This is a genomic window from Shewanella sp. HL-SH4 (assembly GCF_051164845.1).
Classification (GTDB): domain Bacteria; phylum Pseudomonadota; class Gammaproteobacteria; order Enterobacterales; family Shewanellaceae; genus Shewanella; species Shewanella glacialimarina.
In genome coordinates this window covers 1-115,343 of sequence record NZ_CP195036.1, presented here as the reverse complement: position 1 = coordinate 115,343, position 115,343 = coordinate 1, and the positions used below count along the sequence as shown (strand labels likewise).

Here is a 115,343-nt window from a genome sequence, read left to right as displayed (position 1 = left end):
AACATCACTTGATTCAGTATTCTTACGATCAGTAAGTTCTGATGATAAAGATATTGCGAACAGTATTGTCGATAAGATATATGGTGATGATATTAATTTAACATTAGCAGAGATTTTATCAAAAAAGTCATAACGCCTTCAGCAACGATTGATTTAAGCATGATTCCGAAAGGGACCATGTTTGAAGCAATTACCAACAACGATTTGGAATGGGACAGTGGCCAGAAATGGTACGCACGCTCATTATGCAAAAAGTTTGTTGTTGAAGGTGTCGTTGATGGCGAGACTTTTACAGTCACGAAAATGTTAAACAGCAATGCTCAGGTCAACATGACTGGACATCGTTCATATGAACATTTAGCTGTTAATTTAGCTGGCAACAATACTGTATTTGAAAGTGCTCATTACCATTCAAATATGCCGATTAGCGATGTAGATGGAGACCAATCGTTTTTACTCTACTCAATAGAAAATCAAGACCGATACTGGGCTGTAATTGAGGAGCAAGTCAGTGATAACGATATGGTCGTTTTATTTAAAAACGCGCAAACCAATGGAAATTGGGTTGCATATCAATATCAAGACTGCGGGGTTTCAAGTCCACACGGAAAAGTAAAGCGCGGTAATCTGATCCATAGCAAAGTCAAAAAAGGCTATGCACCCATAGGATCAACATTACGTGGCGATCTAACAACTTTATATTAAACATTAATTAACCCATAAGGGCGTACAAACTTCCTTATGGGGGTAGTGCGCTCTTTTTTTTGTTCTTGGAGGACAAATTATGAACGCACTAACTAACTCAACAACTATCAATTCAGCCGATTTATGCTCACGCCTTGAACAACTTGAACAAGGTGTTTGTGTGGTAAATATCGTTTCTAGCGCCGCTTGCGGAGAGAAAAGTTTGCCAAAAGTCAAAGTTGAACTTGATGGTCAACTGCAAGATTCAGACTCAATTAAAGGTTCTAAAATTCGTTGGTTCCCTAAAGAGCCATTGAATTTTGTCAACAAGAGTAAGCAGCAAATTAGTAGAGTCCTGAATGCCTATGGCGTTCGTTGGGGTGATATGACCATTGTGCCATTGGCGCGATTGGATGAACTCCAAGCAGAGATCGAGGCTATTCAAATTGAATGGCAACGTGATTTAGACGACATGCTGTTTAACTATGACAACCTTATATTTGATTGGGTAATGAAAAACCAGGATGTGGCAGACATTATGCGCCGCTACACCATGGATAAAAATGAGTTTGGTGGCAGATTCAAACTGAAGATGTTACCACCGGTCGCTTTCAAACCATTGATTGATGAAGATGATGAAGAAGCGGCAGAAGAACTTGCTAATTCAATGCTTGATAACCTTTACGAAGAAGTAGCGAAAATGGCCGGAGATGTTTACGACCGTTCATTTTTCATCAAAGACGCTAATGGCCATAAATTTCCACGCACTAAAGCAAATAGACGTATCAAAGATGCGTTTAAGACCTTAATCGGGAAATTAAATGGTTTATCGTTTTTAGATAGCAATATCGAAAAAGTGATTGCAGAGACAAATCGTGTACTTGATTCCATGCCAAAAGAGGGATGGATCGAGAATAATGATTTAGCTGCATTAGCTCGTTGGACTTTAGTGTTATCGAACGTAGATAGCCTCAAAGCTCATGTTGACGACAATGTTGTTGAATATGAAGAAGAGGTAATTATTGATGACTTTGGTGTGTTGGGTGAGGAGATTAGCAATAATTTAGATGAAGATCTAAATCCTGACCAAACTAATCAAATTGCTGAATTATCCGACTCAATTTCAGATACAGGCTTTGACAATGACTTTGATGATGAACAACAGTCTGAAGATAATTCAGTTGTTGATGTTGTAGAAGATGTTGAAGAAGTAACTGTAGCAGAAGAAACCAGCTCAAACATGGCCTTAGATACAGGCTTTGACGATGACTCTGATAACGAACAACAATCTGAAGATAATTCAGTTGTTTTTGTTGTAGAAGATGTTGAAGAAGCAGCTGTAGTAGAAGAAACCAGCGTGAGCATGGTCTTGGATACGGACTTTATCGATTTCGACCAGACTGAAGAATATTCAGATGTTGAAGAAGATGTAGTCGAAGATGAAGAATTTGGCTTTGGATTCTAAACCCCATAGGGCGTACACACTCCCTATAGGGTTTGTGTGCGCCTTCAATAACGTCTTGGAGGACGCACATGGCTACACAACAACAATTAACCAGAAAGTTTAGAAATATATCGCGGGTATTAACTCGTTGTTCAAACATGAAAATCACTTTTAGTGGCAAAGGCGCATGGCACTCTGATGGCATTATTAATTTGCCTATCGGTGACTTTAGTAATGACGAATTTGTCACTATGAGTATAGGGTATTGTGACCATGAACTTGGTCATGAAAATTATACTAGCGGTGATTTTTACGAGCGAGCGTTTCATGAGTCTCCGTTTTTAAAAGGATTGCTCAACTCTTTAGATGACGCACATCAAGAAGCACGTTTGATAGCGGATTTTAAAGGATGTAAAACGTCACTACGTAAGTTAGTCGTTTTATGCAAAGAGAAAGGTATATTTATTAAACCCAGCTGCGAACACAATGAATCACTCATACTTAGAGCGTGGGTGTTATATGGTGCTCGCTCATTTAACGATCAACCGCTTGATGAGTATTACCGTTTTGCTGATGATTTATTGAAGCAAAAGTTCGGTGATGACTTTTATCGGGCAATTCACAAAATATTTAATTCATCTGTGATGCTAAAGCTCAATAGCACTGAAAAGTGTTATGACACAGCAAAGCAGATTTACGATTTATTTATGGCGTGGGTTGATGAACAAGAAAGCAATAACAATGACTCAGACGATGCCGACGGCTCAGACGATAGCGAAGATGATTTAAGTGACTCAGACGATGCCGATGGCACTGATGATAGCGAAGATGATTTAAGCGACTCAGACGATGCCGATGGCACTGATGATAGCGAAGATGATTTAAGTGACTCAGACGATGCCGATGGCACTGATGATAGCAAAGATGATTTAAGCGACTCAGATGATGCCGCTGGCTCAGACGATAGCGAAGATGATTTAAGCGACTCAGACGATGCCGATGGCTCAGACGATAGCGAAAATGATTTAAGCGACTCAGATGATGCCGATGGCACTGATGATAGCGAAGATGATTTAAGTGACTCAGACGATGCCGATGGCACTGATGATAGCAAAGATGATTTAAGCGACTCAGATGATGCCGCTGGCTCAGACGATGCCGATGGCTCAGACGATAGCGAAAATGATTTAAGCGACTCAGATGATGCCGATGGCACTGATGATAGCGAAGATGATTTAAGCGACTCAGACGATGCCGATGGCACTGATGATAGCGAAGATGATTTAAGTGACTCAGACGATGCCGATGGCTCAGACGATAGCGAAAATGATTTAAGCGACTCAGATGATGCCGACGGTTCAGACGATAGCGAAGAGCACTCAAAAGGAAGCGGTTCTAATACTCCTGCGAGAAGAAAAGCAGAAATCCTAGATTCACTTGATGATGATAGTTTCGATTTTCACGCTCAATTGCGCGAACAAATTGCTGATATGGCCAAAGACTTTGAAGGGTCTTTTATAAAGCCTATGAATGTAATACCTCAAAACCCAGTTTCTATCGATCAGGTCGGTGGATGCCATGTTGGTGAGACTCATAAATTAGTTTCAGGTTTAAAAAATCCGCTAAAGCGAATTTTTCATGATCAAAACTATTGTAAAAAGTCTCTCGACAAGAAAGGGGCAACGATTAGTTCGTCAAGAATATCGACTGTAGTAACAGGTAATAAACGCATTTTTGAAAGAGAGTCTATTCGTCGCTCGCCTAATGCTGTTATTAGTTTGTTAGTTGATAAATCAGGTTCAATGGGTGATGCAGATATGCGTATGGCTAACAGTGTTAGTTATGCCATGAGTGCAGCTCTTGACGGTATTAAAGGTGTCAAGAATATGGTTGGATATTATCCATCATATTTGTTGAATGACAGTGGTTATTACATTGATGAAGCACATTTAGAAATTGTTAAAACTTTCGACAAAAAGCCTAAAGCAAGTGATTTCAATATCACTGGTGCAGGCTCTACACCGACAGCACAAGCGGTAGTTTCTGCAATAGCTTATCTTGTTAATCGGGCAGAGCCGCGTAAATTACTTTTTGTAATTACGGATGGCGCTCCAGATAACATAGAAGAGCTAAAGCAATCGATAGCAGAAGCGAATGCGGTTGGTGTAAAAGTTTTTGGTATAGGGATTCGACGTGATGTTCAAGGTTTTGAAGATGCTGATTTTTCGGTAATTCAAAGTGAACAAGACCTCATTGTTGCTTTAACCAAAGGCTTAAGACACGCTTTTAAATAAGCAAAATTACATAACCCAAGGGGTGCATTACATCCCTTGGGGATTAGTGTGCTCCAAAATCGTCCTTGGAGGGCACACTATGAAAAATACAATCACAGAAATTAGAGCGAGTGGAATGATTGCTGTTTACGAAATTCGTAACGGTATCAAGGTACTTATTAGGGCTTCATGGAAATGGGGACCTCTTCTAACACGGTAAAAACAAATCAGGTGCTTCATTGAGGCACCTTTTACCCACGACTCGCGGAAACCACCAAAGTTTCTTTTAGCGAGGGGATTTTGGGGTTTTCGTGAGTTATTAGGAGAAAAAATTATGTATCAATCCACTCAATCTAAGATGAAAAAAGTAAAAACCTTGGTTAGTCAACGTGGCGGTTGGCGAAATGTTTTTGATCACTTCGGTGGTTTGAAACTCGCAATTGACCGTTACCCTGCACAAATCCCTTGTCCAAAATCAGGTCAAGGTAATACAGTTTTTCGTCTCGTCTCAGGATGGGAAGAAACAGGGCAGGCATTTCATAACCAGGAGGGTCGCTTAACAGACGGATTGAATGTCATAGCATTTTATTTGAATTGCTCTCTTAAAGAAGCAGCAGATGAAGTTTTACGCATCACTGGTGGAGACATCAGTACAATCAAGAAGCATGAAGTGGCCAAACAAATGAACCAAGAGAAAGTTTTATCATCAACATATTGTAGTAATGAAGAAAAGAACAAGCGATTAGCTGCATTGCAGAACGTATTTGCCGGTGCTATGCCAGCAGATCAATCACCAATCGCTATGAACTATTTACGCAGTCGAGGTTTAACTCTGACTGAAGCAGAAGTTCAGCGTTTTTCTGACACACTTGGGTTTCACCCTGGGTTAAGTTATTACTGCACTGATGATAAAAAATTCAAAGGTAAATATCCTGCACTACTTGGAATATTTAAAGATAAAGATGGCAACAACCTGACGATTCATCGCATCTACCTCAAGCCTGATGGCAGTGGTAAGGCAGAAGTGAGTAATCCTAAGAAAATGATGAGCCCTCCAGATTATATTGGTGGTGGCGCATTTCGATTAGGTGAACCGATTACTTTAGCTGGTGGCGGTAAATATTTAGGGGTAACAGAAGGCATTGAGACTGCGCTTGCGCTTTTTAATGCCAATCAGTTGCCTTGCTGGTCGTTGTACTCAGACACAGTATTAGCTTTGTTTGAACCAGACTCCGATATAACACACGTTGTTATTTGGGCTGACAAAGAACCTAGTGAAGCTGGTCTTAAATCTGCCAAAAAGTTGCAAGAAAAACTGAGAAATAAAGGTGTTACTTGCAAAATTGCATACCCTGACTTTCTCGACACAGCAAAAGAAGATTGGTTGGATGTATTTATAAATTGTCCAACTAACATTCGCGGCTATATTGCCCGGTGAATACTCCGTTACCGGCCCTTAATTGGGTCGGTAACTGGGTTGTTCATCTTTAAGCGCATCTATGTGTGTTTAGAGATGAGCAACCTTATTAACTTTTTAAATTAATGGAGATTCACTATGCATGTACAAGGTATTTATGATGTTAATTCACGCATTTTAACTGTTGGAATGGATAAGGCGTTTCGAGTCAGTGAGTCGATAGACTCGTTAGATCTGGAAGAGCGTTTAGAAAAACTAACGTTGTGGGCGCGTGATAATTCGTACATCGGAAAAAACAGTGTAATAGCTGAAATTTGACTGTGGATTGCAGGGGCGAGATTAGCCTCTGCAATAAACCTAAATCGATTCATTGAGTCGCTTTAGGTTTATTCAGTTCCACCAATCGTTTTTTTTATTCACTTGTTCTTTGTACCTTTTTTGGTACTCGTTCATTTGTTTAATAAAACGCATGTCAGCTAAACATGAGAAACATTAGCGGTTGCACTATTTACGAATATGCAATGACCGGTATAACGAATTTCAAAGCGAATGACGTTATATGAGAGCTATCTAGCTAACTTAACCTACCCACAGGGAGACAACTTTCCCTTTGGGATATTTGTCTTTCTACTACAAAAAGTCTGGAGGACATCTATGAATAAATTACACATCAATCAACACATTAAACTAAAAACGCTCACAAATCTGATTAAATTCGATTGTAAAAGCGGTTTTTGTGGTCAATGTAAATCAAAACTCATTAGCGGCAAGGTAAAACTCATTCAACAGCCAATAGCAATATTGGAACAGGATGAAATATTACCTTGTTGCTGTGTTTCGGTATCACCCATTGTCATACAGCAACTTTAGGAGTATCTCATGCAAAATATTGTTATAGATAATCTCATTGTTGTAGCCATGATAAAGGCAATTGGAAATATTCTCACAGCAGCTGTACCGTCGATTGTAACTTATTGGCTTGGTAAAAAGCTGTTGCGAGTTAGTAAACTACAGAAAAAGTTGAATACAGCTTTGAAAGATATTCAATTTTTACTGTTAGTTGAGGATCACCATTGCAAAGAGCATCTTGTTTTCCAGAAGAAGAGTAAAAAATTTACTATTAGAAATCAGGTTAAACAAGAGACAAATTTCGACTGGTCCGGTAAAAATACTTTATCAAGTATTGATAGAGCGATTGCATCTAATGATGACTTAAAACCAGTTATTAAAGATGTACCTATTCGACCAGCTAGATATTACTCAAAATATTAATTAAATAACCTACCCCATAAGGGCACTTAACCCTTGTGGTTTTTGTGTCCTTTAAATTTGGAGAGACACACTATGTTAAACGCTAAAGAAATCATCAATAAAATGAATGAACTATCAAATCAATTCGAGATGCCAAAAGCATATAAAGAAGATTTGAATATTGATTTTTCAATCATCAAGCAAGCTGAAACTCAATCCAACTCTACGGAATACATATGGATTTTACGACCAAATGGTACGTGTTTAATTCCACTTTATTGTGGTGCTAATCCGGTCCATGTATCCGCCTGGGAAAATAGTGATCATCGCTATTTTCATATAGCTGGTTCGAGTGTTAATCAAATCAACTATAAATTTGCACTGTCATTGGCAAACGAATATCCCTTCAATCCATCTAAAGTGACATCAATGTCGCAGTTGATGGATGATATGGATTTAATTTTGTCCGGTTCAATAGTGCAATCATCGGCATTTGACGTTGTACATTTAACCTCGTCTATTAGCTCATGGAGTCAATGGTATCGGTGGTTCGATTCAACAAAAAACACGATGATGGCTGATTTTATGACAAAGGCGATTAAGCAACACAAATTGCTGAATGATATTCGATTAGCTGCTTAATACCTGTTTGAATCACTAAGTAAATACAAAATGGAAAAACTAGCGACGGTTTAATCATAAACAAACGCTAAACCTATCCTGCCGGGATCACATACCCGCCAGGGAGGTTGTGATCCACAAATCTAGTTTAATTTTTTGGAGTAACAACTTATGGGCTTTTTCTCATTTAAAACTAGCGATACAAATGAATCGATTGCAATCATTCATACTCGACATCCTAATGCTGGGCGAACCGTCTATTTACTTCAACCTGACGGTGGACGACCAATTGCAGAGGCCGCTTACAATGGGTACGGCGATTTTGGTAATGTTGATGCTTATGCTTGGCTCGCTAAATTCAACTCACCTGATGTTGGCCATCTAGATTTGGTCGATGATGCAGAAATATTACGTCACATAGGAATTGAACTTTCGTTCGAAGCTCCAGATAAAATCAAATACCCGTTGAAATTCTCATTCAATGAGAAAGCGGTTTATGAATTATTACCTGCAGCTGAAGATTGCGAGTTTCAAGGTTTCTTATTCCCTGGAATAGCGATGTAATCAAAAATAATACTACCCTATGGGCATAATCACCCATAGGGATGATTGTGCCCTTTAAATCTTATTTGGAGAGACACAATGCAAGAGTTAACTAAATTAATCCCACTTCAACAAAAAAGTTTAGACGCCCAATTGCGGGCCTTTACTGGTGATGGTTTTGGCTATTCAAGCTTTCATAATGAAGGTGACAAATCCAAATTATCGCCTAGCGGCGTTTTAGTTCATATCCCTACCGGGAGGCGATTTGAAGTACCGTTGCCTGTTTTTACGCTAGCTGAGTTTGAAAAATGTCCTCATCATGACATTTGGAAGACAGAGCGTGATGACTGGGAGTGTTGGCCGGAAGTCAGACACAAATATATTGGAAAGCGTACTTTTTTATCTAATGTCAACGGTGCTACGGTTCTGATGATAGAAGGTATAGATTTCCTCATCCGATACTAAAACTACCCTATGGGCACAATATCCCATAGGGAATTGTGCCTTCAATGTCTTTGGAGGACGCAATATGTTAACTGCATACCAACAACACTTAGAAAATACCTATATTCAATTCAAACAAACATTACTGACTAAATCACTAATTGATTGTGATTTTAAAGTCGGGGATTTTGTTACGTTTACTAATGAAAATGGTGTTTTCTTTAGAGAGCCTAAGCGTGTGATTGGCTTTGATGATGGGACTACAATCAGTGGCGACCGATTTATTTATACCGAATCTGACGCTTACTGGTTTCCATCATTGCCTGCTCAATTAGACAAAGTTGAAAAAACTCAAACAGGCTGCTTGCTTGTACGAGAAGTAACACATTTACCATTGTATGAGTTTGAAAACGAAATCAGCTTCGATCCAAATTGGTCGCTGTTGATTAGTGAAGGCTCTTTGCATTGTGTTTGGTCCAATGATGCTCGTCGAGAGTTAGTGACGTATTGCGAAGGCGATATTATCTGGACGACAGCGTTAGATGAAACGCAGTATGGCTCCGAAATTAGACGCGTCATTGATTTTTTCAATGAGTGCTAGTGGAGGCGATACATGTTTACATCAAGCGTAGTCTCTTATCCAGAGCGCGGTAACTTTGGCAATTCTCAATACAGAGGCAACACAACGGGAAAAATCATCATTGATTTGATTGATAACTTTTTACCTGGAGATGGATTTTTTGTTGATCCAGCTGTAGGCGGGGGGACGACCATTGATGTTGTAAATCATTTAGGCATTGCAGATAGATTTGCGGGCTTTGATTTACACAGTGGTTTTAATCTTATTCGTGATGATTTAACCAGAGCTGTGGGGCAACATGCCGATCTTATCTTCTTTCATCCTCCTTATGGCGGCATGATCCAATATAGCGGCAATATGTGGGGCGAACCCCATAATGATGACCTCAGTCGCATGAGTGAATATGAGTTTGAGCAAGCTTTAAAACTTGCACTTATTAATATCTCTGATGCAACAAAAGCTGGTGGTCACTACGCTGTACTTATGGGTAATCAACGAAAGAATGGTAGCTACTATAATTGGTCTTCATTGACAGAAAAGTTAGCACCAGATCCGTTAGTTGATGAGGTCATAAAGTGCCAACACAATTGTGTTAGCGATACTCGTCAATATGCTAAACCGGTGATACGTATTCAACACGAAAAACTCTTAATTTTTAAGAAGTCGAGTATGGTTAATGCAGTGAGCAGTTTAGATTTAGCTTTAAAAGCTATTGATGCTAATTTGATGGCCGATTTATTGGTCACGTTAAAGCGAATGTTTCAGTGTTGCGATTGGTCTAAACAAGAGCTATTCGACACGTTAGAGCATTTGTCTAAAAGTAGCCACTTTGATTTGTTTGGTGCAATAGACTATTTATTAAATAGTCAGCACTTTTTAATCACTCAAAATGGCAAATACACCTTAGCTTAAATTCAAACTTGATAATCATTGTTGAATTAATTCAATGATATTTTCTACTACCCAATGGGAACATTTATCCCATTGGGGTAAGTGTTCCTAAATCGAGGACACACTTATGCAAACACCCCAAGAAACCCAAAATCCATATTTATTAATGGCAGGCATTGCTCGTGGTTCGTCAATTAGACGTATTCACACGCAATGGCGACCTGACAACTCAACAATAAATGTCGCCTCTTTTGGAATACCAGATAAAAACTGTGTTATTCACATAACGAGAAATGGACGCACTTGCTTGTCGATGGATATCAAGATTCTAGACAGGTATTCGATTGCATTAGCGATTGAACAAGCCAAAGACATTTTAGCTGAAATTTAAGACCTCAGCCCTTGAGACTCCATTTGTGGAGTTTCAAGGGCTTTTTCATGGGTGTCAATTGTTACATGTGAACTACTCGGCAACTAAAGTAAGCGAGATAGCATCGAACCTTTATTCAAAAAAACGCCATCTATTCATGGTTTAAAAAAGATAGGTTTACATATTGTAAACCTTAACTGCCGCTGGTATAGTTTACTAATAGTAAACGGGGTTCAAATGCACATAATATCAAGAAAGCCATTTGCCGACGCAATTAAGAAGCATCCAAATGATGCAGCGGCCATAGAAAACACTTATAACGTACTAAACCGAGGGGATTTTAAGAACCCACAGGAATTAAAGGCGGTGTTCGGTACCTTGGACAATTTTAAGTACAAGGATAAATGGTGGATTATCGACATTGGAGGCAACAATTTACGCATGCTGGCCTTTATCGAGTTTAGGCATAACAGAATTTATATAAAACATATTGTCACACACGCTGAATACGACGCTCTGTGTAAGAAGTACCGAAAATAGGAGGCGAAAATGTTATTTGTCGCAGATGTCACTAAAATGGCCGGGGTTATTACATCCCAACTCCCTATACTCAATGGCATTTCATCTGCTTCGGGGCATAGGCAGGCGCTGGCACTGATGGATGAGTTAATCGAACAGTACGATGATAACCTGATCATTATCGAGGCTCTGGGGAATGTCATTACTCGCTACGAAGATGAATCTGTAAGGTTTGAGGTATTCAACCACAGGCAGGGGGAGATTGACTCTGCTGTAGCCACGCTCAAGGTGTTGATGGATCAATATGGGTTGAACACGACTGACTTTGAGAACGAGATTGGTAAAAAAAGCATGGTTTCTCAGGTGTTGGCAGGGAAAAAGAACCTGACCCGAGAACATATTATGAACCTGGCACATCGTTTCGGCGTCAGTCCGGCGGTCTTCTTCTAACTGAAACAACATGAAGACTGAACTGTTAGACAAACTCCTTGCCGCTGGATTCTCTATGAGGATAAGGGACGACCGTTATTCTAAGGGCTTGTGGGTTTGCATCGCCCAGCACGGTCGAGATCTGGAAGATGTGGAGGATGCTTCTGATGCGGGTGATTTAGATATGATGCCAGCTACAGATTATCTGTTTTCTGCTGAATGGTTGCCGATTGTCTTGGGTAATAACTTGCTCGATGGCCTGTCAAAGTTGGAGCAAAGATTGGCGACCTTACCGTCCGAAGAGATGACTCTAGGTAGCACATGGTCAAATGCCGTCTGTGAAGCACTAGAACACCTGAGACAGATCTCTAATGCTTCGAAGGTGAACTACTTATATTTATTTCCCGAGTGGCCGTATCAGCACGAATGAATACTGCATACAACAGAACTTCGATTGATAATCCTGATACGCCGCTAGTGGCTATGTGGTTAATTGATATGCTGCACTATCCGATGATGAACTTTTATCACAACTTCTCCAACAGAGTAACTAGCAATGATTAATATACATACAAATTCGATTTATCTTAAGACACTTGTAGGTTTGGTAATTATCATAATTGGCATCCTGTTTTCTACGGCTGCGTTGTTCGCATTGGGTTTTATCACAAATTCACTGATCACTTATCTTGGGTTTGAATTAAAACAAATTAATACGAATGTATTTATGATCGGGGTTTTTACTTTGATGTTAGTAGCTTTGGCTACGAGTCTGATTTGCCTATTATATCAACTCGCAGAGAGCTTAGGTAAGATCGCTCTAAAACATTATGGCAAATCATTGAGGAAAGAATGATGTTAAGAAAACTGAACACTTTATATTTGATATTCATCCTTTTTCTTGGCTGCTTTTCAATTTATGAAAATATTGAATCGTTTTCCTGGGGCTCATTTATACTTGGGGTTTTATGTGGCCTACCCATTGCCACGTGTTGGCTAAAAAACAAATGGGTTGGTCCATTGCTGCTATCCTTCAGCATTGGAGGCTTCATCCTCAATGATATATACAACGTTTTCGACGTAGAGAGGCTTGTATTTTCAGGATTGATCTTCGGTACGCTAGTCGGCTTTGTACCAGGTTACCACCTTAATAAACCAGTAAGTATTTTATTGGCGCGCAATTGGTGCATAAATGATGGGTATATGAGTTTAGCCCATTATTTCGAGAGAAAATTAGAAAAATATAGGATACAACATGAACCATCGAAACATTAAACAGTCGCAGAGCGTAACTAATGATTATTGAAAAGGCAGTGTTTGGATCTCTTTTTTTTACTGTAATTGTGCAGGGGCTAAGACAATTATTACCAAATATTGTTGCTCTTCCAGTTAAGGTGCCATATGAAGGTCTTGAAAAGTTTAATCCTGATGTAGTCTTGAGGGTTACTTTCAGCTCTATATCTTTACTTTTGTCATTTCGATTGGTTCTATTTTTAGATTAATTACGTAGTAGGGTACAGCAGAGCATGTCCAAATTATTAACTGAGCTGATTGCCGCTTACACAAGTGATGTGCCTGATGCCGCTGAGACTGTTTTGAAAGGTCGTACACATTGCGAGTTGGTTAATTTGAGGTTTGTTTTCTGTATTCTTACCGAGCTGTCATTCTGGGGCTTTCTACATATTCGCTCTGGCTAATGGGATTCAAATTGGAATTGTAAAGAACGGCAAAATGGCTACATGTCGGTGGGCAATAATTATAAATAGTTGTTAATGCTTCACAATTTTCTGCGCCACAATAAGAAGCCCCAGGCTTATCGATGACAAACACATACATACGACTAGCAATGCTGACCATGCCATGCAAATCACAGTTAAGTACGAGTAGAACGCATCGTTCCTGATGAAAATGTCAGTCAACAACAATACAGCAACGATAAACACAAAGCCTTTCGCAGAACCGACCATATCTGCCCTTGAGGGTGTGAGGTAAAGCCCAATAGCGCTCACCAGTGTGGCCCACACAAGAAATTGAAAAGGCGCAACCGTAGATTGAAGTAATGAAGCGTAAGTGAACGTCAGTATATTCCAGTTAAGCTCAGCGTAAAAAGGAATGATATTCTCTGCTGGTGGCGCAATGCTGACAATAGACAGTAAGGCACTCACAAATTCTTGGCAGTTGGGTAACAGCATAACAGTGAGTAGGCCCGTCATGAGCACACCACCAAAAATTGGCGAGATACCGATAAAGAAACATCCTATGACATGGCGGGGATTGAGAGGGTTGTAAGAGTGTTCAACGAACCCCAGTGTTCCATTGGCCAGCGGGTTGTACCAGGACACTCTTAACACTTTGTGACCGAACAGCCTGCAGGCAAACCAGTGGGAAAACTCATGCACCGGCACAGCGATTATCCCTGTGATGCGGTTGAAGATATTGGGCTTGCGAATGGACAGCAAGATAAAGCACTTCTGCAGCAAGTGAAGCACTGACAAGGGAATAATGATACAGACAAAGCTTATCGCTAAGCTAACCAATGTATTGCCAAGAGACGACACAAGAACATCCAACATAGGGCCCCATTTGAACAAAATGTTAGATTTAGTGATAACACGCGGACTGATTGTACCTAGTCCGCCAATTGCCATCAATGCAACACAGAAATCTTTGGGTAAGGAAATTAGGCTTGCCTAAGCTCGAATGATAAAGCTTGCTACAAATTACCATTAAAAAATAAACAATGTGAGAGTCTCGAAAAGTGCCAACTGTAGCATTTTAGTTTTAAAACCGAATGGCTCATGCTAAAAAACACCATAGTTTGTCATCAATCCAAGTAAAAAAGCATGCTGTGCTTTGTTGCAAAGTGTTGGAGTTGTCCCGCTGATATTGAAAAAATCACCTTTACTATATAGAAATTTATTTAATGCCGGTTTTGTTTCACTATGTTTATCTTCTTCATTTAGACGGTTAGTGGAAATGAAAATGGTTTGAAAATCATCTGAATAAACGGGTTTAATTTGGTCTACTGCCAGGATGTTTAGGGTCATGTATAAATGCGCCATAAAAAATAACCAATAACGTGATATTAGTTAAAAATAACTTAGAAGTGTCAATTTAAGAAGTTCAATTTTTAAATGTTAATTTGGTGAAGCAACAACACTACCTCATACAGTCAATATTGTTAGTAATTGCTAGATACATAAAAATGGATTTATGAATAAAATAGATTAACGTTAATAGCAGATTGTTATAAGTTATTAAGTCACTTACATTAAATACAAAACCACAACACGACTAACTTGGGGTTCTGAAGTGAATGTGCTACAAAAGTAAGTTATTCAGATTGAATGGAAGTAACTAATTATGGCTAAAATACCAGTTGGATGTAGTCGCGACAATTTAAATTACTTACTTGATGTGATGGATGTTCCGAGTGGGAAAGCATGTAACTGCGTATGTCCATCATGCAGGGCTCCTTTAATTGCAAGGCACTGCAATGGTCATAGGGAAAGTCATTTTGCACACGATCCGGCTTATGAAAGTGAATACAACTATTCAGAATGTATACTGTCTTTTCATGTTGCCCTTAAATTAATGCTCAAACAGATTATGGCTACATCAACTGAAATTTTTCTACCTGAATATGAGGTAATAGAACCATACTCAGATGAAACAATTACGGTAACAAAAGAAAGGATGCTTAAGTTCGACTGTATTGGTATAGACATAAATGGTTTCGACGCAGTGATTCGCGTAAATAAATATCGATTGGCAATCATCATTACATACCCTGGCCGCCAAGTTACTCATAATACAAATTGTAGTGGAATTCATGGCATTCTAGAAATCGACCTAGATCTAATGCAAAGAAGCAGTCTAGCTCCTAAAGTTAGTTGGTCCGAAGCATTGTCAGGATCACTCATTCGCAAAACCCAAAGCAAACGATGGGTATGGCACGTTAATACTGATCCGCTACTAAAAGAAGCAAAAGAAAAATTTATGCAATTACAAGCAGACGAAAGAGGATTTATCAAAGAATCGATTTCAAGGCGTAGGGCTGAATACGCTGAAGTAAAAGCGAAACCACTAATGGTAAATGTTTATCGTTGCTACGAGTGCATTAAGGATTATTCTACACAAGATGCTATGGAACGGTGCCCCAAATGTAATACAAAATTACTTGTTACATCGATTGATCCTAAGTACTTTCAACGTTAATTAAACGCAATAGGATACACCATGACGATTTCATTCGAAGATTATGCAAAAAATTGATCTGCTTACTAACACTCTAGATACCGTCATCAACTTAGTAATTTGTTCTACAGCAATTATAATACCAGTATTATTGTTTAATTTATTACAGAGACTCTTCGTTAAGGGAGTTAAACACCGGCCCATAATTCTATTGCGGATGCTAGGGATGATTGCGGTACCGGTTCATGAGCTAAGTCACGCAGTCATGTGCATACTATTTAGACATAAAATAGATAAGGTTGTGTTGTTTGATATAAATCTTTCACATAAAGCACTTGGCTACGTTGAGCATAGCTATAATCCCGCATCACCTTTTCAAGTGATTGGATGCTTATTCATCGGGATTGCACCTATCTTTGGTGGGATTTTGGCTGTCTCACTATTAACAGTCGGGATGTTAGATAATGGCTATTCTTTTCTAATAGATCTGGCAAATGCAGGGTCTGCTTTACGGATAGAAACGCCTATTGATATGCTCTCCTTGTTTAGTACTAGCTTTGATATATGCTATTTACAGATAGGGATAGCTTTAAAAATTGATCCAGTAACAGCGGTAACTTGGATGTTTTTAGTCGGAACCATTGGCTTATATTTGTCACCGTCTTATGCCGATTTGAAGGGTAGCTTTAAAGGATTGTTGGTACTTATATTAGGAGTAATATTTACCCAGTGGTTTACAACGCAGCTTGATTTCACTTTCATTGAGAGCTTTCTAGTACCTCTTTCAACAATACTAATGATGACATTATTCCTATCGTTGGCCATATTTTTTATAGCCATCACAGTATCAACAATAGCTTATTGCGTAATTGATCGTTAAGGATAATATTTCTTGCGGTAAAACAAACATGATTATTAGCGTTGCAAAATAGATAACCCAAAATTAGCTCGTAGTCAAAATTTGCAGTTACTATACTCCCAGTGTTCGTTGTTGAGATGGCAAAATGAATGATAAATTGTTAGGGAAGCCTATTGGGGTAGCGAAGTACAATAATTTTTATAAACCTGAACAGGAAGCTGATGGAATAAATCCGTCAGCAACGACAGAGTTGAATGAACATGAGCCTATTCGCGTGGATACGGATATAGAACCTAGTTCTCATTCGGACAATAAAAATATAGAACTGATTTATAAAAGGCGTACAAAATTATTACTTGCTGTTTACCGAATAAATCGAAAAGGCGGTAGCCATCCTTATATTAGTCAATTGATTAAGGACTTCGGGGAGAAGGAAGGTTGTGAGGTCCAGGATATTCACAATGACCTAACACAATTAAGAGATCCTTCAATTTTCTTGTTTCACAAAACGACGCTTCAGCAGAGTTTGCAAAAGTTAAACGCTGAACTTGCAGCTGAAATATCTGATGCCATGCAGCAATCAGAGTCATTTACAGAGGACAGAATAGTTCACTTAGCGCTTAAATATAAAAGTACTCCTCGCAAAATAGCAAATGAAATCAAGAGGAACAAAACATTAAAAGCGAATTTTCAAAATTTAGAATCTGTAGATACTGTTGGGGCACTGAAAGCAATAAGGCGATATCTCTAATTAAAGATGCTGTATTAGTTTTTTATCAAAACTTGCTAAAAAATAATATACAAATGAGCAAATGAAATAATATAATGGAGTTTGATACATTGTTGATTGCGAAATCATAATGTGTCCTCCAAACTACGGGAGGGGTCCTGTAGGGAAAAAAACCAGTCTTTGACTGGTTTTTTTTCGCCCTAAACTCGCATTATATTTATTAATCTCTACCTCGGTGTTGTTTATTCCACGTTTAAAGAAATAGTCAAGACTCCATCCGTAAGATTCAGCCTTACACTTCTAAATTAATTCGCTTTTTTAACAAGCTTGAACCCAACGTATTTTTAGATGAAATACGCCTTACTATTCCATTGTATAAAGGCTAATTTGTAGCCTCTCCGTTTCCTACCAATAAGGCGCTAGCCCATAGTAATTAGGGCATGTAGCACTTCAGCTTGTCTTGTATTAATTAAACTGACACTATAAGCGCACCAGTCCTGTTTGCGGTGCGTTTACATTGAAAGGAAGACCGATAACTAATAGTGAACTTTGGGTTGATTTGATCGGTAAAAATTGTGGTCGAAAATCAGAGTTTAGAGAACGTAATAAGCTAGCGTTAGTTCTAATGAATTACTGCGGGATAAGACCTATTGAGTTATGCCTTATCACTAACCAACTACTGATATCTTCAACGGGTTTGCTTAATGAGCTATTCATAATGCCTGAGTCAATATCTTTTGACGGCAATGAACGACCTATACCTCTAAGCAATGAAGAGGTAAAAAATGCCATAGAGTGTTACCTAAAGTGGTTAATCGACAGAGGTGTTAATACTCACCCAAGTCAATCGTATCTTGGTTTGAATCCCAATTTGCCCTTGTTCGTGAACGATCTATATAGGGAATTTGGACTACAACATCGTGGTAAAAAAGTTGATGGAAGTAAAAAGCTGCTCCCTATTTCGATGAATAAATTAATCGACTCTCTTATCGTAAAAGCAGGGTTAAACGATTGCGGTGTCGATAGAAGCTCATTTATTAAGAGCTTTGTAATAGAAGGGTACAGATCTGGTTTATCTGTAAACGATTTAATCATCATTGGTGGTATGTCCGACACTACGGTTAAAACCTATTTAGCAGCAGATTTAGAGCAATATAGCCCGATAACAGAATGGTTTATTGAGCGCGGAATTAGGAAGCAACACAGGCTAGAGTCCTTAAGGAAAATGAGGCGGTTTAAAATATGAAAAAGTTCAAGTTTATTAATAAACAATCGCTTAAAGAGTTCAAAGCCTTACCTGATAAAGTTCAAAAGCGGTTTGGTAACGATTTGAACGCGATAGCCCAAAACAAAGTCCCATTCTCAAAATATAAGCACATACAAGACTCTGTAGGTATCGGGGCGGTTGAGCTGATCGAGAATGGCCGACCAGCATATCGGACTATCTACGTGGCTAAATTTGAAGGGGTCATATACATACTTCATTCATTTACTAAGACCACGAATGGGGTTGACCGTCAGGCTATGAAAACTGCCAAAGCGCGTTATAAGTTAATGATGGCAGAGATTGATAAATAATTTATATCAGTGCTTGTATGTATATCACTATTGATATATTGTGTTTATATGTTAAACAATTAGGTAAATGATTATGTCTCTGGAATTTGACAACATCTTTGAAGCCGTGGTTGAGGAAGGCTCAGAAGCCTCAGACCTACAAACACGTTCAGATTTAATGATTGTAGTGCGTGACATCATCAATGCAAAGAAATGGTCACAGACTGAAGCTGCGGAGCAAATGGGATTAACTCAACCGCGAGTTAGTGATCTGGTTAATGGTCGCATTGAAAAGTTTAGCATCGATAAGCTGATGAACTGCTTGTATCGCATCGGTTATCGATTTAAGCCGACATACAGTAATGGTCAGTTGTCGATGGACGTTCAAACCGTAAAAGCGGCATAAAGGAAATATTTGTCATGGCTGATGAAGCAAAAATCGTTATAAATAACCAAGTATTGACTGAGGCACAATCGGCAACTGTTCGTGTTGCTTTAGAGAGTTTTGCCCAAGAATTGCAAACCGATGGACTTGGAAGTGATGAGCATGGAAAGACCATGACTAAGCTCTACCTGGAACGTATTTCTGAAATACGCAAACCACTTTATCAAGAGTTATTTCATAGTAGGAAAAAAGCATGAATTACGCACAAGGTGAAGTCTCATTTGAGTTCAAAAACATTCTAAAAACTAAGCTAAAAAATGCGAGAACTGAGCAAGATTTAGATCAGGTGCTCAACGAAATTCACGATGCTGCATTGGAATGTAAAAATAATCCTGACGGCCTAAGAGCTGCTGTGAAATTATTAAAAAGCTGATATGGGATACAGAGAAGTATGAAAAAAGATCCACAAATCAAAACGGACAGATTGCTTCTAGCCTCTGTGCCTATCGGCGGGTTGATTATTTTTTTAATTTCTTACTTTTTACCGCAGTTGATAGATAAATTATCTTAATGGGAAACAGCATGGCTCTGGAAACGGTACAACGTAAATGTTGCAAGCAGTGTTTGTTCTCAAAAAACAAAATTGTTTCAGATTCACGTAAGGCCGAAATACTTGAAGATTGCGAGCAAAACAACAGTCACTTTCAGTGCCATAAAGCAACAATTAAAGGGGTGAAAGGTACATGTCGTGCCTTTTATGATAAATGCACAAATCCTGCTATATCGGCAATGCTAGAAAGCATCGGTGAAGTAGAATTTGTTGATATTGATTAGGTGGGAAACAGAATATGGCTCTATTAATGACTACTTCATTGCAAGGACTAATGACGTTAAGGTTGTATGTAATTTGTCACTTTCCGCTTGGATTGCTATTGATTTTTTTGGGCGATATATACACAAATTTAGTTAAAGATTATACACATGAGCCTGATATCACAAGTTTGGCTTATGAGTTTAATGATTTCCTGTTTCCGCATGGCTATATATCGTTTTTGCTAATTGCATTTCTGTTCACGTTATCCAGATTAATATTTGATGAAAAAGTTGAAAAGCATACTTTAGAGCGCATGAAGAATGGGAGCGCTGCGGATCAAGCTTTTTTACATGGCTTGTCCTTGATGTTTATAGGCGGCATCGTTTACTTAGCTTTTTATGTAATTGTGGATTCACCTGTTCGAATGATTTTTCTATGAATCATGACTGCTAGATTGAGATTAATGGCTGATTCAACAATTTTGATATGGGATACTGAAAATGAGTAAGACACAAGGTAATGTTATTAAGGTATTTGGTGAGTGGTTTGTTACGGATTGTGGGGTGGAATGTCCAAGTGCCGAATATGTGATTTCATTTAGTCGCTTGAATGAAAGAAATTGGATCGATCATGTGTCCAAAAAAACATGGGTGGATATGGATGATTTTGGTTCTGCTTTTGAGTTTGCTAAGTCTTATCAAGCGTAAAGCGAACACTTATTAATCGTTAATTAACGTAATAGGATACTTATGAATACCCAAGTGTTTTTCGCCAGGATAACTTATTCTCTGCCAGCTATTGCGATGTTTTTAATCGTTTCATCTGGACTCGATAACCTTTTGGGGGAGTTTATTTACAACATGTTATTTTGGAGTTCGTTAGGGATATCAACAGTGATTTTCATTTATGCATTATTTGGACTTGCAGAAAAAGAGGATCAAACTTCTGTACCAATTCCTGACAATGTTACTAATCTATACAATCACGAAGAGTCGTAATATTTTGATGGTGGGAAACAGCATGATGGATTTTGTACTGCCTATATTATGTATTGTGGTGCTTTCATACATTGTTAGAGCTATTGTTTCTCGTTCAAGTTATGCCGTGGATAAGTCCAGTAATGCATTGAAAAAGAAGTTTATCGTTATTAATGTTGTCACGTATCTCGCTATAGCTGGCTACGCAATTTTTTATAACTTTGGGTAGAAAACATACACATAATGCAAACTTTGAACTTAGCACTTTTATTAACCTTGTTAGATAAGGAAATAGCTTCAAAAGAGGCTGAGATTAATCACTCTATTTCGCAAGATTGGTTTGATAAGGCTGCAAAATTAAACAACGAAATATGCGGCTTAAATAGAGCTAGAATGATCGCGCAAAGTGGCGATTGCCACGTATAGGAGACAGCTAATGACTGTGCCTTTATGGGAAGTACAAAGAAAGCTACACGCAGAAGGTGAGCAAGCAATTAGGTTTTCCGTTCATAAGTTAAACCCGTATAACTGTGGCAAAGAAACTACGCTAGAGGAAGCTGTACGTTGCATGGCTTGTCAATCACGTTTTGCAGCTACCCACTCATTCGTTGAAAGTAAAACAAACGAGCCTTTAGATTTGCGAATTGAAATAGCTAATCAAACAACTGTACCAATGTTGGGTGAGTTTCTATCAGTCTACATATCAAACGGCAATGAGAGATATTTATCTCGGTAATCTCCCCATTTTTAACTGAGATCAAAAGTAGAGATTTAGGCCACTAGTGCCAGTTTTTGCTTTGGTGGGACACCACCAATTGCTGTATTGGGTCTTTCATTGTTATAAAACCATAGCCATTGTGTCGCATGTTCCTGTACCTCGGCAATACTATTCCAAAGATATTGGCTCAGCCATTCGTATCGCACAGTCCGATTATAGCGTTCTACATAAGCATTCTGCTGTGGATTGCCAGGCTGAATAAATTTCAGTTCTACATCGTGTTTTTCAGCCCATGCAGCCAGCACCGCACTGATGTACTCTGGACCGTTATCACTGCGTATTTGTTTCGGTTTTCCACGCCATTCGATGATTTGCTCCAAGGTTCTGACCACACGCTCTGCTGGTAAGGAGAAGTCGACCTCTATCGCCAAGCCTTCACGGTTGTAATCATCAATCACGTTCAATAACCTAATGCTGCGACCATCTTCAAGTTGGTCATGCATAAAGTCCATAGACCAACATTCATTGATTGCCTCAGGCACCGCCAATGCGTCCGGTTTATCACGCTTCAAGCGTTTCTTCGGCTTAATCCGTAGGTTTAGCTCCAATTCACGGTAAATTCTATACACTCGCTTATGGTTCCATCGGTAGCGTTTCACGTTACGTAAAAAGTAATAACACAGCCCAAATCCCCAACTTCTATGGGTCGATGTTAGTCGCTGTAACCAATCAGCAATCACAGCGTTTTCACCGCTGAGTTTTGCCTGATAGCGATAACAGCTCTCACTGAGTCCAAACAAGGCACAGGCAAATGCGATTGGAATGGCTTTATCATGCACCGCCTTTTGCGCCAGCTCCCGCCGCCGCGACGGCTTTACCACTTTTTTTCGATGGCCTCTTTGAGTATTTCGGCTTTTAGACGCTCTTCGGCATACATTTTTTTGAGTCGTGAATTTTCAGCCTCTAACTCTTTCAATCGCGCCATCATAGAGGCGTCCATGCCGCCAAATTTGGCCCGCCACTTGTAGAAGGTAGCCGAGCTCATGCCGTGCTCACGGCACAGCCCCGGAACTGGGGTGCCAGCTTCGGCTTGCTTGAGGATAGCCAAGATTTGGCTGTCGCTAAATTTTGATGTTTTCATGCAGAATCTCCCTGCGTATATAGTACGAGAAAATTCTACTTTTGAAATCAGCTTTTTTTAGGGGGATTACCTCTCAGTTTATTGTTACTGAAAGTAAGTCTCACTATTTCTTTTTAGACTTTAGCATGGCAGCGGCCAAGGCTAAATTGGTAGAAGCTTAGTAACTTAATCTGTTTATAGGAAACAAATAGCATGTATAAATTACAGATTAAAGACGGAATTTGGGTGTTTGGTACGGCTTTCATAATGGCGATATTGTATATCTTATTTGTAAGCCAGTTCAATTTTATCGATGTGATAGTACAGGCTGTATTTTCTACGGGCATGGCTTATTTACTTAACTTTTTAGCAGTAAAGTTATTTAATAAATGATAAGTCCAAATTCGGAGCATTAGCCGGATTGAAAAAAAATCTTTGATAGCGACTCTAAAGTTGGGATATGTATGTCAGAAATCGAATTGAGAATAAAATTAGCGACAAAGAAAGCCATTACTCATAGTGTTGTCTGTGAAAAGTTTATTATTGATGGAGATCTAAAAGGTGCTCTAGATTATTGTGTTAAACAAGGAATAGACGCCCCTCAGTGCTCACTGACCGCTAAATCTGACAATGCCGATAAAATGAGGTCTATAGCTGAAAAGATGCTATCTGAGTCAAAATGGTGGGCTCGAAGGCTAAAGAATCAGGCCATGATGCAATTTGAACACGAACAAATTGCTCAGGGACTTGTTACTAACTGCATATCTGAAGAATCTTTTAAGCATTATCAAGCTAACAAGCGTTAGGAATGAGTATGAAACTAGGACAACAATGTGCGTTTCTAATACCCATAGGTAACAATGAAGACAGATTTGGTACTGGCGTTATTCTTGAGCTTGGGCAAAAAATCAAGGTTCCCTCACTACAAACACAATCACGTGAAATTCATAAGCAGTTTTGCGTGATTATCAAAAATAGATTGTTCTGAAATAACAAATACATAATCACGATTAATTAAATCAATGGCTCTAGTTACCTCATCTGGAGTATCAAGGTAAATGTAAAGGCCAAGTGGCCCTGCTTTGCCAGTTCTTTGGATGTTATTAAACACCTCGTCTTTGATGACGTAAATAGTACCACTAATTGCGGGTTCGTCTTCAGAGGCTACTTTTAACGTAAAGCCATGTTCTTGTAGTCTGACCAAGAAATCAACCCAAACTGTGCGTTTATATTAAAGTTTGATAATTCTTAATAGTGTTTGATCATTTATAATATAGTTTGATATTTTTTGGCGATTTTGGTGAGGAAGCCGGTTAAGGACTAACACATTTCTGCCCCAAAACGTGTTAACGTAATTACTCTATAGGTCGGCTTTGAGCGAAAAGCAGCTATTCAGATCAGGCCGCTCGTGAAAAACGAATCTCTGCTTTGCCTTAATTACAGACGTTCGATTTAGCAGGAACCTAGAAATACAAAGATAAGAGGCGCTTCTTCGAAATCCATGTCTATGCTATTACTTTCTTAAATCCGGCGCACACTTTATAGCCGAAGCCTCTGTGACCATATTTTTGTCTTGGTGGGGTATCTTCACTTTTTAGTCCTCTCACTTTACCGAGCCATTCAGACCACATTAATGAATACGAGACGTATTGACTGAGATCAGTAAAAAAATGAACTAAAAAGTCTAGAATGCTAAACTTGTCAACTGAAAATGTTTTATCTGCTGATGGACTGCTTCTAAATGAAAGAGCGTATTATTGACGCTGCGATAAATCTGATTGAGACCGGAGACCCTTTGCATTTCTCGGTGGCTAAGGTCGCCAAAGCATTGGGGATATCACAGGGTAATGTCACTTATTACTATCCAAGACGTGAGGACTTGGTGGAGTCAGTCGTTGAACGACTGATCCTTAGATACACATCTACTTCAAACTTCGACTTTGAATCGGGAAAAAACAAAGGAGAGCTGATCTCGAAAAAATTCCTGAGATTTCTGCTAGAGGACGCTCGAAGCCCTAAACTCGTTAAAATCATGATTTTTATATGGAGCAATGCATTAGGAAACACGAATATAGCAATGCACCTCGCACATCTCTATAAAATGCCTGTAGAGGTGCATCTTCGGCTCTCAGGCAACGAAGGAACTGAAAAGCAATCTCAAACTATTTATGCCTTGTTGACGATCACGAGCATAATTAACGGCCTCGTTCCAATAATGGGCATCGCGAATTCGCCTTTTAATTACGAGGAATATTCAGTCTACTTAGAGTCACTCCTTAGTAAACTGCTTTTCTGACACACTGATTTCACTTTTAAAGTACATAAAAAACAACAAATTACCTCTACGTGAAACAGTTGCTTAATACCATGATGCCGATCGGTCAATACCATTCAAGCCGATCACTTTTTTGTTCGCCAGTAGACCTTCGTAAAATCTAGCTTGAGTGATCGGCTTCAGTCAAGGTATTTAGTTTTTTTCGCATCGATTCGCCTTTTAATTCCAACTTTATTGCCCCGTGAACAAGCCGATCTAAAATGGCATCTGCATGCGTCGATTCTCCGATCATTTCATACCAATTGGCTATCGGTAATTGACTCGCTATTAAGGTCGATTTTGTATCGTATCTTGCATCAATTAATTCCAGTAAATCGCTACGTTGCTGCGCCGTTAATGGCTCTAATCCCCAATCATCTAAGATCAGTAAACTGGCACTACTAAGCTTGTTGATCAGTTTGCGATAACTGCCATCGGCTTGTGCTAAGAACATCTTTTCTAATAGCTCTTTGAGCCTAAAATAATAAACGCTGTTCCCTTGTTGGCAGTGGTGTTGACCAAGCGCACAAGCTAAATACGTTTTACCGCAACCCGTTGCCCCGGTGATCAAGATATTTTGGTGAAGGCGAAGCCATTCACCTTGGGCTAATGAACGGATCTGAGTTTTATCGAGTTGTCGTGCTGCGCCATAGTTGAGTTGAGCAAGCGTGCCACCAACTCTGAACTTTGCTTGTCGCGTTAGGCGATCAATTTTACGCTGGTCACGCTGCGTTATTTCATACTCAAGCAATAAACTTAATCGCTCTTCGAAGCTTTGTTCAACGTATAGATTGGGTTGCTCAAATTGCTGTAATAGCGCATCACGGATACCGCTTAGCTTTAGGTTACTTAACTGGTTATTGACTTGTTGATTGATATTTTTCATAAGATTTCCTTTGATTTGTTCTTTTTTATTAATGGTAATAGTTATTGCCGCGGATATTTTTATGATCAATATCTTGTAGTAAATCACCCTGAGCTTGTGGCAAGGGTTGCTTATCCAAGCCTTTTTCTAAGATGGTTTTCACTTGTTTTACGCGAGTAACACCTGTGGCTAATGCGCGATGACAGGCGGCTTCAAGACGTTGGTCTGTAAACTTCTTGCCTAGGCTTAATAACCCCATACAAGCACGGTAGCTTTGCTCTGGATGCTTTTTAGCTTGCATGAGTTGCATAACAAACTGCTCAGTTGACGCGCCAAATTTACTCGCCCAACGTTCGAACCGCTGTGGTGTCCATTGTTGCTGCTTTTGATGAGCGATAGGCATATGCAGCTCAAGCGTGGTGTGCGCACCTTCTCGGTATGATCTGGGGTGAACAGCGACTCGTATACCTTGATGGTAGAGTGTCACCAATTTCCCTGAGGCATGTGCTTCAAGCTTTTGCTTGATCAAGGTATGTGGCACTGAGTAATAGTGTTTTTCAATTTCAATATGATAATCAATATGTACGCTCACTTGTTTTACTAAGGTGTAGCGGTAAGGCAGCGTGGGCAATGGTTTTAACGCTGGTTTATCAATGGCTTCAAATTGACTTAATCGTGAGCCAGGATGTTTTTTCATTTGTCGCTGATTTAAATCGATGAGTAATTCTTGAATCTTTAGATTTAATTGACGCAAGCTAAAGAAGGTTTCATTACGAAGACGTGCCATGATCCAACGTTCAACAATTTGTACACCCACTTCAGCCTTGGCTTTATCCTTTGGTTTATAGGGTCTTGCAGGCACAATGACGGTATCGTAATGCGTCGCGAGTTGTTGGTAGGTTGGGTTTAAGTCAGGCTCATATCGGCAGGGTTTGGTGACGGCACTTTTAAGGTTGTCAGGAATGATCAGCTCAGGAACACCACCAAGAAACTCAAAACAACGTGCGTGACTCATTACCCAATCTTCGAGTTTCTGGCTGTAAGTCGCTTCGGCATAGGTATAATTAGATGCACCCATGACCGCGACGAACACTTGTGCAGTACGGCATTCGCCTGTACTTCCATCAACAATACTCATGGTTGGGCCACAGTAATCCACAAACAGTTTTTCACCTGCTTTATGGTTTTGTCGCATCGAGGGTTTTTGGCATTTAAGCCATGCCTTGTACTGACGGCAGAAGTGAGTGTAACTGTAAAAACCTTCCGCGTGCCGCTCTTTGTATTCTTCCCAAAGCAGCAACAACGTCATGGTTTTAGGCCGAAGCTCTTGCTGAACTAACGACCAGTCAGGAATGGTAAAGCCTTTTAATCGAGGCTTTGTTTTGAAAAACGCTTGTTGCAGAGAGTGATCATCCCACTTCTCATCAAGCGGCCAGCAAGTAATATCTAGCTCTGCTGATTTACAGGCATATTTAGACACGATTGAGGGTGAAACAGATAAGCTTTTTGCTATCTGACGATGACTGAGTTTACAGCCGTATTTTAGTCTTAAAATTTCTTTAAGTTTACGCATTGAAATAGGTGCCGTTGGCATGGTCATTCTCATCATCAAAAATGAAAAGAATAACGGTTAAAAACACCTACTGGCTAGACAAAAAGTACAAAAATTGAACGATACTGTTCAAGCCGATCACTCAATACCATTTTGACCGAAAAGTGATCGGCATCAATGGTATTGAGTGATCGCGATGGAGAGTATTAGGTGATCGGCTTAGAGGGTATTAGGTGATCGCGATGCATGAGAATATGCAACAGTATTGGTAAATCTTCATTTTTGGCTTAAAAATACTCAAATTTAATTAGCAAAACCTACCTAATCAATATTAGACTATGGTTATTTAAAGCGGTGTTATACAAGAGTATCTATGCGAAATAACCAGCCAATCACTCGAAACGAAAGAACTTTTCCTGCTACAACCAAATTGATTGCAGTAACCGATACCAAAGGCACTATTATCGAATGCAACGATGACTTCGTTGAGGTGAGTGGTTATGAAAAAAATGAACTGATTGGTAAACCGCATAATATTGTGCGACATCCTGAAATGCCCGCTGAAGCTTTTGCTGTGATGTGGACTCACCTCAAAGCAGGAAAGCCATGGATGGGTTTGGTCAAAAATCGTTGTAAAAATGGCGATTATTATTGGGTAGATGCTTATGTGACACCTGTCACTGAAAAAGGCAGGGTTGTTGGTTATGAATCGGTACGCTCGTGCCCTAAACGGGAGGATGTTGCCAGAGCAGAAGCGCTCTACACCAAGATTAACGCTGGAAAACCATTGGCTAAAGCTCCCTTTATATCGAGAACAAACTGGATACTCATAGCCGCACTCTTGCTGTGTTTGACTCTATTTTTAGCGGGATTTCAAACTTTATCTGAACTGCTTCTTGTACCTTCGGTTTTCATTTATGCCGTGTTGGTTTCGCTCAAAAATCAACGCACGATCCAATCGCTGAATGACATGCTGGCAACTAGCTTTTCGCATGAACTGGCAGCACAAACCTATACAGACTCACATGGCGCTCTCGGTATGTTGAAAGTTGCCATGTTAAGCCAAGCAGCGCATCTAGGAACAATAATCACCCGTATCGAAAATGCGGCGCTTAATGTGGCAAAAGAATCAGAACAAGGCTATCAACTTACTCTGAAAACTTGCAGCGAGATAGAAAGGCAGCAGGCAGAAACGTTTCAGGTGGCTACTGCGATGAATGAAATGACAACGACCATAGCGGAGGTCTCGAAACATGTGACTGACACAGCAAGTCACGCAGATATTGCTAATGATTTAGCAGTCAAAGGCAATGAAGTTGCCGAAGTGACGCGCCAATCCATTCAAAAGCTCAGAGATACAGTGTCGGATATCAGTAAATCAGTGGCCGAGGTATCAGAGCAAACCAGCCTAATTGCACAAGCGGCTCAAATCATCGAACAAATTGCAGACCAAACCAACTTACTGGCGCTGAATGCAGCCATAGAGGCAGCAAGAGCTGGTGAGCAAGGCCGAGGTTTTGCGGTAGTCGCCGATGAGGTACGTAACTTGGCAAAACGTACGCAAGAGTCCACCCGCGAAATTTACTCGATTGTGCAGCAGCTAACGTCTAAGGCACAAAATGCAGTAGATACCGCAAACTTGGGTACGCAAGCCGCAGACGAAGGGCTGTTAAAGGTGTTAGAGAGTGGCAAGATGCTCAATGGTATCTCGGACGCAGTAGAACAAATAGCACACATGTCGACTCAAATGGCTGCAGCAGTAGAGGAGCAGGCTCACGTGGCTGATGATATTAACAGGCAAGTGGTCAATATCTCTGATTTAGCAGGGACTAGCTCAGACAGTGCCAATCATACTTCTGACTCCATTACTTTGCTAAAAACTACAGCGGATGAATTGCACGAACTGGTGGTGCGTTTCAAACGCTAGTCGCTTGGCTAAATTACAAAGTCATTTATTCGCAGTATTCGAGATAGAGGTTATTCGATGAGATTAGGGCTGCTCAGCAGTGTACCATTGCTACTATTTTTGTTAGTAACCTTAAGCCTTGCGCTTGTATCAGTCTCCGCTTGGCCCGACCATTTTGGCCGTTTAGATACTGATCATTTATGGCTGACTCATCTGACATTGGAGCTTGCCTCCATTTTTGTGTCGGTCTCAATTGTCGCCATCTTGTTTCAACGGGTGGACGAAACCAAAAGTCGCTTTACCAATACGATTATCTTTAGTTTCACAACGATTGCATTGCTTGATTACATCCATTCGCTGTCATACCAAGGTATGCCGGTATTCATAACAGAAAGCTCCACCGAAAAAGCGATTTTTTTCTGGCTGTCATCAAGGACACTAGAATTAATGGCCATGGTAGCCATCTCCTTTCACTTAAAGCTGCATGGTCATAAATTAATATGGCTATCGGCTGCAATGCTACTTGCCGCTGTTATGGGCTACGTAGGGCTTTATCACTTAGATAGTTTTCCAGCCACTTTTATACAAGGAACTGGAGTTACTCAGTTTAAGACAAACTTTGAATATGTCCTTTTTATTGGCAATTCAGTGTTGGCGTTAATTTTTCTCAAGCAATACAAGCATAGTTATCGTGGGCAGTATTTATATTTCGCTGGCTCATGTTACGCAATGGCGCTTTGTGCCTTAACACTCACTCACTATGCGAGCCCATCAGACTACAGCCTGCTTATTGGTCACTTATTTAAGATACTTTCAGCTGTATTTATTTACGTAGCAATTTATCGGACTGAGCTAAAACGTCCCTATCAGTTAGCAAGATTAGCTGAAGCGAAAGCCCACAAAAAAGATGTGGAACTAAACACTATTTTATCCAATATTCCTTTGGGTATTATGCGGTTTGATAGTTCGTTCAACTACCTGTATATCAACCCACATATGCAAAGGATGTCATCCATCTTTCATACCCCTCAAACAGGACGAAACATTCGGGATTCTTTCCCCAAAGAACTGTTAGAGCTGATGCTGACGCACCTTGAGCAAGCCTTATCAGGCCAAAAAGTTGAGTTTCATTACGAATATACTTATCCAAATGGCACTTTGGTCCACCGCCAAGTGATTATGGTGCCCGAAAAAAATACTGAAGATAAAATTGAAACCTTACTTTGCTTAGTTGTTGATACAACAGAAAAGGAAACCGCTGAACAGGTAAAAATGGCCGCATTGCAGGAAACTGAAAAACTCCGTAAGGCATTGGATGCACATGCCATAGTTGCTTTTACCGATGCTAAAGGCGTAATTACCTCAGTAAACAGTAAATTTTGTGAGATGTCTCAATACTCAAGAGATGAACTGATTGGTAATACGCATCAGTTAATTAACTCAAAAGTGCATACTCCAAGCTTTTTTAAGGAGATGTGGAAAACTATAGCCACAGGAAAAATATGGCATGGTGAAATATGCAATAAAGCAAAAGACGGCTCATTATATTGGGTAAATACGACCATAGTGCCGTATGTGGATAAAAACGGGAAGCCAACTCATTATATCGCGATTAGAGCTGATATCACGGAACGTAAATTTGCCGAGCAGGAAGCGCAACGACTGGCGTTTTACGACGAATTGACCTCTTTACCCAATAGGCGCTTATTAAAAGAAAAACTGGAAAAGATATTTAGTAATGCTAGCACTGCTACTCCAGCTATAAATGCATTATTGCTTATCGACCTTGATAACTTCAAAGATATAAATGATTCGTTAGGCCATACCGCTGGTGACGAGTTGTTAAAGCAGGTTGGTTCGCGACTGCAACAACAAACAGGATTAACTCAGACCGCAGCCAGGCTAGGTGGTGATGAATTTGTTCTTTTAATGACTGGTGTTGAACAGACTAAATCAAACGCATCAATCAAAGTGGCTGCACAAGCAGAACAAATTCGAGCGGTGTTATCTGAACCTTATCTTCTTGATGGTCAAAGCCTGAATATTACCCCAAGTATAGGTGTCGCATTATTCGATTGCTCCGAACATGACGCTTCTGAATTCTTAAAACAAGCAGATATTGCTATGTATCAGTCAAAAGCTCACGGCAAAAATCAGGTCAGTTTCTTCGACCCTGAATTACAAGCTGAACTAAACAAACGTAATGAAATGCTTCGTGAACTGAGCCTTGCAACTCACCAACACGAGTTTATGCTGTTCTATCAGCCTATTTATAACAAGAATAAAACCACTGTGGGTAGTGAGGCATTAATCCGCTGGAACAGTAAAACATTAGGTATGGTATCTCCAGCACAGTTTATACCTTTGGCTGAACAATCCAATCTCATTTTAGATATTGGAAATTGGGTATTGCACACTGCATGTAAGCAGCTTTTTAGGTGGTCGTTAGATGAATCCCGCTCAGCGTGGACTGTCGCAGTCAACGTAAGCGCAAGACAATTGCAACAGCCAAACTTCGTTGAAACAGTAAAAATGACGTTGAAAGAACATGGGGCTAATCCATACCGATTAAAGCTGGAAATAACGGAAAGTATGTTACAGGTGAATGTAGATGAAACCATTAAAGCCATGAAAGAACTGCGTACACTGGGGATCCGCTTCTCACTGGATGATTTTGGTACTGGTTATTCATCACTCAACTATCTGACTAAACTGCCTATAGATACGCTGAAAATTGACCGCTCATTTGTTGAGAATGTGATTAACTCTCAGGAAGATGCTGCGGTAGTCGCTACAATATTATCACTGGCTTCAACTTTGAAGTTAGAAGTCGTCGCTGAAGGTGTTGAAACTGAGGAACAACTGGAATTCTTAATTAACTCTGGTTGTCAGTCATTTCAGGGGTATTTACTTGGCAGACCGATGCCAGCAGACCAGTTGCGGAATGGATGCTAGTTAAAAAAGCAAGTTAACGCATAATTCTATAGAAACGCACCTTTTTAAGGACGGCACGTTAACATTGATTAACGTATATAATTAGATTCAGTCTAAAAACCGGTGATATCTTAAAAGGTACGATGAATAGTCCTCGCATTGTTAACTTTTATTGGTAATGCGCTGTTGCCTCTAAGTATTCGAGAGGTACATCTAATGTCCTGAAATCTCCGCTTTCAGTGAAAAGCGCCGATTTAATCGAATCTCAGTGAATTTCCGCTTTTGGCACAGAGCCGTCATTCGGCTCTGAAACGTTTTTGTCCAAAAGTGAGCTTGAAAATGATCAAACTTTATTATCAAGAAATGACATTCGTCCTCAGATAAATTATCAAACTATTGCGTTGTTACCGCTCATGACAACCTTAATTTTTTATCAAACTTTAATATGGTCATACACAAACTTCTTCAGCCTCAGCGAGTATATTGTTATTAGAAATAACCTCAGATAATTTAAGCAGTTGTTGTTCGATGTTAAGCGATTTAGCCTTAACTATCATCGTTTTAATTTCTTTTTTAATTGGCTTGTTTTCTGCCATTTTGCACTGGGCTTTTAACCTTTTTAACAGATAAGCATTACGCTGTTCCGTTGTTACAAAGCCAGGGCTTTCTGATACTAACATGTAGAGGCTAATCAGATTGTTGAAACAAAAATTAGTCACACTTTCCTTATACTTATCTTCCATGATCATCTATTCCATCTTGCCTTAGCCATTGCACTTTCTTTAGCCAAAATATTACGTCCGTATTGAAAAACCATTTGCCCTGATGACCACCGCCCAGCCTGTTGCACTTCTAATGTTGAGTAACCGGCACTAAGCAAATCTTGACAAGCCCCCACTCGAGCGCTGTGCCCTGACCATGATGAGATTCCACTCACTAATTCAGGTCGATTAACATATAAGTAATCATAAGCTTGCTTAAAAACCCGATCAATTGTGTAGCGAGAAATAGCACAACTTTGTGACGTAGGCTTACCATTTCGACGCATTTTCTTGAATAAATACACCGAATTATTAACCTCAAGCCTAAGATATTTAGTAATTATTTCAACACATTGCCGACTCAACATAACAACATCTGGCTCACCGGACTTACGTGATTTAGTAAATGGTACCAAGAGTGTCGCACGACCATCGGCATGGTAAGTAAGGTGGGATATTTCGATTCTTGCCAACTCACTTTCTCGCAACATGGTTTCATAAGCCACGACCAAAATTGCTAAATTACGACAAATAAGCGGGTTGTTTTCATGCTGCCATGCATCATAAATGGCATCGCAATGCACTTCTCTAAACGGCTGTGCCTGGGTAACAAGTTCACTGGATAGCGCCTTGTTGTTTCGAATTCCCGTTACCACATCAATGGCTTTTTGGGTGTGTGAAGGTGAGGGTAATCCTGCTGCTAAGTGAATTTTATTCACAGCCCATCGATATTGGCTGAGGGTATTCATTTTCACTTGCGACTTTTTATCGCTAACAAACTGGATGAAATGTTGCGAAGAGGCAGGCAAAGATATGAAGCCTCGCTCATAGCACCACTGCTCAAAAATAGCCCAATTAACGAACAATGCCTTTAGTGTGTTATCACTAAGTTGGCTGTCATTGTTAGCGAAATCAGCTAGCAGTGAGGCTATTAGCCGTCGTATTTCCTGATTATCAACTTCCTCAATGGGTTTTGATAGTTGTACTTTAAGGCGGTTTTCAAGACGCGATCTATCATCTAAAAGTGATTCCGCTATCGTCTTGGGCGCCAAATCAGCTGCTGAGGCCAAGCCCATATTACTGGGCAATGTCATCAAATTATTGATCATCTGTCACCTCAGAATTTTCACTGTGGTACTTGAAAAATGAAAGTAATTCATCAATAGACTCGTCATAGGTAGCCAACCCCTGTTGCTGTTTAAATTCATTAAGCGATGTAGCAATAGATGCCGATAAGTCAATCCGCACTTTGCGTAGTCGTTTATCTTGTTGACGAAATTTCTTCTTCATCTCACGCCAACCGGTATCACTGAAAATACGATTAATAGCGGTATTCAGCGCATCCATGTCATGCTCGGTAACGTCATCTGGATCGAGATTTTTTATGTTATCTATCAGTCTATTACAATATAACCATAACTTTTCATAATCTTTAGAATACACAAGTGGCTTATATGACATTTTATTATCTACTGCAGAGGATGGCTTAATCCATAGCTTAAGTAAGTCACCTGACAAAAACACTTCATCGATAGAAAGCAGTTTTAAATTGTAACCTTTACCGGTTTTACCCAGTTCGTAATGCCAGCGTGGGGGTTTATATTCAGACATTGCTAACCAACCTATTTAACGTTGTAGAAATACATTGAAATTCGATGTGTTAGAAGAACAATGAATAACGCACCTACTGAAATAATATTCACGGTCACAGAAATACACTGAATTTCAGACAAGCTCAATTTGTCAAAATAACCCACCGAGTTGCTATTTTATTCTTTTGTGGTGGCACCACTAAAGAAAAACAACTATAAACTTAATTTTAGTTTAATGCAACATAACTGTAATTATGTTGCATTAACAGTTTGGAGATAGCGATCATTTAAAGTGTGGCCACCACTTTTAAAATCTAGAGAAAGGCGAGGGTGAAGATGCAAAGAAATCGTGTAGAATAATAATTTTTTTGTGCAATATAGTTGTCGGTGAACAATAATTATAAATAGCTTGTTACATGTAACCATATCTAACTTTTTGTTTTATATGACTTTGTTTAAGGTTGCACTTTTGGATACTTTTAACCATCTCAGAAGTAACCTTGATTTGAAATTATTATCTTTAAATTCAGATGATTAGCTGTATATTAGTTGCGTTACATTGCTATTGTCCGCACGAGCATTACTCAGAGCCATGTTTTTTCGTATGAACGTAGCATTTTGTGATTGAACTTTAGCTAGCATAGCTTTTAATTCTGCCACCTCAGACCGCAGCTCTCGATTGCGGTCTTTGTATTCATTCAGTTCAGTTTGTTTAGCGTCACGCTGTTGTCGAATGCCTTTATTTACACCACCTTTAATGCGCTCTAATAGGTCTGGGCAATCACGATGAATCAACGCTCGGCTTACGCCTGCTTCTTCGGCAACGGAAGCGACACTCATTTTGCGTTTATCAGAGACAACTTTAGGACGACCCTTTTCGATACGAATAATGGCAAGTCGAACCATTTTATGTGTCGCCTTTTCTTTCTGGTTAGACACTTATCACCTCGATATGCTCTCTCTCATTAATTTCTTGCTTCATGGTTTCAACATCAATACCCAATGCCGCCAGAACCTTTTCACAGCGTTCCATGCCCTTTTTGACCGCCGCTCTACCAACTTCACCAATATCATCTAATTGCATCAGTTTCATTTGCTGCACTAACATTCCCTCCCAATAAGGCAGGTGTCGCTTATCTACAATGCCACTTTCACAGCTATCAGGCTTACCACACTTACACTCATCATCATTGGTACACCACCCAATACCTGTTGAACGAATTGGTATGGAGCTGGAGTATGCCTTTGCCATAGCACTAAGCGAGCCAAAAGATCTGATTAACTCTTTATCTTCACGTACTACCTTGATGTTTTGAGCTATACCACCACCAGTGATAGGCATATCTAGTTCAAACCAATCTTGCTTAATTTCTTCTTCAACCAGATATTTCTCTCGGAGCATTTCTTCGAACAATTCCGCATCCAAATCATCATTAAAGGCATACAAAGCGGTCATGGTAATTGACCAATGTTTAAAGTGGTCTTTCAATGCTCTCAAGTCGCCAAATTCAGAATGAACCGCATAATTAGCAAAGGTACGCCTGAATTGGTGCGCTGATAGGTTCCAATTGCTCCCTTTCTGTTTACATAAGTTTGGCAACCTACTGTTAGTCATGGCCACCCCCGACAATAGGTAAATTGCGTTTCCTTTTCCAAGGTTTTTCGATAGACAAATGTGGTCTGAGATTTCCTCAAGTCGATGTACTTCCAAATAGTCATTGCTTACTTGCGCTTTTAGTAAATCACACTCAAGCTGTCGTTGAAGTGGAGCACTCAAACGACCAAGGATATCAATCGCTTCCGTGGCTATCTTTGGCGCAATCCACTCAGCCAACCCTGTATGTGTTTTCTCAGATACAGTTTCGATGTAATAGTAAGTTGTGTCATCTTTCGTTTCAGAGCGATACGCATCACGCTTAATGCCTAATATTTCATGGATACGCATACCCGTTGTGAGTAGTAGCCAGAAGATACAGCTATCTCGTAGTAGCAATTTTTCTTTCTTTTTTGCTGATGCTAAAATTTCATCAGCTCTATCTAGGTAAGGTTTAGTAAGCTGGCACAACGGAATTAGCACTTTATCTGGAATAATGGGGGTCTTGCCTTTGACAATGGCTTCCCGATACGCTTCACCAACATAGCCCGCTTGCTCATTAGCGCTTGATCTAGGCCAAGGATGCTCTTCGACAAAATCAAACTCTTTGCAGTGGTAATAAAGGTCTTCTAGAGCGCGAAATCTATCCACTTTGGCGGTTGCCGTCAGTGGTTTAGTCTCGCTTTTTCGCTTTGAGGTCAAGGTATTTACGTGCCTAACGTAAGCATTAGAGGTAAAAGCTGTGAGCCCATGTGTCGCTGTAGTATCTGAGCTTAAAACCCACTGAAAGTAAATTTTCAACTTGCCCAATATTTTCAGCAGAGTGTTAATTGCTAAACCCTTTTTCATTTTGCTCCAGATTATCCACTTTGCCATGCGCTTCATTTGAGTGTCCGAAATGGTGGAAAAAGTAAGGTTTAATGCACTTGCTATAGTTGCTTTCGTTCCTTTACTGGCAGGAAACATCCATACATCTTCCTCAAATCGCGATAGCGTTTGGTATTCACTATTGGCCAGTTTGATGTAGGTAACGACACCCGTTAGAGAACCATCAATGGCTTGCTCAAGCGCACTGGTGCTTGGCTTTGGGCATTGCTGAATCGCAAACTCAGCTTGCGTGAGTATTAACTCAATTGAACTCATTGCGTCACCTTCAACATATCAAGATTTTGCCAGTACGGATGAGGATTAGTTCTTGCTCGTTCTTTTTCAGCCTCTACACGCTGTAACTGTCCAAGCTTTGTAAATTCAGGGACAACTTCTTCATCTACGACTCTTAGAACATTTTTTAAATGACGCTTCCAGTCTTTGCGACCAAACTCATCACGGTTGCGAATAATCGCCCAATAAAAACTAAAGAGTTTATACAAATCATCACCTGTAATAACGAAGCTCTTACAGCGGAAACAACCTAAGAAGTCATTACAGAATGTGCCATCTTTAGGTGCTCTATGGCCATTCTTAGGGTCTTTACAATGGCCTACAGGGACGCTTGGCTCTGCGCACGTTAGCTCTTTAACTCGTATATCACCCATTAAGCCTAAGTTGCGCTTTGATTGCTCAGGAGCTTGCAGGTAGTGGTCAAGCGTTCCTGTCCCACTGTGTTTGGCTTGTTGCGCAGCAATTAACAAACTCTCACCACTCAGCTCATAAATACCATTGATGAACGTCTTGCGAAAACGGCTTACATTAAGTTTCATCGTTCGACCATCTTCATCTCTTAGGTCGTACTCTTTGATGAATTTTTTGATGTTATATCGAAGCAGCCTTTCTGCTAGAGAGGAGGCCCTACCACTCTCTGCACCTATGTGGGCAACTCTAGGCTCATAGACAAATACCAAGTCGGTATCGATAGACTTTCTCGCTTGGCTATTGCGCTCAATGATAGTCTCAATAAGATAAGCCACATCAAGCTTTATCCCTTGGACCACTTCAAGTTCCTGTGATTTTCGTAAATTGTGCAATTGCGTTGCGTTGCCTCTTTTTTTGAATACAGTTAACAGTTTGCGGCAATCTTTAAGTGGGTGGTCAGTCAATGAGTCGGTAGTCATATCGAGAAGCGGAGAGGTATTAATACCAGTCTGGATTGCCACAGCTAGTAAGCAAACCACTAATTCATAACCTGTCAATGGTTCAGTCTTTTGATAAATCGGCTTAATTGCTTGTTTTAGCGCAACCACTACCTGTCTTTTTTCATGGGGAGTAAGTGATTTCTCGCCCTTGGCACGTTTGCTTGAATTTGGAAATGGGTTCTTAGGAAAGAAATCATTGTTTAGGTTGATGTCACCAATGACAGACCAATAGCCCTTGTTTCTCATGTATATCAGCATTGACTTGAGGTGAGTGTAGTAACCTTTTTGGGTGTTATACCCTAACTCACAACCTCTAAGGTGCAGTAAATACTGCTCGATCAACTCTGGCGTAATGTCATCTTGTGTTAAGTCCTCACCCGCTGAATACCTAAATAATGTAAGGTATTCAGCGAAATGGGAAAAACCATTTGTAAAATAAGTTTTTTGAGTCTCCTCGCTAAGAGCATCGGTATTTTTCAGCAAAGCTTTTGCGGTGTAGTACACTCGACTTGTGATGTCATCAAAACCTTTGCCATAAAAACGAGTAAAATTGACGTTAGAACCATTGCCACCTTTTGAACCGATATTCGGGTAGTTCACAACAGGGCTGATTGGTCGGATAATCTCTTGGTTTTGAGTAGAGTCAATCGTTGGCTCAACTACAGATGTTTTCTTGAGCTTTTCTTTGTTAACCGTCAGGTTTTTTCGTTGTTTAGCCATACCTTACCTACGCAATCGCATCAATTTGTTGCTGATACTCAATCGACAGGTCATCGACTAAATCATTAACCAAGTGCAAATACTTCATCGTGGTTGTGATACTGGAATGTCCAAGCCGAGCTTGTAGGTACATCAAGGGTTCAAATTTGCTGCTTTTATGTTCTAACATTCCTTTCAGCATGTGCGTTGCGTAAGTATGTCTTAACATGTGCGGTGATACGTGAAAGGGTAAATTTAGCGACTTTAGAGCCTTACCAAAAGCAGAGCCTTGAGAAGTCCACTCTTGGCCATCAGACGTTAAAAACAAACAATCTGATACCACTCCTGACTCTTGCTGCTTCTGAAAACGAGCCTCATTGACATAACGCCACAAGTCCTCTATTAGACGTGTCGGGATGTGTATTTTGCGCTCTCTCTCACCTTTGGTTCGTGAAATATTGACCTCATAATAAGCTCTGTTTCCAGTAGGCTTTCTTATTATATGCAAGGGAAACAGCAACAGTTCTTTTCGTCTAATTCCTGCCTGTAGACATAAGCGAACCATCAGCTTTAAGGTTGGATTTTCAATCGCAGATAAAAGCTCTCTCACTTCAATTACCGATAAAAACTGAGCTTTCTTCTCAAAGGTTTTCATCATCAAATCAGAGCTGTATTTCTTACCACCATTTCTTTCTGTATGAGCCAAAAACTGCTGGCCTTTATTCACTGAAACGGATTCTAAAGAGTAAGGTAATGATTTAAACCACTTGCCAACACCATAAGAGTAGAAACGCACTATCGTTCTTAAATGCTGATTGGTTGAATTTACCGACATGCCCAACTCACCAACACAAAGGTCACGATAAGCACTGACTAACATTTCATCTTCACTGCTTTCTGAAATGTCTCGCCAATCCAAACTGTTCTGCTCACAGAATGTCAGGAATTGAGCTAGGTGATTGCCATACGTCCACCAAGTGTTCTCACTATTCACTCGACCTCGTTTTAAGCACTCATATACCAAGAACTGTAACGCCTCTACACAAAGCATTCCTGATTCAATCCCTAGATCTGAATTATCAGTCTCCCAAGTTAGCAAAGGGAAGTTAGGGTATTTGACGCTTTCTATCTCAAAGTCAGATGTGGATTTAATGCAAAGCATAGTGGCTCACTCAAACTGTATATACATACAGGTTAAGAGCTAAGGTTATACTTCGCAAGAGATTAGGGTGATTTTTATGCATACGTTGACTTGTAACACATTATTGGACAAAAGCTTGTTAGAGTTAAAACTCAAGATGTGATAATTGTCATTAGAAAAGGTATGGCTATTTGGTATGCGGTGTCGTCAGCTTAAGGGGCGAAAACATCCCGTGTTTTGAATCCCTCTAGAAGCATTTTTGTGCTTACAATTCTACAGACAATAGATCCCATGTAGATACATCTGGTTCGCATCTGAAGACCTTACAACCTAAAGATTTAATAAATTCGATGTTATCTGTAACCGTGTGTTCATTTTGTCCCTCTTCGATACGAACGGCATTGCGATATACGTTAGCACCGAGATAGATTTCTTTGATACCTGACTGTGGAATTGTGTAGCAAAGCAACTGTTGCCCTAAATACGAATTCCTAACTTTAGTCCACACTGTATTGGACGACTCATTTTGTCCAGATAGATAGACGTTATGTGAGTAATAGTGCGCACAGCACTTTTTGAAACTGAAGTGCACTTTAATAGTTATTAAAGTGCACTTTTAGACTGTTTTAGCGCTTCACCTAGTCATCTACTATGCAACAATCCATCTGTATTGAGATGGCCAAGCTTAGCGTGCAACTACTCAGAATATGCCAAAAACTAATCATTTAAGATAACTTTTTGGTACGATGCCAACCAAAGCCATGTGGACACTTATAAACGCGTAAGCGAATTCCCTCCTCTTTTAAAGTAACCTCCGCATACAAAAGTGCTTCTTGCTCAGAGTCATATATATTCTTGTTAACACCATCTTCCCCCACACAGCAATCACATTTTTTTGGAGTTAATCCGCCCCGCATTGTTAAAGTATCCAATCGATTACGCTTATTGTAACCACCTCCTCCAAGGCGCTCTTTCAGGTATTCTTGTGCCTCACCACATTCAAATGAACGAGAAAGCATTGTTTCAAAGCTGATTACACACTTCATATCAGCCCCCTATAATTCAACTACATCGACATCGACTTTGCGATATCTAGATGAAAAGACTATAGGGTTAAACTCGATCTGCACTAGCGCATTTTCTACGCCACATAGATTGATACTTTCGCTGTACACATAGCCAGAACCATTCGAAGAGTTCTGATAGAAACGCCCCTTAGGGTCAATCATCAAATATGACTCAGTCATAGTTGAATTTGACTCTGCAAAAATCGGTAGTCCGATACCGCTATGTGCTGCGACAAAGTTATCAAATTTCTCTCTTGAAATTAGTAATTCGTCATCACCATATGGCATCGCTTGCAAGACTTTCCATTTAAAGGGCTTTAGCTCTGTAATCAGTTCAGAAAAATCTTCTTCACAATTTAAGCTATTCACAACAGTGTTTATCTTAGTTTTGATGTCTTTTTGAGTACTAACTAAGTTGCCTATAGCTGTTTTTAATTCTTCAACACTTAAAGAGTTGCCTTTTCTGTCACTTCTTCCTATTTTCATTCGCGTGTTTAAATCTTGGCTGTCAAAGCTAATGCCAACCATGTCCAACACATTTTCAGGAAATTCCAAACGGCTATTGATTAGATAATGCCCGTTAGTAATGACGGAGGTTTTAAAGCCTTTTTGTTTCGCAAGCATCAGGGCTATAAAGAAGGTACTTCCGAGCATCATTGGTTCTCCGCCAGCAAAGTTGAGGCGAACACTTTCGTAACCAAGTTCTTTCTTTAAGGGGGGAAACCTTGGATGAAATATTCAGATAAGTTATCTAAAAACCTTTCAATCTTAGGAAGCGAACGATGTAATTCTTTTGGTTTTCCCCACTTAGCAAAACAATAACTACAGTTATAATTGCATGCTTCGGTGATGTGCCAATTAATTACTAACTCATCTACATTGTTGACGAGGGAAGAAGTCGAATTTTCGATGGATCTGTTTTGTGTAGACATACGTATAGTCCTAGGAATACCTGCACATGCAGGTAGAACAGTTGATACATGGCGGACGACTAGCGTCAAAGGAGGAGCATCAGGCTCCCGTACACCAATTTTTGATTGTTTAAATTATTGGTAATCTATGGATGACGCATTAAGTTACGCCTTGTTTTAAGAGCCTCTTCATGTTTTACCTCAAGACCGAGTTCATGCCGCTGACACATAAGTAACCACCATTCGGCTGCCACGATGCTTCGCTTTATATCTTGAGTTGATGGGCTTTTCTTAGCATGTCGACGGACTGCCTTATAACATTCACTGGCAATAGAACGAACACTCTCATCAGGATCAGACTTTTTAGTAAAATTCACCGTTTTATGAACCTTACCATTTAGATCAAAACCCAATTCAGCCAAGGCTTTTAAATAACCTTGCCTCCAAGTGGATGATTGCTCTATTGCTTGACTAGAATCGTATCTTCCATCTTTCTCTTTTTCGCCTTTACGAAGGCGAAGCCGACTCAAGAAAAACTCAGAAAGTTCACAAGCAAATGCAGTATAGAACTCTGTTTCAAACTCTTCATCAGTCGTTAGCCTAATTTCTTTATCATGGTTTTGTATATAACAAAACCATTCACGAGCTAAATGATTGAAAGGGGTATACCAATCGTAGAAGTGACCTTGAGAAAGAGCACCGCTGATCATCAATAATTTTTCATTAGAATAAGGTTCTGTTGAAAAGCGTTGCAACATTAAACGATGGCGAAGCCCTTTTTGAGTTGATATTTTATCAATAGCAAATAACAAACTTTCGAGATGCTTGTGGCATGCTTTTACTTCAACACTTGTTAATGTTGAATTCGATAGTTCTCCACGCAAGATTCCAATGCTTTTATCGACATAAGGCAGGGCTTGCTCGCTACTCCCATTCTGAAGGGCAATAGATGTCCAAGAGGGTATTAAGTGCTTTGGAAAATTATCTGCATGTATTAGCAGCCTAAATCGTTCACTCCACCATTGAAAACAGTCAAAATAGTAACCTTCATTATAAGGTGGACGACAAGACAGAACAGATAACTGATTTTCAACAGCTAGTAAGTCAAGCTGCTCTGTAAATATTGTTTTCCAAAGCTCAAAGTGTTCGTTTGTGAACCATCTACTATGACATGCACTTAACTGTTTAAACGAGTTGTTTTTAGACCCTAGAATCTTAGTAAAATCATCTTGTATTGACCATTCAATCCATTTACTCATTTGAACATGACTGAACTCGGCACATAATTCATTAAACTTTTTTTTCTCGAAGATTTCAAACTCGTTACTATTCAGTTCGTCCCAAGAAAACCCGACATATATATGGGTTAAATAACCTTCAACCTCGCGAACCCACACTCCAATCTCATCTTTAGATACCTTCGTTAAATCAGTGTTTATTAGCGAAAGCTTTATGCAATCGTAATGAAAGTCATCGAGCCATTTTCTAAGACGCTTTGTAATATCAGAGCTATCAGTTACTTCATCACGAGCTAAATTTAGAATATCTTCCCAGTGAGAATGATATCCATAAAAAATATCATGCAAACGATAAGAATTTTTTGCTCTTTGTGGGTCAAATTTAGCCCAGGCGCTAATGAAATCCAATCCATTAGCAAAGCTCTTAGCCCCTATTGTAAGTGGACCGACATAATCGTCAGTTGAAGAGCTAATACGTATTAACTCATTTTTCCTTTGATGTTTATCGAGCAATAAAAATTTAAGTGAGATTGACTCGAAAAAGCCCCAAAAAAATTCAGCTCGCTCTTGTCCACTCAGCTCATCAAGCGCCTCATCATCAAAGAACGCTTTTGAATAACAATAGTCATCACCGTAAAGCCAGCACAAGAATTGAAAATAGTTTGGTGCGACCATTTTCATTCCCCCTCGGTATAGAGCTAATGGAGAAGATGCAAAGTATGTATTTTTAACTTCAACTAAAAAGTCATAAAATGGAGAGCTGAGTGTTTTTCCGCTAATCTGGTAACTATCGAAGGCGAAAGATAGCTTTACTTCATAAGAAAGCAGTAAAAATAAGCATTTTTCTGAAATCGAGTTTGCCTGATTAGCTTTACTCAGAACATCTTCTATTCTAGAGGGTGAACTAAATGTACTTTGCCAATTATTTTGAAAATATTTTATGAATAATTCACGAAAATCGTCATCAATACAGCTCTCATCTATAGCCTGTAAGAAGCGATCCGTGGGGTCTTTTTTTCATCAAGGGTGATATTGCCGAAAGGCGAATCAATCCTGCACATAGTTTTCTCCATGTCATGAGAATTAGGTTTCACAATAAGAATCCGGATCTATATCCGGTTTGCAGTTGAAACCTCCCGTGCAAAAGATGGGAGCGGAAAAAGTGAGCAACATGCTCGATAGCCGACTGCAATTAAGTTTTACAATAGAGAAAGTTTTCAAATAAGTCAATGTGTAGTGTTCAAAATTAAATTGGTCACGATTTTAGAGTCATTCCAATATAGAGATGGGAAGGCCTGAGACTTATAAACACTTTTGATTTACCATCATCAGCTTAAACTGATATTGATAGAGTTCATCATAATGATGTGTAATCTTATCGTTTCAGCTCAAAAAATGCTCTTTAATATGTATAAAATGCACATTTTGTGAGTTTTAGCGCTTAATCGACATGTTTTGCGTATTATCGTGACAAACTTGTCTCAAACTCAATTTATGCAGAAGAGTTTGCATAACTAGTCAAAATTTATCAGTCTTAGACTTAGCGTTCGTAACGTCAACAAAGACATGCTGCTACAAGAGTACTCAGCTCTCAATCATCAAATCTTTCTGTTTAATAACTCTAAATGATCATTTGTTTCATTAGCATTAAGCTGTATACGCTCTTCTAGAAGCAGAGTGTTGTATTCCAGTAGTTTTTGAATGAACACATCAAAGAAACCTAGTGGTAAAACTAACGAGGTAACAACCGCGACTATCAGGATCTCTGCAAGCCAAGGACTTCCTAAAAGATATGCAATGGAAACGACTAAAGCCAGTAAGGTCTTAAACCATTTCACGTATGAGCATAACTTCATCGCAGAGGCTATATCTCCCGTCATCACTGTAGATTTAAAGTTATCCATATATTTCTTCACTCCTTACTATTAGCTACAAACGGCAAAGCCTCATTAACGATAATTAAAGTGCAGCTTTCGTACTTAATCGACGTATTTGCGTATCACCGTGACAATAATGCCTTACTTTTAATTTATACCAAACCTACAGATAATATGACTCATTTCTGGACAGATTCGTGTCAGCCGATACGAAACTTACACTGATAACTAATGTAAAACGGGCTAGGAAAGAACACTGACTGTGTGGGATTTCATAGCAACTGTTGTAATGCCAATGCCATTTTTTTGATAGTTGCACCATTCAAACTGAGAGTGTTTCTATTCAAATTTGTTTCGCTCATGCTATCGATATGCGTTAACCAAACACGATGATATTTTTCTGATTTGTTAATAGTGCTAATGCGTGATTGCTGGGTTTTTATCGAAGCCCAGTTCCTGTGAGTTGAATCAACATGTCGATGGTAAAGATACGAGACGAAGAAAGTGGCACCGATAGTGGTGAGCTTATCACCACCCTCAAAGGAAAATGTATGTCGTTCAGAACTTGCACGTGTCATTCTATTTTATCCTCGTGTATACCTTCCTAATACATAATTATTCATTAGATAAAGTTGGTCAATATTAGATATGAAATTTTGTCGAGGAACTTCAATTCTAAATGGTTTTGGGGCAGAAATGTGTTGGCCACCCTAACTTGAAAATGGACAGAAATCATTTAGTAGCTTTACTTATTAGCTCCATTTGTGGGCCAATGACCTATCCAGAAAATGCATAATAATTAAACTAATTTGAATATTCATATCTGCTATCTCGAAAAAAAACAGCACTAATTTAAAAATATCGAGCTCTTTTCATCAAGCATTAACTACGTGAAAAGAGCTCTTCATATCACTACAACTGCCCACCCACACCTTTGAATTTTTCAACAAAAGCGGCAATTTTCTGAAAAACCGTTTGCTTCTGGGTTCGGTACTGTGGGTTCAATGGGCTAAGTTTGGGCAGCGCCTCATTAAGAGCAGTGCCATTTTCAGAGGCGTACTCACGTTTGAGTGATGATGCAATATAACGTTTGGCAGCATCGATATTGAGCTTTTCAGAGGCAATAATGGCATCGGCTTCGCGCTTCTGCTCCGCCTGGGCGAATTTGAAGAAAGCGTCGATAATGCTGGCTTTGTCATTGATCTCATCTAGGTTTGTCTGGTTAATAAAATCAACCACTAAGCTCTCTTTCGCTCTATTACCAAGGCTACCACGAATCATACGGCGGACTTCTTCAATCAAGCCTTCTTTGCTCTTGTTCTTCTTATTGTGATCAAAAATCAGTTCCAGAATGTAATCGAGGTTGATTTCTTGCGATTTAAGTAAATCAATTTCAAAAACCACATCGTCCCAGTCTACCGTTGACTTATCTTTGTCCTGACCTTCTTTATCGCGTCGCAACCAGTCGCGGGTATCGTTGTAGGTAGAGCGATAATCTTGAATAGCGCGCTCGCTTGGCATATCGATGGTTTGCATTGCCTCGATGTCAGCATCGTCCAGATAGTACTTTGATTTGAACTCTTCAACAGCTTGTTCATCACTGGTATCTAAGCTTTGCAGTGCTTTTAGTCCAGCAAACTCATCGTAGTTTTGTAAAATATTTTCTGCTTTTAGGTATTCACCAAACAGCTTGGCAAACTCTTTTTTATCTTGTTCTTTTTCAATATTTTCTGGATTTGGAAAACGTGCTTGCAGCTCTTTTACGATATCAACAAAACCTCGACGCGCTTGGCCAGTAGCAATATCGTTAAAGCCTTCCATGTATTCTTTGTAGCTCTTCTCTAGCACCACGTTTTTGGTGTTTTTGTCACCAAACAAGGTGATGGCATCAATGGTCGCCTGCTCTAAGTCCCGGAAGGTAACAATATTGCCAAAGGTCTTCGTTGCATCATAAATGCGATTAGTGCGAGAAAATGCCTGCATCAAGCCGTGGTAGCGCAAATTCTTATCAACAAACAGGGTATTAAGCGTAGGCGCATCAAAGCCCGTTAAAAACATACCGACCACTATGAGCAGATCTATTTCTTGATTCTTCACTCGCTGGGCAAGGTCACGGTAGTAGTTCTGAAAACCATTACTGTCCACGCCATAGTTAGATTTAAACATGGCGTTGTAATCAGTGATCGCGGCGCTCAAAAACTCTTTTGCGCTGCTGTTCATGGCACTTACTTCAAAACTCTCATCTAAAATATCACCAATGGCGTCCTGCTCTTCATTGGCAGCAAATGAGAAGATAGTTGCAATGCGCAGAGGTTTACTTGTGGGTCCATTTTCGGCCTCGGCCTGCAATGTTTTGAAGGTTTCATAGTAGGCTTTCGCTGCATCAACACTACTGACCGCAAACATGGCGTTAAACCCTTTAGCACCAGAATAGGCTCGATGCGTTTTCTGGTTAAAATGGCTCAGAATATACTGCGAGATTTCACCAATGCGCATTGGATGTAAGAAGGCTTTCTTGTTCTCAGCGGCACTGAGCTTCTTTTCATCCTGCTCAGTCTCAATGCTCTTAAATTGCGGACGAACATCGTTATAGTCCACTTTGAACTTGAGTACTTTTTCATCACGAATGGCATCGGTGATCACATACGTGTGCAACTGCTGACCAAACACGCTACCCGTGGTTTCAGCACCCAAGGCGTTTTCTGGGAAAATGGGCGTACCGGTAAAGCCAAACTGGTAGTACTTTTTGAATTTCTTCTTCAGGTTTTTCTGCGCCTCACCGAACTGGCTTCGATGACACTCATCAAAAATAAAGACAACCTGCTTGTTGTAGATAGCTAAATCGCTTTCGCTTTTGATTAAGTTGTTGAGCTTTTGGATGGTGGTAACAACAATCTTGTTATCGTCTTTATCCAGGTTGCTTTTAAGCCCTGCGGTACTGTCTGAACCGTTCACACTATCAGGTGAGAAGCGCTGATACTCTTTCATCGTCTGATAGTCGAGGTCTTTTCTGTCCACCACAAAAAAGACTTTATCGATACAGTGTAAATCGGTGGCCAAACGTGCCGCTTTAAAGCTGGTGAGTGTTTTGCCTGAACCCGTGGTGTGCCAAATGTAACCCCCACTTTCAGGCTTAGCCCAGTCTTTGGCGTTAAACGCGCTCTTTATCTTCCATAAAATGCGCTCAGTGGCCGCAATCTGGTAGGGGCGCATCACTAGCAAAGTATTGCTGACATCAAATACCGAGTAACGCAAGATCACTTCAAGTAAGGTCTCTTTCTGGAAAAAAGTGGCGGTAAAGTCTTTTAAATCCTTGATCAGCGTATTGTCAGATTTTGCCCAGTTCATCGTAAAGTCGAAGCTGTTTTTGTCGCGCTTGGTGGTATTGGCAAAATAGCGCGTGTCGGTGCCATTAGAGATCACAAATAGCTGCAAGAACTTGTACAACGAGTTCTCTGCATTAAAGCTTTCTTTACTGTAGCGATGTATTTGGTTAAACGCCTCACGGATCGCCACACCCCGCTTTTTCAGTTCGATTTGCACCAAAGGCAAACCATTGACCAAAATCGTCACATCGTAACGGTTGGCATGGCTTCCCGTTTGCTCAAACTGCTTAATGACCTGCACTTTGTTACGAGCAATAGTCTTTTTGTCGAACAGGTAGATGTTTTCTATATGGCCATCATCAAAGACAAAATCGAAAATATAGTCACTGTGCACTTTGCGGGTTTTATCAAGAATATTGTCGCTTGGTGTGTTCAGGTATTGCTCGCAAAAGCGAGCCCACTCGCCATCAGTAAACTGGACCTTATTAAGGGCTTGTAGCTGCTTGCGCACATTCGCCAGCATGGCATCGGGTGTCGTTAGCGCAGGTAAATACTCATAGCCCTGGTTGCTTAGGTCCTGAATCAGCTCACGTTCTAAATCACCTTCACTTTGAAAGCTTTCTGCGACTTGCCAATTTTTGACGTATTTATCTAACACAATAAAGTTATTGGATTCAGCAACCGTTTTATACGTTGTCATTCGTTTACATCCTTTTTTGTTAGCCGTGGTGTTTTCCAAAATGGAACCAGCCACTGCATCGCATTATTCTGTTACTTGCCAATGGCCGGTTTTATCTGAACCTACCCGAGTTAACCTGCCTTCTTTTTGTAGTTTGCTAATGGCGCGACCAATGGTTCTAACGTCTTTATTCAAGGTATCGGCGAGTTGTTGTCGGGTCAGCTCGGGCGTGCTAGTCAGCAATGCTAAAATGGCCTCAGGCGTTTTAAGGCCCGTTACATTGATAAGGGCATTTACAGGGGCGTTTTTACCTTCCTTTAGAAGGGCGTTTACAGAGGCGTTTTGCGCCAGCGTCTGCTGAATAACCGACAACATAAAATGAATAAATGGCGTGCTATCCGCTTGGTTATCCGCCTGCTCAAGGGCGTGATAATAGGCTTGCTGATGGTCTTTAATCACACTTTCTAGCGGCAAAGATAAAAACAACGGATGCCACTTGGATAAAATCAGCGTTTGCCATAACCGCCCCATTCGGCCGTTACCATCGGCAAAGGGGTGAATAAACTCAAATTCGTAATGGAATACACAACTGGCGATCAATGGGTGATCTTTTGTTTGCTTGAGCCATTGGATTAAATCCGCCATTAAACCGGATACCTGATGGGCAGGCGGCGCAACATGGTGCACCACACCACCTTTATGGATACCCACGCCTTTACTGCGAAATTCACCGGCATTTACAAGAATATCTGACAGCATTAAACCGTGAGCCGTGAGTAAATCGGAAATCTCGCTAGGTGTGAATGCAGGCAGTGCATCATAAGCGGCAATCGCGCCTTTTACCTCGGCTAGCTCGCGCACGCTGCCCAGCACCGGCTTACCCTCAACAATGGCGGTGATTTGTTCTTCAGTTAAGCTATTGCCTTCAATGGCCAGCGTGCCAGTAATGGTTTTAATGCGGTTTTGCTTGCGCAATTGCGGCGAGGCATTGAGCTGGCTGGCATTTAACTCGCCGACCTGCTGGCTGATTTGTGCCACCAAGTTCAAAATATCGGTGGTGATGGTAAAAGGTGGTTGGTAGGCCATTAGGCTGCCTCATCAGATTTCGGCCCGCCTGCCGGACTGGCAGGGAAGCTCAACAACAGGTCACGATAATACTCGTATTGTTTTTGACGTAACTCGATCTCGCGAGGGAGACCTTCGGTAATGGAGCTCGTTAGAGTGTCAAATTTGTCGAGAATAGTAACGATTCGTTCTTGTTCCGAAAGAGATTTTTCTCTATTGCTAGCAAATGGAATAGGAACCAAATACTCCATGATTTTTGGCTTATTTCCTCGTGGCATTTTTGCGCCTTTTGCATGTTGCATGTTGTATTCAAAAAACTTGTCATCAGCTAAAACTTGATACAAATATCGTGGATTTATAGCTGTATCAGTCGTCTGAACAACAAGAACATCGCCATTCGTGCCGCCAACTCGATCTGCATGCCATATCTTCTTCAAATAAGGACGTATATTCCCAATTAAGATATCATCAGGATTGTATTGTGTAAGATTTCCACTATCAGGGGTTCGAGTGGAGTCTATTTTACCTGCTCGATTCTGAAGTAAGCTTTCAACACCAACGTAATTGCTGTCATCTAGTTCTGTGTGACTAATACGAGCCTTTGAATACTCGGCCATTTCACTCAAAACCCTCCACTCAACTTCTCCCTCTTCAAAACTTAGCAACTGGTCGCGGTAGTAGTTGTATTGTTTTTTCCGCATGTTAAGCTCGGCGGTCAGCTCGGCGGTCAGCTCGGCGGTCATGGCGGTAAATGTGTCCAGAATACGCACTATTTCAGCTTGTATTGCCAGCGATTTTTCTGGGTTATTTGGGCATGGGATGGGGATTAGTATTTTTGCCATGTCAGTTGCAGAGACATCTATTACTTTTGTCCCTTTTGAAAGCTTTCTCTTCTCACTTGCAAATACATTAGTTTGCGTGAAGTACGCAAAATATTTTCCGATTATGATGTTATTTGGTTTAAATATTGTTGCATGACCACCGGTAACCGCTTGCACCTTGCCTAGATACACTAAAGCCTTACCAACGTCTGCAAAGTTCTCGCTAGTATTAGTAATAACAACATCACCTGTATTTACTTTTTTTAATTTTTTTGCAGTTTCATGAGAAACATAAGATTTTGTTGATTCAGTTGAAAGACCATAAAAAGTATAAATTTGTCCATAGTGAATAGCAGGCACACCTGATTCAGTAAAATCTGTTTTTGGCAATCCATTTCCGCGAACAAGCTCACCTAATCCGCCTAAAGCCTTCCACTCCACCTCAACCCCATCCAACAGCTTTTCCATATAACTTAACTGGCTCATTTTGCTTCCCCCTGCAATTCGCGTTCTATTTGTTCTATACTGGGCAAGTTGCTTTCCAGCACTTCGGGCAGGGCTTGCTGTAATTTGTATTCGGCAATGCCCATGGCTTGGCTTTTATCGCCGAGGGCGTATTCGGCGACCACTTTGTCTTTGCTTTTGCACAACAGCAACCCAATGGTGGCGTTGTCTGGTTCGGTTTTTACTTGCTTATCAATGGCTGTCATGTAAAAGCTCAGTTGGCCTAAATGCTCGGGTTTAAATTTTCCGGTTTTAAGCTCTATCACCACATAACAGCGCAGTTTCAGGTGGTAAAACAACAGGTCGATAAAAAACTCTTCATCTCCTACTTGTATTAATACTTGGCGACCCACAAAAGCAAAGCCTGCGCCTAGCTCTAACAAAAACTGGGTGACATGCTGCACCAAGGCATGTTCAATTTCGCGCTCTTGGGCGGCTTCGGTTAGCCCTAAAAAATCAAAGCGGTAGGGGTCTTTAATCGATTCGCGGGCAAGGTCAGACTGCGGTTTGGGTAAGGTTGCGGCAAAGTTGGTGATGGCCGCCCCTTGGCGCTGGTGTAAACCCGATTCTATTTGCATCACTAACACATTGCGCGACCAGTTGTTTTCTAGCGCTTTTTGGGCGTACCACGTGCGTGAATCGGTATTATCGAGCTTATCTAAGAGCGCCAACTGGTGATACCAAGGCAATTGTGCAAGCAGCGCTTGCACAAATTCCAAATCAGGCCAGGCCTCAGCAAAGGCGCGCATGTATTTCAGGTTGCGCGGTGAAAAACCTTTCATATCGGGGAATGCCGTACGCAAGTCATGTGCCAGCCGTTCAACCACTTTGGCGCCCCAGCCAAGCTGTGCTTGGCGGGTTAAAATGTCTTGGCCAATTTGCCAATATAGCAAGACTAATTCTTGGTTTACTGCCAGTGTGGCGCGTTGCTGGGCACTGTGGATTGTTGTTTTTAGCTCGCTTAACCAATCGCTGTACCCTGCGGGCGCTTGGCTTAATGAAATGGGTTTCTCTGCCATGCTAAACGCCTTCTATTTCATTGACTATGCGGTCAATATCACTGCGAAGTTGGTCGATTTTAGCGACAGTGGTTTTAAGCTCGGCATTTAGCTCAGTAATGTTTGTGACTACGCGGTTATCTTTGGCTTCCACATAACTGCTCACCGACAGGTTGTAGTCGTTGGCGGCAACTACATCCAAATCAACGCATTTGGCAAAGTGCTCGACGTTTTCTTTGCTGGCAAACACCTTGATGATTTGCTCAATATGCTCGTTAGTTAGCGTGTTGTTATTGGTTTCTTTTTTAAACAGGCTACTGGCATCGATAAATTGCGTGGTGGTGTCGGTTTTGTGCTTAGACAGCACCAAAATATTGACAGCAATAGTGGTGCCGAAGAATAGGTTTGGTGCCAATGAAATCACGGTTTCGACATAGTTGTTATCAATAAGGTACTGGCGAATTTTTTGCTCAGCGCCACCACGGTAAAAAATACCCGGAAAGCAAACAATGGCTGCACGGCCTTTGCTTGATAAGTAATTCAGCGCATGCAGCACAAAAGCAAAGTCGGCTTTTGATTTAGGTGCCAGCACACCAGCGGGCGCAAAGCGGTCATCGTTGATTAGGGTTGGGTCGTCGCTACCAATCCATTTCACCGAATAAGGGGGTTAGAGACAATCGCATCAAAGGGTTTGTCATCTAAAAAGTGCGGTTCGGTTAAGGTATCACCCAACTGAATATTAAACTTGTCGTAGTTAATGTTGTGCAAAAACATATTCATACGCGCCAAGTTGTAGGTGGTGTGGTTGAGCTCTTGACCAAAAAAACCATCCTCAATGATATGCGCATCAAAGTGCTTTTTAGCTTGTAACAGCAACGAGCCCGAGCCTGCCGCAGGGTCATAAATTTTATTGACACTGGTTTGGCCGTGCATGGCCAGCTGTGCGATCAATTTTGAAACATGCTGAGGGGTGAAAAATTCGCCACCGGATTTGCCCGCATTGGCGGCATAGTTTGAAATCAGGAACTCGTAGGCATCACCGAATAAGTCAATTTGGTTGTCTTCAAAACGCCCTTCAAAACCGCCTTCAAAATTACCGAAGGTTAAACCTGCCACGCCTTTTAACACGGCTGTCAGGCGTTTGTTTTTTGCCTCTACCGTATTACCCAGACGATTACTGGTGGTATCAAAATCCGCAAACAAGCCTTTGATGTCTTTTTCTGAATCATAGCCATTGGCTGAGTTTTCAATTGCAGCAAAAATAGTAGCTAAATCGGTATTTAAGTTTTCGTTTTTGTGTGCATTGGCAGCAACATTACTAAACAACTGGCTAGGAAGAATAAAATAGCCTTTTGTACGAATGGCATCATCTTTTGCCGCTATGATATTTTCATCACTGTCGTCCATGGCAGCATAATTAACGCTTTCATCACCGCCAGTAATGTAAAGCTCAAAGTTCTCACTGATAAACCGATAGAACAGCGTACCCAATACATATTGCTTAAAATCCCAGCCATCCACTGAGCCTCGCACATCGTTGGCAATCGCCCATATTTGGCGTTGAAGTTCGGCACGTTGTTGTAAACTTGTCATTATTAGAATTCCTGATCGTTCTAAATTGCACTTTATGAGGGCAACCTATTAATTATTAATTTACTTGCTCTAGTTCTACTAAAGCTTGTTCTGCGATATGCCAAGGTAGACGCCTGCCATTGGCTTGCATCTGCTTATAGGCTGCTCGCGCTTGTTCGGTATTGATTTGCTGATGAACCACCAGTTGGCTTACTAGCCAAACTGTGCCTTTAACAATGGCAGCTTCTTTTTCTGCTGCTTTTCTCAGTGCCATATCACCAGTCAGTAAAGGACACTGTTCTTGCTTTGCTAAAGCAAGGGCAAAACAATCGTTTCGGCTCGCTTGGGTATAGGTCCCCGTTAGCTGCATGGCATACATCATTGATTCTGCAGAAACCTCTTTTAGCGCTAACCCTAAATCCAGAAGGTGGGGATGATCTTCTTCAAGTTCTTCAACAAAAAGAATATCTGGCGTTGCAAAGTCATAGGGCAACTGAAACATTGCTTCCAGTAAACCACCTTCTTCCATGTCAATGAGGATATTGGCATCACTAATTAGCAGCTGCTGCACGGCTAGCCTCCTGAGCTAACTGTGCTTGAGTCGACACCTCCAACTTTCGTTCTTTACGAAAGCTAGAAACAGACATGCCAAGTAACTCTGCAGCTTTTGACTCCCCTATGTATTCTTCACCTAAAGCACGATATACCAACTGCTTATGTAGATAAGTCGATTCATGAGGGTATGCTTTTCCTGGCTCCTCCGTTCGCCAGCCATTTTTGCTAAACAGCATAAGTAGGTTTTTCTGAGTCGCAGGCGTAATTATTCCACATTGGCCAGCTCGAAACAGTGCCGCTAGCATGCTAATACCGTATTCGTGCTTTAGCATCAGTAATTCACGTGGTTCAATATGACGGCGCTTTTCACCCAAGTATTCAATAAGTGATTGGGTAGGTAAAAGAAATGCACCAGCAAAGGCATTACAAGCCTTCTCCTCATCAATCCCTTCAGCTAAACGACCATGCACGACTAAGTGCCCAAGTTCATGGGCCAAGGTGAAGCGCTGACGGTCACCACTTTGGGCGGTAGAGATCACCACTACAGGAGTGCTACCAATCTTGCCCGCTAAACCGTCAAACTTCTTATCTGTTTCCACATCCGTGGTAATAATCATCACACCCTTAGCTTCGAGGGTATCGATCATATCGTGAATAGGGTTTAGCCCTAGCTCCCAAGCATGGCGCATCTGAATAGCCAAGTCTTCCGCTTGTTCTAAGCTAAAGATTTGTTCTGGAAGTTCATCAGGTAGAGCAAACTCAGGGATAGGCTTCACTGAGTCGGGATACAACTCTAAAAGCTCTTGCCAACGTTCAGCTTGGTCTAATACGTCACCATTGATTCGGTCTAACACTTTCTTTGGTGTGCTCGCACGCTTGCGGTACTCAACACCCTCTAACTTCACCTTGGTCGGCCGAAAGAAGTACTCGCTGCGCACATCTAGCGCTTTTGCAAGCTTAAGTAGATTTGAAGAAGAGGGCATAGTCGTGCCATGTTCGTACTTTTTAATGGCGTTAGCGGATAGGCCAACTTCGCTGGCTAATGCATTCATTGATAGCCCGGCAGCCTTGCGGGCTCGTTCTAGGCGCTCTGCAAACATGGTATCCTCTCAGCAATGGCTTGGTTTATAAAATTGACAAAACTGTGATTAATATAAACCGAATTGCCTTAATTTGCTATCTAATTTGCAGTCCCGAACTCTCCATTTTGCTCATTATCCAATCTACCACCTGCTCATGCGCATGGCTTTAACACAATAATGTTACAACTCTATATCCTCAGATATATTAAGGGCATCTTCCATCTCTACCCCTAAATAACGAATTGTGTTATCCAACTTGGCGTGACCAAGCAATAGCTGTACGGCTCGGATGTTTTTCGTTCGTGCATAGATCAAGGTTGCCTTTGTTCTTCGCATAGAGTGAGTACCATACAGGTAATAGTCATAACCAAGTTGTGACGCCCAGCGACGAATTATAGTTGCATAGCAGCTATAGCTCATAGGTCTCCCGTTCTTACGAGGGCTAGGGAATATATAACTTGATGACGATAAGCCACTTTGCATTAAATACTGTGTTAATGATTGAGCTGTACGAGAAGTTATTTCAAATTGAACCTCACGTTCCGTTTTACTCTGTTGATAAAGAACTCTATTTTGAATAACACCACCCGATGAAATATCTCGAACTTTCATTCTGAGCAAATCACATGAACGTAATTTACAATCGATGGCGAGGTTGAGCAGAGCCAACTCCATAATATTACCTTCGATTTCGAGCCTGGTACGGATACGCCAGATATCCTCAAGCTTAAAGGGCTTTTTCTGCCCAGTTAAATGACCTTTCTTCGTCCACATACGCTATCTCCTGTATGACTACTGAAATGGCCTTATTAATTTTAGCTGAAGAGCGATAAATTAAAAGTGCATGAATATGCAATTGAAAATTGCAGCAGAAACTGAAGGTAGAGTATTTGGTCTAGCTAATAATGGGGCATAAGTGAGTCAGCGAAGATGTCGCTGACCCAAAAATGGACAAAAACGAGCTAGAGTTAATATTCTAAAGATAATATTGTCGCATTACGATAAGTATGTTTAAGATCGGAAATACCAGCGAAACAGGAATACCTCAATCTATATTCTAATCAAAGTGCTCAACTCTGTATGCCACTATACACGTCGTTATCCTAACGCATATTGGTGGCTAACAAGGTCTTCTAGGGGGCATCTTCATACTATTTTCACCAGTGCATCAAATCCACAAAATCTAAAGCTGTTGATATTAATAGTAAATTACTATATATTTTTTTTGCTGGAGAGGTAGATTTCAACTTCCTATGCCATCGGACATAGGCAATGAACAATGGCATTTTTGCCGATTAGTCTCTCTACGGTTTGATAAAGTTGGCTTACCGGGTAAAAGACAAAACCCTCTCCAGCAACATTCTCTATTTCTTGAAGTGGACCTTCCTTATATGTTTGGCAACCCAGAAGCTCTTCATGAGTGTATTGATACAAATGATCTTGCGAAGTTTTTCGGTATCAATCGAGATGAGATGCTTAGCTACTTATATTCGAAGGATATTAAATATCGAAACTTTGAAATAGATAAAAAGAATGGTAAGAAACGAAAAATTGTTGCTCCAGTAAAAAAATTAAAATTTTTACAATACAAAGTCAAGGCTGCCTTAGAACCCTACTATAAGCCCAAGAAATGTAATCATGGATTTGTTAAAGATCGTGATATTGTGACTAATGCGCAAGCGCATTTAAGAAAGGAATTTGTCCTCAACATCGATTTAGTTGATTACTTCGGCAACATAACTTTTGGTCGAGTGAAAAGATTATTCGAAAGCAATCCTCTTAATCTAAGCCACTCAGTTGCAACCGTACTAGCTCAAATATGTTGTCACAATGGTTGTTTGCCTCAAGGTGCTCCTTCTTCACCTATTGTATCTAATATGGTTACATTCAAACTGGATAATCAACTTCGAGCTTTGGCGATAAAATCTAGCTGTTCATATTCCAGATATGCTGACGATATAACTTTCTCATTCACAAATAGAGAGCGCTCATTGCCAAAAATGATAGCTTTCTATAAGAACGAAAAGCTACAGTTAGGCAGTAGCTTAGAAAAGGTCATAGAAGAAAATGGCTTTTCTATCAATGACGATAAAACCCGTATGCAACACCGAACCCAGCGTCAGTCAGTTACGAATATCACCGTTAATGAGAAAATAAATGTAAATAGAAGATTTATCCGATCAACCTCTGCCATGATTAACGCACTCATTAAGTACGGCCCTGCAGCTGCCGAAAAAGAACATTTTGAGAAATATCTAAAAGGTTATATACCTGCTAGACATCATATGAAGATGGCTAAGTATCCCGGAAAGATGTTTATTCAGAAAGTTAGAGGGCGGCTAAATTTTATCCGAATGGTAAGAGGCAATACATGCGATGTATGGCGTAAGATGATGTACCTATACACTGTGGCAATTGGTGCGCCAAATGAAGACTATAATATGAGCTGGTTAGAATTAGCAGCGGAATCGACTTTGGTTATCCATACCTATACAGATTCAAATATGGCTCAGGGCAGTGGATTTATTGTAGAAGATATTGGCATCATAACCAATGAACATGTTGTTCGAGGTATTACCAGTAAAAATATTAAAGATGGTCTTGAGATGCACAGATGGAACAATGAAACAGCCAAATTTTCATTTGTCGAACTGATTGGTATGGATGAGGACATTGATCTCGCAATCTTTGAACCTTCAATACACTTAGCAACTTTCACCCCATTAAAAATCGAAAATAATCCTGACTATAGTAATGGAACAATTGTCCATACTATCGGCTACCCTAATTATCAAAGCGGAGAAGAGCCTACATATATTACAGCGAAAATTATCGGTAAAACAAAAAGGATGCTCCAGCCAAGAATTAAAATTGATGAGAATATTCGTCATGGGAATAGTGGTGGTGTGGTGATGAATACCGATGGGAAAGTTATAGGAGTTGTTTCAAATGGTAATGCCATAGGGGCAACCTCACAAAATGATAGCTCATTTATTCCGATCCAAACCCTCCTTGAATACCATGAAAAATTAAGGAATCTTGTTGCTCGACCGTTTTTGGACGAAGTAGACTCACTTTAGGACGGCCAGCGGTTTCTCCGATGGCAACCGCATCATTGGCGTCATTTCTATTACAACCAGCATGGCTTTCACCATTCTGGCGGGGATAATCTTGACGGTATGACCGAGCTTTTCGATAGTGCGCACCCAGTAATTAGCACTGTAACAAGCTTCCATCACCACTGACGTTGGTTCGCATTGCCTAAGGGTATTGAGCAATGCCGAACGGTTGATTTTACGATTAAAAGCAATGGTATTGTCATGATTGAAGGCCGCCACTTGGAAGACAGTTTTTGCCAAATCAATGCTGATAAGTTTATAGTTCATATCGGTCACCTCGAGTCAGATTTTGTGCACCTAAATCATGGCACATTGCGATGGCGAGACCGAGGTAACCATCTCAGCAGGCATAACTTATGAACTATCCAAAAACCTTTCACATTAGATTTTTATAGCCAAAGCTATATTCGGCAACTTGCCTCTTGAGCTGCGAAACACGTTTTGGGGCAAAAGCGCGTTAGTCCAAAGCCTGCGTAAAATGACAGTGTTCGGCGCGTGAATCAGACTAGGCAAGTCTGTTTCACTGTAACGATTTTTGAAATCCCTCATGGGCAGGTCATACTTTTTGGTATTCATTACTTTATGTATCTCAAACTATCAGACTAAACAAGAGCAAGCCTTCGAACAGTGACACGTTTTGGGGCAACAATTTGCCAGTAATAAACCCGTTTCCTTTAGATGATAAAGTAGCCCTAGGTTGTAGGGCCATTTAATATTAGCAATCTGTACTTTCTGAAAGTAAGAGAGCATCTTCTAATTCAACACCAAGATATCTTATCGTATTATCTACCTTTGTATGACCTAGTAAAAGTTGAACTGCTCGAATATTCTTTGTTTTGGCATAGACAAGAGTCACCTTGGTTCGCCTCATAGAGTGGGTTCCATATAGGTTCGGATCTAATCCCAGATCGGATGCCCATTTCCTAACAATGTATCTATAGTATGAGTAGCTAATCGACTGTTGCTTTAATCTAGGACTGGGGAAAACAAAATCGCTTGCGCTTAACGATGCAAGCAAAATCCATTTAATCAGACTTTGTTGGGTTCTTGACGTGATTTCAAACTGAACTTCAATGTCAGTCTTATGTTGGATATGCTTAACTCGATTAAATATCCGGTCTTGAGAAGAAATATCGCATACTTTCAAAGGTAATAAGTCGCTCGCCCTAAGTTTGCTATCAATTGCCAAATTGAGCAGTGCTAACTGCATCAAGTTGCTCTCAATCTCAAGTCTGGTACGAATTCGCCAAATTTCTTCAAGACGAAAAGGCTTTTTGACACCACTTCGTTGCCCACGGTTTAATATGACCATGATGACCTCCTTTTTGGTTGCTTGGTCATCACGATTATAGTTAGTGGAATTAGGACAGAAATGAGTCAGGCCGCCCACTAATTTAGTGATAAATGAGTTAGCCAAACTTACCCATTAACGCAAGTTTTGATTGACGGATAACCTCTATGTTGCAGAGAAAATTAGCTAATTCACGACATAGTTATCATTAAGTGTATATCCACAGTTAAAGTATTTTCACTTCAATAGGGATACAAAAGTACTCTATTGACCTGTTGAATATAAAAAATTAAAATAATGATTATAACCTTAGGGGAGTAGTCTCTCAGTACCGTCTGAGATAGCAGTCAACATATCCCGAACAGCAGTTCGTGGCGGTTATGTCCTATTTGGATTGACAAGACTTAAGGCAAATGCGGCTCTCGGGGTGGAGAGCCACGTTTGCCTGTGTCCAAACCACCCCAAGGATATAAATATTTTGTCTGATTTTTATTTTTGTACATTCTTGTATTCAGTGAGTGTACATGGATTTAATTAATGCTGTAATACTAGGGATTATACAAGGTATTACAGAATTCCTACCGATTTCAAGTTCTGCTCACCTTATTCTCGCTCCTCTGGTTGCTGGCTGGAAGGACCAAGGGGTGGCATTCGACCTAGCTGTCCATATAGGCACCTTGCTTGCTGTTTTACTCTACTTTAAAAATGATGTAACAAACCTAATTTACGATGGTTTGTGTTCATTTCAACATCGTCAATTCGTTGGTCAAGGGAAAATCCTGCTGTTGTTAATCATTGCGACAGTGCCGGCGGCTTTGGTTGGTTTGTTGTTAATGGATCTCATTGACGAGCAGTTACGATCCGTTGAAGTCGTCTTTTTCACCACATTGGGGTTTGGTTTGTTATTAGGCTGGGCTGATTGGCGGCCTAACCAGCAATGCGACTTATCTTCATTGCGCTTAAAAGACGCTTTACTCATCGGTATCGCACAAGCATTTGCTCTTATTCCTGGCACCTCTCGTTCAGGTGCAACCATCACCGCAAGCTTGCTGCTAGGTTTAAGCAGAGAAGCCGCTTCGCGCTTTTCATTTTTACTTGCCATTCCCATTACAGCATTGGCCGCGAGCGCAAAAATATTGGAAGTGGCATCAAGTGACATACATATCGATTTGCTTGCTTTTTTGGTAGGCGGATTAACTTCTTTCGTCATGGCTTTGACTGCTATCCACTTTTTCTTAAAGTGGCTGGATCGATTTGGTATGTGGCCTTATGTGATTTATAGAATCGTCTTGGCTGCATTAATTTATTTCATTTTTTTAACTTAAGGTAACGTTATGACACTTGCTATATTGGCTATATTAGGTGGTTTTATTTTATTAGTGTGGAGCGCTGATCGCTTTGTTGAAGGCGCTGCGGTAACCGCTAAGCATGCTGGAATGCCCTCGCTGCTTATTGGTATGGTGATCGTTGGTTTTGGTACGTCTGCACCTGAAATGGTGGTTTCCGCCATGGCGGCAATAGATGGTAATCCTGATTTAGCGCTGGGGAATGCCTTAGGCTCGAATATTGTTAATACTGGCTTAATTCTTGGCGTAACAGCCGTTATTACACCGATTATGGTGCAGTCTAAAATTGTCCGAAAAGAAATCCCCTTGTTGTTGTTAATAGGCTTACTGTTGGGCTATTTTCTCTTGGATGGCGCATTGACGCGTGTTGAAGCGGTGCTGCTATTGGTTGGGTTCTTTACTTTGATTGGTTGGAGTATTTTTTCTGCCATTAAAAGTAAAGGTGACAAATTAGAAACGGAGATGGATCAGGAATTAGTTGATCATGCTATGCCGCTCAAAAAAGCCATTTTTTGGTTAGTGCTGGGTCTTGTGCTGTTAATCGTAAGTTCGCGTGTTTTGGTATGGGGAGCTGTAAACATTGCACATGCATTTGGTGTAAGTGACTTGATTATTGGACTCACCATCGTCGCATTGGGTACTTCACTCCCAGAGCTTGCCGCTTCGGTTATAGCCGTTAGAAAAGGCGAGCACGATATTGCGATAGGCAACGTTGTTGGTTCGAACATGTTTAACTTACTTGCTGTTGTTGGTATTGCGGGTGTTATTTCGCCAATGTCCAGCTTACCTGAACAAGTACTATCACGCGACTGGTTAGTGATGATGAGCATGACGGTAGCCTTATTGATTATTGCTTATGGTTTTCGTCGAGCGGGCCGTATTAACCGATATGAAGGTGTTGGTTTATTAATCGCGTTTTGTGCCTACAATGTCTGGTTGGTGTCATCAGTAATTGCTTAGCTTTACTCCTTTTTAAGTACGCCTTAACATTTAGCTTTATTTAACAAAAAACAGGAATAAATGATATGAAAGAATCACTCATGCAGTTTTGGTCTGATCACTCACAAACAATTATAACACTCGGGTATAATTTGTTATTGGCAGTTGCCATACTGATCGCTAGCTCATTAATAGCCAAAACGGTTCGTAAAGCAATCGCGAATACGAGAACCAGGCTTGATAAAACATTAATCCCGTTATTTTCAACAATAGCCAGTTACGCGGTTTATGTCATTGGTGGTGTATTTATTCTGGATATTTTTGGCGTCAATACAGCGAGCTTAATCGCGCTGGTTGGTGCTGCGGGCTTAGCGATTGGACTGGCTCTGAAAGACACGTTAAGCAATATCGCCGCAGGTATTATGTTACTAATAGTACGCCCATTTCGCGCCGACGATTTTATTGAGTTTGGTGGAACGCAAGGTACCGTTAGAGAAATAAATTTATTTACAACCATTCTTGAAACCACTGATGGATTATATATTGCCTCACCTAATAGCATGCTATGGGGTAATAATATTAAAAACTTCACTCGTAATGGTAAACGACGTATGGATATTATTGTGGGTATTTCATATTCAGACTCTATTAATGAAGGGTTTGCTGTATTAAAGAAAATTGCTGAGAGTGAATCAAGATTGTTAGCTGAACCTGCGCCTCAAGTGATGGTTGCATCAATGATCGATAGTGCAGTGAACATTCAGCTAAGAGTATGGGCAAAAAATGAAGATTACTGGTCAGCGTACTGGGATTTAAATAAGCGAGTGAAAGAAGCAATAGAAGTCGCAGGGCTAACCATCCCATTCCCTCAGCGAACATTGCATATTGTCGGTGAACAAAACGCCCAAGCAATACAGAAAAATGCACGAAAAGATTAATTACTTTCCTTTTATTTACCCTAACAATGGGTTTAGTTGCAGTTCTGTCGCCGAACCTAATCACTGACATGACCGCATATAAAATAAACCCATAGTCTGACAAATCGAAACATATAAAAAATAGATATTTATGGGAGAATGATATTTTTTTACGAAAAACAAAATGGCTTGTGTTCTATCTAACAAACTTTTGGATAAAACCTTGTTAGATAATTCACTCTTATTAGTCAGATTCGGATTAGCTATTCTAATAATAATGTTTCGTTTGGTTGCAAACTAACCAACACTCGATATCACAAGTCGGAATTGGCATAACGGGGTCATGAATCAATTCTCTAGAGATCTGATTCATCTTAAGGGAAAAAATCGCCCCAGAACAGCTGCAAACGGGGCGATAGGGCGGGTTTTAGCGGATGGCGTGAATCAGACTGGTGTAGAGTGATTCACTCACTACTTCGAGTACTCACTTATACCCCCTTTGTTCCTTACCCACGACTAATTAATCAAGAAGCTATACTTATAACTTCAACGATTCACCATCTTCAGGAATTAATACTTGTTTTTCAATGCCTTCTTCTTGCACGAACTCCCTGAGCTCTTTACGAGTCAATGCTGCGTGATTGACCGTATCCATGTGTACAGCAACAATTTTAGCTTGAGGTGCATGCTTAATCGTTCGAAGTGTGTCCTGTTCACCCATGATAATAGAACCTTCAAGGCCGTCTAAACGAGCATCACCCGTGTTAAGAACAACTACTTCAGGCTTAAATTCATTTAGAACATTTTCCACTTCATTACGCCAAATGGTATCACCAACAAAATATACAGTACTGTAATTATCTGCTTGTAACACCACCCCCATAGCTTCTCCTAACAATTTAGCTAACTCTGGGATTGCATACATTTCATCCGTGCCATGCTGCCCACCTGTTTTGGTTAAACGAATACCATTGAACTGAGTTTTAATGCCTAACACACGCACATCTTTAAAGCCTTGAGCGCGAATAGTATTTGCATCCTCTTCATTTTGAACAAATAAAGGCATCGTTTTAGGAATTACACTTTGTGCTGTATCATCCCAATGATCAAGATGTGTGTGAGTGACAATAACAGCGTCTACATTGTCAATTACAGCTTTAGCTGACATGGGTAAATCGATCATTGGTATACGTATTTCACTACGATAAGTACCGGCAAAACCAGGATAGGTATCTTTCTTTGCCAGCATAGGATCGATTAAAAATGTTGTGTCACCATAAGCGAGTTTAGATGTTGCATTTCGAATATGCTGAAACTGAACCTGCTGTGGTTCTGAATGCAGCGTTGGAGCCGATTCAGCTAATGCATTGGTGCTATTTATGATGGTTGCAAGCCCTAAGGTAAATAGGATGGTGATAGCTTTGTTTTTCATAATGTATCTCTTTGGCGGTTGATTAATATGAGACATTATCTTCGGTATTTACGAGAGGGAATATTGACCCAAGAGACAAATATCGAAACAATTGGGCCAAATAATGATATGACGATTCACTTGGGAGCGCTTTGCACATGCAAGTACCAACTGTCGCTTTGATTCTCTACCCTCATTTCAGCGTGTTTCATGTCGCTGTGCCTCAAGCCGTTTTTTCGATGCAGCCAGATGGCAAACCCATTTTTGACTTAAAGATCGTGTCAATTGATGGTAAGCCACAACACTCTGACAATTGTATGACAGTTCAGCCTGATGGTGGATTAGAACTCGTTGAGTTGGCAGATATAGTCGTCATTCCAGGGTGGCATGACCTAGAAAGTCCGCCTGCTTCCAATATTTCTGAAGTATTGGTTAGAGCTCATGAAAGAGGATCTACGGTCGTGGGGCTTTGCTATGGTGCTTACGCATTAGCCTACTCAGGGCTATTAGATGAAAAAGAAGCGGCAACTCATTGGATGGCAGAGGACGATTTTACTGTTCGTTTTCCAAATATAAAGCTAAATACGAACGCACTTTATGTTGAAAGCGACCGTGTAGTCACTTCCGCAGGTACTGCAGCCGCTTTAGACTGTTGCTTGTATATTGTGAGGTCTTTTTATGGGACAAAAACAGCGAATAAAGTTGCGCGCATCTTAGTTGTACCGCCACACAGAGAAGGCGGCCAGGCACAATTTATTGCACAACCCATCCCAAAATCAACTCAAGATGCAGAGGTCAATCGGTTACTGGATTATTTACGTGAAAACCTCGACAAACAATATTCCATCGCTGATTTAGCAGACCAATTATTTATGAGTCGCCGTACCTTTACTCGGCATTTCAACAACGCTACCGGTATGTCATTTGGAAAATGGCTTGTGAATGCTCGTCTGCAACGTAGCCTTGAGCTTCTTGAAAGTACACGACTTCCTGTAGAAAAAGTGTCTGAAATGGTTGGTTTTCAGACTGCAACGTCATTTAGGCAACATTTTAATCAACGTTTTCAAGTTAGCCCAAGTGCTTGGCGTAAAACGTTTGCGGGAAACTAACGATGTTAGAGCTATGTTGGAAGCAACTCTAAAATAAACTATAAACGCCGATTTTACTGAGTGTTCGATTTTTACAAGTACACTATAGAGAGCCCTTTAGCCAAAAGCTAACGTGAAATGATGGTGTTCAGCCCGTGAACCAGACTAGGCAAGTCTGATTCACCGTAACGATTTTTGAAACCCCTCATAGTCAGGTAATACTTTTGGGTATTCATTACTTTATATATCTCAAACTATCAGATTAAGCAAGAGCTAGCCTTCGAGCTGTGACACGTTTTGGGGCATAAATGAGCTAGCCGCCCATCTAAATGCCTACAAACCAAGTGATTTACAACGAAAGCGCAAAAGTAGAAGGTACAACTGAGTTTCAAAGCATCGAAGTTGTAGTGCCTGCAGGCAGAGGCGTCGAATATAAGTTTGAAATGCAGCAATACGAGAAAATGACCTATGAATGGCTAACTGATGGAGACGCATTGTTCTTCGATCTACACGGCGAACCAGAAGGAGATACAACTGGATATTACGAGAGTTATGTTATTGCCACGTCTGATGAGATGAAAGGGAGTTTTACCGCCCCCTTTGCAGGATCTCATGGCTGGTATTGGAAAAATAAGTCTACCACCCCTGTAACCATTAAATTACTGGTTAAAGGTCAATATAAAGTGATTGGTTTAAAATCATAAGGACAAGTAAATGAGATATTTAATTTTAATTTTAGTGATCTGTAGCGCTCTTGTCAGTAGTGATTCATTTGCACATGTAGATAGAATGAAAAGTATGGATCATTCAAGACATAGTCATATGAACGATGAAAAGGTCAAGGGTATTACAATAACAACAATACAGAAATTGACATTTAAAGACTTAGGATATGAAGTGGGCAAATTGCCTTCATCGTGGGAAAGCATAAGCACTGCCGATGTGAACATTGTAAGCACCCATGGGGGAAGCTATGTAGTGAGTGCGACTAATTCACAAACAAAAAAGACAATATTTTTTAAAATTGAAGACGATGGCGAGGTTGTTGCTATATCAGAGAGTAATGGCTTTAAATAAGCGGTAAGTAATGTAATAGTGATCGCCAAACGACTACTTCTAATTGAAGTAGTCGCAACCATTGTTCTTACTAAGTCAGGATAAGAACAAGGCGTCTAAAGGCGGCACTATCTACTTAGAAGCCTGTTGGTCATAATGGCAATTGATAACACCATCATCCTAATTGTTTACTACTACACATTATGAGAGCTTGAGTTAGTTAACTTGAAATGGTCGCATAATCATGTGAATCGCTTGGGTAATGGTGTCCCAGTGTTCATTTATTATGGAAGTTAAATAATGTTCGAAACTAGTCATAAAGATCGCTACTAACTGAAAAGTTAGAAACTAATAAAAAGCGACCGACTCATTGAGTGGTCGCTTTTTTTGCCCAGCGAAGCTGGCAAACCCGCTAGGCTGAAAGATGCCCAGATCAACCCTACTGAGGGGAAGATAATCGCAAAGGCGTTGTTGGTCAACGACAGGGTCTGAAGGAAGCCATAGGAAGTTAACAGTACACAACGCAAGTGAACCTGCTTCGGCAGTTGAGGTGGGTAAGCGTGCAAAATAACGCAAAGTCCTATACTCAGCCAGACCTAAGCTGTGTTTGAGGGTGGCATTGTTAACAGGGAGTCAGTGCAGTAACTGGGGAAGCCTGGCACTGAATCCGGATATAGACCGGAGACATTGAGTCAAGGCGAAAGCCAAGATCAATTTTAGTGTGTGGTGGCAGATGACCCCGTAGTAGTAGTAGTAGTAGTGAGTTAAGCTTGGCCTGTGAAAGCCTGTAATGGTGTGGAGGACAAAAACAAGCTGACCATCAACAATGCGTTTTATGGAACGTTAACGGTCAAAAGCAGTTAAACGTTGCGAAGGGGTGAAGTACATTTTAAGTCTGTGATGAGCAGATGTTTTTTTTAGTGGTACCCAAACCGACTTGCTATCGGGGTATTCCTGCTTGGTTGATTATGGAAATAATCAACTGAAATGAGAAACCGTACAAGGGAGTAGCTTTGACAAACTTTAGTAAATTACCTGAGCTTCGGATAAGAAATTAGCTCCCCAAAGGAACTAAATGCTCGTTCCTTGATCCGATCATTCGACCAAGAGTTATTAGAAAAAGAAACGAGCATGAATAAATTAGTGAAACCTACTGTGATTTCGAGCGAAACTGGCAGAAATCCAGATCAATACAAAGAAGCTGTTTAACGACTTAAGCGACAACAGTCTTTAAAAATACAGTTTAGTTTAATTGACGAAATCAATAAGAAATGTTCTACTTTAACTTTGTGCATCTGATGGTTATTTCTTTGAAAAATAAGTTTCTAAATTTAATATTAGCGATTGCGATTGTAATACAATCGTTTGTAGCTATTGCAAATTCACAAGAAACGCATACATTAGATGTACAACATATCCAAACCGAACATTCTCACGAATATGATAGCCAAATAGTTGATAACGAATTACCAATAGAAGGTGAACATAGTGTTGAGGACTGTCATCACTGTGGACATTGTCATGGGTTTCATTCTCAATGTTTGACTCAAACTAAACCTAGTATTGATCACAATATACTAGTAACTCATCAATACCTATATTCATATCAATATGCTAATGCATACTCTGATAACCCAATAATCCCTCCTATAAGTTAACTCTATTTGAATAGCTCATTTTAGCTGAGCATCTTTATATTCTTGTCTACTTACGATTTTACTGTCGTCAGTTAACACTACCAAAATAAATATGAGTTTAATTTATGAAAATATTTTTTAAAAAAAGTATTTGCGCCATGCTATGCGTCGGTATGTTTTTAGCTATGTTAATCAATATACAAAGAGCAAATGCACAACCAACATCGACGTCTTGGCTGTCAATGCAAATAAACAAACATCCAAATATTATTGCTGCCAAAGAAGAAATGAATGCTGTTTTTTCAAATGCGGAAGGGAACAAGCAACCGCTTTATAATCCTGAACTAGAGACTGGTTATGAGCGAGAAGGTGACGCTAATAATTATTCCATTGGCATTAATCAAACGATTGATTGGTGGGATAAACGAGAAACAAAAGAGCAACAAGCTAACTTTAGCTTAACTCAAGCAAGCAAACACTTTGACTTTCTTGTTCAAGAAAAGACAGCGCAAGCTTTACAAGCGTTAATTACTTGGCAAGCAGCTAAAAAGCAAGCTTTTATAGCTCAAGAACAAGAAAAGCAGTTGGAAACCATACTTGATTTAGTTAAGGATCGTCAAAAAGCAGGTGATCTTGGACAAGTAGATGCTGAACTTACTTTTTTAAGTTTATCTCAAATGTTGAATGTTACCGCAAAAGCACAAGTTCAATTAAAACAAGCTGAAGCTCAAGTCAAGGAGCTACTGCAGGATTGGACGCCGGATAAAGAGGTTTTACCTGCGCAAGGTTTGACTATCAGCAATTATCAATTATCACCTCAATGGCTTCAACAACATCCTTTAGTTCTAGAGGCAAAAGCGCAGTGGCAAATAGCTAAAAGTAATGCTCAACTGTCAATGTTGGAGGCTAAAGCGGACCCTACTATCGGTATAAATGCAGGTAAAAATGCAGGAGACAATGTGCTTGGAGTAACGCTTTCAATGCCTCTGAACATTCGCAACAATTTTTCAGCACAAGCAAGAGCTGCGAATCAACAAGCATTAGCTGCCGAAGCAAATTTTCTCTCCATTATGCGCAAACAACGGTTTTCTATTCAATCAAGTATCGACACCTTGCTCACTTATCAAAAAAACTATCAACGTTGGCAACAATTGATGGATGGAAGAGGTAAACGTAGTGGCGACTTGCTGCAAAAGCAATGGCAAAGCGGTGATGTGAGCACTACCGAGTATTTACTCGCTTTACAACAGCGTGCTGAAGGTCTTAAAGCGGGCATAGACTTACAAAGTCAATTTCAATTAAGCCAAATAGATTGGCTATTACAAGTGGGGCAAATTAAGACTGTGCTCCAACAATTATCTCAGCCTTGATCATTAAATGTAATTTGAATAATTAATAGTCAATGAACCAATTTTGGAAAAAACATATGAATAAGCAAATTAAATTAATAACGCTGGCCGTACTTTTTTGTGGAATAACAACCATAACTACTGCGACATTTGCAAATGTTCAATCATCTGAAAAAAACGAAAAGCATGTTGAAGAAAAAGATGATGGACATGGACATGAAGCTAAAAATGAGGAGGAAGAAGGTGCGGGAGTTAAACTTTCAAAGGGGCAATTAACTTTAGCTGAAATTAACATAACCGTACTAGAGCCTCAGACGATGGCTTACAGTATTTATGCTCAAGGGGAGATAAAGGCTAATGATTATACCAGTTATTTAGTCTCGCCAAGAGTAGATTCAGTGATACTAAAACGCCATGTTGCTTTAGGTGATCATGTTGAAATCAATCAACCGTTAGTCACCCTATTTAGTGAGTCAATGGCTGAAGCTCAAGCCAGCTATAGGCTCGCTGATTCAGAATGGAAAAGGGTTCAAAAACTTGGTCGAAAAGCGGTAGGTGAGAAACGCTTTATAGAAGCTCAGACCGATTTTGAGGCTGACTTAGGACGATTATATGCGTTTGGCTTATCTACTGACGCTATTATCTCTTTGACTACCAACACTAAAAAACTGGGGCAATACACTCTAAACGCTGAGACTTCTGGCGCGGTATTATCTGATAATTTTCGTCAAGGCCAACGCATAGAATCGGGCGGTACTTTATTTGAGTTGGCTGATGAAGATACGTTATGGGTTGAAGCACGTTTAGCTCCATCAATGGAATTGGACTTACCTGAAAATTCAAAGGCGCAAGTAAATGTAGGTAACAATACATACATAGCTACGATCACTCAAAAAGCTCATACCATAGACCCAGTAACTCGCACACGTATTATACGCTTACAGGTTCAAAATGTCGGTCATAAGCTTCATCCAGGCTTATTTGCGGATGTCTATTTTGCCTTTGAAACGGACAAAAAAGTTCTGACTGTGCCTGAAGAAGCATTAATGCGTGGTAGTGATGGTGATTGGATGGTGTTTGTTGAAGAAAATGGCGAATTTAAAGGTGTCGAAGTTGAATTGGGACGACAACTGGGAAAATCACGTGAAATTTTTGGTTTGCCATCAGGTACTAAAGTCGTTACAACTGGCGCTTTTTATGTTGCCGCGGAAATTGCCAAAGGCAGTTTTGATGCTCATAACCATTAATTAACTGATAATTGGAGAACTAACACATGTTAAATCGTTTGATTGACTGGTCTGTCGCTAACCGATTATTGGTGATTCTTGCCTTGATTGCGTTCACGGTTTCGGCCTTTTTTATTATTCCTCGTTTGAATTTGGATGCATTTCCAGATGTTACCAACGTACAAGTGGCAATTAATACTGAGGCGCCTGGTTTGGCTTCGGAAGAAGTAGAACAACTCATAACCTTTCCAATAGAAGCCGTAATGTATGCATTACCTGATGTTGAAGAAGTACGCTCTATTTCTAAAACAGGCTTGTCTGGTATTACGGTTGTTTTCAAAGAAGGCACCGATATTTATTTTGCTCGTCAATTGGTTTTTGAACGATTGCAATCAGCAAAAGAATTGATCCCTGAAGGGGTTGGTACACCTGAAATTGGCCCAAACACTTCTGGTTTGGGGCAAGTATATCAATATTTATTGCTCGCTGATGAAGACTCGGGGTATGACAGCATGTCACTTCGAAGCCTTAACGATTGGGTGGTTAAATTACTCTTAATGCCAGTAGATGGCGTTACAGATGTTTTAGCATTCGGCGGAAATGTTAAACAATACCAAGTAAATATTAATCCTTCTCGTTTGCTTGCTTACCAATTAACTCAACAAGATATCGCTAATGCATTAGAAGATAATAATGACAATGCGGGAGGCTGGTATATGGATAGAGGCCAAGAGCAACTTATTATTCGAGGTGTTGGTTGGTTAAGTAGTGATGAAAAAGGTATTGAAGAACTAAAACAAATCCCTGTTAAAACAATTGAAGGTACTGTTGTTTATCTTGCTGATGTGGCAACTGTTGAGTTTGGAAGCGAAATTAGACAAGGCGCAGTCACCATGAGTAAACGTGTTGGTACTAACGGTAGTAAATTTCTAGGTGAAGTTGTATCCGGCATTGTTTTAAAGCGTATGGGCGCAAATACCAAAGTTGCCATTGATGGCATAAAAGACAGAATACCACTTATTCAACAAGCCCTGCCAAAAGGTGTCACGTTTGAACCTATTTATGATCAAGCAGATTTGATTGAAAAAGCAGTTAGTACGGTCGCTGAAGCATTGATAATGGCTTTTATCTTTATTGTTATCGTGTTAGTACTTTTCTTACTGAATGTTCGAGCTGTTTTATTGGTACTTATTTCTATTCCACTTTCTGTTGGGATGGCATTAATGATCATGGCTTACAATGGCTTGTCTGCGAATTTAATGTCTCTGGGTGGTTTAGCGGTTGCTATTGGTATGATGGTCGATGGTGCGGTGGTGATGATGGAAAATATTTTCAAACATCTCAGTCAGCCAGACCGTCGTCACGAACATAGTCATAAAGGAATGCATGACAGTGAGAACCCTTTTGATGTCGAAAAAGATGTCGATGTTAGTTTACGTATACAAATTGCCGCTAGAGAAGTAGCTAAGCCAGTATTTTTTGCAGTAACAATTATTATGGTGGTTTTTGCGCCATTATTTAGCTTAGAAGGGGTTGAAGGCAAACTATTTCAGCCGATGGCTATTAGTATTATGATTGCTATGGTTGCGTCGTTAGCCGTGTCTCTCATTGTTGTACCCGCGTTAGCTAGTTACTTGTTTCAACGAGGTTTTAAAGCACGAACCAGCCCTTTCGTTAGTGTGCTAGAAAAATTTTACCGTCGTAGTTTAACAAAGGCAATGAATGCAAAGAAAGTGGTTCTTATAGGGGCTGGAGCCTTACTTGTTGGTACATTATTTTTAGTGCCAAATTTAGGTACTGAATTTGTACCAGAGCTTGAAGAAGGCACCATTAATTTACGTGTAACAATGGCTCCATCAACCAGTTTAGCGACAGCGCTTTCAGTTGCCCCTAAACTGGAAAAAATATTACTTGAATTTCCTGAAGTTACTTATGCTACCAGTCGTATTGGCCGAGCAGAAATTGGTGGTGATCCTGAGCCAGTGAGTAACATTGAAATCTATATTGGTCTCAAACCAGTTGTAGAGTGGACCAGCGCTAAAACACGCCATGAACTACAAGGTTTAATGGAAGTAAAACTTGAGAAATTCCCCGGTTTACTACTGAATTTTTCTCAACCTATCGCAACAAGAGTAGATGAATTACTTTCTGGTGTTAAAGCGCAGTTAGCCATAAAACTATTTGGTGCTGATCTCGATGTCCTGGCTCAGCAAGGTCAAGCTATTGTTAATGCTATTCAAGGTGTTGATGGTGCAAGAGATGTAGCGATGGAGCCAATAGCAGGAGAATCTCAGTTAGTCGTTAGACCAAACCGTCGTCAATTATCTCGATATGGTTTATCGATTGGTGATGTCATGAGGTTAGTGCGAAATGGTATCGGTGGTCACGAAGTAGGGCAAGTCATTAATGGTAATGAACGTTATGATATTTATCTGCGGATAGACAAAGCGTTTAGAAATCAACAACAAACTATTGCTGATTTACGACTACAAGCCCCAACAGGTGCATGGGTACGACTAGGTGATGTTGCAGATATTGCCATTGAATCAGGCCCTCCTCAGGTTCGCCGAGATGATGTTCAGCGACGCGTCGTTATTCAAGCCAATGTACAAGGGCGAGACATGGGTAGTGTCGTAAAAGATATTCGAGCAGCAATTGCAACTAAGGTTGATTTGCCTACGGGTTATTCTGTTGATATCGGTGGGCAATTTGAAAATCAACAAAGAGCACAGCAACGACTAGCTATTGTTGTGCCACTTTCTATTGGCATTATTGCGTTGTTATTATATTTTGCTTTTGCCAGTGTGGGTCAAGCCATGCTCATCCTCGTTAATTTACCTTTAGCTATGATTGGTGGCATAGTTGCCTTGTATATTTCTGGTCAATACCTATCTGTACCAAGTTCAATTGGTTTTATTACCTTATTTGGTGTTGCGGTTCTCAATGGTGTGGTTATGGTTGAAGCGATTAATCTACGCATTGAAACAGGTACGGAAAGTATTGCTCAAGCTGTTTACGAAGGTGCTATATCAAGACTTCGTCCCGTATTGATGACAGCGATTACTTCTGCCCTTGGTTTGATACCTATTATCATGTCAACTGGTGTTGGCTCTGAAATACAACGGCCATTAGCTACAGTCATTGTGGGTGGACTGGTCACTGCGACGTTCCTTACTTTATTTGTTCTTCCCGTACTTTATGCTTGGTTTTCTAAAGGTCGGATTGAAGAAATGAGAAGGTAGTGCTGCTTGGTTAAATAAATATAACTGTTTGCTTTAACTAGATATCCCGTAGGTATTCGCTGCGGGATATCAATTTATAGGAGAAAGTAATGTCCGACAATTCACATCAACACCCAGCTAGCCATGGACACAGTCATATTCCTAAAGATATGTCTTCAAGTCGTATTGGCTGGGCATTTATATTAAATGTTTGTTTTACTATTATCGAATTTATTGGCGGCTGGTTAACCAACAGTACCGCGATAATGGCAGATGCGGTTCACGATTTAGGAGATAGTTTATCCATTGGTCTCGCATGGGGATTAAACAAACTCAGCAAGAAAAGTCGCGATGAAACGTTTAGTTACGGCTACCACCGTTTTTCTTTACTTGGTGCGCTAATTAACGGTGTTGTCTTAATCGCGGGATCGATTTGGGTATTAACCATATCATTTCCTCGATTGATATCGCCAGAAATGCCTGATGCTCAAGGCATGTTGTGGTTAGCGATATTGGGGGTGATTGTTAACGGTTATGCTGCTTTCAAATTAAGTGAAGGGAAAACATTAAACGAACGTGTACTTAATTGGCATTTATTGGAAGATGTCTTAGGTTGGGTAGCCGTATTAATTGTTGCTATCGTCCTAATATATATCGAACTCCCAATACTTGATCCCATACTTTCAATAGGATTTACATTATTTGTTCTTTTTAATGTCTTAAAAAACCTCCGTACTGCAATACGTCTGTTTTTACAAGCAACACCTGAGAAAGCCATTCAAGAAAAAATAAAAATTGAATTATCAACATTGAAGTTTATTGAAGATATTCATCATTTCCATTTGTGGTCCCTTGACGGCGAAAGGCATGTTCTTACAGCTCATTTAGTAGTGAATCATTATTTTGATCAACAAGAATATATGGCAATAAAGCATGAAATATCAACACGACTTAGCCCTTTTTATCTTGAACATACAACACTGGAATTTGAGTTCGTAGACGAAATATGTAGAGATTCAAAAAGCGATTAGAAATACTTTCAAAGATGAAAAGTAAGCGATCAATTAATCCCACATACCAATAATTTTCAAATTTAGCATGATTATTTCCAAACTAAATCTAGGCGAACAATCATGTCAAAAAACGATAAAATACAATACTGGCAGCGTATTTTTCAGCAGCAAACTGAAAGTGAATTAACCAAAGCTGAATGTTGTAAAACCAGTGACTTAACCCTATCTACATTTTATGCGTGGGCTAAAAACTTAACCCGCATTCGTCACCCACTAAGCAAAAAGTGGTGCCGCTGAGCGCGTTGATCTAGGCAAGGCGTAGTTCGCCGGACGCAAATATCCCCGCTCATATTAAATCACTTTTCGCTTCAAACGAGTTTTGGGGCAAAAGTGATTTGTAAGCGGTCAATGAACTGGTGAAGCTTATTCTGCTTCACCTAAATCAACATTCCACGGCAGCAAATCAGTCATATCATCTAATGGTGCACGCTTGGGTAATTCCGTAAATAGATGACGGAAATAGTAGTAGGGATTCAAATCATTGGCACGGCAGGTCATCACCAGGCTATATAAGTTCGCACTGGCTTTAGCGCCACCCACCGACGTCGAGAACATCCAATTTTTTCGTCCTGTGGTAAATGGCCTTATATCTCGCTCTGTAACATTATTATCAATACTGATATCCCCATCTTCAAGATAGGTCAGTAATTTGGGCCACTGATTTATGGTGTAAGTGATGGCTTTGCCCAATACCCCTTTAGGTAAAACATGTTGGCTGTTCAGCCAAGCATAAAATTCATTGAGGATAGGTTCGGCCTGTTGCGTTCTCAACTGTTGACGCGCTTGGGAAGTTAAGTGTTTTGCCTGTTTTTCTATCCCGTAAAGTTTGGCTATGTAACTGAGCGCTTTTTCGGGTTTACCTGCTTTTTTTGAAGGCGATGCTTTTTGAGCATCGGTAAATTTCCTTCTCGCATGTGCCATACAAGCGGCTTGAGTGACCTGTTCAAGCGTATTGTAAGCACTGTAGCCATCGGTCAGGAGGTAGCCTGAGTATCCCGTTAGGAAATCCTTTACACAGGCAGCGGCACGACTCGGTTGATAGTCGTAAATAACCGCTGGGTTTTCTGCAAATTCACCACTGCGGTAAACCCACATGTACGACTTAGTTTCGGCTTTTCTGTCTTCTTCTCGAAGGACTTGTACCGTTGTTTCATCGGCACAAATCAGCTTTTCGCTCAGGAGCTTATCCTTCATTGCATCGATAATGACTTGGACTTTATCACCTAGCTGTACACACCAATTTGCTAGCGTGCCTCTGCTGATTTCAATACCGGAGCGATTTAAAATATCAACCTGGCGATACAGTGGTAATGCATCCACGTATTTAGCCGTGACAATAGCGGCAAACGTTTCAGCACTGCCCATGCTTTTAGGCAACATACTCGCAGGCTTAGGGGCCGTAATGACTTTATTGCTGACGTGTGTTTTTTCACATTGACGACACGTGTATTTGGTACGCTCATGACGGATAACGCTGACTTTCTGTGGAATGATTTTGAGCTCTTCGCTGACTTCTTTTCCGCATTCATGAAGGGGTGTTTGGCAACATTCACAACAAGGGGCACTGAGTTCGTGCAGATAAACTTCACGCTCAAGCGCTTCAGGTAACGGTTTTCTGCCTGTTTTAGCCTTGCTCTTATTTACGTTGGGCAACGCATGTTGCTGCTCAGCTTCGTTAAACGTGCCTTTGGCTACCTTTTCACTTTGTGATGAAAAACGTTTTGATTTACTTAAGTTGAGTTGTTCAATAAGCAGCTCAATTTGAGTTTGAAGCTCACTCACTTGCTCCTGCTTAGCTTGAAGCAATACTTTTTGAGCATCATTCTCTTGCTGTAGTTGCAGCAACATAGCTTTGAGTTGTGCTATATCATCAGGTAGGTCAGTCAAGGTGGCTCAGGGCTTAAAAGGTTATCAATATCCTTAGTCTGACAGCGAAAAATGATCGTTCAAGTAAAAATTTGCGATCAACATTCGCCGTCACACTTCAAGTCCAAATATGGGTCGATGCGCCTTAGGATTATCTAAGGTTAATCCCGATAATAGCCACTGTAATTGCTGCTTGCTGATATGAACTGCGCCATCACATTTAGGCACCGGCCACTTAAAGTGGCCTTTTTCGAGGCGGCGATAATAAAGCCAAAATCCATTGCTATCCCAAAATAATATTTTGAGCTTATCGCGGTGTCGATTACAAAAGATAAACCAGGCCTGGCTAAAGGGGTCCATTTCAAGTGTGTCTGCGACGATTAATGATAATCCATCAATCGACTTTCTCATGTCGGTGACACCGGACACTAAATACACGTTACCAGTGGGAGTCATTGTAGTGCTGCAACCCAATGTTTGATTTGTGTTTGACTGAGCATCGAAGGGAGTTCAGCGCGAATACCGTTAGGTAATAATAGCACCACGACATCAGTGCTTTCCTGGTCAAAGACAATGGGCTGAACATGTTGCTTGGCCTCTTTACTGTTGAGTTTTTTGACCCAATAGTAAAGTGTTTGATAGTGGATTGACCGCTCAGTACAAAATTGTTTAATCGGTAAATGGCTTTGTTTGAACTCAGTCAGTATTTGAGTCCAGTGGTCATGTTTTTGCGATTGATTCATAGCACCTCCTTTGTAAAGAAGCACTATGCCAAAAGCTGATTTTTATTGGTATGTGGGGTTAATTGACCGCTTACTTTACAACGGCTATCGACCACTGTATTTACATTACTCTGAAGATTTCCAATACGCTTTGACCGCTTACACTCCCACTTCGAAACAGGGTCTTGTTTGTCCCAAACCTGCATTATTTGGCGCTGTTGTTTACTCATTTTGTATCTAGGGTAAGTCTGCTCCATATACATGTATGTTCGAGCGATAACGCCACGAGCAGCTGTCGGTGGTTGTGCCTTCCGATCATCTATACGCATATCACAACTACCAAAGTCAGACACCGCTGAGGGCAGCATAGTAAAGTTGTAGTTGCTGCGTAGTGCGTTTACTGCACCGATGGCAGGGAAAAGATTGTGCATATCGGCTTGCATATATCGATACTCTGTATTCATCTTCTCAGCACACTTACGTCCCTTTAACGACTTACCTTTGTTATCGACACAACTCTTGTGACCATCACGCCACTCACTGAAGGCTCTGCCAAAGTTCTCCGCCGGAACTACATGTTCCCACTCAACCCGTTTTGCCCGTTTAATGTATTTAGAAGTAACAAAACCTGTAGGTGCTTCGATGTTCTTTTTAGCGTCAAATTTAGCACCACAGTAGATGGTTACGCGGTGATCTTGATAGACCTCCCGCTCGAGCATCTTCTTTGCTTTGTTGAATGAGTCATTAGATGTATTTCCTGCTGCAATGGCTGTAGAGCTGAGAGCCAGTAGAAAGAGTGGTAGACCAATTTTGAGGAGGTTCATTGAAAACTTTAAGCTAAGGAACAGTGACTAGATAATGCCTGATTTATCTAGTCAGACCAAGCATATGAGTGATACTAACAGTGAAAACATTAATCAATGCGAAAACCTAGTTAACACTTAATGCTGGGTACACTGAGCCATTTGGTTGTGTATTGCGGAGTTAGCAGGTCACGGCGCATTGACCACTTATGCTCTATGCCTTGCGCTGCTAGAAACATCGTATCACTTCCATAACGTTGGTTAATGTCATCTAGCGTATGCATCAAAGCTGGATTAGCTTTAGGAGGGTTAAACAAATCGAATTGGTTTTGTTTTTCGTTGGCTAGATCAATAAGCCCTATACCGATTTTGTAATAATGTATGCCTTCACGAAAAAGCTTTGGTGCGGCTTCACTCATCGCTTTGGTTAGCTCAATAGTGCAGTTGGTTGGACATGGGAAATGCACAATAGCTTTGTAGCTTACTGGCCGTTCATCATGAGGTGAGTTGCTGGCAAAAATCAGCATAGTCTTACAGTTTGAGCCTTGCTTACGTGCTTTACTCGATGCGATAGCAACATGCTTACTCAATGCTTGCTGTAACGACTCAAAATCAGTGATCCGCTCACCTACGCTTCTAGTCGAAAATATCTGCTTTTTATCTGCCCTCACCTCATCCCATACTTTACAGGCTTGGCCGTTAAGCTCACGAACGGTACGTTCTATTTCAATACTAAATTGCTTTCTTGCCAAAGTCGGCGGCATAGACGCGAGTTGAAACGCTGTACGGATATTCATTAGTTCAAGTTTCTTACTTATTCGGCGTCCTATGCCCCAAACATCCCCTACAGCAAGCTGCTTTAAAATAGCAATACGCTCTTGCTCATTACTAATGAAACAAACCCCTTTGTAGCCCTCAATCTTCTTAGCTGCATGGTTGGCGATTTTAGCAAGAGTAAGCGTTTCACCAATACCCACACAGACTGCTAATCGCGCTTCTTTCCACACTGCACGGCGGATTAACTGGCCTTGAGTAAGGAGGCATTTGATAGCGGGATAGCAGTTTTTAAAAGAGAGGAAGCTTTCATCAATAGAGTACACATGTTGCTCAGGGGCAAAGCGGCCAATGATGTCCATCATTTTGCTAGATAAGTCAGCATAGAGTTCATAGTTTGAGGAGCAGACAATAACACCACGTTGAGCGCATAAAGCTTTAACTTGAAAGTAAGGTAGAAACTTCCCAATGCCAGCTTCTTTAGCTTGACGATTAGCAGCAACAATCATCCCATCGTTGTTACTTAGCACAATAACAGGCTTACCACGCCAATCAGGGCGAAAGACTTGTTCTGCACTGCAATAGAAGCTATTAGCGTCAACTAGAGCAAACATCTAATTACCGCACAACAGAGGGCTTTGACGGTGGCAACGAATAGAACGAGTGACTACGCCTTCAATACTAAAATCATCGTATTCATGAATTATGACAGGCAGGTATTGCTGATTAGAAGAAAGGAGAACACGCCGCTTGGTGTCTAGAATCTTACAAACAAACTCGCCATTAAAATTGGCAACGATGACATCGCCGTTTCGAGCCGTCTCATGACGATCAACAATGATCATATCACCATCAAAGATGCCGACGTCTTGCATCGACTCACCTTGAGCAATGCCTATAAAGGTTGAGCTTGGATGCTCAATCAGTAAATCATCCAGGCTAATACCTAACTGAGAGTATTCAGCCGCAGGGCTTTCAAAGCCAGTGATGCCCGCACGGGCTGGTATAGGTATAACACGCATAAAACAAAACCACTGTATATAATTACAGTAATATTAGCAGTAAAATATCAAGGTGCAAGTCTATTTTTTACAATCTAATAATGCATTGCTCTTTTACTTGTGGAGCAACGAACTTGTAACGTTTTATTTGATTATGTAACGAAATCAAGCTATCTTGATATCGTAACGTAATCAAGAGATTCTAAGTATGGCAGATAAAAGTGAAGAAAATAAAGGGGCGCATGGTGGTGTACGTAAAGGTGCTGGCCGTAAGACTCGATATGAAAAAACGATAGTGATGAGAGTACCTGAGCAATATAAAAATGCGATCAAAGCATTAATTCAACACATAGATGAATGCGAAAAAGTTGATCATCACTACTCACCTGTAGTTTCTCAACCTATATTTACAAGGTCGTTGCAGGGCAAGCCGCAACAAGTTACTTTTACGGTGAGTTCAGTAAAAGCAACTTGATATCGTTACATAATCAAATGTCTTTATCAAAAAATTTTTTTAGGACAATCTATGTATCAGAATGCTTTCTATATACTTGGTGGAAAAGACTTTTGTTTTAAGGATAATTCATCACTTAACACCGTTTTTGGACAAAAACGTTTTAGTGTTAATATACTAAAACGTTAATTTGAGATTAGAAAAAGTATCTTGAACCTCGAATTTTACACCTATTTTAAACAAGGCTATTTCTTTAGGTATTTCTGAAGCTTTCGCTTCATAAGGTTTGGTGTGACTTTTTCATGGTGGTAGACATATATTAAACTAACTCCATTCTCTTTACATAATCGAGCTTTACGGGTATCACGTTCCAAGTTCTTTTCGTAAGCATCTTGACCACCAAAAAATTCAACTGAATCAGTATGCTGTTTTCCTTGATACTCTATCGCTAATCGTAGTTCTGGTAGGTATACATCAAACCTTTGCTTACCAAGCCAAGTTGGTGAAGCTTCTCGAAGAATCCGTTGCTCGATCATTAAATCCTTGGTGAATAAGAAAACTTTGTTCTCATTTACCCACTTTTGTCTGCCAAGTGCTTGTTCAAGATTATCACAAATCCAACTCCAACCAGATTCGTGCTTCTTTCGTTCAGCAAACGCTTCATAGGAATAATGCAACGAGGGAGAAGGTTCTCCATATCGAATTATGCTTTCTTCAATACCTTTTTCTTTAATTACGCACAAATGACAAATGTCTTTTAATCTAGGCAAGCTTACTAACTCTGAAAGCATGAATCGTTCACTGTGGTAACTATCACGGTTAGAAGCTTTTTTAGAGTCAGAAAGTAACTCTTCATGAAACCCTTCCGTGCATGAACACAAATACCTTTTACCGTCACTTTGGTTTACAAACGTCATTTCATTGTGAGCACAACCAAACAAGTCATACTCACATAGGTACAAACCTTCAGGTGACAATGTTTCCTCTAACAAAGAAAGGCAGTTGATTGAAAGCTTACTTTTGACGTCTAGTCGTGGCAATTGAACACGTAGATCTGAATAGGTGTAGTTAATTTGCTTTTTTAGCTTTTTTGCAAAATTTGGTTCAAAAATTTGATTATCGAAGCAATTAAAAACTGGTGCATATTCTAATACGCCATCTTCGAAATTTCTCTTTACTTTTATAGTTATAGATAGATTCAAAGTAAGTTCAAAGTCTTCAATAGAAGCCAGAGAGTGCCCATATAGAAGTGACGTTTTATTTTCAATGGAGCATTCAGCATCAATCAACAAATTATTGAGAACCCTACCATCACCACTCACTTGATTAGAAAGGCACTTTTTAAACGAGTACAATAAGCAGTCGGTAAATGAAGCATATGTTTTTTTCTCTAAACTGTTAGCTATTTCATTTTCTAGGCTTTGCTGGCTTAACGTTATGTTTATCACGAACTGCTCCATAGCTAAGATCGTACTGGTACGTTTCTGGATATAGTAGCTAACCGAAGTCAGTAGAAGTCAAGGTTGGCTGTATATTTTTACACCTTCACTGAGAATGAATTTAACCGCCTCTAATGCAGCCATCTTCCCTGTCTCTTTTACTCCACCTTGCAAGATATCTCCAACAGGCTTCTTCTGTGTCAAAGAGTCAGGCATCAAACTTAATGCTTCAAGGCCTTTAGGAGACAGCCTGATCCCAGTCGCATTCATGGTGGCACGTTGAGAGTGAACAGGAAACCTAGTCCAGAGATAGTCAGCCTGATACAGCCAACTCATGGTATCTCGGCAGATACCCTCAAGAATGACGAAATTTTCTTGATAGTCCGATTTGTCATAGTATTGGGATACTTGATGAGCAATCTGTCTATAGTCAAAGTCCGTTTCATTAGGAAAATTTTTATAGCACTGACCTAATATCTCGGAGACCGTCAGATTGAACATATCGATATTTTTCAAGATTATCTCGCAACTCTTATTCGACAGTCTGCACTATAGTTTCATTATGAAAACTAAGTCAAATAACACGTAATGTTTTGATATAAACGATCGGTGCTAGCACGGAATGGGGCAGAAATGAGTTTGGCAACATCGCCTCTGTTAGATTCCAATCAGCAAAGAAAGCACTACCTCTATAAGAATAATGCTTTAGTTCAGTTAACCCTTACAACCGCAGATATTAATCATTAAGATAGATGTTACACTCTCAATGATACATAACAAACTTTATTATCAAAAAGATGAAATTTGTCCTCTGATAATTTATCAAACTATTACGTCATTACCGTTCATGGCAACCTTAATTTTTTATCAAACTGTATTATTGTCGTACACTTGATTGGCGTTGGTTGCAAAAATGTGTTTGATCTTAGGTGCCCATAGAAATTGAATTAAAACTCATGTGAAATGCAGACCGTTGTTACTATTCAACAATGGTCTGCTTATTGGATGCTACAGCGTAATAGTATTGAATTTTCTTGATGATAAAGCGTCTTTTAAATCGACAGTAGCTAGGGGCTGATCACCGAACTCAGCTAATCGAATAACTTTAAACTTTGCTTTTTGATTGATTTGCTTATCTGGATAAATAAACATTAAGTTAAATTCTTCACTATTATCGAGAGTAAAACGTCCATCAGCCCCTACACTAGAAACATAATCTAGATTTTCAAGTAGTAGGTTATTTTGGTAGAAGTGTGAGTATGTATCAATAGTAAAATATTGTTCGTTAACAACACCTTCCAGCAATTTATCCTCAGAGGGAAGTTCTGCTTCAGCACGCTCAAGAATTTCCTTGGCGATTTTTACATCATACTCAAGCCCAGCCATCTTGCTCTTATCTACTCTGTTATACCGATTATGAAGCTCAGCTATATCAGTGTGAACTTTGTAGTACTGATTGTATTGTGGCCAAAGCTCACTTTTCTTGAGAGAATATTCCTGTGCTTTATTAAGCACTTGCTTAATAGCGATTAGCTGTGCTTCTTTAAGTAGATTTTCTTCATGTGGTTGTCCCAGGTTCGCCCACTTACTGAATAGTATGCTAGTACACGTGATCTGGGTATTTTCTGCAGTTAACACAGGATCAGAATAGTGTTTTAATTTTAGCATGCTACCCGACGTAGCATTATCAATTTCCCTGCAACTTTTACCCTTCAATATCTCTTGGAATTTATAAGAATAAGTCTCATATTTTCTGTCACTATTCAACCGTCCAGCAATACCATCAATCGTAGTTTCGGTACTAATACCAACATCAGATAACGTGCCTATCGCATCTGCTTTAGCGAGTTGAAATTCTTTATTAAATGCTTCTATCGACTCTTGTATAGCAGCTCTATCAGCTTCAGCCTTGTCTAGAGCTTCTTTCTACTCAGTGTGAGTAGGCATGAAAGCGGTTAATTCGACATTAGCTTTATCCAACCTGACTTTTGCATCATCAACCTGCTTTTTAAAGCTAGATACATACTGGGATTTTGCATATTCAAGATCAAAAGGTTTATAACCATCTATGATTTTTTCTAATTCCATTTCATCAAGTATGTCATTTAATGCTTCTAATTTTTTAGTTTGATCCGTTAGGTTAGAAGCTGCATCAAGTTTTGCAACGAAACTTTCTTTATTTTCGGCCCAATCTTTCAATGCCGATTGATTTAGAGTGTAAATGTCAATTTTAGCTGCGCTCAAAAATCGTATTGACTCATTATCCAATTTACCTAGTTCTGGACCTTGCGAGCAACCCTGAGCCAAAAGTAAGATGGCCATTGCAGTTGAAACCTTAAACATACTCATTTATCTATCCTTAGTGTATTAACAATATAACCACAATATTATTTCATCCATTATCAAAACTAGGTTAATTTAGCATACCCAATTTCGAAACGTTAATTTAATTCAAATAGAAATTAATTGGTAAAATACTAATGTAGTAACAAGCAAATGAATAAGCTCGACAGTGAGTTAACTGTTTACTGATAAAAATTTGACCTGCGCAATATTCAAGCGCATAATTCAAATATTGACAGTATGAGGTAATTAGTTTGAGCAATAGAGTAACCCTTAATTCATATATCTTGGTTAATCACTTAAATTTAGTTGAAGCTTTGAGAGAGTTGGCTAATTTTGTTTGTGAGAATGCATTGCTAATTCATATGTACCAACTACCTAACTTAGCTGTTGGTGCTGAAGATGAGCATCCTAAAGTAATTGAGATAAATCAAGTCTTGAATGGTGTAGATCAACAATCAAAGCGATTTTTAAAACAGTCCATCACACAGATAGAAATCCAAGCATTTGAAGAAAATACGTATCTTGCAAAACGTTACCCTGGTGTCGTTGTATTACCTCAACATTTAAAACAATCTTTTAGCCTGTTGAATGATGCAGTAAACAAACTTAGATCAGATTTTTATGATTCAGTTAAAGTAGGGTTCAATAATCGACAGTCAGTACACGAAAACCTACACGAATTACTGCCTAATATTGTTCTACTAAGTGCGACTAGGAACGTAAGGTATCTGGAGTGTGATGCTGATGAAGTGTCGTCTGTTAATTTTTATTGGTTGATAAAAAAAATGGTTTCTCACGTAAAGCATGATGTTGCTGAGAAAATCATTAACGATGGCGTTAATAAAATTCGCAATAGCGACTGTTTTGGTCTAACTCGTGATGAGTTGATTGAGAGACGGGAAAAAGAACTGGAATTAATTTCAAGAGTGCCTAGGTCATCCAAGATAGTAGAGGTCCGTTATGCAAGAGTACAGCCATTTATTGATGTTTGGACAAGGAATGAAGATGACTCCCGGAATAGGCGAACATTAGGTGTAAATGCCAGTTTACCTATTATTGTGTTCAGGCAACCTAACAAGATATATCCATTAAAAGACTATTATTACAAAGCGCCAAAACCAATCGACTTACCAACGTTGATTAGCCGTAAAAATTGGTTTGTAAAGTAAGGAGTTTCATATGATTTGTTCACTAATATGCGCCGTGGGCCTAACCGTTTTCGTCTCAGCAGACCAGGGGTACGAATTTCCAAAAGGTGTTACAGTTCGTCAATACAATCAGCTACGACAAGTTACTGAAATCCGGCACGCAAAAGTTTCTGTCACTGAGCAAGAAAAATTCATTGATTCATTGTACTTAGCTCAATTCAAGTTTATCAATCCTAACAATTACCTTCAGCTTTCAGAGGTTACAAAAAGTCAGATTACCCCTCTTAAAAATGGAATAAGAATTGAAAAATATGTTCTTATTGGGGATCAATTTTTCATGGACAGAAATGACTAATGACCTATTACCTTTTCTTGAGGAATCCTTTGTACCGGGCAACGATAATCTCGCTACTGTTGCCCTTTTTGGTTTTCGCATTAACGAGTGTAACGTCGTTTTCACTTTACTCTTTCTCGTTGCCTCTCAATTATTTGCTAATAAGCGCTGTACCCTTGTGGGGCATATTGATAAAAGTTAATGTTAATATTAGTGCTGATGAATTAAGTATCGTTCGGTCTTTTTTAGGTTTTAAATTTCATTACAAAAGCTATACTGTTTTAGCTAACGAACAGATAACCTGGAAAAGCTCCAAGACAAAAGAGAGTATACATACATTATATGTTGGAGAGCGATCTACTGGGTTAACGATTAATGCCTAACAAAACTGGTGTATACTAAATGTATGAGAAAAAAATTATGTTACCGAGAAGCGCAAATTTTAATTAAGAAACATCTTGTCACAAGCGCCTCAGAATATCGAGATTTTAGAAACTCGGACGAAGATTTAAAATCCAAATTACCATATCAACCAATGGTTTTTTATAAAGAGGATTGGAAAGGTTGGGATGACTTCACATCATTCAAAAACAAAGAATTAGACATAGATATACGGATGCTTCAGAAAATTGCAGAACAATTAAATATAAAAACTAAAGCGGACTACAATCAAGCTATTAAAGATAATTTAATCGGTTCGCCAATCTCTATTAGTAAAATCAAAGGTTTTTCAAATTGGTCTAATTTTTTTCATCAATCTGAATACATAAGTTTTGAGGATTTACTTATTTTTACTCGTTCATTATCCCTCAAATCCCAAATGGATTGGCGTGAATGGTGCAAAAACAATGAACGACCTAAAGATGTCCCTTTTAATTTAAGAAAAATTTACTACGATGACTTTACAAGAGTCTGCTTTGATCACAAATATAGTTTTTGGAAATTCATATTTGTAGGCTAAAGCCCTTTTGAAAAATCTCAAAAGGGCTTTTCAAGTTATCGCCCTCCTACATTGCCAAAGTTTGATGCAGAAAGTGGCCTATCATTTTGCTCCCCTTCACTTTCCGGAAGTAAATTCAGGGATTTTGCAACTTGATTAATGCCTTCCTCCATACGAGATTGAGTTGATTCGGAGATATATGGTTTTGCCGCATCATACATTTCACTAATTGCATTCAATTTTTCAGGGGTATCTATGTTACGAAGTGCATCATTATGCTGATTGCTTGCTTCCCATGAGTTCGTATTGGAGTAAGCATCATCCATGTTGCCTTTTAGGAGTGACTTAAACGCACTACTAACATCAGTATCAGGGTTTTGCTGTGCTCCCAGACCAGCCTGTCTCGCCATTATTGAATTATCTTTATCTGAATTGACGAAGTGATCCACACCCAAGGATTCACTTGGTTTAGCATCGTAAATTGTATCTAATTTGCTTTGGAGTTTTTCTTGTTCACTTTCTGGCAATAGTGGCATTATTCTAGATGCAATTGACTGAACATCATTTACTAATTCATTATTATAATCTGCTGTATTGCCGCCGGTACTTAATCCTCCATATGTCATATGAGAGCCTGCGGTACTATAGAACTGTCCTTGTCCTTTATCGCCTTGTAATAACTCTGATGACTCTCCACCATTAACGAGAGCGCGAACAAGATCTAATGCTTTTGTATTTTCTGTAGAATCGTTAAATTGATTATTCCCAGCAAAACCATTTAAGGTAGAAGTACCTTCCATTGCATTAAGAACAGCATTGGCTGGAGAGTTATCAGTTGTATTTATTGGGCTATTTTTTACGCCTTCGGAAATAGCTGTCCTGTGATCCGTAGGATTATTTTCATAACTACTTTCCCATTGTCCAAATTTTTCCAATTTTTCAACAGTATCCCTATCAAATGTTTGTCTCGCCATTTGAGTCGCTTCATTATTTTCGTCTAAAAATAGTCCTTTCATTTGGTCATTTTGTAACATGCCGACTAACTCTGCATTACCTTCCCTCGGCATGTCTTTCTGAATTCTATCGGTATTAATATCTCCTAGTTCATAATTATTAAGTGCGCCAAATGCTTTAGACATCTCAGGTGATAATGAATTCAAGGTGTTAAAATCGGATTCATTTTTAGGATCTAATTTTGACACCATATCATTAAATGCTATTTCTGCTTCGGGCTTTAATCCCTCAGCTGCTTTAGAAGCTATTCCGCTGACGAGTCCGAAAGCATGTTGAGCATTAGCATTACCTTCTATCACCTTATCTTTAGCCTCATCAACTTTTGCTGCCACATTAGAGCCTGGGCCAGTTGGTATGGCTATACCCATTTCTTTGGCATCCGAAGCAACGTCTGCACTCATATTAGAGCCATTATTAGCAACATCAGCCATGGAACCTTTCGTGTTATTTGCAGCATCTTCCCTAACGGCATTTGACTGGTCTTGAATATTAGTTGATTGAGCCTGCAATTCAGTTGAGGAAGGATGATTAATCGTTTTAATAGCATCATCAAAGTTGCCACCGATACGATCACTAGATTGCTGCATACTATCTAACTGATCACCACGTTGCTGATACAAATTAAATGCTTCTGCAGCTCCTGTAATGCCTTGCTCCTTCATCGCTTGGAAAATCCCTTGATTAATCTGGTTATCAGACTTTTCCTTATCGAAATCAACGCCACCCCCTTTGTTATAATCAATACCATCGTGCTCTTTGATTAAGTCTTTTAGTGCATTGCTTTTAGCCATGGCATATCCATCAACAGAGGTATTGTTTGATGAAGCAAGATAATCCGCTGTCTTTTTATCAAGAAACTCTTGTGCATTACCCGTTGTGTTATTACCTAATTGATATTGCTGATTTTGTAATTGCTCCCACAACGCAGGATTTGACGATTGCAAGAATTCTTGTATCGATTGGTTGCCCAAAGCCGATTGAAGTTGCGACATACCTATTTGAGTAGAATCAGACAGTTGGCTAGAACGGGATTGCATATCTGATATTGAAGCGCTTTGTTGCCTGAGCGCTTGTTCTTGCCTTGCCAATAACGCGCCTTCCGAGGCTTTTTCTTGAAATGCGCTAGAAGTAGAATCGGACCAACCCGTTGAAGCCATTTTCGTGTTTTGCAGGCTTGCGTTAATTTCTTTGGAATGACGTTGTGCGAGATCCATACTTTTCTGAAAAGATTGTTTTTCAGACTCAGAGGCTGAATCATCAATACCCAATGCTGCTTGCGCTTTACCACCAAGTTTCATTCCAGCAACTCCATTGCCGAAAGACAGTGCACCGCCGACTTCGCCTGACACAGTACCAGATGCAGCCACTTTTCTAGCTTGTGATATATCCATACCTGTCGCTTCTTTAATTGCCTGAGCTGCGGCTTCAACAGCACCTTCTTTTGAACCGATAGTATATTGATTACTTTCACCATTTTTGTAATCGTAACTACCGACATTGCCTGAGCTAAACATCTCCTCAACGGCTTTGCTTCTACTCGCAGCGACACTATCGGCTTTGCTTTGTAGTTGTTGTGCAGCCATTCCAGCACTGCTAGCGGAAGATGAGCCCACTGAAAATTGCCCTGATGAGGTTTGTGTTAATGAGTCTCCTCGGTTATGACTTCCAGTATTGTTTTGATATACACTATTTTGGTTACCGTAGTCAGTTTTTCCGTTATTAACCGTTGCGCCCGTATCAGGTGCAAATCTTTCGGCTTTAATATTGGGATCTTGCATTGATTTAGATGCTAATCCTTGCATAGCGTGAACACCCTTATACATCACGAAAATACAGATAGCTGGAATAAAGGTATAGAGCATCCCGCCCATTGAGATATAAGAGTTTGCCGTCGTAAACTGAGAATCAATTGAGTTTAGACTGAACTGGCTAGTACCTGCGGCAACACCTTCCGTAAATCTTCCCGTCATGGCCATCGCCATAAATCCATTCACTAGCACTAACATCACGGCCCACATATTAACAAACACCCACACCATGAAATATTGACCTACAGCTAATAACCCCTGACCTGAAAACGCTAATGTCACACCAATGAACGGTGTGATAAAAACACACAATGCCTCAAAGAATGACTGCATAATTTCAGCATTTTCCATCCAATATTCTTTCTTTTGGGCATTTACAAAATGGCGTTGATTGACAGTATCAAACATGCCCTTGGCGACTTGGTTTCCATAATCAGAGTTATTGAAATTATCCGCAAATTTACTTTTCAAAAACATGACTTTTGCTAAATCCAAAGAAGATTCAGCTTCTGGAATGGTACCATTTGGAACTTGCTGCGCGATAAATTTATCGACTTCAGACAGTTTGAGTCCTTGACTGATCGACGACTTATCTAGCGCAAGATTGAAGTGTGCAGAATTAACCGCAGTTGTTAGTTGCGTATGAGCCTCGATACAAGAAGCCATAATGCCATCGGTAAATGTTGGGTTGGTACTCAAGTAATATTTTGTTTCAAGCGCTAGATTAGTCGTCTTTATAAGACCAACAAGTTCTTTGGGTTTGGCATTAGCTAATTTTTCTAATGGGTCATTTTTATTCGATGAAATTAATTCAGACGTGATGTAGCAGTCATTTAGGTATTGGCTCAACGTTTTGCAAATATTGTAAGTCTTTTTCACTGCCAGCAATCGGTACGCATGCCGGTTGGAAATCTGCCGTAGCAAGGCCAACAAAATGCTGAATAGGCGAAAATGCAGTCCATGTATTCGCAACACCAACAACGGAAAACGCTTGTGCAAACTGATCTGCAATGACGGTAATCGTGCCTGTAATGAGCCAGCCGCTTAACGCAGGTAAAAGAGGTACATTACTGATATTTTGATAGCTATTATCGCGCTTAGAAATTACCGTAACATCCACTAATGAATTGGGTCCTAGCAATCCAAGGACAACAACAATCGAAATAATAAAACTTTTTGCTGGAAACGGTGATTTATCTTGATCAATAGCCCATTTGAACATGCCAGCCATTAACCCTAAAATTAAGGCAATTCCAAATAAAACATAGATATCATTCTGAGACCACATACGGGATAAGCCTTTGAATATTTCTATTAAAAACTCAGGGTTGCCCATTGAATATACTTCAAATCCTGTCATAGCTACCTCTACTTCTTATTGCTAACGCTTTGCATAACTAAATACTGAGAAAACTCTTTGAAAACTTTATCAATCTCTCTATCCAACTGACCAGCGGTTAAGTCCTGGTAGTCTTTGTGAAAGTTATCAAGGTTTCTAAGCACTTCTTGTATGCCAAGGATTGGGATTTGGTTAGTTTGGTTTGCGGCTTTTAAAGCAATTAGTGATTCACGGTTTTTGGTATAAAAATCCACTTCAAGATAATCCATCATTACTTTTGTCATCGTCAGAGATTTTAGGTTGACATACTGCTCACGCGTATTAGCAGTAAACCCGAGCTTTTTCATCGTTGCCAACATGTCATTACCCAAAAAATAATTTAATAACTTTTGGTTTTGAGTTAATGCTACATTGCCTTTGACAGTTGTATCCCACAGTTCAGCAATGTCCTTTCTAAGCTTAGGTAATAATCGGGTTACATCTATTGAACTTTCGCTCGGAGTGATACATGTAGTCGCACTTTCACACTTGTAATATTTAAATGAGTAATCATCGAGACTGTTAACTTGCTCTAAATCGATAAACAAATTTACAAAAGCTAATGCACCTTTAGGCGCTAGTGGTTTAAGACATGTTTTCTCGCCATCACGCGGCGATTCCGCGCAATCAGGAGTCGTTGTATTGGTAATGTGCGAACCGATTAAAGTCTGTGCCAATTCGTTGGGACGCATAGAAAGAAATGAACCGAAAAAGTCACCTTGAGCATTGGACTTCTTCAAAGCATCCATGGTCACGTTTGAGTCAACGTTAATTCCTGCCTTTGTTGCTTTTTCTGAAATACCTGAGACCGAATTGAACGCAGTTTCGGTGTAATCTGCGTAATCACCCAACTTAGTGCTAATGGAATTTAAAGCTTGATTTAGACTTTCAGATTCTAATGCTCCCGTAGTGTTCGGATTACCAGCAAGTTGTTTCGCTACATTCTGGCCCATAGCACAACTATCACGTGTAAATTTGTTCATCTCATTTATCAATTTCATGATATTTTCTTTAATTTGCCCTGCGCTTGGAGAAATAGCGTTTAATGCTAAATCGAAGGCATATGTTGCTGCGCCCTGCATCACGCCCCTAGCAACCTGAGACAATTCATCGCCACTAATAAAACTAAAACTTCCCGCAAACATATCGATGCTGCCGCACTTATCTACCTGAAAATTGGGCATCCTCGCAGACAAAACGTTTATGTTACTGTCAATACTCGGGCGGTAACTAAAAGAACCAAATGAAGCACCGTAACGGCCACTACCCTGCTGCGAAAAATTTGGCGGTGTTGCGTTGTACATATCGTTAAAGACATTTTCCATGCTTGAGTGTGCAGGCGAAGACGCCATCAACAGAAGAATTAAACTGGCTAGTTTGGTTTTTTTTATCATCGTTGAGTCCTTTTAAACGGTGTGCCTATCGGTGAGCTTGATAAGTCGATTTTTTGTTCTAGCAGGTCACGTAACACGCTTGGATCGTTTATTTCCGATGCTTTAATCGCAATATTTCCATTGTCGAGTGTGTTCGTACCTTTAATGCTTTTTACAGATTGATAATCATCAGCATTAATCCAATCCATTGCATAAGCATTTTCAAAAATACTGACTTGCATTTTTGGCAGAGAAACCGAACCCTGATTGAGTAATTTGAAATGCGTTGCATCATTGGAGACTAAGTAAGTAGTGGGCGTTACCTGAATATTGAAATCGCTAGCGACCTTGCCGTTATAGTCAAAAACAATTTTATCTTCTGGGATGCCTGGAATAACACCGCCATCGAGTGAGATATAAAGAATATCAATTCCGCTACGACTCAAAGAATTCATAACAGGCAACTGTTTGATACAATAGGGGCATGTACTTGAATAGAAAAACCACAAACCACCATTGTTGCTCACTTTTTCAAGGACTGGTTTTGCTTGTTGATGGGTATCAAGTTTAAACTGATTTAGCATAAAACTTTCTGTCGGACGTCTATGATCTTCGGATAAAAAGTTACCTTCTTTGCGAAAGTAATCTTGCGTGTTAGCGGCAAACTTAGATGACATATCGAGCATCACACGTTGAGCAGAATAAAACGCGCCTAGATTTTCTGACGTTGGATTGTTAATTGCTCTCATTTGCAAAATAGGCAAATTTTCTTTTAACCATTCCGCATTAATTTCAACCATTTGTTCTTGCGACTCAGGTTGATCTTTTGCAGTGTCTGGATCAACAACCGGCTTTAATTCTTCTACCGGTTCTTCGATTTCAGGTTCAGTCTCGTACCAAAACCAGCCCTTTTCTCTAGTTTTGTAAAAAGTATCGTCACTTGACCAAACCGACGTTGATAATAAAGTCGCTAAAACAATTAAGCTGCTAGTTCTCAAAATTTTCATACACCTCTCCCAAATGCCTTTGGCAGTTTAAAGGGTGTAAATGGTAATTACTTAAAATAGCGTGTCGATTTTGAGCACCTTAATCAGAAAGGTTCACTTGTTCGATAACAGTTCTGTGATGGGTTAAATAATGGGGCCAAACAAAGATTTCCAGGATAAAGAGCGAATGCAGATACCGATTGAATTGATAAAGCACGTTATAATAATGGGATTTGAAATGTTAATCTTATTGCTTTGAAGATTACGAAATATAAAGAGTAAATGTTCAACCCCCAAAGGGTATAAAAAAAAGTATGAAAGACGAGATGAAAGAAAGATTTACATATATTAATCATTTGCGGGATGTTTGAAAATAAATGGTTGAAACCTTGACTGCGGTGTTATTTTGTTGACTAGATTAACGAACCTAGTCAACGTAATATAATTAAATAGAAAGCGCTATATTCTCAATATTGCATCTTTCAGGGAGATGACTTTTTGCTATCGACAAGTCGGCACTGAATACTAATTTCAAATATGGTGATTTATCATTTACAGTGACAATCTTAGCAGTATCCTTTGATTTATTTTTTGAACTAAACATAGTAGAGGTCGAGTTATCAACTGATTGGCTCATTAAAACATCCCGCTTTGCAACACAGTGCCAGCATTCTTTTTTTATAACATTAAAATCTCTGATAAATCCGTTATCGCAATTTGAGTTTTGACACTTTTCAATAACTATTGAATGATCCATTACACGTCTAATTAAATATGCAAATCGGTTAACATCGCAAATTTTTTCAGTAATCATTTCAGGATAAAGATTTATTGCTAACGTCCACGTAGAAGCTATGTCGTTTACATCAGGTTCGCGGCAGAACTTATTATTTGCAGAGACGATAGTGTACATCTTGAACAATATATTAGAATACTTAAACCCTTTCTTGGAGTGAGTCCAAGAAACATTTGAACCGCGAGAGAAGCAAAATTCAGAATTAGATACCTTGAACCTCCTAACAAATTTAAGAGTCCCAAAAAGATGATCCTCTATACATTTTGGACTCATACCAATTGAATGTAATTTTAATGCCAAAACCTTGTTAGCTAAACTGGGTTCTGTTATTAATGTATTGTCCATTTTATATGACATATAGTTATCCTTTCATCTATACAGTTTTAAATGAATAAAGAGCATTCTCAATTGCAAGAATGCTTATTTCCCCGCCGGCATTAATTTCATCAATGCTAATTTTGGGGTTGATATTAAAAATAGGAGGCAGCTCTGATATAGATAAGAACTTATTAGAGTTTAACCAGTTACTTGCCAATCGACTTAAAATATTCCTATCTATATTCAACATTAGAGAAGCAAAACCTACATCAGATACAGCTAAATCACCTATTGAAAACAATAAACCTGATTGGGCTGATAATACATTTTTTAATAAAGGTTCAGTTTCTTCTCTTAAACACTTTGTTAAATTAGTAGACTCATCATTTGATAGAAACGGTCGTGAAGTTTCAAGTGTATCTACCCACTTAGAAAAGAAACATTCAGCTGGTTGAGACCATGAAATTGATTCCCTTTGGATCGGAGATAAAATCCAAAAATTGAGATCTTCGAGAATGGATTCAAACTCACCTTCAGTTCTAGATAATATGAATGATAGGGTGTCATCGCCCATGTTAAATGCTGATTTACATGCGTATGGATACTTATATGCGAGACGATATGATGCTAGCAAAAACTTCTTTTGACTCTCTAGCATTAATGAATAGTAACTCTTACCATTATCTATCATAACAACCTCAAACTTTACAAAGCGACAGTAAAAAAGCAGGTTAACGAGTAATTCTAAAAACCGAAAGCATGCTACACCCGCTGATATGTGTTTACAACAAATAAGTTTAAATTCATCAGTTTTTTAACGATAAGTTACAGAATTGGGATAATCGTCTCTAATTTCACATCGCAATGAACACTAGGCAAAGTTAGATGTTTCATTTTTGATTCCTTGCATAAATGGTTTACAACATATGTCGGTATCGCTGATAAACCGCGGATTTTTAGACGATTTTTTTTTACAACATATGTAAGTAAATCCATATTTCCTCTATAACCACAAAGATTTTCTTTCCTCGCGTAGTTGTAAAGCCGGGATTGTTTACAACAGATAGTTATGTAATAAAAAATCCCTTTATACCGTTTTTAATTTCCTCTTGGTTTGTGCTGTCCTTTTTCTCATCATCAAAATTAAGGTGTTCAAAATCGACACGCTATTTTGTTTTTTTCTCGGTTATACATGATTTAATCGTCTAAATGTTCAGTTCAAGGGAGTTCAGACCAATGGACAGCGGTAGTAGCCAGAGTCATAGCCAAACTAAAATTGAGATGATCGATGAGCAGATCAAGCAACTGGTTTTGACTAAGGATAAATATCAATCAGAAGCAGCTTTAATGGTTGACTCTTACTGGGATGAATGGAAAGAAGAAAATAAGAGAATTCATTCTATGCGTCAAAACATAGGGGATAAGGATTATGTCCATACGGGCAGGTTGGCTCCTCGTGTTTATTCACCTCCAAACACACACCGGGTTTATATAGAGTGGTGGGATTTCAGAAAACACGCATTACGCATAAAAATTAAATCCTTTGGTGTAAGAATTAAACCTACCAAGAAAGGTTATACGTGGTCATGCGTATCTAAACATGCTAACGCCTGGGAAAAGAAATTTTTCATAAAATATGAAACTCCATTTAAGCGCATAAGGGAATCAACCAATCTAATCTGCGATAACATTAACACTTTGAATAAAGTTAAACGTATCCACTTAAAACATATAGCAAAGTTAAATGAGTCAATTAACATAAAAACCAATGAGGAATATACTAATGGCTAAATCACCAGCGAAAAACGTTAAAGAAAATATTGTACGCCGTAAAACTGGCGTGGTTAGAATTACATTTAAATCGGAAGCTACCTATCTTTATATGCGTAGCAATCAAGGTGGCATCTTAAATAATGCAATGTATAGAATGGCCGAATTATTTAAGTTAACGTCCACATCATATAATAAAGTATTACTTAACCAAATCAAAGATTGGTTTGAAAAAGAGATCATTTTACCCGCTACAACTGAACTTGAAAATTTAAATAACCAGCTAAAACATCTTCAGGAAGAAGTTGATAGTGGTTTGGAATTTATTAATGTGAAAAATCCAAATATGACGCTAGAGTTTGATGTTATTCATAAGAGTCATGGTGAAATATTCAATGTTATCAGAAAAATTGATTTCTTAATGGACGATATCGAAACTCTTTTATTAACCGGTGTAGATGACGATGAAAATATAGAAGATTCAAGCCGCAGCCAAATGAATCTTATTCTAAACAGTATATCCAGAAAAATATTTGCAGTAACTAAACCTGGTAAGAGAGATGGTGGGCCATTCAATTCTTTGTATTTTGTTCAACAATTAAAATTAGGAGTTTTCTCTCTTTATCCAGATGATAAAGAAACAGAAGAAGTTCCTGGAAGTAAACCTGCAACAGAAATCAACTCGGTTAATAAAAGTCTGAATAAAAAAATTGACGTTGAACAAACTGAAAATGAATTAGCTGAGGCTGTATAATGCTTAGGTTGAAGATGTGGTCTCAAACTTTTTTAAATAATATCCTGGAGATTGTTGGAAACGGAAAAAACAAGAGCCATATCGAATCAGTTAGGGTAGATGAGGCAAAGTTAGATGCATTGCTTCACTATCCAATAAAACCCTCATCTATTCCATTGGTGAGTATTGAATCTTTATATCTTAGACATAAAGATAAAATACGAACTATTGAAAGAGATATTCCATTAGTTAAGTTTGGGAGTAAATTTAATACAACTGAGCTGGTGGAAGATGTAATTAAAAATTATATTGCTTACTGTCATTTACTGCCAGCGTCAGAGATGGATCATCACAGGTATATTGGTGGGTTATTAGAGCACTCGCTTGATGTATCTATTAGGTCGTTGCAATCAGCAATGGGGGCAACTCTAGATGATGAGCGTGAAATAGATATAGATCAAAAAAGAAAACCTCGATACGAATATGCAGCTTGGTTGTGCGGCTTGCTTCATGATGCAGGAAAAATCATATCAAATATGACAGTTCACGATCCTCGCTCAGAACAACCATGGCAACCGTTAAACAGTAACTTGTTCGATTGGGCCAATAAGTTTGGTGTGAATGAATATACCGTTTCACATGTGAAAAATCGTGTGCACAACGAACATGAAACTAACTCTATTCATTTTCTAGGATTTGTTATCAACGATACGGCAAAAGAATATTTGATTGGTGACGGTGACGGTCGTGATGATCTCTATTCCAAAATAACCCAGACCTTAATCGGTTATCACACAAATAAAGGTTATCTATATAACGCTGTAAGAAAAGCAGATGGCGCATCAACCTATAATGATTATGCAAGGGTTTGGATGCATGATTCTCACAGAGATAAATCCATGGTTAGCGCTGTGGTTGATGTAATGCGAACCCTCTACTTCGACTGGTCAGTGAATAAACCTAACTCAGAGGTCTTCATACTGAAAGGTGAGATTTATCTTGAAATGACAAAACCTTTTAAAGCAGTTATAGCCAAATGCAGAGATTTAAAAATACCTGTACCAAGTTCCCCTAAGACTTTAATCGAGATTTTGATAGACAAGCGAATTATTGACAAAGTATCTGACAAATCAACATTTGGAAACCTGTATGTTGGAGATTTTACAGAGCAGGACATACATCAATTTAATAGCGATAAAAGTGGCCCAATTGCAAGTACAAGCCCAAAGGCTGTGGTAAAGATTGTTTGGCAAAATTTTGTCATCGGTGACAACCCTATTCCAGATGATGCAGTAGGTGCTTTACGCTATAACACACATAAATCAGAAAACACACACACTCTTTTTAGTAAAAACACATCTAAAATTGTTTATCCAATTGATGCTGAGACGAAAGAACCCATGCCCGGTAATGAGTTATCAATCGACACGACAAAAATAAATGTCGAAGCCCCTGTCGAAAATTATCCTACGATTGACACGAACAAAGAAATGCCTGCACCAACAAAAATGAAAGTTGGAAAGAAGGTATCACCTAAAGATGATGCTGAATCCAATACCACAATCCCGTTGAAGGGAAAATCGGCAGCTATTGTTAAAAAGGATAAGCAGAGCACTTCACCGAAGAAATCCAAGAAAGCGAAAACCAAAGAAGTTGTTGGTAATGGGCATCAACAAAGTACTGATGATAAATCAATGACAACAATGGTGGATGTCGAAAAACCTGTATTCATTGCTGATGAGCTAAAACCAAGTTGGGTTGGAAAACGTGTTATCAAGAAAGTTGATGAAATCCTCTTTGAATTAAGCACTTCTAAAAATTCAGATGTGGTTCAGGTAATTGAGGACCATGTGGTGATCTTATTGGATTACATTGCAACCTCATGCGAACAAACTCCTAAGGATGTTATTAAAGAGGCTGAATACTTAGGTTTAATAACAATAAATAAAAAGTTACCAAAAAAAGCAGAATTTAACGGTATTCAGCAAAAGATTGTGGTGCTGAGTGAGCCGGTGGCCAGCGAATTTACATATCTTTTGGAATTGATGCCAAAACCTTTTGTCGATACGGAAGTTGAGCTACCACAACCAAAACAAGCTGTAGCAGAAGCAGAAGATGAATCAGCTTCCCTATCGATTAATATAAGTATGGAAAGAGAACAGGGCGAAATTGTTAATCCTAATTACATAGGTGAGCATTCAATCTGCAGTAGTAATAATGAAATCAATCATAAATTACCGGTGGAAAGTGGAGCAGCGACTGTAACAATCGAGATTTTTATCGACGCTCTAAAGAAAGATTTTCCAGATATAACAATGATGAATCTCCGCCCCTACCTGAAGCAATTAAAGAAAAAGCCTTTTTTGCATGAAGATGGTGTGATGTATATCACATCAAGTCAAGTTGAGGTTGATGAAATCAAATACAAAATTCAACAGGGAATAACAGAAAATGAATAACAGAAGTGCGTTGACGCATAGCGAAACGTTATTTAGGCCGTTGTTGGAGTTAAATAGCGCATATGTTTATATAGGTGCAGGTATATCAACTGGTGTTATAGCGGGTGTCGATGCAATTAATGGCGCAAGTTTGGCTACACCCGCATTAATAGCAGGAGGATTAATTGGTGTAGGGTTAATCAAGTTGATCAATTCATACCCAATGATGAAGCGCCAACTTGGATTGTATGTAAATAAGTTGGAGTTCATTGATATAGAGGTAGTTCGTTTTTTGAATCGCTGGAAGGATAACAGCGACGTGAAAAATTTCGATCTCAAAGACAGAAGAGAAATTTATATTGGGAACGGTTTTGAGTGGGAGCCAGAACACGCCCAGCGCGCATATCAAATTATGGATATGTCATCGAATCTAAAAGAGATGGAAGTCCCATTTGCACTAAAACCATATATCAACAAATACAAAAAAAACACTAAATCTATGGGAGGTAAAACATGGATTCATGCAATCGGTAATGAAGATCGTCAAATGGTTAATGAAGAGACATTTTGGGGGCATTCATTTATTACTGGAGCTGTGGGTTCGGGAAAAACAACTTTGCTGAGAATGTTGGGTACAGGGTTTCTACACCTTGGCAATTCTTTAGTAGTAATAGATCCAAAGGACGACAAACAGTTAAAGAATGGAATAATTTCCGAAATGAAGGCACTAGGTATCGAGCATAAATTTTATGAATTTTGCCCAGCTAGACCGAGCGAATCATGTTCTATCGATATTCTAAAAAACTTTGCTACACCAGCTGAAATACCTACTCGTATAGCAAGCCTATTAAAGTCTGGAAAATCAGGCTCAGATACCTTCATTGACTTTGGTTGGCAAACCATCAGTCAAGTCACCGATGGCATGATTTATTGTCATGAGGCACCCAAGTTAACTGAAATATACCGCTACATGCGTACTGGTAAGGCAGAGTTATTACAAAAAGTGCTGTCAGTTTTTTATGAGCGTAAATTTGGCAAAAATTGGCGCGATGAAGAGCTGCCTAAAATGACTGATATGGGGGAAACTCCCGTTGAAGGAATGGTTGCGTATTACGCTGCAAGGATACCAAGCTCAGAAAAAATTGCTGCTGTTGATGACGTTATTCAGTTCGTCACACACAACCATGAACATGCTCAAAAAATGTTGGCGAGTGTTTTCCCATTATTCAAAGTGTTATGTACGAATCCATTAGATAAATTGCTTTCACCAAACCGCGACACAGATGATGTAAATAAAATTATCGATATAAAGCGCGTCATAATGGACGGCGGCGTCCTTTATTGTGCTCTTAACTCATTAAACGATCCAAAGACTGCTGGGCAGTTAGCTAAGTTATTACTTGCCGATATATCGTCGTGCCTGGGTGATAGATACAACTACGGTGATGGCAAAGAGCGTCGGGTGTCAATTTTGGTTGATGAAGTGCACGCAGCGGTAGCTGGTAACGATGCATTACTCAATAACTTAGCGCAAGGCCGAGCCGCGTTAGCTCAGTTCATTTTAGCAACACAATCCATCCCAGATTTGGTTGACATGACTGACCAGGCAACTGCAGAGAGATATTTAGCGCTTTGTAATAATTTCTTTTCGATGAAAGTTACTGACAAAACAACTCAAGAGTATGTATCTGCTCAATTTAATCAAACTAATATTCAAACAGTCGGAGTTCAATATTCTATCCAATCGGCCACGGGTCAGGCATTGACTGAGTTTAGTGGTGGTTATAAAGAAAATATAACTAAATCAAGAGAGGATATGTTCCCTCCTCACCTACTAGCTGACTTGCCAAAGTTGCAATATGTTGCACGGCTTGCAAACGGTCAAAAATTAAAATGCAAATTACCGATAATACAAGGGAGTTAATAATGCAACTTCAACCGTATAGCTACCAGCCAATAAACCTTCCAATGATCCACGAAGGTGTAGCCTCAATCATACAGAAACTAAATGAATTAGTAGGTGGTCAGCACTACATAACCAAAAATAACATTTCATTTTTAAACTGCGCGATTTTAAAAGCAGATTTAGCCTGGGGTGATGATGAAAATGAGCACAGCGAAGATAAGTTTAGACGTTTTTGTTTATCTATTTTAAGTGATTTAAGTGATCTAACTAATTATTGTGTTACTTACAAACTGAAATCGAACGAAGTCGTTCACTGGGACTGCGTAGCTCAAACTTTACCCGAATTTATCGCTGAACAAATGCAAACAGCTACTTTTAGAAAAAACAGCTGTAAGTGTTTTGAGGTCAGTTCTCGATGTTCATGCTTTCAAATTAAGTATGTTGAACGTCAATCGTTCATTGAAGATAGATGTGTAGGTTTTTTATTGTGTCATCACATTTTTAATCGTCGCTGGCTAAATATAATCGGCCTACCTTTGCCTGGGCGCGAAAGAATCTACTCCCTCAAATCCCAAAATACTATTGTGTAGGTGAACCATGTCAGAACTATTGCACGAGCATGGGCTGAGTAAATTGTTCAGTTTGTTATTGCTGATATTGTCAATGTCATTAGCTGTAATTCTTATAATTGTCCCAAGCGCGAGTTTCCAAAGAGAAGTTGAAAGTGAAGTAAAATCACTTGCACTGCTTGTTGATTTACCACAATGGATGGAGGTCACTAACAAAGTCACTATGCGCTATTCTGAACACTATATTCAAAGTGGTATTCAAGATGGTGTTTCAGATGCATTACTTCCAAAAAGTAGCTACAAAATTAAAGAAATTGTCGCCAAGTACAAGGGTGACTTTATTCTTAGCCGAGTAGTCAACAACCTACATATTCTCGCATATCAAATGACATACCGAATTACCATATTAGGATTCTGGGTGTTCTTGCTTCTGCCTTATTTTATCGCCGTCATACATGATGGATATATCGAGCGCAGAATAAAAATGTATGAACCTAAGCAAATATCAATAAAGGGCTCACGCATTTGGACACGTTCAATAGTCTACATCATCATATTAGTATTCAGCTACCTTGTTATCCCGAACTTCATGGGTGTCACAGTTGCAGCTTGGTTTCCATTGATAATGTTAATGGCCACAGGTTATGCAATAAAGAAAACAATCTCAAATTACATGAAGGTCGCATAAAAATGGATATTAAATCTGAACAATCATTAGTAAAAGTCGCAAGTGAGCATTTAAAGGTTTACAAACGCACAGCCTACGGAAAATTAACGTTTATCGGCTTGATATTTGTGATAGCAACCGCGACAAACATTATCAATTTCACAGGAGCAGATTGGGGCGAAAAGAAGCATATAGCGAAGATATTGCTCGAAGGCGAAATAGGCTCGAATCACGACACTGGTTCGGGTTATTCCGTGGCAGATCATATATTAACAGCAATCAACAACAAAGACTCGTTAGCTATTGTGCTTGAAGTTGATAGTGGTGGAGGTTCACCAACGGACTCGCAGATAATCGAAAATGTAATAACACAATATAAGCATTTGGCTGATTTGAATAATCAAGCGTTACAACGAATCTCAAATGCACTCACCTCGCCTCAATTAATGTTTGCGGATGATGTTATACGTAAAGCAGCTTTAGAAGCGCCGAACAAAGATGCGCAATTTTTGACTTTTTTAGCTGACTTGCCTAGGAAACCTATCATCGCAGTCGTATCGAAGTTGTGTGCTAGCGCCTGTATACAAGCTGTCATTCACGCAGATATCATCGTGGCTCAAAAGGCGTCTCTTGTTGGTAATGTTGGTGTAAGAATGGACTCTTTAAATTGGTCTGAGTTAGCCACAAAGCTGGGTGTAAAAAATACTGTGGTCACGTCCGGCATACATAAAGACATGTTATCCCCTTGGACCGATGTAAACGATGAACAATTATCAATAGCAAAACAAATGTTGGTAACACCGGTGTTTGAGCAATTTAAGTCCACAGTTATAAGCGCAAGGGGCGACAAACTAAAAATGGATTTGAATTTGCTATTTTCAGGATTAGTTTGGTCAGGCTTAGAATCGCGTGAAGTTGGGCTCGTTGACATTAATTCAGACAGACTCCAAGTTCAAAAGAGCTTGGAAGCTCTGACTACGGTTAAATACAAACCTTATTCTCAAGCGCACTTTGGTATCAGGCAATTTCTTACATCTGCATTCGGTTGGTTAGATTTAAATTGAGCAAGATAACGCAGAAATCTGAGTATATTTCTTGAATATGCAAATTAAGGTAAAAAACCTTTTTAAGTTGCCGAATTAACGTTTCGAAATCGATAACCTTAATTTAATTATTCACGCTTTAAAGCGGGTAAATTAGGTATAGAGATTAACCCACTATTTAAATCTACAAATAGATTAAAGGAAGAAAATTATGAATACAGCTCTAACTATGCCTCAAGTGGCAAACCCAAATATCATCTCAAACAAGAAAGTTGCCGGTGTAGTTTTAGTCGCGTCTTTCTTATTTGCATTACTTTTTAGTATGGATACGATTGCGGGTTCGGGTGGTGCAGCTTTTACGACAATTTGGACTGAAATTAGTGGTTGGGCTGACGGCGTTCCGGGAAAAATTATTACCCTGCTTGCTTTCTTCGCAGCCCTCTTCAATGTTCTCAAGCAAAACTACTACATGGCGATTGGTGCATTTATTGGCGGCATGTTGTTAAGCCAGTCGGTTACAATCATTAACGTATTCCTCACTGCAACAATCTAAAAATTCCAATTTTTTAATGTATTGCTAAATAGCCTATTTATAATAGTTAACACCCTTTCTATCCCTTTGCTTGCCTTGCCGCCTCTTTCCCTCGAGGCGGTTTTGTATCTCCAAATAAACAAGATAACCTCACTTCATCAAAAAAATTGCTTTTTAATTAAGGTGTCTAAAATCGACACGCTATTTTGACAAAAGCCGATTTAATAGTGCCAGAATGAGCCAACGATTTAACTGAGGCTATAAATATGGCAATGACATACCGAATTCCGAAGAAAGTGAATGAGTCATTATTGATACTCTTTTTTACTCTTGAGCAGTTTATACCTATCGCTATTGCGGTGATGCTTGGCTACACCTTTAAAGCAGCTATGGAGTCAATGATATTCGCAATCATGTACTTCAAAATAACATCGTATTTCGCTCAAAATCATCCAAGAGGATATGTCGAACATACCTTATGGTATTACGGAATTATGCGAGTAAAACTTGGATTTAAAACACCTGATCCGATGAAAAAGGAGTTCATTAGATGAGTAAATTGCTTAGCAGCGTCCATGACATCAAGGTTTCATTAACGGAAGCAATTTCAGTTCGTAACGTAACATTGCTATCTAATATCCTTCTCAGTGTTGCATTGTTAATATTTGCATTGAAGTTCCTCAATTTTGAGCCTGGGGCGATCGCCTTGCCGAATGCGCCCTTAACAGAACCTATTGAAGTACGCGGCAGTTGGGCTAATTCTTCATTCAAAGAGGGGCATGCTATCGCATTTTCTGAGTTAATAGGCAATATCAGTAATACCAATATTAAGTTTGTAAAACAACGCTTCTTAGCAAGTGCTACACCCTACTTACGAGATCAATTTGAAGAAGAGATTGAGCGTCAAGTTAGCATTATCAACGCACGTAAGTTGAAGCAACGTTTTGTCATTGAAGACCTACATTTTGATGAGTTTCAGGACATTGTTTGGATCTGGGGTACCAGGGAAATCACCCTTCCAAACCAACCTGTGCTGAAAAAGACTTGGACATACGAATGGCGCATAGGTGTCAGTGGTGGTATGCCAAAAATCTCATATTTTCAACAATACCCAGGTAAACCCAATACTCGTCAGCGTGTAGTTCCAGCGGCAGACACTATTCCAGAGTTAACAGATGAAATGCGGCTTGGTTTAGTTGAATCAGGCTCAGAAGTTAAGGAAAATAAAGATGCAAACTAATATTAAATTATCAGCTATAACAATCGGATTACTATCGACATTGGCTTTGAATGTTTATGCTAATAACGAACCTTATTTTGAAGCATCGCCTTCAGATCCAGTTAATGAGTTTGTTTTGCCCGTTAATACGTCTAATCAAAGATTATCTTCAGAAATGATAGACACAAAACCTAACGAAAATAATCCTGTTCAATTTATCTTTGACCAACTCAAGTCGGCTGTTCCCGAAGGTGAAGGACAATCGACATTAAATTATGATCAATTCGGGCGACCAATAAATACCTCAACAACACCTACAAGTAATCAATCTGAGTTTAGTAATACATTACAAGCAAGCTATAAGCCTGTGCAAGACTATGAATTAGCCCCAGGCGATAATATTGCCGTAGCAGTGGCTGCGGGTTTAATGAATCGCATTAAGACTAATTTTCAAATGGTAGCAGTAAGAACGTCCGATGAGGAATCAATCATTGAAGCATCTGACGGTTATATTTACATAACGATTAATAGCTTGAGCCCGGTAGGTTTAATGATTTATGAAGAGGGCCTGCCAGAGACAGCTATATCATTAGTTTTGCAACCAGATAACTCTCCACCGGCAATGGTCAACGTCAATGTTGCGCTAACACCTTCGCAATATTATCAGGCCACAGAAAGAAAGCGAGAGCGCGACCGCCTAGAAAAAATTGAGCAGGCAAACCTACTTGGTGAAACTGAACACTCAGCATCGAGTTACATTGAGCGCATCAAAGAGATGCTGACACCGATAGCTCAAAGTGGCATCCCCAAAGGTTTTACTGAAACGGTAGAAATACCTGCATCAGTGACTAAACCTTGTTCAGTGGCCATCAAACAAAAGACAGCACAACGTTATGTTGGTTCGCGTGAATATATTGATGTAGTCGTAATGTATAACCACACCGTCTATGACTATCAAATAAAAGAAGAACAATGCCTAAGTCGTGATGCCCTTGCTGTGGCGCTGGTGGACCAAAGTATTTTGCCTCCAGGCTTTTCAACTGAAGTTTATATTGTCAGAGACAAACTCTACAAAGAGAAACAAGAAAAAAATAATCGTAGACGTCAGTTTAGCGCGGCTGAACTTGGTTTAACGCAAGGAGAATAACGATGTCAGTAATTGCATCATGTAAGGAGTTTTGGGCAGATCCCAAAAAACGTCAAATCATTGTGTGGGCTGTTATTCTCGCAGCGATGTACTTCCTATTACCCTTGTTTTTTACCAAAAGTGAAAAGCCCACCAATTTGGTTAAGCAAACCGGTGGCACTGAGCTGTTCTCAGTTGAAGAGGTCACTCAAATGGAAGAAAAAAAGAGCAAGGAGTTATTCAGTCAACTTGCTGCTGATGCACAAAATCGTGAGCTGGCAGCTAAAGCACAAGAAGATAGAACCGCAAATAGAGAGAAAAAAATGGAAATGGAATTGGCTAAGATGCGCCAAGACCTAAGTGAACAAAAGCGAATGTTTGCTCAAATCCAATCGGCCCTTGAAAGCAATAAAAATGTAACCCCAACAGATCAACCAACAATAGATGGCACTGGTAATGTTATTAGAACAGGTCCAAGCGCAAATGTGATGCAAACAGTTGAGAAACCACAAACGCAAGTTATCACGCGTCAACCATTAGTAAGCGGTAAGGTGTTACGAACAGTCACACAAGGCAAAGTACGCTCAGTAAAAGAAACTGGCACCATTGAAGAGTCGGATACACACATCGTCTCGGTGAGTGAAAACACCCAAAGTGTTAATAATAAATCAGAAGCCAAAGCAGCGGATGCAACCTCAGCAGAAAAGAAAGTTGAAGAGTTATCTACGTGGTTATCTGCAGGTTCCATCATCACCGGCACAACCATCAACGGTATCGATGCGCCAACTTCGGGCGGTCAACAACAAAAGATGCCAATGCCTGTATTAGTGAGAATTAAGCATGAAGCTATTATGCCTAACAATTACTCACTTGATATTCGGGAATGTTTCATCATCGGTAGTGCTATTGGCGATTTAGCTACAGAGCGTGCATTTGTGCGAGCTGAAACACTGAGTTGTATAACAGAAGCAGACGAAGCTATTGAAGTCTCTTTAAACGCCTATGCTGTTGGTCGCGATGGTAAGAATGGCATAGGTGGACAATTAGTGACGAAAGCGGGTGATCTGATGGGTAATGCGATGGCGGCAGGCTTTTTGTCAGGGATATCTCAAGCAGCTGCACCAACAAGCATAAATGTGTTAAGCACAAATCCAGGTGAGGAATCGATGTTCCAGAAACAAAACATGAGTGCATTGGCCGAATCTGCTGCATTGAATGGTGCCAGTACATCCTTTGACATGATTGCAAAATACTATTTAGAGCTCGTAGATGCATCGTGGCCAGTAGTAGAAGTGCTTGGTGGACGTGAAGTTGATTTCATTGTGCAAAAAGGCGTTAAACTCAAATTAGGATAAGTAAAATGAGTGAAGAAAAAGTATATAGCACATTAAGAGTAATGTTGGTGTTACTGTGTGTGGTGGTTATCTCATCACTTGTTACACGGTACCACATCCAAAGTATCCAAGAGAAAGTAGATTATTTAGGTGCAAATAAAATCAATGTTCAAATGCTTGATCAAGATGCAATGCTGGGGTTGTTTTCAAAGGAGGGCTATAACATTCAAACTCAGTATGAATATCTTGATTTACTCAAAATATTGTTAAAAGAAAACAACATTATTTTACTAGAACCTACTGCGATTAAGTTTTCTGAAAATGTTGTTACGCTAGCAGTTCACCCAATAGATACATTGCGACAAGCTGTGGCTGACTTAGGTATAGAAAATCCGCGTATCGCAAATGCTGATAAATACGCCCAGAGAGAAGTAAATCAACTTATTGTCGTGGAATCATTACTCAATAATGTCATGCCAAATCTTAGGGATTAATTCAACCTACAAAGCTTAACCATAGTAATTATTGTGGTTAGGCTTTTCTATAGGGCTTTAGATAGTTGCAGTAAAATAAGACAGTCTCTTTGAATGATTGTGTTATCTGCACATCCACCAATTATTTTTAACTGTTGACTAACATGATGTTTAATTGCGAATTTAACTTGCTTGTTTTTATTAGCAATTACAAATCTACGAAACCGTGACAGGGTTAAAAAATATTTTTTTACTAACTCGAGTTTAGCTACACTTATTTTTTTTTCGGGTGACAATTCTTCTACGCACAACATAAAAACATCTCCTCTTTACCCTCCCATTTTACCAAATAATTATTTAATGCAAATCAATTAAGGTGCTCAAAATCGACACGCTAATTTGTTTATTTTGATTTTTAACGTGCAATCATACGTTCAATTCAAATAAAGGATCGTAGCGATGAACTCAAAGTTAAAATTACTCAGTGTAGCTATGCTAGCCGTTTCAAGTTTTTCAACGTTAGCTGCGGCCATGACTCAAGATGCCATTAAAGTTAAATTTGAGTCATTGCTTCCATTCAACGTTACAGAAATAAAACAGGCGCCGATAGAAGGTTTTTTTCAAGTTGAAACTGAGAAAGGTATTTTCTACGCATCGAATGATGGAAAAAAAATATTCTCAGGTTCTTTACACAAATTTGAAGAAGGTTTGTTGAATCTTACAGCTCTTAGACAACAAGAGTTAACAACAAAACAACTAGATGACCTGCAAGATGAGTTGATTGTGTACGAAGCCCCAAATGAAAAATATTTTGTGACTGTATTTACCGATCCAACTTGCGGTTATTGCCGCAAGCTGCATCACGAAATGAAAGAGTACAACGACTTAGGTATTACCATCGCCTATGCCGCCTACCCTCGCGGTGGTGTTAACTCGCAAATGAGTACCACATTAAACAACATCTGGTGCTCTAGTGATCAGTTAGATGCCATGAACAAGGCGAAAGATGATCAATACATACCTACCGTGAAATGTCAGTCTCCAGTAGAGAAAATGTACAACTTAGGTAGCGCGATGGGCATCAATGGAACACCTGCCCTCTTTTTGCCTAATGGCGAATTAGTACCAGGCTATCAGCCACCTAAGCAATTACTAATGACATTGGAGAACCAAGGATAATGAAAGTCACGCTAACACAATTAGCGGTTTCCATTTCGATACTTTTGGCCACGTCTACGCTGTCGGCCAAAGGCATTGATTTGGAAGAAGCAGCCAAAATTAAGCAAAACGAATCAGATATCGAACAAGGTTTCTCATCTGAAGTAAAGCGAATGATGTCAGAGCTTGGCGACATAGAAGTTGTTCGAATGATGCCAATTAAGCAAGTTATGTTGATACAACTAAAAGATAAACCTCCTATGTTCATCTCATCCAACGGTCGCTTCTTAATAGACGGTAATATAAAAGATCTTTGGAACTTAACCGATGTTAAAACTGCTCAACAAGCAGATGATACTTGGTTGTTGAACCTTGATAATTTTGGTGATGGCACATTGATGTCAAAATTAGCCGTCATACCATATGGTAATCCATCTATTCCTAAACAAGCTCGTGTATTTGTCTCACCTACAGCAACAGAATCACAAACGTTCGTTAAAAATCTTGATATTTCAAAAGTGAATGTTGACCTAGTGATTTTTCCACATGAAAAAGGAGCTATTACACCATCAATGAAAACATGGTGTGGTTACTCAACGATGGACAGTATTCAAGCGCTTATAACTGGTGAAACAGATGACGTAGACCAGCGGGAGTGTAATGAAGATGATTTGAAAAAGGTCATGACACCAATGTTAATGGCGTCATATCTCGACATTGATAAAGTCCCCTACTTAGTCCGAAGTGACGGAAGAAGGTCATCAGGCGTTCCAAAAGATCCAATGTCATGGCTTGAGAATAAACCTAAAGTTCAACCATCAACTGACACAATTGAAACTTCATCAAACAATAATTCTAGTAAGGGAGCGCAGTCTAAATGAAAAAATTAGCCGTTGCGATTTCAATCACGTTAAGCACGCTTTCAATCTCTGGGTGCAGTATGTTGCAGGTTGGTGAAGCTGAATTTTCATGCCCAAACCAAGGCAGAGGTGCGGCATGTTCTTCTGCTCGTCAAATTCATGAGCTAACAAATAATCGAGATAATTTAGAAGGTCTCAACATTACCAATGGGCAAGTAACAGGTCACGTAGACAGTAATGGTGAAGTGCATGAAATAGACGAAGCATCAAATCCAACGAGTCATTCTAAAGTAGAAACAAGAAGCATACTAGATACAGCCCCACGTCCCTCAGAAGATTATTCATTAGTAGAGGACGAGTCATCTGAAAGTGCAACGAACACTATCGTTAAACATGAAGTTGACAATGGTAGAGCCATCAATGGTGTATATCAGCCAATCGATACTAAGCGATATGACGCATTACCCGAGGCTCAAAGTGTACCTGAACCACAAAATAGAACCTTTGGCGCAGTACAAGGTATGAATAATGAGCATGGAAAACTCATGGTCCATAAGCAAGCACCAATGGCGCTGGCTCCGGAACCATTAGCGGTACTTCAGCAACCTAAAACAATGCGAATTCTTGTAGCATCATGGACTGACGAAAGCGGTGACTTAAACATGCCAGGGTTCGTGTATGTCGAAGTTGAACCTAAAAAATGGTTAGTAGGCGAACAAGCTAATAAGCGCCCAGGAAGAATTGTTCCTTTGCAAATCCAGCAAAAATCACAAGAGGAAGAAAAGCGCCAAAGTAAATCAAAATCGGGCTATAGCAGTTTAGGTATTACGGAAAGGTAGGTAAACAATGGGTATTTTTTCCAGTTATTTTCAGAAGCTTAAAAAGCTTACGGCCTACGAGCAAACAGAGCAGCTTTTCGGTTTTTCAGCATTCCAAGATGGCTATTATCTTATCGAAGGTGGTGGTATGGCAGTGGTGTTTTGCTGTCAGCCTACGCCCGGTTGTAATGAGGAATTAAAAAATACCTATGACGCTATCTTTAATAAAGAGTACCCAGCTGATACGTGTATACAAACTCAGCTAGTCGCCATTCCAGATATTAGTTATTTCTCTAAGTGTTACGAAACCACACGCGGTAATCGCATGATGGGTAATGACAATGAACTTACCACATCGATGGCGGAAGAACTCATCAATGATTTGGAAGGAAAAGTATTTAAGGATATGCATAACGGCTCACGTCTACGTGATTTTGAGTTTTGGTTTACTATTCGTATACCTACTGCAGAGTTGATCCCCACTGACAAAGAAATTAAACGATTTAGAGAGTTAATACTCGACTTACAAGAGTCGTTAACCGGTGTTAACCATCATCCAAGAATGCTTGAGCCTGACGCGTTGCTCTGGCGTTTGCAAAGTCTTTTTAATTCATCAAAAGATGCTAACTGGCGTGATATGAATGCCAAGCCAAATGTATCTCTATCATTTAACGAACAGATTATAGAAAAAGGTAACACTCTTAATTTTACGCCGAATGGTGTGGTAACGGGTAAGCCTAAATCTGTTGATGCTGTGGGTAATGTTGAATTTGAAGTAGATAATCAAACGCACATAAAAATACTATCACTTGAGTCGATGCCAAGTGAAATTGCATATGGACAAATGTACGACATGATTGGAGATTGGCGAAGTGGCACATTTGCTCACGGCGATCCATATATGATTTCTACTTTGATGCACTACCCTGAGCAAAGTAAGGCAAAAAGTGAATTGTCAGCAGGGCGTAAATGGTTGCTGGGTCAAGCTAAAGGTAAAATTTTAGAATACTTCCAAGGTCTTGCGCAGCAAAAATATGACTATGACCAAATGTGGAAAGAAGTAGATGAAAACGGCGCCCAAATAGTTAATTCAGGTACCCATATTATTGTCTTTTCATCGAATGAACTTTCTAGTGACAGAAGCGTTGCCAAAATGAAGCGCTACTTTGATAGTAAGAGAATTTCATTTGCAAGAGAGTCAGTTTTAACTGGACCACTTTTACTACAAAACATTCCTTGCATGATGGACAGTGGTTACGCCAATTTCAGTCGTCACTCAATTTACTCGTCTGAAGCCATGGTATTTCTCACACCACACATGTGTACCTGGAAAGGAAACACTAATCTACCTATTGTGCCTCTTGTAACCCGTTCTGGTCAGGTGTTCTTTTGGGATTTGTTCAAAACCGATGGTGGTTTTAACTTCCTGTTATCAGCTGCTACCGGTTCAGGTAAGTCCGTTCTCATGAATTATATCATTAACTGCTATTTAAACAGTGGCGTGAAAACAGGCGGTTCGCTTAAACGAAAATCCCACGAAAAAAATTATCAGATTGAAGAATACGATGATGGTGCTCAAGTATTCCTATTTGACTCAGGTCGCTCTTATCAAAACCTAGCGGAAATGTTCGAAGACAGTCAGTTTATTTGTTTTGATGAGACTTTTAAATATTCACTGAATCCTTTTTCAACGGTAACCAACTGGTCAGGAGAAGATGCTCAGGGCCCTCAAATAGCAACAATGCTAAAGGCTATGGCCGCACCAAAAGACGGATTAACTGAGGTACAACGCGCAGAAATGATGACGTTGTTAACAGACATGTGGAATGACTTAGGCCAGAAGTCAACCATCACTGAGTTCGTTAATCGTTGTAATGCACATGAAGAACAATACATGCGCGACTTGGGCAAGCAATTGAAGATCTTTGCCGAGGGTGGTGTTTATGGACACTTCTTTACCGACAAAAAACCGCCTGTTGATTACAACGGTCGCTTGATTGTTATTGAGACTGAAGATTTAGAAACTGACTTACATTTACAGCTGGTGGTTATCCTTGGGATGATCACTCAAATCCAGCAAAAAATCTTCCAAGGTGGTACTTCTCGTAAAAGTTTATTCTTACTGGAAGAAGCTTGGCAATGGCTAACTGCATCAAGTGAAGGTGACAAAGCTGCTCTAGTTGGGTTCGTAGGTGAGTTTCTACAATCCGCGTTTCGTAAATTCCGTAAGACACGTTCGTCTGGTGGCGTTATCACGCAGTCACTTCTTGACTGTACCTTAAATCCAGTGGGCAAATCTATTTTAGCTAACACCGATTGGAAAATATTTTTGGGTCAAGATCCATCAACCGTCGATACCATAAAAAACACCAAGGCATTTACTGCATCTGATCACCAATTCGAACAAATGAAGTCTGTTAAAACAGTAAAAGGTAGTTATTCAGAGTTGATGATATTTCTTCGTGGTATGTCTGAAATTTGTCGCTTGGAACTGGAACCTGAAACGCTAATGATATTCTCAACAGATCCAGATGACCGGGAGTTGATGAAAAAATATCGTGGTTTTGGCCATGGAGTTAAGGAAGCTGCCAGGCTGTCAGTATTAGAAAAGCGCGGGCTTTAGATGAGGTATCCTCCCCAAAAATACATTATTTTGTGGTAAATCGATACGCAAAATTGTGCTTATACTCGAAGCTATACTAATAAGCAATCATAAATAACAGCTAAATCAGTGACTTATAATCATTGATTTTGTTGTTATTAAAATTATCACTTTGATATTTAAGTAATCAATTTATGGCAACGAAAAGAAAAGATCATAAATCTGTGGTAATTACATAATTAATCGTGGGACAAAAAATGCGACCTCATTCAATCTGAAGGGTTTATATTAATAATAAACAATGGGTTATATTCAATATGTGCTTTTGGTAATAAGATTAATCAATCAGTATGAGCATCTTGGATTCAAGAAAAGATCACTATTTTGTGGTAAATAATTCAACGCGCTAATTTACTTTTACAAGAAATAATATAATTTCTAAAAAAAACAATACCTTAACTATATATGCAAGAGGTACGCTTCTGCATGTCAATATCTGAGGGTTTAACAATTAATGTGATACAGACATTACGAAACAGTCAATCGCGTTTATGATTGTAAGGTTCTGTTTTTTATATTAATAAATCAGCAGCCTAATTTATTTAATTCTTATAAGTCAATGTTAATGCCACAAAATCATGTATCGAATTACCACAAAATCATGTATCGATTCACCACAAAATAATGATCCTTTAAATTTAATTAGATAAATTCGTTATGGCAGTTCCTAGTGGCTTCTGCTTTCTCGCTTAATGGATTGATATTGTAGATATATTTACTTGTTGGTTTGATTTATTAATAATTAATGACATTGATTTACCACAAAACAATGTACCTATTTACCACAAAATAATGTATCGATTTGCCACAAAATAATGATCCCTTAAGTTTAAATAGATAAATTCATTGTGGCAGCTCCAAGTAGCTTCTGATAACTAGATTAAGGCGTTGATAATATTAGTATATTTATTTAT

111 protein-coding genes and 4 pseudogenes (1 of these 115 running past the window's edge) are annotated in these 115,343 nt (G+C 39.6%); 70 read left to right on the top strand and 45 right to left on the bottom strand.

The features are described from left to right. From ACRWQL_RS00575 to ACRWQL_RS00490, 18 genes are all read left to right on the top strand, one after another. Positions 1–133, top strand: the final stretch of a protein-coding gene (locus ACRWQL_RS00575) for an AAA family ATPase (protein ID WP_432363802.1). The gene continues 914 nt to the left of window position 1, outside the view; the window shows 133 of its 1,047 coding nt (coding positions 915–1,047); its start codon lies off the left edge, out of view; its stop codon occupies positions 131–133. A 44-nt stretch (positions 134–177) separates the two neighbouring features. Next, positions 178–705 carry a hypothetical protein gene (locus tag ACRWQL_RS00570; RefSeq protein ID WP_434949626.1) on the top strand — a complete coding sequence of 176 codons (528 nt, stop codon included), beginning with the start codon at positions 178–180 and terminating at the stop codon, positions 703–705. Between the two features lie 79 nt (positions 706–784). Beyond that, on the top strand, positions 785–2,149 hold the full coding sequence (locus tag ACRWQL_RS00565) for a DUF3150 domain-containing protein (protein ID WP_432363798.1): 1,365 nt from the start codon (positions 785–787) through the stop codon (positions 2,147–2,149). A 68-nt stretch (positions 2,150–2,217) separates the two neighbouring features. Next, positions 2,218–4,422, top strand: coding sequence for a hypothetical protein (locus tag ACRWQL_RS00560; protein ID WP_434949624.1), 2,205 nt, complete (start codon positions 2,218–2,220; stop codon positions 4,420–4,422). A 313-nt stretch (positions 4,423–4,735) separates the two neighbouring features. Then, positions 4,736–5,839, top strand: a complete 1,104-nt coding sequence (locus ACRWQL_RS00555) for a DUF7146 domain-containing protein (RefSeq protein WP_432363794.1) — start codon at positions 4,736–4,738, stop codon at positions 5,837–5,839. Positions 5,840–5,956: 117 nt separating this feature from the next. Beyond that, complete coding sequence (locus ACRWQL_RS00550) at positions 5,957–6,136, top strand: hypothetical protein (protein WP_432363792.1); 180 nt, start codon at positions 5,957–5,959, stop codon at positions 6,134–6,136. 231 nt (positions 6,137–6,367) lie between these two features. Beyond that, positions 6,368–6,688 carry a 2Fe-2S iron-sulfur cluster-binding protein gene (locus ACRWQL_RS00545; protein ID WP_432363790.1) on the top strand — a complete coding sequence of 107 codons (321 nt, stop codon included), beginning with the start codon at positions 6,368–6,370 and terminating at the stop codon, positions 6,686–6,688. A 9-nt stretch (positions 6,689–6,697) separates the two neighbouring features. Then, positions 6,698–7,090 (top strand): hypothetical protein, encoded by a 393-nt coding sequence (locus ACRWQL_RS00540; protein WP_432363788.1) that lies wholly within the window; start codon positions 6,698–6,700, stop codon positions 7,088–7,090. 72 nt (positions 7,091–7,162) lie between these two features. Further along, on the top strand, positions 7,163–7,711 hold the full coding sequence (locus tag ACRWQL_RS00535) for a hypothetical protein (protein ID WP_432363786.1): 549 nt from the start codon (positions 7,163–7,165) through the stop codon (positions 7,709–7,711). Between the two features lie 150 nt (positions 7,712–7,861). Beyond that, complete coding sequence (locus tag ACRWQL_RS00530) at positions 7,862–8,254, top strand: hypothetical protein (RefSeq protein WP_432363784.1); 393 nt, start codon at positions 7,862–7,864, stop codon at positions 8,252–8,254. A gap of 78 nt (positions 8,255–8,332) precedes the next feature. Then, on the top strand, positions 8,333–8,698 hold the full coding sequence (locus tag ACRWQL_RS00525; RefSeq protein ID WP_432363782.1) for a hypothetical protein: 366 nt from the start codon (positions 8,333–8,335) through the stop codon (positions 8,696–8,698). Positions 8,699–8,762: 64 nt separating this feature from the next. Then, positions 8,763–9,278 carry a hypothetical protein gene (locus tag ACRWQL_RS00520; protein WP_432363780.1) on the top strand — a complete coding sequence of 172 codons (516 nt, stop codon included), beginning with the start codon at positions 8,763–8,765 and terminating at the stop codon, positions 9,276–9,278. A 12-nt stretch (positions 9,279–9,290) separates the two neighbouring features. Next, positions 9,291–10,169: a hypothetical protein gene (locus tag ACRWQL_RS00515; RefSeq protein WP_434949620.1), complete on the top strand. Its 879-nt coding sequence runs from the start codon at positions 9,291–9,293 to the stop codon at positions 10,167–10,169. Positions 10,170–10,275: 106 nt separating this feature from the next. After that, on the top strand, positions 10,276–10,539 hold the full coding sequence (locus tag ACRWQL_RS00510; RefSeq protein ID WP_432363776.1) for a hypothetical protein: 264 nt from the start codon (positions 10,276–10,278) through the stop codon (positions 10,537–10,539). 216 nt (positions 10,540–10,755) lie between these two features. Continuing rightward, the gene (locus tag ACRWQL_RS00505) at positions 10,756–11,058 is read left to right on the top strand and encodes a type II toxin-antitoxin system HigB family toxin (protein WP_432363774.1); all 303 of its coding nucleotides are present in this window, start codon (positions 10,756–10,758) and stop codon (positions 11,056–11,058) included. 9 nt (positions 11,059–11,067) lie between these two features. Then, positions 11,068–11,487, top strand: coding sequence for a helix-turn-helix domain-containing protein (locus ACRWQL_RS00500; RefSeq protein WP_434949618.1), 420 nt, complete (start codon positions 11,068–11,070; stop codon positions 11,485–11,487). Positions 11,488–11,497: 10 nt separating this feature from the next. Beyond that, positions 11,498–11,896, top strand: a complete 399-nt coding sequence (locus ACRWQL_RS00495) for a hypothetical protein (protein WP_434949617.1) — start codon at positions 11,498–11,500, stop codon at positions 11,894–11,896. A gap of 1,096 nt (positions 11,897–12,992) precedes the next feature. Beyond that, on the top strand, positions 12,993–13,163 hold the full coding sequence (locus ACRWQL_RS00490; protein WP_434949616.1) for a hypothetical protein: 171 nt from the start codon (positions 12,993–12,995) through the stop codon (positions 13,161–13,163). Positions 13,164–13,235: 72 nt separating this feature from the next. Here ACRWQL_RS00490 and ACRWQL_RS00485 read toward each other — a convergent pair whose 3' ends face one another. Both ACRWQL_RS00485 and ACRWQL_RS00480 read right to left on the bottom strand, forming a co-directional pair. Beyond that, complete coding sequence (locus ACRWQL_RS00485; RefSeq protein ID WP_434949614.1) at positions 13,236–14,039, bottom strand: hypothetical protein; 804 nt, start codon at positions 14,037–14,039, stop codon at positions 13,236–13,238. A 228-nt stretch (positions 14,040–14,267) separates the two neighbouring features. Then, positions 14,268–14,513, bottom strand: coding sequence for a hypothetical protein (locus ACRWQL_RS00480; protein ID WP_434949612.1), 246 nt, complete (start codon positions 14,511–14,513; stop codon positions 14,268–14,270). Positions 14,514–14,829: 316 nt separating this feature from the next. Here ACRWQL_RS00480 and ACRWQL_RS00475 point away from each other — a divergent pair, with 316 nt between their 5' ends. The 13 genes from ACRWQL_RS00475 to ACRWQL_RS00415 all read left to right on the top strand — a co-directional run bounded on the left by ACRWQL_RS00475 (position 14,830) and on the right by ACRWQL_RS00415 (position 21,721). After that, positions 14,830–15,684 carry a hypothetical protein gene (locus ACRWQL_RS00475; protein WP_434949610.1) on the top strand — a complete coding sequence of 285 codons (855 nt, stop codon included), beginning with the start codon at positions 14,830–14,832 and terminating at the stop codon, positions 15,682–15,684. Between the two features lie 205 nt (positions 15,685–15,889). Next, the gene (locus ACRWQL_RS00470; protein ID WP_434949608.1) at positions 15,890–16,543 is read left to right on the top strand and encodes a hypothetical protein; all 654 of its coding nucleotides are present in this window, start codon (positions 15,890–15,892) and stop codon (positions 16,541–16,543) included. A gap of 124 nt (positions 16,544–16,667) precedes the next feature. After that, a complete protein-coding gene (locus ACRWQL_RS00465; RefSeq protein ID WP_434949606.1) occupies positions 16,668–17,273 on the top strand; it encodes a hypothetical protein in 606 nt (201 codons plus the stop codon). Between the two features lie 697 nt (positions 17,274–17,970). Continuing rightward, positions 17,971–18,498: an integrase gene (locus ACRWQL_RS00460; RefSeq protein WP_434949605.1), complete on the top strand. Its 528-nt coding sequence runs from the start codon at positions 17,971–17,973 to the stop codon at positions 18,496–18,498. Next, positions 18,495–18,830, top strand: a complete 336-nt coding sequence (locus tag ACRWQL_RS00455) for a type II toxin-antitoxin system RelE/ParE family toxin (protein WP_434949603.1) — start codon at positions 18,495–18,497, stop codon at positions 18,828–18,830. The genes ACRWQL_RS00460 and ACRWQL_RS00455 overlap by 4 nt, the downstream gene beginning before the upstream one ends. 73 nt (positions 18,831–18,903) lie before the next feature. Further along, positions 18,904–19,215 (top strand): helix-turn-helix domain-containing protein, encoded by a 312-nt coding sequence (locus ACRWQL_RS00450; RefSeq protein ID WP_434949800.1) that lies wholly within the window; start codon positions 18,904–18,906, stop codon positions 19,213–19,215. 14 nt (positions 19,216–19,229) lie between these two features. Beyond that, a complete protein-coding gene (locus ACRWQL_RS00445) occupies positions 19,230–19,451 on the top strand; it encodes a hypothetical protein (protein WP_434949799.1) in 222 nt (73 codons plus the stop codon). Next, positions 19,448–19,627, top strand: coding sequence for a hypothetical protein (locus ACRWQL_RS00440; RefSeq protein WP_432363744.1), 180 nt, complete (start codon positions 19,448–19,450; stop codon positions 19,625–19,627). Before ACRWQL_RS00445 ends, ACRWQL_RS00440 begins: the two co-directional genes overlap by 4 nt. Positions 19,628–19,776: 149 nt before the next feature. Continuing rightward, a complete protein-coding gene (locus ACRWQL_RS00435; protein WP_434949797.1) occupies positions 19,777–20,028 on the top strand; it encodes a hypothetical protein in 252 nt (83 codons plus the stop codon). Between the two features lie 14 nt (positions 20,029–20,042). Continuing rightward, complete coding sequence (locus tag ACRWQL_RS00430) at positions 20,043–20,447, top strand: hypothetical protein (RefSeq protein WP_434949795.1); 405 nt, start codon at positions 20,043–20,045, stop codon at positions 20,445–20,447. Between the two features lie 61 nt (positions 20,448–20,508). Beyond that, positions 20,509–20,715 (top strand): hypothetical protein, encoded by a 207-nt coding sequence (locus tag ACRWQL_RS00425; RefSeq protein WP_434949793.1) that lies wholly within the window; start codon positions 20,509–20,511, stop codon positions 20,713–20,715. A 42-nt stretch (positions 20,716–20,757) separates the two neighbouring features. Continuing rightward, positions 20,758–21,006: a hypothetical protein gene (locus ACRWQL_RS00420; protein ID WP_434949791.1), complete on the top strand. Its 249-nt coding sequence runs from the start codon at positions 20,758–20,760 to the stop codon at positions 21,004–21,006. Between the two features lie 415 nt (positions 21,007–21,421). Then, entirely contained in the window at positions 21,422–21,721 is a 300-nt protein-coding gene (locus ACRWQL_RS00415) for a hypothetical protein (protein WP_434949789.1), read from the top strand. Positions 21,722–21,756: 35 nt separating this feature from the next. Here ACRWQL_RS00415 and ACRWQL_RS00410 read toward each other — a convergent pair. After that, positions 21,757–22,844, bottom strand: a protein-coding gene (locus ACRWQL_RS00410) for an IS3 family transposase (RefSeq protein ID WP_188923338.1) whose coding sequence is annotated in 2 segments (ribosomal slippage) — positions 21,757–22,583 and positions 22,583–22,844 — 1,089 coding nt in all. Because the reading frame shifts where the segments join, the coding sequence is not laid out codon by codon here. Positions 22,845–23,036: 192 nt separating this feature from the next. Between ACRWQL_RS00410 and ACRWQL_RS00405 the strand changes: the two genes are divergently transcribed. Together ACRWQL_RS00405 and ACRWQL_RS00400 are read left to right on the top strand one after the other, a co-directional pair. After that, positions 23,037–23,216 carry a hypothetical protein gene (locus ACRWQL_RS00405; RefSeq protein ID WP_434949787.1) on the top strand — a complete coding sequence of 60 codons (180 nt, stop codon included), beginning with the start codon at positions 23,037–23,039 and terminating at the stop codon, positions 23,214–23,216. Between the two features lie 71 nt (positions 23,217–23,287). Continuing rightward, positions 23,288–23,629, top strand: coding sequence for a hypothetical protein (locus ACRWQL_RS00400; protein ID WP_434949785.1), 342 nt, complete (start codon positions 23,288–23,290; stop codon positions 23,627–23,629). A 128-nt stretch (positions 23,630–23,757) separates the two neighbouring features. Here ACRWQL_RS00400 and ACRWQL_RS00395 read toward each other — a convergent pair whose 3' ends face one another. Further along, positions 23,758–24,027: a hypothetical protein gene (locus ACRWQL_RS00395; protein WP_434949783.1), complete on the bottom strand. Its 270-nt coding sequence runs from the start codon at positions 24,025–24,027 to the stop codon at positions 23,758–23,760. 537 nt (positions 24,028–24,564) lie between these two features. Between ACRWQL_RS00395 and ACRWQL_RS00390 the strand changes: the two genes are divergently transcribed. Further along, the gene (locus ACRWQL_RS00390; protein WP_434949781.1) at positions 24,565–25,119 is read left to right on the top strand and encodes a TetR/AcrR family transcriptional regulator; all 555 of its coding nucleotides are present in this window, start codon (positions 24,565–24,567) and stop codon (positions 25,117–25,119) included. Between the two features lie 139 nt (positions 25,120–25,258). On the opposite strand, the gene istB is transcribed toward ACRWQL_RS00390, so the two are convergent. Beyond that, the gene (istB, locus tag ACRWQL_RS00385; protein ID WP_432302009.1) at positions 25,259–26,023 is read right to left on the bottom strand and encodes an IS21-like element ISShfr5 family helper ATPase IstB; all 765 of its coding nucleotides are present in this window, start codon (positions 26,021–26,023) and stop codon (positions 25,259–25,261) included. Between the two features lie 28 nt (positions 26,024–26,051). Continuing rightward, positions 26,052–27,596: an IS21-like element ISShfr5 family transposase gene (gene istA / locus ACRWQL_RS00380; RefSeq protein ID WP_432302026.1), complete on the bottom strand. Its 1,545-nt coding sequence runs from the start codon at positions 27,594–27,596 to the stop codon at positions 26,052–26,054. Positions 27,597–27,927: 331 nt separating this feature from the next. On the opposite strand from istA, the gene ACRWQL_RS00375 reads away from it, so the two are divergent. Further along, positions 27,928–29,481 carry a methyl-accepting chemotaxis protein gene (locus ACRWQL_RS00375; RefSeq protein ID WP_434949778.1) on the top strand — a complete coding sequence of 518 codons (1,554 nt, stop codon included), beginning with the start codon at positions 27,928–27,930 and terminating at the stop codon, positions 29,479–29,481. Positions 29,482–29,538: 57 nt separating this feature from the next. Continuing rightward, positions 29,539–32,415, top strand: coding sequence for an EAL domain-containing protein (locus ACRWQL_RS00370; protein ID WP_434949776.1), 2,877 nt, complete (start codon positions 29,539–29,541; stop codon positions 32,413–32,415). A gap of 428 nt (positions 32,416–32,843) precedes the next feature. Here ACRWQL_RS00370 and ACRWQL_RS00365 read toward each other — a convergent pair whose 3' ends face one another. From ACRWQL_RS00365 to ACRWQL_RS00270, 20 genes and pseudogenes are all read right to left on the bottom strand, one after another. After that, the gene (locus ACRWQL_RS00365) at positions 32,844–33,137 is read right to left on the bottom strand and encodes a hypothetical protein (protein WP_434949774.1); all 294 of its coding nucleotides are present in this window, start codon (positions 33,135–33,137) and stop codon (positions 32,844–32,846) included. A 2-nt stretch (positions 33,138–33,139) separates the two neighbouring features. After that, positions 33,140–34,264, bottom strand: a complete 1,125-nt coding sequence (locus tag ACRWQL_RS00360) for a tyrosine-type recombinase/integrase (RefSeq protein ID WP_434949772.1) — start codon at positions 34,262–34,264, stop codon at positions 33,140–33,142. Continuing rightward, entirely contained in the window at positions 34,254–34,766 is a 513-nt protein-coding gene (locus ACRWQL_RS00355) for a hypothetical protein (protein ID WP_434949771.1), read from the bottom strand. The genes ACRWQL_RS00360 and ACRWQL_RS00355 overlap by 11 nt, the downstream gene beginning before the upstream one ends. A 515-nt stretch (positions 34,767–35,281) precedes the next feature. Continuing rightward, positions 35,282–35,686 (bottom strand): hypothetical protein, encoded by a 405-nt coding sequence (locus ACRWQL_RS00350; protein WP_019283264.1) that lies wholly within the window; start codon positions 35,684–35,686, stop codon positions 35,282–35,284. Continuing rightward, positions 35,679–37,484, bottom strand: a complete 1,806-nt coding sequence (locus ACRWQL_RS00345) for a site-specific integrase (protein ID WP_434949770.1) — start codon at positions 37,482–37,484, stop codon at positions 35,679–35,681. Before ACRWQL_RS00345 ends, ACRWQL_RS00350 begins: the two co-directional genes overlap by 8 nt. Next, on the bottom strand, positions 37,481–39,133 hold the full coding sequence (locus ACRWQL_RS00340; protein WP_434949769.1) for a phage integrase SAM-like domain-containing protein: 1,653 nt from the start codon (positions 39,131–39,133) through the stop codon (positions 37,481–37,483). The genes ACRWQL_RS00345 and ACRWQL_RS00340 overlap by 4 nt, the downstream gene beginning before the upstream one ends. 7 nt (positions 39,134–39,140) lie before the next feature. After that, the gene (locus ACRWQL_RS00335; RefSeq protein ID WP_434949767.1) at positions 39,141–40,106 is read right to left on the bottom strand and encodes a tyrosine-type recombinase/integrase; all 966 of its coding nucleotides are present in this window, start codon (positions 40,104–40,106) and stop codon (positions 39,141–39,143) included. An 872-nt stretch (positions 40,107–40,978) separates the two neighbouring features. After that, on the bottom strand, positions 40,979–41,299 hold the full coding sequence (locus tag ACRWQL_RS00330) for a hypothetical protein (RefSeq protein WP_434949765.1): 321 nt from the start codon (positions 41,297–41,299) through the stop codon (positions 40,979–40,981). Positions 41,300–41,308: 9 nt separating this feature from the next. Then, a pseudogene (locus ACRWQL_RS00325) lies at positions 41,309–42,252 on the bottom strand (viperin family antiviral radical SAM protein). Between the two features lie 125 nt (positions 42,253–42,377). Further along, entirely contained in the window at positions 42,378–44,150 is a 1,773-nt protein-coding gene (locus ACRWQL_RS00320) for a hypothetical protein (protein ID WP_434949763.1), read from the bottom strand. Between the two features lie 917 nt (positions 44,151–45,067). Further along, entirely contained in the window at positions 45,068–45,373 is a 306-nt protein-coding gene (locus ACRWQL_RS00315) for a hypothetical protein (RefSeq protein ID WP_434949761.1), read from the bottom strand. Between the two features lie 245 nt (positions 45,374–45,618). Continuing rightward, a complete protein-coding gene (locus ACRWQL_RS00310) occupies positions 45,619–45,924 on the bottom strand; it encodes a hypothetical protein (protein WP_434949759.1) in 306 nt (101 codons plus the stop codon). Between the two features lie 334 nt (positions 45,925–46,258). Beyond that, positions 46,259–49,372, bottom strand: a complete 3,114-nt coding sequence (locus ACRWQL_RS00305; RefSeq protein ID WP_434949757.1) for an HsdR family type I site-specific deoxyribonuclease — start codon at positions 49,370–49,372, stop codon at positions 46,259–46,261. A gap of 63 nt (positions 49,373–49,435) precedes the next feature. Beyond that, complete coding sequence (locus ACRWQL_RS00300; RefSeq protein ID WP_434949755.1) at positions 49,436–50,437, bottom strand: Fic family protein; 1,002 nt, start codon at positions 50,435–50,437, stop codon at positions 49,436–49,438. Then, positions 50,437–51,723, bottom strand: a complete 1,287-nt coding sequence (locus tag ACRWQL_RS00295) for a restriction endonuclease subunit S (protein ID WP_434949753.1) — start codon at positions 51,721–51,723, stop codon at positions 50,437–50,439. The genes ACRWQL_RS00300 and ACRWQL_RS00295 overlap by 1 nt, the downstream gene beginning before the upstream one ends. Beyond that, a complete protein-coding gene (locus tag ACRWQL_RS00290) occupies positions 51,720–52,760 on the bottom strand; it encodes a PDDEXK nuclease domain-containing protein (RefSeq protein WP_434949751.1) in 1,041 nt (346 codons plus the stop codon). Before ACRWQL_RS00290 ends, ACRWQL_RS00295 begins: the two co-directional genes overlap by 4 nt. Before the next feature lies 1 nt (position 52,761). Beyond that, a pseudogene (locus tag ACRWQL_RS00285) lies at positions 52,762–54,332 on the bottom strand (type I restriction-modification system subunit M). A gap of 55 nt (positions 54,333–54,387) precedes the next feature. Then, complete coding sequence (locus tag ACRWQL_RS00280; RefSeq protein ID WP_011637413.1) at positions 54,388–54,882, bottom strand: PIN domain-containing protein; 495 nt, start codon at positions 54,880–54,882, stop codon at positions 54,388–54,390. Beyond that, the gene (locus ACRWQL_RS00275; protein ID WP_011637412.1) at positions 54,863–55,966 is read right to left on the bottom strand and encodes a helix-turn-helix domain-containing protein; all 1,104 of its coding nucleotides are present in this window, start codon (positions 55,964–55,966) and stop codon (positions 54,863–54,865) included. Before ACRWQL_RS00275 ends, ACRWQL_RS00280 begins: the two co-directional genes overlap by 20 nt. A 162-nt stretch (positions 55,967–56,128) precedes the next feature. Beyond that, positions 56,129–56,722, bottom strand: coding sequence for a tyrosine-type recombinase/integrase (locus ACRWQL_RS00270; protein ID WP_011637411.1), 594 nt, complete (start codon positions 56,720–56,722; stop codon positions 56,129–56,131). A 479-nt stretch (positions 56,723–57,201) separates the two neighbouring features. Here ACRWQL_RS00270 and ACRWQL_RS00265 point away from each other — a divergent pair, with 479 nt between their 5' ends. After that, positions 57,202–59,028 carry a reverse transcriptase domain-containing protein gene (locus ACRWQL_RS00265; protein ID WP_124017873.1) on the top strand — a complete coding sequence of 609 codons (1,827 nt, stop codon included), beginning with the start codon at positions 57,202–57,204 and terminating at the stop codon, positions 59,026–59,028. On the opposite strand, the pseudogene ACRWQL_RS00260 reads toward ACRWQL_RS00265, so the two are convergent. Continuing rightward, positions 58,985–59,334, bottom strand: a pseudogene (locus tag ACRWQL_RS00260) (IS110 family transposase); the annotation flags it as partial. The gene ACRWQL_RS00265 and the pseudogene ACRWQL_RS00260 overlap by 44 nt on opposite strands. Before the next feature lie 448 nt (positions 59,335–59,782). Next, positions 59,783–60,379 carry a tyrosine-type recombinase/integrase gene (locus ACRWQL_RS00255; RefSeq protein WP_124017006.1) on the bottom strand — a complete coding sequence of 199 codons (597 nt, stop codon included), beginning with the start codon at positions 60,377–60,379 and terminating at the stop codon, positions 59,783–59,785. A 503-nt stretch (positions 60,380–60,882) separates the two neighbouring features. On the opposite strand from ACRWQL_RS00255, the gene ACRWQL_RS00250 reads away from it, so the two are divergent. The 3 genes from ACRWQL_RS00250 to ACRWQL_RS00240 all read left to right on the top strand — a co-directional run bounded on the left by ACRWQL_RS00250 (position 60,883) and on the right by ACRWQL_RS00240 (position 63,581). Further along, a complete protein-coding gene (locus tag ACRWQL_RS00250; RefSeq protein ID WP_124017005.1) occupies positions 60,883–61,683 on the top strand; it encodes an undecaprenyl-diphosphate phosphatase in 801 nt (266 codons plus the stop codon). A gap of 9 nt (positions 61,684–61,692) precedes the next feature. Then, on the top strand, positions 61,693–62,664 hold the full coding sequence (locus ACRWQL_RS00245; protein WP_124017004.1) for a calcium/sodium antiporter: 972 nt from the start codon (positions 61,693–61,695) through the stop codon (positions 62,662–62,664). Between the two features lie 65 nt (positions 62,665–62,729). Then, positions 62,730–63,581 carry a mechanosensitive ion channel family protein gene (locus tag ACRWQL_RS00240; RefSeq protein ID WP_124017003.1) on the top strand — a complete coding sequence of 284 codons (852 nt, stop codon included), beginning with the start codon at positions 62,730–62,732 and terminating at the stop codon, positions 63,579–63,581. A gap of 517 nt (positions 63,582–64,098) precedes the next feature. Here ACRWQL_RS00240 and ACRWQL_RS00235 read toward each other — a convergent pair. Further along, the gene (locus ACRWQL_RS00235; RefSeq protein WP_226410166.1) at positions 64,099–64,992 is read right to left on the bottom strand and encodes an MBL fold metallo-hydrolase; all 894 of its coding nucleotides are present in this window, start codon (positions 64,990–64,992) and stop codon (positions 64,099–64,101) included. Between the two features lie 137 nt (positions 64,993–65,129). On the opposite strand from ACRWQL_RS00235, the gene ACRWQL_RS00230 reads away from it, so the two are divergent. The 9 genes and pseudogenes from ACRWQL_RS00230 (at position 65,130) to tnpA (ACRWQL_RS00190) (ending at position 75,858) form a co-directional block, all read left to right on the top strand. Beyond that, a complete protein-coding gene (locus tag ACRWQL_RS00230; RefSeq protein WP_182745094.1) occupies positions 65,130–66,080 on the top strand; it encodes a GlxA family transcriptional regulator in 951 nt (316 codons plus the stop codon). 353 nt (positions 66,081–66,433) lie between these two features. After that, positions 66,434–66,763, top strand: a pseudogene (locus ACRWQL_RS00225) (hypothetical protein); the annotation flags it as partial. A 10-nt stretch (positions 66,764–66,773) separates the two neighbouring features. Then, complete coding sequence (locus tag ACRWQL_RS00220) at positions 66,774–67,136, top strand: DUF6488 family protein (RefSeq protein ID WP_160056812.1); 363 nt, start codon at positions 66,774–66,776, stop codon at positions 67,134–67,136. Positions 67,137–68,425: 1,289 nt separating this feature from the next. Then, positions 68,426–68,773, top strand: coding sequence for a DUF2946 domain-containing protein (locus tag ACRWQL_RS00215; protein ID WP_188741094.1), 348 nt, complete (start codon positions 68,426–68,428; stop codon positions 68,771–68,773). A gap of 104 nt (positions 68,774–68,877) precedes the next feature. Next, positions 68,878–70,122 (top strand): TolC family protein, encoded by a 1,245-nt coding sequence (locus tag ACRWQL_RS00210; RefSeq protein WP_160056811.1) that lies wholly within the window; start codon positions 68,878–68,880, stop codon positions 70,120–70,122. A gap of 56 nt (positions 70,123–70,178) precedes the next feature. Then, positions 70,179–71,348, top strand: a complete 1,170-nt coding sequence (locus ACRWQL_RS00205) for an efflux RND transporter periplasmic adaptor subunit (protein ID WP_160056810.1) — start codon at positions 70,179–70,181, stop codon at positions 71,346–71,348. Positions 71,349–71,374: 26 nt separating this feature from the next. Continuing rightward, the gene (locus ACRWQL_RS00200; protein WP_182699030.1) at positions 71,375–74,569 is read left to right on the top strand and encodes an efflux RND transporter permease subunit; all 3,195 of its coding nucleotides are present in this window, start codon (positions 71,375–71,377) and stop codon (positions 74,567–74,569) included. An 89-nt stretch (positions 74,570–74,658) separates the two neighbouring features. Next, entirely contained in the window at positions 74,659–75,579 is a 921-nt protein-coding gene (locus ACRWQL_RS00195; protein ID WP_223419168.1) for a cation diffusion facilitator family transporter, read from the top strand. 102 nt (positions 75,580–75,681) lie between these two features. Next, positions 75,682–75,858 carry an IS66 family insertion sequence element accessory protein TnpA gene (gene tnpA / locus ACRWQL_RS00190; protein WP_182680760.1) on the top strand — a complete coding sequence of 59 codons (177 nt, stop codon included), beginning with the start codon at positions 75,682–75,684 and terminating at the stop codon, positions 75,856–75,858. A gap of 126 nt (positions 75,859–75,984) precedes the next feature. Here tnpA (ACRWQL_RS00190) and tnpC read toward each other — a convergent pair whose 3' ends face one another. The 6 genes from tnpC to ACRWQL_RS00160 form a co-directional block, all read right to left on the bottom strand. After that, positions 75,985–77,508 carry an IS66 family transposase gene (tnpC, locus tag ACRWQL_RS00185; protein WP_434949743.1) on the bottom strand — a complete coding sequence of 508 codons (1,524 nt, stop codon included), beginning with the start codon at positions 77,506–77,508 and terminating at the stop codon, positions 75,985–75,987. Between the two features lie 90 nt (positions 77,509–77,598). Then, positions 77,599–77,943 carry an IS66 family insertion sequence element accessory protein TnpB gene (gene tnpB / locus ACRWQL_RS00180; protein WP_432283198.1) on the bottom strand — a complete coding sequence of 115 codons (345 nt, stop codon included), beginning with the start codon at positions 77,941–77,943 and terminating at the stop codon, positions 77,599–77,601. Further along, positions 77,940–78,230 carry an IS66 family insertion sequence element accessory protein TnpA gene (gene tnpA / locus ACRWQL_RS00175; protein WP_124018462.1) on the bottom strand — a complete coding sequence of 97 codons (291 nt, stop codon included), beginning with the start codon at positions 78,228–78,230 and terminating at the stop codon, positions 77,940–77,942. Before tnpA (ACRWQL_RS00175) ends, tnpB begins: the two co-directional genes overlap by 4 nt. A 23-nt stretch (positions 78,231–78,253) precedes the next feature. After that, positions 78,254–79,033: an endonuclease gene (locus ACRWQL_RS00170; protein WP_434949740.1), complete on the bottom strand. Its 780-nt coding sequence runs from the start codon at positions 79,031–79,033 to the stop codon at positions 78,254–78,256. A 110-nt stretch (positions 79,034–79,143) separates the two neighbouring features. Then, the gene (locus tag ACRWQL_RS00165; RefSeq protein ID WP_434949738.1) at positions 79,144–80,400 is read right to left on the bottom strand and encodes a Y-family DNA polymerase; all 1,257 of its coding nucleotides are present in this window, start codon (positions 80,398–80,400) and stop codon (positions 79,144–79,146) included. After that, positions 80,401–80,808: a LexA family protein gene (locus tag ACRWQL_RS00160; RefSeq protein ID WP_182699042.1), complete on the bottom strand. Its 408-nt coding sequence runs from the start codon at positions 80,806–80,808 to the stop codon at positions 80,401–80,403. A 187-nt stretch (positions 80,809–80,995) separates the two neighbouring features. Here ACRWQL_RS00160 and ACRWQL_RS00155 point away from each other — a divergent pair, with 187 nt between their 5' ends. After that, positions 80,996–81,262 (top strand): hypothetical protein, encoded by a 267-nt coding sequence (locus tag ACRWQL_RS00155; protein WP_182699043.1) that lies wholly within the window; start codon positions 80,996–80,998, stop codon positions 81,260–81,262. A 224-nt stretch (positions 81,263–81,486) separates the two neighbouring features. Here the strand turns inward: ACRWQL_RS00155 and ACRWQL_RS00150 are convergent, their stop codons facing one another. The 4 genes from ACRWQL_RS00150 to ACRWQL_RS00135 form a co-directional block, all read right to left on the bottom strand. Continuing rightward, positions 81,487–82,689: a hypothetical protein gene (locus tag ACRWQL_RS00150; protein ID WP_434949736.1), complete on the bottom strand. Its 1,203-nt coding sequence runs from the start codon at positions 82,687–82,689 to the stop codon at positions 81,487–81,489. A gap of 69 nt (positions 82,690–82,758) precedes the next feature. Further along, positions 82,759–83,196, bottom strand: a complete 438-nt coding sequence (locus ACRWQL_RS00145) for a hypothetical protein (protein ID WP_434949734.1) — start codon at positions 83,194–83,196, stop codon at positions 82,759–82,761. A gap of 492 nt (positions 83,197–83,688) precedes the next feature. Beyond that, positions 83,689–84,348, bottom strand: coding sequence for a hypothetical protein (locus ACRWQL_RS00140; RefSeq protein ID WP_434949732.1), 660 nt, complete (start codon positions 84,346–84,348; stop codon positions 83,689–83,691). A 258-nt stretch (positions 84,349–84,606) separates the two neighbouring features. Beyond that, positions 84,607–85,029, bottom strand: a complete 423-nt coding sequence (locus ACRWQL_RS00135; RefSeq protein WP_434949730.1) for a hypothetical protein — start codon at positions 85,027–85,029, stop codon at positions 84,607–84,609. A gap of 248 nt (positions 85,030–85,277) precedes the next feature. Between ACRWQL_RS00135 and ACRWQL_RS00130 the strand changes: the two genes are divergently transcribed. The 3 genes from ACRWQL_RS00130 (at position 85,278) to ACRWQL_RS00120 (ending at position 87,469) form a co-directional block, all read left to right on the top strand. Next, complete coding sequence (locus tag ACRWQL_RS00130) at positions 85,278–86,195, top strand: DNA replication terminus site-binding protein (protein WP_434949728.1); 918 nt, start codon at positions 85,278–85,280, stop codon at positions 86,193–86,195. 10 nt (positions 86,196–86,205) lie between these two features. Then, the gene (locus tag ACRWQL_RS00125) at positions 86,206–86,529 is read left to right on the top strand and encodes a hypothetical protein (RefSeq protein WP_434949726.1); all 324 of its coding nucleotides are present in this window, start codon (positions 86,206–86,208) and stop codon (positions 86,527–86,529) included. 385 nt (positions 86,530–86,914) lie between these two features. Beyond that, complete coding sequence (locus ACRWQL_RS00120; protein ID WP_434949725.1) at positions 86,915–87,469, top strand: hypothetical protein; 555 nt, start codon at positions 86,915–86,917, stop codon at positions 87,467–87,469. Between the two features lie 35 nt (positions 87,470–87,504). On the opposite strand, the gene ACRWQL_RS00115 is transcribed toward ACRWQL_RS00120, so the two are convergent. From ACRWQL_RS00115 to ACRWQL_RS00090, 6 genes are all read right to left on the bottom strand, one after another. After that, on the bottom strand, positions 87,505–91,149 hold the full coding sequence (locus ACRWQL_RS00115; protein ID WP_434949723.1) for a conjugal transfer protein TraG N-terminal domain-containing protein: 3,645 nt from the start codon (positions 91,147–91,149) through the stop codon (positions 87,505–87,507). Beyond that, entirely contained in the window at positions 91,100–91,630 is a 531-nt protein-coding gene (locus ACRWQL_RS00110; protein ID WP_434949721.1) for a conjugal transfer protein TraG N-terminal domain-containing protein, read from the bottom strand. Before ACRWQL_RS00110 ends, ACRWQL_RS00115 begins: the two co-directional genes overlap by 50 nt. Before the next feature lie 8 nt (positions 91,631–91,638). Beyond that, positions 91,639–93,042: a conjugal transfer protein TraH gene (locus tag ACRWQL_RS00105; RefSeq protein WP_434949719.1), complete on the bottom strand. Its 1,404-nt coding sequence runs from the start codon at positions 93,040–93,042 to the stop codon at positions 91,639–91,641. Beyond that, positions 93,039–94,028: a conjugal transfer protein TraF gene (gene traF, locus ACRWQL_RS00100; protein WP_434949717.1), complete on the bottom strand. Its 990-nt coding sequence runs from the start codon at positions 94,026–94,028 to the stop codon at positions 93,039–93,041. The genes ACRWQL_RS00105 and traF overlap by 4 nt, the downstream gene beginning before the upstream one ends. Positions 94,029–94,452: 424 nt before the next feature. Further along, positions 94,453–95,160, bottom strand: a complete 708-nt coding sequence (locus ACRWQL_RS00095; RefSeq protein WP_434949715.1) for a hypothetical protein — start codon at positions 95,158–95,160, stop codon at positions 94,453–94,455. A gap of 16 nt (positions 95,161–95,176) precedes the next feature. Next, entirely contained in the window at positions 95,177–95,812 is a 636-nt protein-coding gene (locus ACRWQL_RS00090) for a hypothetical protein (RefSeq protein WP_434949713.1), read from the bottom strand. A gap of 545 nt (positions 95,813–96,357) precedes the next feature. Here ACRWQL_RS00090 and mobI point away from each other — a divergent pair. From mobI to ACRWQL_RS00005, 17 genes are all read left to right on the top strand, one after another. After that, positions 96,358–96,912: a conjugative transfer protein MobI(A/C) gene (mobI, locus tag ACRWQL_RS00085; RefSeq protein ID WP_432363707.1), complete on the top strand. Its 555-nt coding sequence runs from the start codon at positions 96,358–96,360 to the stop codon at positions 96,910–96,912. Beyond that, complete coding sequence (locus ACRWQL_RS00080; RefSeq protein ID WP_432363705.1) at positions 96,905–97,645, top strand: hypothetical protein; 741 nt, start codon at positions 96,905–96,907, stop codon at positions 97,643–97,645. Before mobI ends, ACRWQL_RS00080 begins: the two co-directional genes overlap by 8 nt. 14 nt (positions 97,646–97,659) lie before the next feature. Next, positions 97,660–100,083 carry a MobH family relaxase gene (gene mobH / locus ACRWQL_RS00075; RefSeq protein ID WP_434949711.1) on the top strand — a complete coding sequence of 808 codons (2,424 nt, stop codon included), beginning with the start codon at positions 97,660–97,662 and terminating at the stop codon, positions 100,081–100,083. Further along, a complete protein-coding gene (traD, locus tag ACRWQL_RS00070; RefSeq protein ID WP_434949709.1) occupies positions 100,076–101,986 on the top strand; it encodes a conjugative transfer system coupling protein TraD in 1,911 nt (636 codons plus the stop codon). The genes mobH and traD overlap by 8 nt, the downstream gene beginning before the upstream one ends. Positions 101,987–101,988: 2 nt before the next feature. Continuing rightward, positions 101,989–102,558 carry a hypothetical protein gene (locus tag ACRWQL_RS00065; RefSeq protein WP_432363699.1) on the top strand — a complete coding sequence of 190 codons (570 nt, stop codon included), beginning with the start codon at positions 101,989–101,991 and terminating at the stop codon, positions 102,556–102,558. Positions 102,559–102,565: 7 nt separating this feature from the next. After that, a complete protein-coding gene (locus ACRWQL_RS00060; protein WP_434949708.1) occupies positions 102,566–103,225 on the top strand; it encodes a DUF4400 domain-containing protein in 660 nt (219 codons plus the stop codon). 2 nt (positions 103,226–103,227) lie between these two features. Next, positions 103,228–104,268 (top strand): S49 family peptidase, encoded by a 1,041-nt coding sequence (locus ACRWQL_RS00055; RefSeq protein WP_432363695.1) that lies wholly within the window; start codon positions 103,228–103,230, stop codon positions 104,266–104,268. A gap of 190 nt (positions 104,269–104,458) precedes the next feature. Beyond that, positions 104,459–104,800: a hypothetical protein gene (locus tag ACRWQL_RS00050; RefSeq protein ID WP_432363693.1), complete on the top strand. Its 342-nt coding sequence runs from the start codon at positions 104,459–104,461 to the stop codon at positions 104,798–104,800. Positions 104,801–105,045: 245 nt separating this feature from the next. Further along, the gene (gene traL, locus ACRWQL_RS00045; RefSeq protein WP_432363691.1) at positions 105,046–105,333 is read left to right on the top strand and encodes a type IV conjugative transfer system protein TraL; all 288 of its coding nucleotides are present in this window, start codon (positions 105,046–105,048) and stop codon (positions 105,331–105,333) included. Continuing rightward, positions 105,330–106,019 (top strand): TraE/TraK family type IV conjugative transfer system protein, encoded by a 690-nt coding sequence (locus ACRWQL_RS00040; protein WP_432363689.1) that lies wholly within the window; start codon positions 105,330–105,332, stop codon positions 106,017–106,019. Before traL ends, ACRWQL_RS00040 begins: the two co-directional genes overlap by 4 nt. Further along, entirely contained in the window at positions 106,009–107,145 is a 1,137-nt protein-coding gene (locus ACRWQL_RS00035) for a hypothetical protein (RefSeq protein ID WP_434949705.1), read from the top strand. Before ACRWQL_RS00040 ends, ACRWQL_RS00035 begins: the two co-directional genes overlap by 11 nt. Before the next feature lie 2 nt (positions 107,146–107,147). Beyond that, positions 107,148–108,479, top strand: a complete 1,332-nt coding sequence (locus ACRWQL_RS00030; protein WP_432363685.1) for a TraB/VirB10 family protein — start codon at positions 107,148–107,150, stop codon at positions 108,477–108,479. A 5-nt stretch (positions 108,480–108,484) separates the two neighbouring features. Further along, entirely contained in the window at positions 108,485–108,952 is a 468-nt protein-coding gene (locus ACRWQL_RS00025) for a hypothetical protein (protein ID WP_432363683.1), read from the top strand. Positions 108,953–109,390: 438 nt separating this feature from the next. Beyond that, on the top strand, positions 109,391–110,110 hold the full coding sequence (gene dsbC / locus ACRWQL_RS00020) for a bifunctional protein-disulfide isomerase/oxidoreductase DsbC (protein WP_432363681.1): 720 nt from the start codon (positions 109,391–109,393) through the stop codon (positions 110,108–110,110). After that, complete coding sequence (locus tag ACRWQL_RS00015; RefSeq protein WP_432363679.1) at positions 110,110–110,970, top strand: hypothetical protein; 861 nt, start codon at positions 110,110–110,112, stop codon at positions 110,968–110,970. The genes dsbC and ACRWQL_RS00015 overlap by 1 nt, the downstream gene beginning before the upstream one ends. Further along, positions 110,967–111,788: a TraV family lipoprotein gene (locus ACRWQL_RS00010; protein WP_432363677.1), complete on the top strand. Its 822-nt coding sequence runs from the start codon at positions 110,967–110,969 to the stop codon at positions 111,786–111,788. The genes ACRWQL_RS00015 and ACRWQL_RS00010 overlap by 4 nt, the downstream gene beginning before the upstream one ends. Before the next feature lie 7 nt (positions 111,789–111,795). Beyond that, positions 111,796–114,390, top strand: coding sequence for a TraC family protein (locus ACRWQL_RS00005; protein WP_434949701.1), 2,595 nt, complete (start codon positions 111,796–111,798; stop codon positions 114,388–114,390). The last annotated feature ends 953 nt before the right edge of the window (positions 114,391–115,343 follow it).

Excerpts from the sequence above, each read along its gene's own strand:
- ACRWQL_RS00570 (WP_434949626.1), top strand. The coding sequence starts at position 178 with ATGTTTGAAGCAATTACCAACAACGATTTGGAATGGGACAGTGGCCAG.
- ACRWQL_RS00565 (WP_432363798.1), top strand. The coding sequence starts at position 785 with ATGAACGCACTAACTAACTCAACAACTATCAATTCAGCCGATTTATGC.
- ACRWQL_RS00560 (WP_434949624.1), top strand. The coding sequence starts at position 2,218 with ATGGCTACACAACAACAATTAACCAGAAAGTTTAGAAATATATCGCGG.
- ACRWQL_RS00555 (WP_432363794.1), top strand. The coding sequence starts at position 4,736 with ATGTATCAATCCACTCAATCTAAGATGAAAAAAGTAAAAACCTTGGTT.
- ACRWQL_RS00550 (WP_432363792.1), top strand. The coding sequence starts at position 5,957 with ATGCATGTACAAGGTATTTATGATGTTAATTCACGCATTTTAACTGTT.
- ACRWQL_RS00545 (WP_432363790.1), top strand. The coding sequence starts at position 6,368 with ATGACGTTATATGAGAGCTATCTAGCTAACTTAACCTACCCACAGGGA.
- ACRWQL_RS00540 (WP_432363788.1), top strand. The coding sequence starts at position 6,698 with ATGCAAAATATTGTTATAGATAATCTCATTGTTGTAGCCATGATAAAG.
- ACRWQL_RS00535 (WP_432363786.1), top strand. The coding sequence starts at position 7,163 with ATGTTAAACGCTAAAGAAATCATCAATAAAATGAATGAACTATCAAAT.
- ACRWQL_RS00530 (WP_432363784.1), top strand. The coding sequence starts at position 7,862 with ATGGGCTTTTTCTCATTTAAAACTAGCGATACAAATGAATCGATTGCA.
- ACRWQL_RS00525 (WP_432363782.1), top strand. The coding sequence starts at position 8,333 with ATGCAAGAGTTAACTAAATTAATCCCACTTCAACAAAAAAGTTTAGAC.
- ACRWQL_RS00520 (WP_432363780.1), top strand. The coding sequence starts at position 8,763 with ATGTTAACTGCATACCAACAACACTTAGAAAATACCTATATTCAATTC.
- ACRWQL_RS00515 (WP_434949620.1), top strand. The coding sequence starts at position 9,291 with ATGTTTACATCAAGCGTAGTCTCTTATCCAGAGCGCGGTAACTTTGGC.
- ACRWQL_RS00510 (WP_432363776.1), top strand. The coding sequence starts at position 10,276 with ATGCAAACACCCCAAGAAACCCAAAATCCATATTTATTAATGGCAGGC.
- ACRWQL_RS00505 (WP_432363774.1), top strand. The coding sequence starts at position 10,756 with ATGCACATAATATCAAGAAAGCCATTTGCCGACGCAATTAAGAAGCAT.
- ACRWQL_RS00500 (WP_434949618.1), top strand. The coding sequence starts at position 11,068 with ATGTTATTTGTCGCAGATGTCACTAAAATGGCCGGGGTTATTACATCC.
- ACRWQL_RS00495 (WP_434949617.1), top strand. The coding sequence starts at position 11,498 with ATGAAGACTGAACTGTTAGACAAACTCCTTGCCGCTGGATTCTCTATG.
- ACRWQL_RS00490 (WP_434949616.1), top strand. The coding sequence starts at position 12,993 with ATGTCCAAATTATTAACTGAGCTGATTGCCGCTTACACAAGTGATGTG.
- ACRWQL_RS00485 (WP_434949614.1), bottom strand. The coding sequence starts at position 14,039 with ATGTTGGATGTTCTTGTGTCGTCTCTTGGCAATACATTGGTTAGCTTA.
- ACRWQL_RS00480 (WP_434949612.1), bottom strand. The coding sequence starts at position 14,513 with ATGACCCTAAACATCCTGGCAGTAGACCAAATTAAACCCGTTTATTCA.
- ACRWQL_RS00475 (WP_434949610.1), top strand. The coding sequence starts at position 14,830 with ATGGCTAAAATACCAGTTGGATGTAGTCGCGACAATTTAAATTACTTA.
- ACRWQL_RS00470 (WP_434949608.1), top strand. The coding sequence starts at position 15,890 with ATGATTGCGGTACCGGTTCATGAGCTAAGTCACGCAGTCATGTGCATA.
- ACRWQL_RS00465 (WP_434949606.1), top strand. The coding sequence starts at position 16,668 with ATGAATGATAAATTGTTAGGGAAGCCTATTGGGGTAGCGAAGTACAAT.
- ACRWQL_RS00460 (WP_434949605.1), top strand. The coding sequence starts at position 17,971 with ATGCCTGAGTCAATATCTTTTGACGGCAATGAACGACCTATACCTCTA.
- ACRWQL_RS00455 (WP_434949603.1), top strand. The coding sequence starts at position 18,495 with ATGAAAAAGTTCAAGTTTATTAATAAACAATCGCTTAAAGAGTTCAAA.
- ACRWQL_RS00450 (WP_434949800.1), top strand. The coding sequence starts at position 18,904 with ATGTCTCTGGAATTTGACAACATCTTTGAAGCCGTGGTTGAGGAAGGC.
- ACRWQL_RS00445 (WP_434949799.1), top strand. The coding sequence starts at position 19,230 with ATGGCTGATGAAGCAAAAATCGTTATAAATAACCAAGTATTGACTGAG.
- ACRWQL_RS00440 (WP_432363744.1), top strand. The coding sequence starts at position 19,448 with ATGAATTACGCACAAGGTGAAGTCTCATTTGAGTTCAAAAACATTCTA.
- ACRWQL_RS00435 (WP_434949797.1), top strand. The coding sequence starts at position 19,777 with ATGGCTCTGGAAACGGTACAACGTAAATGTTGCAAGCAGTGTTTGTTC.
- ACRWQL_RS00430 (WP_434949795.1), top strand. The coding sequence starts at position 20,043 with ATGGCTCTATTAATGACTACTTCATTGCAAGGACTAATGACGTTAAGG.
- ACRWQL_RS00425 (WP_434949793.1), top strand. The coding sequence starts at position 20,509 with ATGAGTAAGACACAAGGTAATGTTATTAAGGTATTTGGTGAGTGGTTT.
- ACRWQL_RS00420 (WP_434949791.1), top strand. The coding sequence starts at position 20,758 with ATGAATACCCAAGTGTTTTTCGCCAGGATAACTTATTCTCTGCCAGCT.
- ACRWQL_RS00415 (WP_434949789.1), top strand. The coding sequence starts at position 21,422 with ATGACTGTGCCTTTATGGGAAGTACAAAGAAAGCTACACGCAGAAGGT.
- ACRWQL_RS00405 (WP_434949787.1), top strand. The coding sequence starts at position 23,037 with ATGTATAAATTACAGATTAAAGACGGAATTTGGGTGTTTGGTACGGCT.
- ACRWQL_RS00400 (WP_434949785.1), top strand. The coding sequence starts at position 23,288 with ATGTCAGAAATCGAATTGAGAATAAAATTAGCGACAAAGAAAGCCATT.
- ACRWQL_RS00390 (WP_434949781.1), top strand. The coding sequence starts at position 24,565 with ATGAAAGAGCGTATTATTGACGCTGCGATAAATCTGATTGAGACCGGA.
- istB (WP_432302009.1), bottom strand. The coding sequence starts at position 26,023 with ATGAAAAATATCAATCAACAAGTCAATAACCAGTTAAGTAACCTAAAG.
- istA (WP_432302026.1), bottom strand. The coding sequence starts at position 27,596 with ATGCCAACGGCACCTATTTCAATGCGTAAACTTAAAGAAATTTTAAGA.
- ACRWQL_RS00375 (WP_434949778.1), top strand. The coding sequence starts at position 27,928 with ATGCGAAATAACCAGCCAATCACTCGAAACGAAAGAACTTTTCCTGCT.
- ACRWQL_RS00370 (WP_434949776.1), top strand. The coding sequence starts at position 29,539 with ATGAGATTAGGGCTGCTCAGCAGTGTACCATTGCTACTATTTTTGTTA.
- ACRWQL_RS00365 (WP_434949774.1), bottom strand. The coding sequence starts at position 33,137 with ATGGAAGATAAGTATAAGGAAAGTGTGACTAATTTTTGTTTCAACAAT.
- ACRWQL_RS00360 (WP_434949772.1), bottom strand. The coding sequence starts at position 34,264 with ATGATCAATAATTTGATGACATTGCCCAGTAATATGGGCTTGGCCTCA.
- ACRWQL_RS00355 (WP_434949771.1), bottom strand. The coding sequence starts at position 34,766 with ATGTCTGAATATAAACCCCCACGCTGGCATTACGAACTGGGTAAAACC.
- ACRWQL_RS00345 (WP_434949770.1), bottom strand. The coding sequence starts at position 37,484 with ATGAGTTCAATTGAGTTAATACTCACGCAAGCTGAGTTTGCGATTCAG.
- ACRWQL_RS00340 (WP_434949769.1), bottom strand. The coding sequence starts at position 39,133 with ATGGCTAAACAACGAAAAAACCTGACGGTTAACAAAGAAAAGCTCAAG.
- ACRWQL_RS00330 (WP_434949765.1), bottom strand. The coding sequence starts at position 41,299 with ATGAAGTGTGTAATCAGCTTTGAAACAATGCTTTCTCGTTCATTTGAA.
- ACRWQL_RS00320 (WP_434949763.1), bottom strand. The coding sequence starts at position 44,150 with ATGAAAATGGTCGCACCAAACTATTTTCAATTCTTGTGCTGGCTTTAC.
- ACRWQL_RS00315 (WP_434949761.1), bottom strand. The coding sequence starts at position 45,373 with ATGGATAACTTTAAATCTACAGTGATGACGGGAGATATAGCCTCTGCG.
- ACRWQL_RS00310 (WP_434949759.1), bottom strand. The coding sequence starts at position 45,924 with ATGACACGTGCAAGTTCTGAACGACATACATTTTCCTTTGAGGGTGGT.
- ACRWQL_RS00305 (WP_434949757.1), bottom strand. The coding sequence starts at position 49,372 with ATGACAACGTATAAAACGGTTGCTGAATCCAATAACTTTATTGTGTTA.
- ACRWQL_RS00300 (WP_434949755.1), bottom strand. The coding sequence starts at position 50,437 with ATGGCCTACCAACCACCTTTTACCATCACCACCGATATTTTGAACTTG.
- ACRWQL_RS00295 (WP_434949753.1), bottom strand. The coding sequence starts at position 51,723 with ATGAGCCAGTTAAGTTATATGGAAAAGCTGTTGGATGGGGTTGAGGTG.
- ACRWQL_RS00290 (WP_434949751.1), bottom strand. The coding sequence starts at position 52,760 with ATGGCAGAGAAACCCATTTCATTAAGCCAAGCGCCCGCAGGGTACAGC.
- ACRWQL_RS00275 (WP_011637412.1), bottom strand. The coding sequence starts at position 55,966 with ATGTTTGCAGAGCGCCTAGAACGAGCCCGCAAGGCTGCCGGGCTATCA.
- ACRWQL_RS00270 (WP_011637411.1), bottom strand. The coding sequence starts at position 56,722 with ATGTGGACGAAGAAAGGTCATTTAACTGGGCAGAAAAAGCCCTTTAAG.
- ACRWQL_RS00265 (WP_124017873.1), top strand. The coding sequence starts at position 57,202 with ATGCCATCGGACATAGGCAATGAACAATGGCATTTTTGCCGATTAGTC.
- ACRWQL_RS00255 (WP_124017006.1), bottom strand. The coding sequence starts at position 60,379 with ATGGTCATATTAAACCGTGGGCAACGAAGTGGTGTCAAAAAGCCTTTT.
- ACRWQL_RS00250 (WP_124017005.1), top strand. The coding sequence starts at position 60,883 with ATGGATTTAATTAATGCTGTAATACTAGGGATTATACAAGGTATTACA.
- ACRWQL_RS00245 (WP_124017004.1), top strand. The coding sequence starts at position 61,693 with ATGACACTTGCTATATTGGCTATATTAGGTGGTTTTATTTTATTAGTG.
- ACRWQL_RS00240 (WP_124017003.1), top strand. The coding sequence starts at position 62,730 with ATGAAAGAATCACTCATGCAGTTTTGGTCTGATCACTCACAAACAATT.
- ACRWQL_RS00235 (WP_226410166.1), bottom strand. The coding sequence starts at position 64,992 with ATGAAAAACAAAGCTATCACCATCCTATTTACCTTAGGGCTTGCAACC.
- ACRWQL_RS00230 (WP_182745094.1), top strand. The coding sequence starts at position 65,130 with ATGCAAGTACCAACTGTCGCTTTGATTCTCTACCCTCATTTCAGCGTG.
- ACRWQL_RS00220 (WP_160056812.1), top strand. The coding sequence starts at position 66,774 with ATGAGATATTTAATTTTAATTTTAGTGATCTGTAGCGCTCTTGTCAGT.
- ACRWQL_RS00210 (WP_160056811.1), top strand. The coding sequence starts at position 68,878 with ATGAAAATATTTTTTAAAAAAAGTATTTGCGCCATGCTATGCGTCGGT.
- ACRWQL_RS00205 (WP_160056810.1), top strand. The coding sequence starts at position 70,179 with ATGAATAAGCAAATTAAATTAATAACGCTGGCCGTACTTTTTTGTGGA.
- ACRWQL_RS00200 (WP_182699030.1), top strand. The coding sequence starts at position 71,375 with ATGTTAAATCGTTTGATTGACTGGTCTGTCGCTAACCGATTATTGGTG.
- ACRWQL_RS00195 (WP_223419168.1), top strand. The coding sequence starts at position 74,659 with ATGTCCGACAATTCACATCAACACCCAGCTAGCCATGGACACAGTCAT.
- tnpA (WP_182680760.1), top strand. The coding sequence starts at position 75,682 with ATGTCAAAAAACGATAAAATACAATACTGGCAGCGTATTTTTCAGCAG.
- tnpB (WP_432283198.1), bottom strand. The coding sequence starts at position 77,943 with ATGACTCCCACTGGTAACGTGTATTTAGTGTCCGGTGTCACCGACATG.
- tnpA (WP_124018462.1), bottom strand. The coding sequence starts at position 78,230 with ATGAATCAATCGCAAAAACATGACCACTGGACTCAAATACTGACTGAG.
- ACRWQL_RS00170 (WP_434949740.1), bottom strand. The coding sequence starts at position 79,033 with ATGAACCTCCTCAAAATTGGTCTACCACTCTTTCTACTGGCTCTCAGC.
- ACRWQL_RS00165 (WP_434949738.1), bottom strand. The coding sequence starts at position 80,400 with ATGTTTGCTCTAGTTGACGCTAATAGCTTCTATTGCAGTGCAGAACAA.
- ACRWQL_RS00160 (WP_182699042.1), bottom strand. The coding sequence starts at position 80,808 with ATGCGTGTTATACCTATACCAGCCCGTGCGGGCATCACTGGCTTTGAA.
- ACRWQL_RS00155 (WP_182699043.1), top strand. The coding sequence starts at position 80,996 with ATGGCAGATAAAAGTGAAGAAAATAAAGGGGCGCATGGTGGTGTACGT.
- ACRWQL_RS00140 (WP_434949732.1), bottom strand. The coding sequence starts at position 84,348 with ATGCTAAAATTAAAACACTATTCTGATCCTGTGTTAACTGCAGAAAAT.
- ACRWQL_RS00135 (WP_434949730.1), bottom strand. The coding sequence starts at position 85,029 with ATGAGTATGTTTAAGGTTTCAACTGCAATGGCCATCTTACTTTTGGCT.
- ACRWQL_RS00125 (WP_434949726.1), top strand. The coding sequence starts at position 86,206 with ATGATTTGTTCACTAATATGCGCCGTGGGCCTAACCGTTTTCGTCTCA.
- ACRWQL_RS00120 (WP_434949725.1), top strand. The coding sequence starts at position 86,915 with ATGAGAAAAAAATTATGTTACCGAGAAGCGCAAATTTTAATTAAGAAA.
- ACRWQL_RS00110 (WP_434949721.1), bottom strand. The coding sequence starts at position 91,630 with ATGACAGGATTTGAAGTATATTCAATGGGCAACCCTGAGTTTTTAATA.
- ACRWQL_RS00105 (WP_434949719.1), bottom strand. The coding sequence starts at position 93,042 with ATGATAAAAAAAACCAAACTAGCCAGTTTAATTCTTCTGTTGATGGCG.
- traF (WP_434949717.1), bottom strand. The coding sequence starts at position 94,028 with ATGAAAATTTTGAGAACTAGCAGCTTAATTGTTTTAGCGACTTTATTA.
- ACRWQL_RS00095 (WP_434949715.1), bottom strand. The coding sequence starts at position 95,160 with ATGTCATATAAAATGGACAATACATTAATAACAGAACCCAGTTTAGCT.
- ACRWQL_RS00090 (WP_434949713.1), bottom strand. The coding sequence starts at position 95,812 with ATGATAGATAATGGTAAGAGTTACTATTCATTAATGCTAGAGAGTCAA.
- mobI (WP_432363707.1), top strand. The coding sequence starts at position 96,358 with ATGGACAGCGGTAGTAGCCAGAGTCATAGCCAAACTAAAATTGAGATG.
- ACRWQL_RS00080 (WP_432363705.1), top strand. The coding sequence starts at position 96,905 with ATGGCTAAATCACCAGCGAAAAACGTTAAAGAAAATATTGTACGCCGT.
- mobH (WP_434949711.1), top strand. The coding sequence starts at position 97,660 with ATGTGGTCTCAAACTTTTTTAAATAATATCCTGGAGATTGTTGGAAAC.
- traD (WP_434949709.1), top strand. The coding sequence starts at position 100,076 with ATGAATAACAGAAGTGCGTTGACGCATAGCGAAACGTTATTTAGGCCG.
- ACRWQL_RS00065 (WP_432363699.1), top strand. The coding sequence starts at position 101,989 with ATGCAACTTCAACCGTATAGCTACCAGCCAATAAACCTTCCAATGATC.
- ACRWQL_RS00060 (WP_434949708.1), top strand. The coding sequence starts at position 102,566 with ATGTCAGAACTATTGCACGAGCATGGGCTGAGTAAATTGTTCAGTTTG.
- ACRWQL_RS00055 (WP_432363695.1), top strand. The coding sequence starts at position 103,228 with ATGGATATTAAATCTGAACAATCATTAGTAAAAGTCGCAAGTGAGCAT.
- ACRWQL_RS00050 (WP_432363693.1), top strand. The coding sequence starts at position 104,459 with ATGAATACAGCTCTAACTATGCCTCAAGTGGCAAACCCAAATATCATC.
- traL (WP_432363691.1), top strand. The coding sequence starts at position 105,046 with ATGGCAATGACATACCGAATTCCGAAGAAAGTGAATGAGTCATTATTG.
- ACRWQL_RS00040 (WP_432363689.1), top strand. The coding sequence starts at position 105,330 with ATGAGTAAATTGCTTAGCAGCGTCCATGACATCAAGGTTTCATTAACG.
- ACRWQL_RS00035 (WP_434949705.1), top strand. The coding sequence starts at position 106,009 with ATGCAAACTAATATTAAATTATCAGCTATAACAATCGGATTACTATCG.
- ACRWQL_RS00030 (WP_432363685.1), top strand. The coding sequence starts at position 107,148 with ATGTCAGTAATTGCATCATGTAAGGAGTTTTGGGCAGATCCCAAAAAA.
- ACRWQL_RS00025 (WP_432363683.1), top strand. The coding sequence starts at position 108,485 with ATGAGTGAAGAAAAAGTATATAGCACATTAAGAGTAATGTTGGTGTTA.
- dsbC (WP_432363681.1), top strand. The coding sequence starts at position 109,391 with ATGAACTCAAAGTTAAAATTACTCAGTGTAGCTATGCTAGCCGTTTCA.
- ACRWQL_RS00015 (WP_432363679.1), top strand. The coding sequence starts at position 110,110 with ATGAAAGTCACGCTAACACAATTAGCGGTTTCCATTTCGATACTTTTG.
- ACRWQL_RS00010 (WP_432363677.1), top strand. The coding sequence starts at position 110,967 with ATGAAAAAATTAGCCGTTGCGATTTCAATCACGTTAAGCACGCTTTCA.
- ACRWQL_RS00005 (WP_434949701.1), top strand. The coding sequence starts at position 111,796 with ATGGGTATTTTTTCCAGTTATTTTCAGAAGCTTAAAAAGCTTACGGCC.